The organism is Mesorhizobium sp. M6A.T.Cr.TU.017.01.1.1 (assembly GCF_004023115.1).
GTDB classification, from domain to species: domain Bacteria; phylum Pseudomonadota; class Alphaproteobacteria; order Rhizobiales; family Rhizobiaceae; genus Mesorhizobium; species Mesorhizobium mediterraneum.
Map to the genome: position 1 here is coordinate 1 of NZ_RZTA01000003.1, position 111,491 is coordinate 111,491.

General features: G+C 62.7%; 114 protein-coding genes, 1 tRNA gene and 1 pseudogene (1 of these 116 running past the window's edge). 54 read left to right on the plus strand and 62 right to left on the minus strand.

The annotated features are described in order from the left end of the window. The 5 genes from EOB36_RS01360 to EOB36_RS01380 form a co-directional block, all read right to left on the minus strand. Positions 1–373, minus strand: a 373-nt coding sequence (locus EOB36_RS01360; protein ID WP_127307964.1) for an HTH domain-containing protein, incomplete at its 3' end; no start/stop codon positions are given. A gap of 73 nt (positions 374–446) precedes the next feature. After that, positions 447–857, minus strand: a complete 411-nt coding sequence (locus EOB36_RS01365; protein WP_095487265.1) for a hypothetical protein — start codon at positions 855–857, stop codon at positions 447–449. 7 nt (positions 858–864) lie between these two features. Then, entirely contained in the window at positions 865–1,230 is a 366-nt protein-coding gene (locus tag EOB36_RS01370; RefSeq protein WP_126104589.1) for a VOC family protein, read from the minus strand. 53 nt (positions 1,231–1,283) lie between these two features. Further along, on the minus strand, positions 1,284–1,886 hold the full coding sequence (locus EOB36_RS01375) for a DJ-1/PfpI family protein (RefSeq protein ID WP_126104590.1): 603 nt from the start codon (positions 1,884–1,886) through the stop codon (positions 1,284–1,286). Between the two features lie 77 nt (positions 1,887–1,963). Next, entirely contained in the window at positions 1,964–2,128 is a 165-nt protein-coding gene (locus EOB36_RS01380; RefSeq protein ID WP_126104591.1) for a hypothetical protein, read from the minus strand. Between the two features lie 262 nt (positions 2,129–2,390). Here EOB36_RS01380 and EOB36_RS01385 point away from each other — a divergent pair, with 262 nt between their 5' ends. Together EOB36_RS01385 and EOB36_RS01390 are read left to right on the plus strand one after the other, a co-directional pair. Beyond that, on the plus strand, positions 2,391–3,344 hold the full coding sequence (locus tag EOB36_RS01385) for a ring-cleaving dioxygenase (RefSeq protein WP_128284111.1): 954 nt from the start codon (positions 2,391–2,393) through the stop codon (positions 3,342–3,344). Positions 3,345–3,410: 66 nt separating this feature from the next. Then, positions 3,411–3,572, plus strand: coding sequence for a hypothetical protein (locus EOB36_RS01390; protein WP_023797063.1), 162 nt, complete (start codon positions 3,411–3,413; stop codon positions 3,570–3,572). A 116-nt stretch (positions 3,573–3,688) separates the two neighbouring features. Here the strand turns inward: EOB36_RS01390 and EOB36_RS01395 are convergent, their stop codons facing one another. From EOB36_RS01395 to tkt, 7 genes are all read right to left on the minus strand, one after another. Further along, positions 3,689–4,420 carry an SGNH/GDSL hydrolase family protein gene (locus EOB36_RS01395; RefSeq protein WP_128284112.1) on the minus strand — a complete coding sequence of 244 codons (732 nt, stop codon included), beginning with the start codon at positions 4,418–4,420 and terminating at the stop codon, positions 3,689–3,691. A 98-nt stretch (positions 4,421–4,518) separates the two neighbouring features. Further along, a complete protein-coding gene (locus EOB36_RS01400) occupies positions 4,519–5,259 on the minus strand; it encodes a thioredoxin family protein (RefSeq protein ID WP_127288423.1) in 741 nt (246 codons plus the stop codon). Positions 5,260–5,396: 137 nt separating this feature from the next. Beyond that, complete coding sequence (locus EOB36_RS01405; RefSeq protein ID WP_128243013.1) at positions 5,397–6,422, minus strand: class I fructose-bisphosphate aldolase; 1,026 nt, start codon at positions 6,420–6,422, stop codon at positions 5,397–5,399. A 128-nt stretch (positions 6,423–6,550) separates the two neighbouring features. After that, entirely contained in the window at positions 6,551–7,747 is a 1,197-nt protein-coding gene (locus EOB36_RS01410) for a phosphoglycerate kinase (protein WP_128284113.1), read from the minus strand. 108 nt (positions 7,748–7,855) lie between these two features. Further along, the gene (locus EOB36_RS01415) at positions 7,856–9,745 is read right to left on the minus strand and encodes a potassium/proton antiporter (protein ID WP_126104596.1); all 1,890 of its coding nucleotides are present in this window, start codon (positions 9,743–9,745) and stop codon (positions 7,856–7,858) included. 421 nt (positions 9,746–10,166) lie between these two features. Further along, entirely contained in the window at positions 10,167–11,177 is a 1,011-nt protein-coding gene (gap, locus tag EOB36_RS01420; protein ID WP_128284114.1) for a type I glyceraldehyde-3-phosphate dehydrogenase, read from the minus strand. Positions 11,178–11,331: 154 nt separating this feature from the next. After that, the gene (gene tkt, locus EOB36_RS01425; RefSeq protein ID WP_128284115.1) at positions 11,332–13,323 is read right to left on the minus strand and encodes a transketolase; all 1,992 of its coding nucleotides are present in this window, start codon (positions 13,321–13,323) and stop codon (positions 11,332–11,334) included. 272 nt (positions 13,324–13,595) lie between these two features. Between tkt and EOB36_RS01430 the strand changes: the two genes are divergently transcribed. From EOB36_RS01430 to EOB36_RS01445, 4 genes are all read left to right on the plus strand, one after another. After that, the gene (locus EOB36_RS01430; RefSeq protein WP_023797069.1) at positions 13,596–13,868 is read left to right on the plus strand and encodes a DUF4164 domain-containing protein; all 273 of its coding nucleotides are present in this window, start codon (positions 13,596–13,598) and stop codon (positions 13,866–13,868) included. A gap of 11 nt (positions 13,869–13,879) precedes the next feature. Next, positions 13,880–14,245, plus strand: coding sequence for a cell division protein ZapA (locus EOB36_RS01435; protein WP_095487243.1), 366 nt, complete (start codon positions 13,880–13,882; stop codon positions 14,243–14,245). A 182-nt stretch (positions 14,246–14,427) separates the two neighbouring features. Beyond that, complete coding sequence (locus EOB36_RS01440) at positions 14,428–15,087, plus strand: peroxiredoxin (RefSeq protein WP_095487241.1); 660 nt, start codon at positions 14,428–14,430, stop codon at positions 15,085–15,087. 151 nt (positions 15,088–15,238) lie between these two features. Then, positions 15,239–16,111, plus strand: coding sequence for an MBL fold metallo-hydrolase (locus EOB36_RS01445; protein ID WP_128284116.1), 873 nt, complete (start codon positions 15,239–15,241; stop codon positions 16,109–16,111). 33 nt (positions 16,112–16,144) lie between these two features. Here EOB36_RS01445 and EOB36_RS01450 read toward each other — a convergent pair whose 3' ends face one another. The 3 genes from EOB36_RS01450 to EOB36_RS01460 all read right to left on the minus strand — a co-directional run bounded on the left by EOB36_RS01450 (position 16,145) and on the right by EOB36_RS01460 (position 19,230). Further along, positions 16,145–16,654: a hypothetical protein gene (locus tag EOB36_RS01450; protein WP_127204284.1), complete on the minus strand. Its 510-nt coding sequence runs from the start codon at positions 16,652–16,654 to the stop codon at positions 16,145–16,147. Between the two features lie 371 nt (positions 16,655–17,025). Beyond that, positions 17,026–17,937, minus strand: coding sequence for an RNA polymerase sigma factor RpoH (rpoH, locus tag EOB36_RS01455; protein WP_029348727.1), 912 nt, complete (start codon positions 17,935–17,937; stop codon positions 17,026–17,028). Between the two features lie 207 nt (positions 17,938–18,144). Then, on the minus strand, positions 18,145–19,230 hold the full coding sequence (locus EOB36_RS01460; protein WP_128284117.1) for an RluA family pseudouridine synthase: 1,086 nt from the start codon (positions 19,228–19,230) through the stop codon (positions 18,145–18,147). 27 nt (positions 19,231–19,257) lie between these two features. On the opposite strand from EOB36_RS01460, the gene EOB36_RS01465 reads away from it, so the two are divergent. From EOB36_RS01465 to EOB36_RS01485, 5 genes are all read left to right on the plus strand, one after another. Further along, positions 19,258–19,635 (plus strand): fimbrial protein, encoded by a 378-nt coding sequence (locus tag EOB36_RS01465; RefSeq protein ID WP_127204282.1) that lies wholly within the window; start codon positions 19,258–19,260, stop codon positions 19,633–19,635. Next, the gene (locus EOB36_RS01470) at positions 19,632–20,039 is read left to right on the plus strand and encodes a VOC family protein (RefSeq protein WP_127204281.1); all 408 of its coding nucleotides are present in this window, start codon (positions 19,632–19,634) and stop codon (positions 20,037–20,039) included. The genes EOB36_RS01465 and EOB36_RS01470 overlap by 4 nt, the downstream gene beginning before the upstream one ends. Before the next feature lie 90 nt (positions 20,040–20,129). After that, a tRNA-Glu gene (locus tag EOB36_RS01475) sits at positions 20,130–20,204 on the plus strand. A 210-nt stretch (positions 20,205–20,414) separates the two neighbouring features. Then, on the plus strand, positions 20,415–20,996 hold the full coding sequence (locus EOB36_RS01480) for a VOC family protein (protein ID WP_128284118.1): 582 nt from the start codon (positions 20,415–20,417) through the stop codon (positions 20,994–20,996). Between the two features lie 27 nt (positions 20,997–21,023). Further along, positions 21,024–21,914: a glutathione S-transferase family protein gene (locus EOB36_RS01485; protein ID WP_128284119.1), complete on the plus strand. Its 891-nt coding sequence runs from the start codon at positions 21,024–21,026 to the stop codon at positions 21,912–21,914. A 445-nt stretch (positions 21,915–22,359) separates the two neighbouring features. Here EOB36_RS01485 and EOB36_RS01490 read toward each other — a convergent pair whose 3' ends face one another. Then, positions 22,360–23,244 (minus strand): hypothetical protein, encoded by an 885-nt coding sequence (locus tag EOB36_RS01490; RefSeq protein ID WP_245467553.1) that lies wholly within the window; start codon positions 23,242–23,244, stop codon positions 22,360–22,362. Between the two features lie 428 nt (positions 23,245–23,672). Here EOB36_RS01490 and EOB36_RS01495 point away from each other — a divergent pair, with 428 nt between their 5' ends. Continuing rightward, complete coding sequence (locus EOB36_RS01495) at positions 23,673–24,044, plus strand: hypothetical protein (protein WP_095487194.1); 372 nt, start codon at positions 23,673–23,675, stop codon at positions 24,042–24,044. A gap of 205 nt (positions 24,045–24,249) precedes the next feature. On the opposite strand, the gene EOB36_RS01500 is transcribed toward EOB36_RS01495, so the two are convergent. Continuing rightward, positions 24,250–24,465 carry a hypothetical protein gene (locus tag EOB36_RS01500; RefSeq protein ID WP_095487192.1) on the minus strand — a complete coding sequence of 72 codons (216 nt, stop codon included), beginning with the start codon at positions 24,463–24,465 and terminating at the stop codon, positions 24,250–24,252. Positions 24,466–24,728: 263 nt separating this feature from the next. Next, the gene (locus EOB36_RS34840; RefSeq protein WP_245329978.1) at positions 24,729–25,154 is read right to left on the minus strand and encodes a hypothetical protein; all 426 of its coding nucleotides are present in this window, start codon (positions 25,152–25,154) and stop codon (positions 24,729–24,731) included. A 34-nt stretch (positions 25,155–25,188) separates the two neighbouring features. Between EOB36_RS34840 and EOB36_RS01505 the strand changes: the two genes are divergently transcribed. Continuing rightward, positions 25,189–25,890, plus strand: coding sequence for a DUF2865 domain-containing protein (locus EOB36_RS01505; protein ID WP_245467555.1), 702 nt, complete (start codon positions 25,189–25,191; stop codon positions 25,888–25,890). Positions 25,891–25,933: 43 nt separating this feature from the next. Here the strand turns inward: EOB36_RS01505 and EOB36_RS01510 are convergent, their stop codons facing one another. Further along, positions 25,934–26,293 (minus strand): hypothetical protein, encoded by a 360-nt coding sequence (locus EOB36_RS01510; protein ID WP_095487188.1) that lies wholly within the window; start codon positions 26,291–26,293, stop codon positions 25,934–25,936. A 219-nt stretch (positions 26,294–26,512) separates the two neighbouring features. Here EOB36_RS01510 and EOB36_RS01515 point away from each other — a divergent pair. The 7 genes and pseudogenes from EOB36_RS01515 to phoB all read left to right on the plus strand — a co-directional run. After that, positions 26,513–26,975, plus strand: a pseudogene (locus EOB36_RS01515) (response regulator); the annotation flags it as partial. A 506-nt stretch (positions 26,976–27,481) separates the two neighbouring features. After that, on the plus strand, positions 27,482–28,486 hold the full coding sequence (locus EOB36_RS01520) for a PstS family phosphate ABC transporter substrate-binding protein (protein WP_128284121.1): 1,005 nt from the start codon (positions 27,482–27,484) through the stop codon (positions 28,484–28,486). A 121-nt stretch (positions 28,487–28,607) separates the two neighbouring features. Continuing rightward, positions 28,608–29,996, plus strand: a complete 1,389-nt coding sequence (gene pstC / locus EOB36_RS01525; protein ID WP_126104620.1) for a phosphate ABC transporter permease subunit PstC — start codon at positions 28,608–28,610, stop codon at positions 29,994–29,996. After that, positions 29,989–31,602 carry a phosphate ABC transporter permease PstA gene (gene pstA, locus EOB36_RS01530; RefSeq protein ID WP_126104621.1) on the plus strand — a complete coding sequence of 538 codons (1,614 nt, stop codon included), beginning with the start codon at positions 29,989–29,991 and terminating at the stop codon, positions 31,600–31,602. Before pstC ends, pstA begins: the two co-directional genes overlap by 8 nt. Positions 31,603–31,614: 12 nt before the next feature. Next, positions 31,615–32,430 (plus strand): phosphate ABC transporter ATP-binding protein PstB, encoded by an 816-nt coding sequence (gene pstB, locus EOB36_RS01535; RefSeq protein ID WP_095487180.1) that lies wholly within the window; start codon positions 31,615–31,617, stop codon positions 32,428–32,430. 36 nt (positions 32,431–32,466) lie between these two features. Then, positions 32,467–33,174, plus strand: a complete 708-nt coding sequence (phoU, locus tag EOB36_RS01540; protein WP_126104622.1) for a phosphate signaling complex protein PhoU — start codon at positions 32,467–32,469, stop codon at positions 33,172–33,174. 16 nt (positions 33,175–33,190) lie between these two features. After that, positions 33,191–33,880, plus strand: coding sequence for a phosphate regulon transcriptional regulator PhoB (gene phoB, locus EOB36_RS01545; protein WP_031254097.1), 690 nt, complete (start codon positions 33,191–33,193; stop codon positions 33,878–33,880). A gap of 34 nt (positions 33,881–33,914) precedes the next feature. Here the strand turns inward: phoB and EOB36_RS01550 are convergent, their stop codons facing one another. Then, on the minus strand, positions 33,915–35,162 hold the full coding sequence (locus tag EOB36_RS01550) for an ROK family protein (RefSeq protein ID WP_128284122.1): 1,248 nt from the start codon (positions 35,160–35,162) through the stop codon (positions 33,915–33,917). Between the two features lie 267 nt (positions 35,163–35,429). Between EOB36_RS01550 and xylF the strand changes: the two genes are divergently transcribed. The 4 genes from xylF to EOB36_RS01570 all read left to right on the plus strand — a co-directional run bounded on the left by xylF (position 35,430) and on the right by EOB36_RS01570 (position 40,516). Then, positions 35,430–36,470 carry a D-xylose ABC transporter substrate-binding protein gene (xylF, locus tag EOB36_RS01555; protein WP_095487174.1) on the plus strand — a complete coding sequence of 347 codons (1,041 nt, stop codon included), beginning with the start codon at positions 35,430–35,432 and terminating at the stop codon, positions 36,468–36,470. Between the two features lie 145 nt (positions 36,471–36,615). Then, positions 36,616–37,947 (plus strand): sugar ABC transporter permease, encoded by a 1,332-nt coding sequence (locus EOB36_RS01560; protein WP_126104624.1) that lies wholly within the window; start codon positions 36,616–36,618, stop codon positions 37,945–37,947. Between the two features lie 12 nt (positions 37,948–37,959). Continuing rightward, positions 37,960–38,760 carry an ATP-binding cassette domain-containing protein gene (locus EOB36_RS01565; protein WP_095487170.1) on the plus strand — a complete coding sequence of 267 codons (801 nt, stop codon included), beginning with the start codon at positions 37,960–37,962 and terminating at the stop codon, positions 38,758–38,760. A 130-nt stretch (positions 38,761–38,890) separates the two neighbouring features. Beyond that, the gene (locus EOB36_RS01570) at positions 38,891–40,516 is read left to right on the plus strand and encodes a CHASE domain-containing protein (RefSeq protein WP_128284123.1); all 1,626 of its coding nucleotides are present in this window, start codon (positions 38,891–38,893) and stop codon (positions 40,514–40,516) included. Positions 40,517–40,610: 94 nt separating this feature from the next. Here EOB36_RS01570 and EOB36_RS01575 read toward each other — a convergent pair whose 3' ends face one another. From EOB36_RS01575 to EOB36_RS01595, 6 genes are all read right to left on the minus strand, one after another. Further along, the gene (locus tag EOB36_RS01575) at positions 40,611–40,853 is read right to left on the minus strand and encodes a YMGG-like glycine zipper-containing protein (RefSeq protein ID WP_095487166.1); all 243 of its coding nucleotides are present in this window, start codon (positions 40,851–40,853) and stop codon (positions 40,611–40,613) included. Positions 40,854–40,932: 79 nt separating this feature from the next. Continuing rightward, positions 40,933–41,259, minus strand: coding sequence for a hypothetical protein (locus tag EOB36_RS01580; protein WP_128284124.1), 327 nt, complete (start codon positions 41,257–41,259; stop codon positions 40,933–40,935). A 134-nt stretch (positions 41,260–41,393) separates the two neighbouring features. Continuing rightward, positions 41,394–41,576 carry a hypothetical protein gene (locus tag EOB36_RS34265; RefSeq protein ID WP_245467561.1) on the minus strand — a complete coding sequence of 61 codons (183 nt, stop codon included), beginning with the start codon at positions 41,574–41,576 and terminating at the stop codon, positions 41,394–41,396. 143 nt (positions 41,577–41,719) lie between these two features. Continuing rightward, the gene (locus EOB36_RS01585; protein WP_095487162.1) at positions 41,720–42,754 is read right to left on the minus strand and encodes a sensor histidine kinase; all 1,035 of its coding nucleotides are present in this window, start codon (positions 42,752–42,754) and stop codon (positions 41,720–41,722) included. A gap of 155 nt (positions 42,755–42,909) precedes the next feature. Next, a complete protein-coding gene (locus EOB36_RS01590; RefSeq protein WP_023797107.1) occupies positions 42,910–43,077 on the minus strand; it encodes a DUF1328 domain-containing protein in 168 nt (55 codons plus the stop codon). Between the two features lie 215 nt (positions 43,078–43,292). Beyond that, on the minus strand, positions 43,293–44,087 hold the full coding sequence (locus EOB36_RS01595; RefSeq protein WP_128284125.1) for a response regulator: 795 nt from the start codon (positions 44,085–44,087) through the stop codon (positions 43,293–43,295). Between the two features lie 237 nt (positions 44,088–44,324). Between EOB36_RS01595 and EOB36_RS01600 the strand changes: the two genes are divergently transcribed. Continuing rightward, entirely contained in the window at positions 44,325–44,519 is a 195-nt protein-coding gene (locus EOB36_RS01600) for a NepR family anti-sigma factor (RefSeq protein ID WP_095487158.1), read from the plus strand. A 3-nt stretch (positions 44,520–44,522) separates the two neighbouring features. Further along, positions 44,523–45,074: an RNA polymerase sigma factor gene (locus tag EOB36_RS01605; RefSeq protein ID WP_128284126.1), complete on the plus strand. Its 552-nt coding sequence runs from the start codon at positions 44,523–44,525 to the stop codon at positions 45,072–45,074. Positions 45,075–45,113: 39 nt separating this feature from the next. Here the strand turns inward: EOB36_RS01605 and EOB36_RS01610 are convergent, their stop codons facing one another. Next, positions 45,114–45,494 carry a response regulator gene (locus tag EOB36_RS01610; protein WP_126104627.1) on the minus strand — a complete coding sequence of 127 codons (381 nt, stop codon included), beginning with the start codon at positions 45,492–45,494 and terminating at the stop codon, positions 45,114–45,116. 349 nt (positions 45,495–45,843) lie between these two features. Here EOB36_RS01610 and EOB36_RS01615 point away from each other — a divergent pair, with 349 nt between their 5' ends. Beyond that, the gene (locus EOB36_RS01615) at positions 45,844–46,170 is read left to right on the plus strand and encodes a DUF883 family protein (protein WP_095487154.1); all 327 of its coding nucleotides are present in this window, start codon (positions 45,844–45,846) and stop codon (positions 46,168–46,170) included. An 11-nt stretch (positions 46,171–46,181) separates the two neighbouring features. Then, positions 46,182–46,646, plus strand: coding sequence for a hypothetical protein (locus EOB36_RS01620; protein WP_127204271.1), 465 nt, complete (start codon positions 46,182–46,184; stop codon positions 46,644–46,646). Positions 46,647–46,744: 98 nt separating this feature from the next. On the opposite strand, the gene EOB36_RS01625 is transcribed toward EOB36_RS01620, so the two are convergent. After that, complete coding sequence (locus EOB36_RS01625; protein WP_245458149.1) at positions 46,745–48,262, minus strand: HWE histidine kinase domain-containing protein; 1,518 nt, start codon at positions 48,260–48,262, stop codon at positions 46,745–46,747. Positions 48,263–48,440: 178 nt separating this feature from the next. Here EOB36_RS01625 and EOB36_RS01630 point away from each other — a divergent pair, with 178 nt between their 5' ends. Beyond that, positions 48,441–48,641 carry a hypothetical protein gene (locus EOB36_RS01630; RefSeq protein WP_095487148.1) on the plus strand — a complete coding sequence of 67 codons (201 nt, stop codon included), beginning with the start codon at positions 48,441–48,443 and terminating at the stop codon, positions 48,639–48,641. 29 nt (positions 48,642–48,670) lie between these two features. On the opposite strand, the gene EOB36_RS01635 is transcribed toward EOB36_RS01630, so the two are convergent. Beyond that, entirely contained in the window at positions 48,671–49,591 is a 921-nt protein-coding gene (locus EOB36_RS01635; RefSeq protein ID WP_126104630.1) for a diacylglycerol kinase family protein, read from the minus strand. A 290-nt stretch (positions 49,592–49,881) separates the two neighbouring features. On the opposite strand from EOB36_RS01635, the gene EOB36_RS01640 reads away from it, so the two are divergent. Next, positions 49,882–51,282, plus strand: a complete 1,401-nt coding sequence (locus tag EOB36_RS01640) for a PRC-barrel domain-containing protein (protein WP_128284127.1) — start codon at positions 49,882–49,884, stop codon at positions 51,280–51,282. A 49-nt stretch (positions 51,283–51,331) separates the two neighbouring features. Here EOB36_RS01640 and EOB36_RS01645 read toward each other — a convergent pair whose 3' ends face one another. Next, positions 51,332–52,909, minus strand: coding sequence for an alkaline phosphatase family protein (locus tag EOB36_RS01645; protein ID WP_127204269.1), 1,578 nt, complete (start codon positions 52,907–52,909; stop codon positions 51,332–51,334). Between the two features lie 224 nt (positions 52,910–53,133). Between EOB36_RS01645 and EOB36_RS01650 the strand changes: the two genes are divergently transcribed. The 4 genes from EOB36_RS01650 (at position 53,134) to EOB36_RS01665 (ending at position 56,233) form a co-directional block, all read left to right on the plus strand. Beyond that, positions 53,134–54,066, plus strand: a complete 933-nt coding sequence (locus EOB36_RS01650; RefSeq protein WP_095487140.1) for a VOC family protein — start codon at positions 53,134–53,136, stop codon at positions 54,064–54,066. A gap of 10 nt (positions 54,067–54,076) precedes the next feature. Next, positions 54,077–54,700 (plus strand): alpha/beta hydrolase, encoded by a 624-nt coding sequence (locus tag EOB36_RS01655; RefSeq protein ID WP_128284128.1) that lies wholly within the window; start codon positions 54,077–54,079, stop codon positions 54,698–54,700. A gap of 3 nt (positions 54,701–54,703) precedes the next feature. After that, positions 54,704–55,003, plus strand: a complete 300-nt coding sequence (locus EOB36_RS01660) for a GNAT family N-acetyltransferase (protein ID WP_029348700.1) — start codon at positions 54,704–54,706, stop codon at positions 55,001–55,003. 171 nt (positions 55,004–55,174) lie between these two features. Further along, positions 55,175–56,233, plus strand: coding sequence for a dipeptidase (locus EOB36_RS01665; protein WP_127288440.1), 1,059 nt, complete (start codon positions 55,175–55,177; stop codon positions 56,231–56,233). A gap of 250 nt (positions 56,234–56,483) precedes the next feature. Here EOB36_RS01665 and EOB36_RS01670 read toward each other — a convergent pair whose 3' ends face one another. From EOB36_RS01670 to EOB36_RS01690, 4 genes are all read right to left on the minus strand, one after another. Beyond that, complete coding sequence (locus tag EOB36_RS01670; protein ID WP_128284129.1) at positions 56,484–56,744, minus strand: hypothetical protein; 261 nt, start codon at positions 56,742–56,744, stop codon at positions 56,484–56,486. Between the two features lie 2 nt (positions 56,745–56,746). Further along, entirely contained in the window at positions 56,747–57,982 is a 1,236-nt protein-coding gene (locus EOB36_RS01675) for an aminomethyltransferase family protein (RefSeq protein WP_128284130.1), read from the minus strand. Between the two features lie 209 nt (positions 57,983–58,191). Further along, on the minus strand, positions 58,192–59,757 hold the full coding sequence (locus EOB36_RS01685) for an NAD(P)/FAD-dependent oxidoreductase (RefSeq protein WP_128284131.1): 1,566 nt from the start codon (positions 59,755–59,757) through the stop codon (positions 58,192–58,194). Then, entirely contained in the window at positions 59,744–61,363 is a 1,620-nt protein-coding gene (locus EOB36_RS01690; protein ID WP_128284132.1) for an NAD(P)/FAD-dependent oxidoreductase, read from the minus strand. The genes EOB36_RS01685 and EOB36_RS01690 overlap by 14 nt, the downstream gene beginning before the upstream one ends. Positions 61,364–61,547: 184 nt before the next feature. Between EOB36_RS01690 and EOB36_RS01695 the strand changes: the two genes are divergently transcribed. From EOB36_RS01695 to EOB36_RS01715, 5 genes are all read left to right on the plus strand, one after another. Beyond that, positions 61,548–62,339 carry a class I SAM-dependent methyltransferase gene (locus EOB36_RS01695; RefSeq protein ID WP_128284133.1) on the plus strand — a complete coding sequence of 264 codons (792 nt, stop codon included), beginning with the start codon at positions 61,548–61,550 and terminating at the stop codon, positions 62,337–62,339. A gap of 6 nt (positions 62,340–62,345) precedes the next feature. Further along, positions 62,346–63,062 carry a transcriptional regulator BetI gene (betI, locus tag EOB36_RS01700; RefSeq protein ID WP_128284134.1) on the plus strand — a complete coding sequence of 239 codons (717 nt, stop codon included), beginning with the start codon at positions 62,346–62,348 and terminating at the stop codon, positions 63,060–63,062. A gap of 28 nt (positions 63,063–63,090) precedes the next feature. Next, positions 63,091–64,173, plus strand: a complete 1,083-nt coding sequence (locus tag EOB36_RS01705) for an ABC transporter substrate-binding protein (RefSeq protein ID WP_128284135.1) — start codon at positions 63,091–63,093, stop codon at positions 64,171–64,173. A 115-nt stretch (positions 64,174–64,288) separates the two neighbouring features. Beyond that, the gene (locus EOB36_RS01710; RefSeq protein WP_128284136.1) at positions 64,289–65,362 is read left to right on the plus strand and encodes an extracellular solute-binding protein; all 1,074 of its coding nucleotides are present in this window, start codon (positions 64,289–64,291) and stop codon (positions 65,360–65,362) included. After that, the gene (locus EOB36_RS01715; protein WP_128284137.1) at positions 65,359–66,669 is read left to right on the plus strand and encodes a flavin monoamine oxidase family protein; all 1,311 of its coding nucleotides are present in this window, start codon (positions 65,359–65,361) and stop codon (positions 66,667–66,669) included. The genes EOB36_RS01710 and EOB36_RS01715 overlap by 4 nt, the downstream gene beginning before the upstream one ends. Here EOB36_RS01715 and EOB36_RS01720 read toward each other — a convergent pair. The 3 genes from EOB36_RS01720 to EOB36_RS01730 are packed head-to-tail and all read right to left on the minus strand — an operon-like array spanning position 66,633 to position 69,514. After that, positions 66,633–67,706: an ABC transporter ATP-binding protein gene (locus tag EOB36_RS01720; RefSeq protein ID WP_095487114.1), complete on the minus strand. Its 1,074-nt coding sequence runs from the start codon at positions 67,704–67,706 to the stop codon at positions 66,633–66,635. The genes EOB36_RS01715 and EOB36_RS01720 overlap by 37 nt on opposite strands. 40 nt (positions 67,707–67,746) lie before the next feature. Beyond that, entirely contained in the window at positions 67,747–68,571 is an 825-nt protein-coding gene (locus tag EOB36_RS01725) for an ABC transporter permease (protein WP_095487113.1), read from the minus strand. A 25-nt stretch (positions 68,572–68,596) separates the two neighbouring features. Beyond that, the gene (locus EOB36_RS01730) at positions 68,597–69,514 is read right to left on the minus strand and encodes an ABC transporter permease (protein WP_128284138.1); all 918 of its coding nucleotides are present in this window, start codon (positions 69,512–69,514) and stop codon (positions 68,597–68,599) included. A 310-nt stretch (positions 69,515–69,824) separates the two neighbouring features. Here EOB36_RS01730 and EOB36_RS01735 point away from each other — a divergent pair, with 310 nt between their 5' ends. Next, positions 69,825–71,237, plus strand: a complete 1,413-nt coding sequence (locus EOB36_RS01735; RefSeq protein WP_128284139.1) for an aminotransferase — start codon at positions 69,825–69,827, stop codon at positions 71,235–71,237. 178 nt (positions 71,238–71,415) lie between these two features. On the opposite strand, the gene EOB36_RS01740 is transcribed toward EOB36_RS01735, so the two are convergent. Continuing rightward, a complete protein-coding gene (locus EOB36_RS01740) occupies positions 71,416–72,618 on the minus strand; it encodes an aromatic ring-hydroxylating dioxygenase subunit alpha (RefSeq protein ID WP_128284140.1) in 1,203 nt (400 codons plus the stop codon). 23 nt (positions 72,619–72,641) lie between these two features. Next, a complete protein-coding gene (locus tag EOB36_RS01745) occupies positions 72,642–72,980 on the minus strand; it encodes a hypothetical protein (protein WP_128284141.1) in 339 nt (112 codons plus the stop codon). Between the two features lie 69 nt (positions 72,981–73,049). Here EOB36_RS01745 and EOB36_RS01750 point away from each other — a divergent pair, with 69 nt between their 5' ends. Then, entirely contained in the window at positions 73,050–73,460 is a 411-nt protein-coding gene (locus EOB36_RS01750; protein ID WP_095487107.1) for a hypothetical protein, read from the plus strand. 135 nt (positions 73,461–73,595) lie between these two features. On the opposite strand, the gene EOB36_RS01755 is transcribed toward EOB36_RS01750, so the two are convergent. Beyond that, a complete protein-coding gene (locus EOB36_RS01755) occupies positions 73,596–75,683 on the minus strand; it encodes a PAS domain S-box protein (protein WP_164897422.1) in 2,088 nt (695 codons plus the stop codon). Between the two features lie 91 nt (positions 75,684–75,774). Continuing rightward, positions 75,775–76,554 (minus strand): response regulator transcription factor, encoded by a 780-nt coding sequence (locus EOB36_RS01760; RefSeq protein WP_206637131.1) that lies wholly within the window; start codon positions 76,552–76,554, stop codon positions 75,775–75,777. Between the two features lie 47 nt (positions 76,555–76,601). Here EOB36_RS01760 and EOB36_RS01765 point away from each other — a divergent pair, with 47 nt between their 5' ends. Next, entirely contained in the window at positions 76,602–77,288 is a 687-nt protein-coding gene (locus tag EOB36_RS01765) for a response regulator transcription factor (protein WP_095487104.1), read from the plus strand. 97 nt (positions 77,289–77,385) lie between these two features. Here EOB36_RS01765 and EOB36_RS01770 read toward each other — a convergent pair whose 3' ends face one another. Continuing rightward, the gene (locus EOB36_RS01770; protein WP_126104649.1) at positions 77,386–77,553 is read right to left on the minus strand and encodes a hypothetical protein; all 168 of its coding nucleotides are present in this window, start codon (positions 77,551–77,553) and stop codon (positions 77,386–77,388) included. Positions 77,554–77,577: 24 nt separating this feature from the next. Further along, positions 77,578–77,922 (minus strand): hypothetical protein, encoded by a 345-nt coding sequence (locus EOB36_RS01775; protein WP_126104650.1) that lies wholly within the window; start codon positions 77,920–77,922, stop codon positions 77,578–77,580. A gap of 368 nt (positions 77,923–78,290) precedes the next feature. Here EOB36_RS01775 and EOB36_RS01780 point away from each other — a divergent pair, with 368 nt between their 5' ends. Continuing rightward, positions 78,291–78,764 carry a L,D-transpeptidase gene (locus EOB36_RS01780; RefSeq protein ID WP_095487655.1) on the plus strand — a complete coding sequence of 158 codons (474 nt, stop codon included), beginning with the start codon at positions 78,291–78,293 and terminating at the stop codon, positions 78,762–78,764. A gap of 74 nt (positions 78,765–78,838) precedes the next feature. On the opposite strand, the gene EOB36_RS01785 is transcribed toward EOB36_RS01780, so the two are convergent. Both EOB36_RS01785 and EOB36_RS01790 read right to left on the minus strand, forming a co-directional pair. Beyond that, the gene (locus EOB36_RS01785; protein ID WP_128284143.1) at positions 78,839–81,925 is read right to left on the minus strand and encodes an efflux RND transporter permease subunit; all 3,087 of its coding nucleotides are present in this window, start codon (positions 81,923–81,925) and stop codon (positions 78,839–78,841) included. Beyond that, positions 81,925–83,187, minus strand: a complete 1,263-nt coding sequence (locus tag EOB36_RS01790; protein ID WP_128284163.1) for an efflux RND transporter periplasmic adaptor subunit — start codon at positions 83,185–83,187, stop codon at positions 81,925–81,927. Before EOB36_RS01790 ends, EOB36_RS01785 begins: the two co-directional genes overlap by 1 nt. Positions 83,188–83,332: 145 nt before the next feature. Here EOB36_RS01790 and EOB36_RS01795 point away from each other — a divergent pair, with 145 nt between their 5' ends. The 3 genes from EOB36_RS01795 (at position 83,333) to EOB36_RS01805 (ending at position 85,890) form a co-directional block, all read left to right on the plus strand. Continuing rightward, positions 83,333–83,869, plus strand: coding sequence for a TetR/AcrR family transcriptional regulator (locus EOB36_RS01795; protein ID WP_095487096.1), 537 nt, complete (start codon positions 83,333–83,335; stop codon positions 83,867–83,869). 7 nt (positions 83,870–83,876) lie between these two features. Continuing rightward, positions 83,877–84,695 carry a 3-hydroxybutyrate dehydrogenase gene (locus EOB36_RS01800; protein WP_245467557.1) on the plus strand — a complete coding sequence of 273 codons (819 nt, stop codon included), beginning with the start codon at positions 83,877–83,879 and terminating at the stop codon, positions 84,693–84,695. A 121-nt stretch (positions 84,696–84,816) separates the two neighbouring features. After that, the gene (locus EOB36_RS01805) at positions 84,817–85,890 is read left to right on the plus strand and encodes an ABC transporter ATP-binding protein (RefSeq protein WP_128284144.1); all 1,074 of its coding nucleotides are present in this window, start codon (positions 84,817–84,819) and stop codon (positions 85,888–85,890) included. Positions 85,891–85,896: 6 nt separating this feature from the next. On the opposite strand, the gene EOB36_RS01810 is transcribed toward EOB36_RS01805, so the two are convergent. Beyond that, positions 85,897–87,498, minus strand: a complete 1,602-nt coding sequence (locus EOB36_RS01810; protein ID WP_245467562.1) for an iron ABC transporter permease — start codon at positions 87,496–87,498, stop codon at positions 85,897–85,899. Positions 87,499–87,651: 153 nt separating this feature from the next. Further along, positions 87,652–88,626: an ABC transporter substrate-binding protein gene (locus EOB36_RS01815; protein ID WP_095487092.1), complete on the minus strand. Its 975-nt coding sequence runs from the start codon at positions 88,624–88,626 to the stop codon at positions 87,652–87,654. 211 nt (positions 88,627–88,837) lie between these two features. Between EOB36_RS01815 and EOB36_RS01820 the strand changes: the two genes are divergently transcribed. Continuing rightward, a complete protein-coding gene (locus EOB36_RS01820) occupies positions 88,838–89,113 on the plus strand; it encodes a hypothetical protein (RefSeq protein ID WP_095487090.1) in 276 nt (91 codons plus the stop codon). Between the two features lie 10 nt (positions 89,114–89,123). On the opposite strand, the gene EOB36_RS01825 is transcribed toward EOB36_RS01820, so the two are convergent. The 14 genes from EOB36_RS01825 to EOB36_RS01890 all read right to left on the minus strand — a co-directional run bounded on the left by EOB36_RS01825 (position 89,124) and on the right by EOB36_RS01890 (position 102,907). Next, positions 89,124–90,209 carry a Gfo/Idh/MocA family oxidoreductase gene (locus tag EOB36_RS01825; RefSeq protein ID WP_095487088.1) on the minus strand — a complete coding sequence of 362 codons (1,086 nt, stop codon included), beginning with the start codon at positions 90,207–90,209 and terminating at the stop codon, positions 89,124–89,126. 56 nt (positions 90,210–90,265) lie between these two features. Next, the gene (locus EOB36_RS01830; protein ID WP_095487086.1) at positions 90,266–91,030 is read right to left on the minus strand and encodes an ATP-binding cassette domain-containing protein; all 765 of its coding nucleotides are present in this window, start codon (positions 91,028–91,030) and stop codon (positions 90,266–90,268) included. Further along, positions 91,027–92,028 carry an ABC transporter permease gene (locus tag EOB36_RS01835; protein WP_095487084.1) on the minus strand — a complete coding sequence of 334 codons (1,002 nt, stop codon included), beginning with the start codon at positions 92,026–92,028 and terminating at the stop codon, positions 91,027–91,029. Before EOB36_RS01835 ends, EOB36_RS01830 begins: the two co-directional genes overlap by 4 nt. Next, positions 92,025–93,014 carry a substrate-binding domain-containing protein gene (locus tag EOB36_RS01840; RefSeq protein WP_126104658.1) on the minus strand — a complete coding sequence of 330 codons (990 nt, stop codon included), beginning with the start codon at positions 93,012–93,014 and terminating at the stop codon, positions 92,025–92,027. The genes EOB36_RS01835 and EOB36_RS01840 overlap by 4 nt, the downstream gene beginning before the upstream one ends. Positions 93,015–93,378: 364 nt before the next feature. Further along, positions 93,379–94,464: a sn-glycerol-3-phosphate ABC transporter ATP-binding protein UgpC gene (ugpC, locus tag EOB36_RS01845; protein ID WP_128284146.1), complete on the minus strand. Its 1,086-nt coding sequence runs from the start codon at positions 94,462–94,464 to the stop codon at positions 93,379–93,381. After that, positions 94,457–95,494, minus strand: coding sequence for an ROK family protein (locus tag EOB36_RS01850; protein WP_095487078.1), 1,038 nt, complete (start codon positions 95,492–95,494; stop codon positions 94,457–94,459). The genes ugpC and EOB36_RS01850 overlap by 8 nt, the downstream gene beginning before the upstream one ends. Then, positions 95,494–96,216: a ribulose-phosphate 3-epimerase gene (locus EOB36_RS01855; RefSeq protein ID WP_127288461.1), complete on the minus strand. Its 723-nt coding sequence runs from the start codon at positions 96,214–96,216 to the stop codon at positions 95,494–95,496. The genes EOB36_RS01850 and EOB36_RS01855 overlap by 1 nt, the downstream gene beginning before the upstream one ends. Then, the gene (locus tag EOB36_RS01860) at positions 96,213–97,046 is read right to left on the minus strand and encodes an alpha/beta hydrolase (RefSeq protein WP_128284147.1); all 834 of its coding nucleotides are present in this window, start codon (positions 97,044–97,046) and stop codon (positions 96,213–96,215) included. The genes EOB36_RS01855 and EOB36_RS01860 overlap by 4 nt, the downstream gene beginning before the upstream one ends. Then, a complete protein-coding gene (locus EOB36_RS01865) occupies positions 97,046–97,864 on the minus strand; it encodes a sugar phosphate isomerase/epimerase (protein WP_128284148.1) in 819 nt (272 codons plus the stop codon). The genes EOB36_RS01860 and EOB36_RS01865 overlap by 1 nt, the downstream gene beginning before the upstream one ends. Continuing rightward, entirely contained in the window at positions 97,864–98,940 is a 1,077-nt protein-coding gene (locus EOB36_RS01870; protein ID WP_128284149.1) for a Gfo/Idh/MocA family oxidoreductase, read from the minus strand. The genes EOB36_RS01865 and EOB36_RS01870 overlap by 1 nt, the downstream gene beginning before the upstream one ends. Before the next feature lie 10 nt (positions 98,941–98,950). Further along, the gene (locus EOB36_RS01875; RefSeq protein WP_128284164.1) at positions 98,951–99,724 is read right to left on the minus strand and encodes a sugar phosphate isomerase/epimerase; all 774 of its coding nucleotides are present in this window, start codon (positions 99,722–99,724) and stop codon (positions 98,951–98,953) included. 69 nt (positions 99,725–99,793) lie between these two features. Next, positions 99,794–100,630 (minus strand): carbohydrate ABC transporter permease, encoded by an 837-nt coding sequence (locus EOB36_RS01880; RefSeq protein ID WP_128284150.1) that lies wholly within the window; start codon positions 100,628–100,630, stop codon positions 99,794–99,796. Beyond that, positions 100,627–101,556, minus strand: coding sequence for a sugar ABC transporter permease (locus tag EOB36_RS01885; protein ID WP_128284151.1), 930 nt, complete (start codon positions 101,554–101,556; stop codon positions 100,627–100,629). The genes EOB36_RS01880 and EOB36_RS01885 overlap by 4 nt, the downstream gene beginning before the upstream one ends. A 4-nt stretch (positions 101,557–101,560) precedes the next feature. Next, a complete protein-coding gene (locus EOB36_RS01890; RefSeq protein WP_128284152.1) occupies positions 101,561–102,907 on the minus strand; it encodes an ABC transporter substrate-binding protein in 1,347 nt (448 codons plus the stop codon). Positions 102,908–103,063: 156 nt separating this feature from the next. On the opposite strand from EOB36_RS01890, the gene EOB36_RS01895 reads away from it, so the two are divergent. Then, positions 103,064–104,212 carry a Gfo/Idh/MocA family oxidoreductase gene (locus tag EOB36_RS01895; protein ID WP_128284153.1) on the plus strand — a complete coding sequence of 383 codons (1,149 nt, stop codon included), beginning with the start codon at positions 103,064–103,066 and terminating at the stop codon, positions 104,210–104,212. An 18-nt stretch (positions 104,213–104,230) separates the two neighbouring features. Beyond that, positions 104,231–105,214, plus strand: a complete 984-nt coding sequence (locus EOB36_RS01900) for an alpha/beta hydrolase (protein ID WP_128284154.1) — start codon at positions 104,231–104,233, stop codon at positions 105,212–105,214. Here the strand turns inward: EOB36_RS01900 and EOB36_RS01905 are convergent. Beyond that, on the minus strand, positions 105,195–106,220 hold the full coding sequence (locus tag EOB36_RS01905; RefSeq protein ID WP_128284155.1) for a LacI family DNA-binding transcriptional regulator: 1,026 nt from the start codon (positions 106,218–106,220) through the stop codon (positions 105,195–105,197). The genes EOB36_RS01900 and EOB36_RS01905 overlap by 20 nt on opposite strands. Before the next feature lie 205 nt (positions 106,221–106,425). On the opposite strand from EOB36_RS01905, the gene EOB36_RS01910 reads away from it, so the two are divergent. The 5 genes from EOB36_RS01910 to EOB36_RS01930 form a co-directional block, all read left to right on the plus strand. After that, positions 106,426–107,373, plus strand: a complete 948-nt coding sequence (locus tag EOB36_RS01910; protein WP_126104670.1) for a sugar kinase — start codon at positions 106,426–106,428, stop codon at positions 107,371–107,373. Then, on the plus strand, positions 107,370–108,656 hold the full coding sequence (locus tag EOB36_RS01915) for a D-tagatose-bisphosphate aldolase, class II, non-catalytic subunit (protein ID WP_126104671.1): 1,287 nt from the start codon (positions 107,370–107,372) through the stop codon (positions 108,654–108,656). Before EOB36_RS01910 ends, EOB36_RS01915 begins: the two co-directional genes overlap by 4 nt. 180 nt (positions 108,657–108,836) lie before the next feature. Next, the gene (locus EOB36_RS01920; protein ID WP_126104672.1) at positions 108,837–109,721 is read left to right on the plus strand and encodes a dihydrodipicolinate synthase family protein; all 885 of its coding nucleotides are present in this window, start codon (positions 108,837–108,839) and stop codon (positions 109,719–109,721) included. 23 nt (positions 109,722–109,744) lie between these two features. Further along, a complete protein-coding gene (locus EOB36_RS01925) occupies positions 109,745–110,404 on the plus strand; it encodes a GntR family transcriptional regulator (protein ID WP_128284156.1) in 660 nt (219 codons plus the stop codon). A 62-nt stretch (positions 110,405–110,466) separates the two neighbouring features. Further along, positions 110,467–111,491, plus strand: partial view of a sugar ABC transporter substrate-binding protein gene (locus tag EOB36_RS01930; RefSeq protein ID WP_095487645.1) — the 5' portion only. Its footprint extends 310 nt past the window's final position; only the first 1,025 of its 1,335 coding nucleotides appear in the window; its start codon is at positions 110,467–110,469; its stop codon lies off the right edge, out of view.

Below are 111,491 nucleotides of genomic sequence, written 5' to 3' on the forward strand. Positions count from 1 at the left end.
GCGTGTGGATCTCGGTGCGGGCGATGCGGTCCTTCTCGGCGTCGGGCAGCACGGCGCCGATCTTGACCAGCGCCTCGTCGGCGGCCCGCGCCATGGCAGCGCCGCCAAACGCGCGCACCATGCGGGCGCCGGCGACCAGCGCGACGATCTCATCACGCGTGAACATCAGCGGCGGAAGGTCGAAACCCTCCCTCATCATGTAGCCGACGCCGGCCTCGCCGTCGATCGGCACACCAGTCGATTGCAGGTCGGCGATGTCGCGGTAGATGGTCCGCTCGGAAACCTCGAGCCACGTGCCCAGCTTCTGGGCGGTGACCAGACGGCCACCGCGCAGATGCTGCACGATCTGGAAGAGCCTGTCGGCGCGGCGCATCGTATGGTCCCTCGGTGTTGTTTCTATGCATGTCGTGGTCCCAAAACCGGTTCCCACTTTTGGGCGACATGCATTATGGTTCGAGCCCTTCGCGCTTGCGCTGCGCGGCGACGAATGCCGCGCCGAAGGACAATTTCCCTGTTGTCGGCGTCTTTGCATCCAGCACCCGCCAGAACGGCGCGATGTCACTCAGCGGCATGCCGCGCTCCAAATCCTCGTTGGCGGCCTCGGCGACAGTGCGCAGATGATAGCCGATAGTGACCGGACATGTCACTTCGGCACCGTGCTCGATGGCGAGCGCGGTGCGCAATGCACGGACGTCCATGTCCACGCCCTTGGGGATGGAGCGGATGAAATCATCGACCTGCCGTGCCGTCGGCACCAGCATCGGCTGGCCCTCGACGACGTCGCCAACAGTGCGCGGCGTCGGCTTGATACCGTTGATGCCCGGTGCGTTCAGCCTGTCGTTCCAGCTTTTTGCCATGCGGCACCTAGACGAAGAGCCCAAAGCTGTTGCCGTCCGGGTCGAGGCAATAGGCGAATGTGCCGGCCGGAATGGAGATCGCCGGCGAGACGACCTGGCCGCCGTTCTGCCTCACCCGTTCCATGGCATCTTCGATCGGTGCGGCAACCGACAGATGGATGGTCGGGCCGGTTCCCGGTGCCGCGGGTTTTCCGGGGTAGACGTGACCGGATGCCATTCGGTCCTGCGTGGCGAACATGGCCAGTGGGTTCGGGCCGCTCTCCTCCAGAGCGAGATCGTTCTGAAGCACCGATCCATAAAAGGCGCGCGCCCGATCCATGTCGGTGACGGGGATCTCGAACCATGCCGAGGCTTTTGCAGGGATGAAGGCCATGTCAGTCTCCTGATACTGTCGCACTATTGCACGCCGCTCCTGACACCATACTGTCAGGAGACTTCAGCATGTTCCCCTTCGGCATACTCCCTGGCGAACAGCGTGCGCATCTGCGCGAGGTCGCTTGTTCTCTGGGGATAGAGCGTCTTCAAATAGGCAAGAGCGAAGGTGCCGGGAGCCGAACCCGGCGCGGACACGATGCGGCCGTCGGCGACGGCATAGGGCACGTCCTGATAGTTCTGGGCGCCGGGGTAAGCCGGTTCCTTTTCATTGATCCAGTCACGACCATTGCTGGTGTGTTTGGCCTTGTCGAACAGGCCGGCACGCGCCAACGCCAATGTGCCGGCGCAGATGCCGCCGATCACGCCGCCGCGTGCCGCAATTGCCGTCAGCAGTCCGGAGATATCAGGCGGTGCATCGACCCATAGGTCGGAGCCGATGACCGCGACGGCGTCGAGATCGGTGTTTTCATCAACCTCGGTGGAGCGATCGGGCGTCAGCATAAATCCGCTGGCCGAGGTCACCGGCTTGCCGTTCGGCGTCAGCGACACCGCGCGTGCGCCGAACCATTCGACCGCCGAAGCCGCCAGCAGGCCGTATTCCCAGTCGGCGAAGCGATCGATGAAAACGACGCCGATGGTTTTCTGTTCGGACATTTCCTGCTCCGTCCTTCGGCCCGCCGGATCTATATCTGGGCGCCTTGGCGTCCGCATCCAGCCGCTGCCGCGAAAAATCACCCGCGGCCGTGGCGGCCTTCGTAATTATCCGGCCAACCGATGTCCTTGCGGATGCTCTGCGGCAAGCCATTCATGAAACGCCGGGTGCGGATCTCGTTGCGCATCGTCCGGATCTTGCCGACATAGCGCTGCACGCTGTGCAGAATGGTAAAACCGTTCATGGCTGGTCTCCTCTCTTTCGATGGAGACACTATCGCACACCCCTCCTGACAGCAGTCTGTCAGGAGGCTGAGCGGTCTTTGGCGAGCGTGCCAGGTTTTGCCGGTTCCGATCCCGCCTGCACGAGAGAAGCAGGCTTTTTTGTCGCTCTGCCGGGGTTGAGTCGTTTAGCTTTCAACGACGGACGGTTGGAATTCGCAGCAGCGATAGGGCCGGCGTTCTGATATTGAGGGAGAAAATTCCTCGGAGATCAGGGAGATGACCATGAGCCTGCAACTGACAGGAATTCACCATCTGACCGCAATCACGGCCAATGCGCCGGGAAACCTTCGTTTCTACACCGGCACTTTGGGGCTGCGGCTGGTCAAGAAGACGGTCAATCAGGACGACACGTCAGCCTATCACCTCTTCTATGCCGATGCAGAGGCGACGCCTGGCACTGACATCACCTTCTTCGACTGGCCGGTCGGACGCGAACGGCGCGGCACCAGCAGCATCGTGCGGACGAGCCTGAGGGTCGCCAGCCCCGAAAGCCTTGCCTGGTGGAAGGATCGCCTGGCCGGCGAGGCCGTCGCGACGGGAGAGATCGGCGACATCGGCGGCTATCCGTCGCTGGATTTCGAAGACCCAGAAGGCCAGCGCCTGCGCCTCGTCACAGATGGCGGCAAGGCCGATAGCCATCCCTGGTCTCAAAGCCCAGTCCCGGTCGAGCACCAGATACGCGGGCTCGGGCCTATCGTCATCAGCGTTCCCGACATCACCAACACCGAGGCGGTGCTGACCAGGGTGATGAACATGCGCAAGGCGCGTGATTATGCGTCGCCGGATGGCGAGGGTCTGGTTCATGTCTTCGAAATGGGAGCAGGCGGGCCGGCGGCGGAACTTCATGTCGCGGTGCAGCCGGGTCTTGCGCCGGCACGTCAAGGCGCCGGGGCGGTCCACCACGTCGCGTTCAGGGCGCCCGACCAGGAGACCTTGCATCAATGGACGGCGCGGCTGGCCGAGTTCCGTCTGCCGTCAAGCGGTGAGGTCGAACGATACTACTTCCGCTCGCTCTATTTCCGCGAGCCGAACGGCATATTGTTCGAGATTGCCACCGACGGCCCCGGGTTCACCGCCGACGAGCCGCTGGAAACGCTGGGCGAAAGGCTGGCCTTGCCGCCGTTCCTCGAACCGAACCGGGCTGCGATCGAGGCCGGCCTCAAGCCGCTGGCATAGCAACTCTATCGCGAGCGAGCGAAAGGAGCGCTTTGACAGCCGCTTGTGATGCTGGTCAAAGGCGGCATGTCGAAACTCCTCGCGCTCGTCATCGTCGCCATGATGGTCATCCAGCTGATCAAGCCGCTCGGCTGGCCGGGGCTGAAGCGGCGCAGCGATTTCTGGAAACTAGCGGTGCTGGCGATGGCGGCGATTTCGATCACAGCGGCGCTGGGGCATTGGACCTAAAGCGCGTCGCGTTCGACCGACCTCACGCGACGCGCTTTAGGTTGTTGTTTTATGCATGTCGTTATCGCAAAACCGCTGCACACTTTTGCGCGACATGCATTAGGGCCGGCGGCCCGCTACGCGACGCGTGGTTCGTTGGCGAGCACCAAGCCGACGAGATGTTCCGCCCAGGCCCGGTAGCCGGCTTCCGAGGCATGAAATCCGTCGGACGCAAAGCCGGCTTCGGCATCGGTGATCGGCAGGCGCGGCGCCGGCACCGCGCCGCGTTCGAGGCAAAGGCGCTCGCCCATCCGGTTCATCTCGGCGGCGCGGATTTCCAGGATCTTTCCGAGCAGCGGCGGCATTGCCGGTGCCCGGGTGAATTCGAGCACCGGCGACCACACCACGCGCGCCTCCGGCCATTTGGCGCGCAGCGCGTAGAGCAGGCCGCCAAAATCGCTCTTGAAACGCGGCACCGAGTGGAAGTTCTTGGTGTCATTGGTGCCGATGGCGAGCACGATATGCGTCCAAGGATCGGCCGACAGATTGGGCAGCACATGGTCGCGGATCTGGCCTGAGGTCGCCGAGTTGAAGCCGGCTGCCCGCCAGCGCACCGCACGGCCAGTGCGTTTCGAGATCAGATCAGCCAGTTGCGCGGCCAGCCCATACTCGGAATTGCCGATGCCGACCGAAGCGGCGGAAGAATCGCCAAGCATCAGAAGCGAGACCGCCGGCGCCTGGCCTGATATCTCGTGCATGACCGGACCCTGCGCCGGCGGCATGCGGGTGGTGCGGCGGCGCACGCCGAGCCCCTGCCAGACATAGACCGGAAAGGCGAGCCAGGTGAGGAGGGCAAGAAAGCGCTGCATCGCAAACCGTTAATGGGCAAGTCCGTTAAAGGGCATAGCGAGCAGCACTTAGCGCATATCGGGCTAAAGGCGAAAGACCTTGCGTCGACGGCCCGTCGTCAATGGCAACAGGCGTCCGGCATCTCGGGCCGGTCTGCATATTCATCGTGCAGCCGCACCCAGTCCATCAGGCTGTGGTAGGGGCCGGTCTCGTTGCGGCCCTTCGGCGTCAGGTCGAGATAATGATAAGCGCCGATCAGCGGATCGCCGCCCCTGGAGCGCGACATGAAGGTCAGGAAGATGTCACCGTTGTCATCCCTGTAGAACACGCTGACGCCGGGAAGGTCTTTTGATTTGCGCGCGCGCTGCTCGAAATTGTAGGTCGTGTCGCCTGATGCGATCTGCTTGTCGGTGAAGGAAACCTGCATGTCGAAGTTGAAATCCGAGGCGTAGGACGACACCCAGTCGAATTTCCAGCCCATGCGCTGTTTGTAGGGCAGAAATTCAGCCAACGGCGCCCGCGAGATCACGACAAGCGACACATCGTGGTGCTTGAGGTGCTGGTTGGCGCCGTCGATGTGGTCGGCAAGGAAGGAACAACCTTCGCAACGGTAATCGGCGCCCGGCCCGAACATGAAGTGGTAGACGATCAGCTGGCTTGCGCCGGCGAATAATTCGGCCAGTTTCTTCGGGCCCTGTTCGGTCTCGAAGACATAGTCCTTCCGGACCTTCAACCAAGGCAATTCCCGCCGTTCGGCAGCGATGCGGTCGCGAAATCGCGTCAATTCCTTCTCGCGGGCCAGATGCGCCTTGTGCGCCTGGAACCAGTCTTCCCGTGAAACGATCTTGTTGTTTGGCATGGGTCTGCTCCTCTTTGAGACCCAAGGACGTTTGGGCTCAACGCAAGCCGACACGGTCCTCGCATTCTTGGAGCGATTTCAGAGCACATGGAACCCGGGCACATGACCCGGGTCCGGATGAAGGCAGAAAAAACCGGTCAGGCGGCCTGTTCCAGTTCCGGCTGCCATTTTCCAAGCGCGGCCAGATGGTTCATGTGGGCGCGGTGGGCGAAGGCGGCCTGGGCAGCGGCGACGTTGGCCGCCTTGCCGCTCCACGCCTTCTGTGGCGCCGCCTGCAAGGCGCGGCCATAGGAGAAGGTCAATTTCCACGGATGCGGGCCGATGGCATTGATGGCATTGAGGTTGGCGGTCGCCTCCTCGTCCGATTGTCCGCCGGAGAGAAAGGCGATGCCCCCAATTGCGGCCGGCACCGTTTCGCGGAACAGTTTTATGGTCTTTTCGGCGACTTCCTCAGGGCTGCTCACCTTGCCCGACTTCTTGCCGGCGAGAACCATGTTCGGCTTCAGGATGGTGCCTTCGAGGACGACGCGGGCCGCGTAGAGCTCGGTGTAGAGCTTCGTCAGCGTTGCCTTGCTGATCTCGTAGCAGGTGCCGATGTCATGGGCGCCGTCCATGAGCACCTCCGGCTCGACGATCGGCACGATGCCGGCCTCCTGGCAAAGCGCCGCATAGCGGGCGAGCGCATGCGCGTTCGAGCCGATCGACGTGGCGGAAGGCACGCCTTTCGCGGCGTCGATGTCGATCACTGCACGCCATTTGGCGAAACGGGCGCCAAGTTTGTAATAGTCGGCGAGCCGCTCGCGCAGGCCGTCGAGGCCTTCGGTGATCGTGTCGCCGGGGTAGCCGGCCAGAGGCTTGGCGCCGGCATCGACCTTGATGCCTGGGATGGCGCCTGTTGCCTTGATGATGTCGACCAGCGGCGTGCCGTCGGCGGCCTTCTGGTGGATGGTCTCGTCATAGAGGATGACGCCGGAAATGTATCTGGTCATCGCGTCGGAGGCGCGGAACATCATCTCGCGATAGTCGCGGCGGCTGTCGGCGGTCGATTCGACGCCTATCACGTCGAAGCGCTTCTTGATGGTGCCGGAGCTTTCGTCGGCGGCCAAAAGACCCTTGCCGCCGGCCACCATCGCGGCGGCAATGTCCTCGAGACGTTCGCTCATTGTGCTTCTCCCTGAAACGTTGTTCCCGCCTAGCAGACCACTAGAGCAAGGCAGGTTCAAGTCGAACCATTCCAAGCGGAAAGCTCGAATCGATTGAAACGCGCAAACGCCCCGTTCGCTTTCTCGCCTCAGCGCTTCAGCACATCGACGCCGGGCAGCGGCTTGCCTTCCATCCACTCCAGGAAGGCGCCGCCGGCGGTCGAGACGTAGGTGAAGTCGTCGGCGACGCCGGCGTGGTTGAGTGCGGCCACCGTGTCGCCGCCGCCGGCCACCGAGATCAATTTGCCGGCCTTGGTGCGGGCCGCGGCGTGCTTGGCTGCCGCCACCGTCGCGTGGTCGAACGGCTCGATCTCGAAGGCGCCAAGCGGACCGTTCCAGACCAGCGTCGCGGCGCGATCGATCCAGTCGGCAATGGTCTTCACGGTTTTTTCGCCGACATCGAGGATCATGCCGTCGGCCGGCACCTCTGATATTGCGACGGTTTCGCTGACGGCTCCCGCCTTGAATTCCTTGGCGACGACACCGTCGACCGGCAGGATGATGGCGCAGCCGGCTTCGGCCGCCTCGATCATGATCTGCTTGGCGGTGTTGGCGAGGTCGTGCTCGCACAGCGATTTTCCGACGTCAGTGCCGCGCGCGGCGAGAAAGGTGTTGGCCATGCCGCCGCCGATGACCAGCGCGTCGACCTTCTTCACCAGATTCATCAGCAGGTCGATCTTGCTCGAGACCTTGGCGCCGCCGACGATGGCAACGACAGGGCGGACGGGATTGCCGAGGCCCTTTTCCAGCGCGTCGAGCTCAGCCTGCATGGTGCGGCCGGCGAAAGCCGGCAGCAGGTGCGCAAGCCCTTCCGTCGACGAATGGGCGCGGTGGGCGGCCGAAAAGGCGTCGTTGACGAAGATGTCGCCATTGGCGGCGAGTTTTTCGGTGAAGGCCGGGTCGTTCTTCTCCTCGGCCTTGTAGAAGCGGGTGTTTTCGAGCAGCAGCACGTCGCCGTTGCCCATGGCGGCGACGGCGCTCGCGGCCTTGTCGCCGATGCAGTCGGATGCGAAGCCGACAGGGCGGCCGAACACCTCCGCGGTCGCCGTGGCGATAGGCTCAAGCGAGAATTCAGGCGACGGTCCGTCCTTTGGCCGGCCGAAATGGGCAAGCAGGATGACCTTAGCGCCCTTGCCGGAAAGCTCGGCGATGGTTGGCGCGATGCGCTCGATACGGGTGGCGTCGGTGACCTTACCGTCGGCGACGGGAACGTTGAGGTCGACGCGCACCAGCACGCGCTTACCATCGATATTGCCGATGTCGTCCAGTGTCTTGAAGCTGGCCATGCTGTTCCCTTTCGCGAAAAATCGCCGGGACCTTAACCCGCAACAACGACGATGCAAGACCTGCAATGGTGCTACGCGGAAAATGACCACAGCCCGTGTCGGGAGCCGTCAGCCCTCGTCGGTTGCCTTTTCCACCACCGGCTGTGGAGCCGGTTCCGCGTCCGTCAGCGCCTCGCCACTCTGCTTTTTGACCCGCTTGCGCCAATTGCGCGCAAAGGCAACGATACGGTCGCCGATTTCGCCGGCACTCAGGAACACCGGCACCCGTGCCACCGGCGCGGTCGGCTCGAGGGAAAGACCAAGGCCGGTGATCTTGCCTTTGTCGTCGACGTCGCGGACGATCAGCTCGATCGGACCAATCAGCACGCGGTCGGCATATTCGGCATGGCCGCCGAGCCGCTCCGTCACCAGGTCGCCGACGGTCAGCTTGCGTTCCTCCTCGGTCAGGCCCGGCGTGTAGGCCGCTTCCAGTTCCGCGGCGGAGCGCGCCGGATCGACGGCGAAGGCGCCGAAGAAGTCCGCATCCTCGGGATCGACCACGGCGCGGCTGGCGAACAGCTTGTCGAGCAGGGCTGGATAGCGATCCGGCACGAAGATGTAGACATGGTCGCCGGCGGCGAGCCTGCCCATGTCCTGGAAGCGCATCGAGCGCCCGTCGCGCAGCACCAGCGACGGCCGCGCCCAGCGCGGAATGCGCTCACCGCGCGCCACTGGGCTGCCAGGTGCTACGCGATAGGCGAGAAGCTCGTGATGGGCGGAGCCGGGCAATTCGAGCTCGACCTTGTCCAGTGGCCCCAGGCGGGCCGGCACGATCAGGCCGAGGCGGCGCGCCAGCGGTCCGACAGTCCATCCCTGGATGACCAGCGACACCAGCACGACGATGAAGGCGGTGTTGAAGATGAGGCGGCCGTTCTCAAGGCCGCCAAGCAGCGGCGTGATGGCGAGCAGGATCGACACCGCGCCACGCAGGCCCACCCATGAGATGAAGGCGACTTCCGGGCGCGGCAGACGGAACGGCATCAGGCAAAGCCAGACGGCGATTGGCCGCGCCACGAAGATCAGGAACAGGCCTAGCAGCACCGCCGGCAGCAGGATCGCCGGAAATTGCGACGGCGTCGCGAACAGGCCGAGGATCAGGAACATGATGATCTGTGCCAGCCACGACATGCCGTCCTGGAAGCGCTTGAGGATGGTGACGGCGCGGATGTCGGAATTGCCGGCAATGAGGCCGGCGAGATAGACCGCCAGAAAGCCGGAGCCGCCAATGGCGCCCGCGGCGGCGAACACCATCAGCGACAGTGTCAGCACGAAGATCGGCAGCAGCCCGTGGTCGAGATTGAGCCGGTCGACGAGGCGCACGATGGCAAGGCCGCCGAAAATGCCGACGATAGCGCCAAGCCCCATGTTGAGAAGGAAACCGAGGACGAGGTCGGTAGCCAGCACCCCGGCCTCGAGATTGGCGTTGACGGCGATGATTTCGACCAGGGTGATGGTCAGGAAGATGGCGATCGGGTCATTGGTGCCGGATTCCACCTCGAGCGTGGAACGCACGCGCTCGCGCAAATTGATCTCGCCGGCGCGCAACAGGAAGAACACCGCTGCTGCGTCGGTCGAGGCAACTGCGGCACCGAGCAGGAAGGATTCCAGCCAGCTGAGATCGAGCAGGTAGTAGGCGACGACGCCGAACAGGCCAGTGGTCACAAGGACGCCGATCGTTGCCAGCGACAGCGCCGGTCCGGCCGCCTGCCGCAAGACATTGAGCGGCGTGCCGAAACCAGAATCGAACAGGATCACCGCCAGCGCCAGTGAGCCGGCAAAATAAGCCAGCCGCGCATTGTCGAACTGGATGCCGAGGCCGTCGGTGCCCGTGGCCAAGCCGATGCAGAGGAACAACAGCAAGAGAGGAGCGCCGAAGCGGAAGGCGATCAGGCTCGAAAACGCGGCTGCAACGACAAGTGCGGTGCCAACCAGCGTTACGAGATAGATCGCATGCTCCATCCGAAAACCGCCCCCTCAATTTCGTGTACCTCTCGCTTTACGGGAGAGTGAGGCGAAGACATGACCGGTGCAAGGCGGGAGGGTGGTTTTTTGCCCTATGCCGCTCCAACTTCGCCATCCCAGGGCGGAGCAGCCGCGAAGCGGCGTCGCGCAGACCCTGGGACCCATGCCGTGACATCAGCCGGAATGCGGCGGAACAGAATTCTGCACGGCCGCAACGCTCCAACGGCACGGCATGGATCCTGGGGTCTGCGCCGCGTCGATTCGCTCCTTGCTCCACCCCAGGATGACGAAGCGCGATGGCCGTCAGGCCAATCTCCAAGACGTGCGATCTGCCGACACAAGAACGCACACGGCGCTCCAATGAAAAACGCCCGGACAGAGCCGGGCGTTTCCAAGTCGCGAGAAGAGGGTCCTGTGATCAGGCGATGGTCTTGCCGAATGCAACGGCGGTGTCGGCCATGCGGTTGGAAAAACCCCATTCATTGTCATACCAAGACAGCACCGAAACGAAGTTGCCGTCCATGACCTTGGTCTGGTCGAGCGCCATGATCGAGGAATGCGGATCGTGGTTGAAGTCGATCGACACGTTCGGATGATGGGTGACGGCGAGAATGCCCTTCAGCTTGCCCTTGGAGGCGGCGATCACCGCCTCGTTGATCTCCTGCACGGTCGTTGGCCGCTTGGCGATGAACTTGAAATCGACGACCGAGACGTTCGGGGTTGGCACGCGGATGGAGATGCCGTCGAGCTTGCCCTTGAGGTCGGGCAGCACGAGGCCGATCGCCTTGGCCGCACCGGTCGAGGTCGGGATCTGCGACAGGGCCGCGGCGCGGGCGCGGTAGAGATCCTTATGCATGGTGTCCAGCGTCGGCTGGTCGCCGGTGTAGGAGTGGATCGTCGTCATCATGCCCTTCTCGATGCCGACGGCCTCATGCAGCACCGCTGCCAGCGGCGCCAGGCAGTTGGTGGTGCAGGAGGCGTTCGAGATGACGATGTGGTCCTTGGTCAGCTTGTCATGGTTGATGCCATAGACGACGGTGAGGTCGGCGCCCTCCGCAGGTGCCGAGACGAGGACCCGCTTGGCGCCGGCGGTCAAATGCGCCGCTGCCTTGTCGCGGGCGGTGAAGATGCCGGTGCATTCGAGCGCGATGTCGATGCCGAGCTCCTTCCACGGCAGCTGCGTCGGATCCTTGATCGCGGTGACCTTGAACTTCTCCGTGCCGACGGTGATCTGGTCTCCGTCAACCGTCACTTCATGCGGGAAGCGGCCGTGCACGCTGTCGAAGCGCAGCAGATGCGCATTGGTCTCGACCGGGCCGAGGTCGTTGACGGCGACCACATCGATGTCCTTGCGGCCGGATTCGTGGATGGCGCGCAGGATGTTGCGGCCGATGCGGCCGAATCCGTTGATGGCAACTCTGACGGTCATTTTTTTCTCCCTGGGAGTTGGAGGCCGAAGATCAAGTCCGCAGCTTCATAACGGCGGGCTGCCAAAGAATCCAGCCGTCGATGGGTTGGATTTAAGTCCACCAAACTGAGGCTGCCCGCAAAACCGCTACGCGCGTTTTCGCGGGCGCCAAGCTTTATTCGCCGTGCAGGCGGGCTTCCGCCGCCTTCACCGTCGCTTCGGCGGTGATGCCGAAATGCGGATAGAGCTGTTCGATCGTGCCAGAGGCGCCGAAGCCGGTCATGCCGATGAAGATGCCGTCGGTGCCGATGAAATGATCCCAGCCCTGGCGGATGCCGGCTTCGATGGCGATCTTGATCGGCGCGTTGCCGATCGTCTTCTTGCGATAGTCGGCGCTCTGCTTGTCGAACAATTCGAAGCAGGGGACCGAGACGACGCGGGTCGGATGGCCGTGCTTTTCCAGCGCCTCGCGCGCCGCCAGCGCGATTTCGACCTCGGAGCCCGAAGAGAAGATCGTCACCGCCGCATCGCCATTGGCGGCGGCCAGCTCATAGGCGCCCTGGCGGCTGAGGTTTTCCGCAACGAAGTCGTTGCGCACCGTCGGCAGGTTCTGCCGGGTCAGCGCCAACGTTGAAGGCGTCTTTTCCTGCTCAATGGCCAATTGCCAGCATTCGGCGGTCTCAACCGCGTCGGCCGGGCGGAAGACATTGTGGTTCGGAATGGCGCGCAGTGCGGCCAAATGCTCGACCGGTTGATGGGTCGGACCGTCTTCGCCGAGACCGATGGAATCATGGGTCATGACGAAGATCGAGCGGATGCCCATCAGCGACGCAAGCCGCATCGCCGGACGGGCGTAGTCGGAAAAGCACATGAAGGTGCCGCCATAGGCGATGAGGCCGCCATGCAGCGTCAGTCCGTTGAGCGCGGCCGCCATGCCGTGCTCGCGAATGCCGTAGTGGACGTAGCGCTGGCCGTAATCGTCTGATGTGATGTTCTTGGTCTGGCTGGTCTTGGTGTTGTTGGAGCCAGTCAGGTCGGCCGAGCCGCCGATCGTTTCCGGCACCGCGCCGTTGATGATCTCGAGCGCCATTTCCGACGATTTGCGGGTGGCGACCTTTGGCTTGTCCGTGGCGAGCTTCCTCTTGTAGTCGGTGATGACGGCGTCGAAATTCGCCGGCAGCTTGCCACTGATGCGGCGCTCGAATTCGCTGCGCAAATTGGCATCGGCCTTGGCGAGGCGGCCTTCCCAGTCGGTGCGTGCCTTGACACCCGTCTTGCCGGCGTCGCGCCAGGCATCGAGGATATCGGCAGGGACATCGAAAGGTGCCGAATGCCAGCCGAAGAACTTTCTCGCCCCGGCGATTTCATCAGCGCCGAGCGGCGAACCGTGCGCCTTGTTGGTGCCGGCCTTGGTCGGCGCGCCGAAGCCGATCGTGGTCTTGCAGGCGATCATCGTCGGCTTGTCGGAATGGCGGGCCGCCTCGATGGCATAGGCGATCGCTTCCGGATCCTGGCCGTCGATGTGGCTGGCGTTCCAGCCGGACGCCTGGAAGCGGGCGACCTGATCGGTGTTGTCGGCCAGCGACACCGGGCCATCGATCGAGATGTTGTTGTTGTCCCAAAAGACGATCAGCTTGTTCAGCTTGAGATGTCCGGCAAGCGCGATGGCCTCCTGCGAAACGCCTTCCATCAGGCAGCCGTCGCCGGCCAGCACATAGGTGTAATGGTCGACAAGGTCATTGCCGAAGGCGGCATTCATGATGCGCTCGCCGAGTGCGAAGCCGACCGAATTGGCAAGCCCCTGGCCGAGCGGGCCGGTCGTCGTCTCGATGCCGGCGGCATGGCCGTATTCGGGATGGCCTGCCGTCCTCGATCCCAACTGGCGGAAATGCTTGATCTGGTCGAGGGTGATGTCCTCGTAGCCGGTCAGGTAGAGCAGTGAATAGAGCAGCATCGATCCATGACCGGCCGACAGGATGAAACGGTCGCGGTCGGCCCAGTGTGGAGCCTTGGCGTCGAATTTCAGGAAACGCGTGAACAGCACCGTGGCAATGTCGGCGCAGCCCATGGGCAGGCCAGGATGGCCGGATTGGGCCTTCTCGACAGCGTCCATGGAAAGAAAACGGATTGCATTGGCCATCCGGTCATGTTGTTCACGCGAGGTCATGCTTCCTCCAGTGTGGGGGTTTGGGGCCTTGGGAGAGCCCTGGAAAGGGGTGCGCGACACATAGCAGGCGCGGCTTTTTAGTCAATAAACCGGCGCGCTTTTGCCGGTCTTGTGATGGCGCCAGAAGGGTCTTGGAGGCCCTACATTAGCGTTAGCAGGGGACAGTCGCGAGACCTTTATTGACGTCGGCTTCACACGGCGCGTAATGTTTCAGATATAACGCGTTCTGAACGTGGATGATTCGGTGATGGGCAGGGCGCAGGACGAAAGCCATGACCGGGGAAACGACACTCAAGGAAGTCATCGCGAGGCTGGGTAAGGCCATCGAGGGGTTGGAAAATGCCGTCGCGGCCAAGCTCGAGCACGAGCGCGACTATACGGAAGCCGAGGCGGAGGTGCAGCGGATGAACGCCGACCGCTCGCGGCTGGCGCAGGAACTCGACAATTCCGAAGCGCGCGCCGAACGACTGGAAGACGCCAACAAGGAAGTGTCGCGTCGGCTGGTGACCGCCATGGAAACCATCCGCGCCGTGTTGGATAGATAGGGGCTGGCCCAATGGCACAAGTCACGGTTTCCATAGACGGCAAGCAGTATCGCATGGCTTGCGACGAGGGCCAGGAAGAGCATCTGATCGACCTCGCCGAGCGCTTCGACCGCTATGTCTCGCATCTGAAGGATTCTTTCGGCGAGATCGGCGACCAGCGGCTGACCGTGATGGCCGGCATCATGGTCATGGACGAGCTTTCGGAACTGCAAAAACGCGTCAAGGGCATGGAAAGCGAAGTGCTGACGCTGCGCAAGACGCGTGACGACGCGCTGACCAAGGCCGATAAGAACGATTCCGTGCTGACGAATGCGCTTGGCGCGCTCGCCCAGCGCATGGAAGATCTGGCGACGACGCTGGCGGTGAACAAGGCCTGAGCCAGCGCAGCGGAAATTCCTGCTGCATTTGCCGAGAAGCAATGAAAATTTTTCGCCGCCGGCCTCAATGCCGGTGGCAACAGGCGTTTGAAGGATGACACCGGAGTGGTAGAAGGGCAGAGCAGCGCCGGTGGGTGCCGGCTGCGATCTGCAAATCTGCAATCACAGGGTAGGGACACGTCATGAGCCTTCGTATCAACGATATCGCGCCGGATTTCACGGCCGAAACCACGCAAGGGACGATCAGCTTCCACGAATGGATCGGTGACGGCTGGGCGGTGCTCTTCAGCCATCCGAAGAATTTCACGCCGGTCTGCACGACCGAGCTCGGCACGATGGCCGGGCTGGAAGGCGAGTTCAAGAAGCGCAACGTCAAGATCATCGGCATTTCCGTCGATCCGGTCGAAAACCACGCCAAATGGCAGGACGACATCAAGACGGCGACCGGCCATTCGGTGAACTACCCGCTGATCGGCGACAGGGATCTCAAGGTCGCCAAGCTTTACGAGATGCTGCCGGCCGGTGCCGGCGAAACCTCGGAAGGGCGCACGCCCGCCGACAATGCCACGGTGCGCTCGGTCTATGTCATCGGCCCCGACAAGAAGATCAAGCTGGTGCTCACCTACCCGATGACCACCGGCCGCAACTTCGATGAGATCCTGCGCGCCATCGATTCCATGCAGCTGACCGCCAAGCACCAGGTGGCGACGCCGGCGAACTGGAAGCAGGGCGAGGACGTCATCATCACCGCCGCCGTTTCCAACGAGGATGCGATCAAGCGTTTCGGCGCCTATGAGACGATACTGCCGTATCTCCGGAAGACCAAGCAGCCCGCTGCCTGAGCAGGGCAGAGGCGGCACAGGAGATTTTTCGGTTTTCTCGTCTGCACGAGCATGCGGTGCTTGACGGCGTGGCGCTGGCGAATGACCATGCTCTTCTTTTGCCCCGGCAGGGAAAACCATTCCTGCCGGGTAGGAGTTGAGGGAGCCGGGATTGGACGCGACATCGGCCAAGCTGCAGGTGGCAGGCTTTTACGACAAGCCGAGCGGGTCCATCCAGTATGTCGTCGCCGACCCGCAGACGCGACGATGCGCAATCATCGATCCGGTCCTGGATTTCGACGAGAAGTCCGGCGCCACGGCGACGAAGAATGCCGACGCCCTGCTCGACTTCATTAGAGATCAACGGCTGGTCGTCGAATGGATCCTCGACACCCACCCGCATGCCGACCATTTCTCGGCGGCGCACTATCTCAGCGCGAAGACCGGAGCGCCGACGGCGATTGGCGAGAAGATCATCGACGTCCAGAAATTGTGGAAGGTGATCTACAACTGGCCGGATTTTCCTGCCGACGGATCCCAGTGGAACAGGCTGTTTGCGGATGGCGAGACCTTTTCGGTCGGCGGCATTCCGGCAAAGGTGCTTTTTTCGCCGGGCCACACGCTGGCATCGATCACCTATGTGATCGGCGACGCCGCTTTCATCCACGATACGCTGTTCATGCCGGACAGCGGCACGGCGAGAGCGGACTTTCCCGGCGGCAGTGCCGCCCGGCTCTGGCGCTCGATCCAGGATATCCTCGCGCTACCGGACGAGACACGCCTGTTCGTCGGCCATGACTACCAGGCGGAGGGGCGCGAACCCTTGTGGGAGAGCACTGTCGCGGAACAGAAATCCAAGAACACCCATATTGCCGCCTGCAGGACCGAGGCCGATTTCGTGGCGTTGCGCGAGGCGCGCGACAGGACGCTGCCCATGCCCAGGCTGATCCTGCACGCGCTGCAGGTCAACATGAATGGTGGACGCTTGCCGGAACCGGAATCCAACGGCCGCCGGTATTTGAAATTTCCGCTCGATTGCTTGTGATGAGATGGGTCGCAGACGCCAGCTAGTCTAGCTTCAGGGTTTTGTTCTGCGGGCTAAATGTTCATACGTGATTTGCCAAGGGTCGCTCTCGGAAGATCTTTCCTCGCCGATCCAATGGAAGCTGTTGGTAGTGATCTCAGTGAAACGCCATCGAGTTTTCAGACCGCGCGAGTCATTGCCGAGCTGGACAATGTCCTTACCCTCGGCCCGCCCGATCTGGCGCGAGTGATCTCGGTTGAGCGGGTCGTTCCATATGATGTGCCAGCCATCGATCCCAGGATCGAAGATGCGCAAAGTCGTGCCAAACATCGTGGACGGCGCAGGGCGCTTGGGCCTGATCCAAACGTCCTGAATCGCGCGGCCTTCGAGCACCCAGCCAAAATGGCATTCTCCATTCCATTTCTGGATTGTGCCGTCGTCGAGGTAGTGGACCGTGTCCATTTCCCAGCTTCCAATTAGCCATCCATACAGGTCCATCTCTTTCGCTCGGTCGGCTGGGGGACCTTCGGATTCGAGAGCGGTGAGAAACTGAGAAATCGTCATCGTCATCTCCAAATAGACGAGGTCGGCGCCCCATTGTCGCGCCCGCCTGCCGCAAGTGCCGCTTCGTGGAATTTCGCGACGGAAGCTCGTAAGGCGCCGGAACATTGCCGCCACAATTTGCAGCGTTGCGGTTTCCGGGGCTTGGGGAAAATTGCTATAATGCCGCTATGAATAAGATCGTTTGCGAACGCGATGGCGAGGCCGAAACCGCCGGCATCTTTGGTGGAGCGGTAGCGCGTCGCATGGGCGGGCAATAACCAACCCTAGCTAGAATATGGCACCAAGGTACAGCTCTCCCGGCAGTCGGAGGACCCATAAAAAACGGCGGCGCCAGTTGCCTGACGCCGCCGTTATTTGTTTCGTCGGAAGCCTTACGCCGCCGGCTGCGCCTCGATGGTGCGCAGGGCCTGCATCTGGCGCTTGGCCGCGGCCTTGACCGCGTCCTGCACCTTCTCGAAGGCGCGCACCTCGATCTGGCGCACGCGCTCGCGGCTGATGTCGAACTCGGCCGACAGCTCTTCCAGCGTCAGCGGCTCCTCGGCCAGGCGGCGCGCCTCGAAGATGCGCCGCTCGCGCTCGTTGAGCACGGCAAGAGCGCCGGACAGCATGCCGCGCCGGTTTTCCAGCTCGTCCTGCTCGATCAGCGCCTCTTCCTGGCTTTCGTGGTCGTCGACCAGCCAGTCCTGCCATTCACCCGATTCACCTTCGCTCGCCCGGATCGGTGCGTTGAGCGAGGCATCGCCCGAAAGGCGGCGGTTCATCGACACCACCTCCGCTTCGGACACGTTGAGGCGGGTGGCGATCTCGGTGATCTGATCGGGCTTCAAATCGCCGTCGTCGAGCGCCTGGATCTTGCCCTTCACCTTGCGCAGGTTGAAGAACAGGCGCTTCTGGTTGGCGGTCGTGCCCATCTTGACCAAGCTCCACGAGCGCAGGATGTATTCCTGGATCGAGGCCTTGATCCACCACATGGCGTAGGTGGCAAGCCGGAAGCCACGCTCCGGTTCGAATTTCTTGACAGCCTGCATCAGGCCGACATTGCCTTCCGAGATCACCTCGCCGATCGGCAGGCCGTAGCCGCGATAGCCCATGGCGATCTTGGCGACGAGCCGAAGGTGGCTGGTGACGAGCTTGTGCGCAGCCGTGGTGTCCTCATGCTCAGCGTAACGCTTGGCGAGCATGTACTCTTCCTGCGGCTGAAGCATCGGAAAGCGACGGATTTCTTCCAGGTAGCGGCTGAGGCCGCCTTCGCCGGAAACGATACTGGGTAATGACTGGGCCATGATAGCGCCCCCTCTCTCTTGGAGTGGTGCCCCCGAAACGCGGCGGGCATATGTCGCGAACGCCAAAAGGCTCGTCGCGACAGCGGATGTATATAGGAACAAAACCAGAAAGGACAGCATTGGTTCAACACGAAACAGTGTGTCACGCCAAAGTGAACAACGACTGTCAGGTTTTGCCAATCAGGTTTTGAGTGGATGGAAGGCGGTTCAGAGTTTGCGAAAACCGTCGACGAGTTCCTCCATATCCCTCGGTACCGGCGCCTCGAACCTCATCGTTAGATGGGTAGTCGGATGCCGAAATTCAAGGAGGCGGGCATGCAATGCCTGTCGCGGAAATGCCTTCACCCGGCCTTTCAGCGGCTCGGGCAGCCGGTTCGCCTTGGTGCGAAACGCCTGGCCATAATCGGGATCGCCGACGACCGGATGGCCGATATGAGCCATGTGGACGCGGATCTGATGGGTGCGGCCGGTCTCGAGCCGGCATTCGACCAGGCTTGCCGTGGCAAATTCCTTTTGCTGCTCGCCAAAGCGCTCGATCACGGTGAAATGGGTGACGGCGTGGCGGGCATCGTCGCGGCCCTCGGGCACCACGGCACGGCGCACGCGGTCGGCGGCGCGGCCAAGCGGCTCGTCGACCGTGCCTGTCGGTCTCATCGGTATGCCCCAGACCAAAGCCAAATAGGCGCGTTTGAGATCGCCGGTCAGGCCATGGTCGGCAAAGGCCTCCGACAATGACTTGTGGGCGCGGTCGGTCTTGGCGACGACCATGACGCCGCTGGTCTCCTTGTCCAGGCGGTGGACGATGCCCGGCCGCCGCACACCGCCGATGCCGGAAAGACTGTCGCCGCAATGGTGGATCAGCGCGTTGACCAGCGTGCCGGTCCAGTTGCCGGCGCCGGGATGGACGACCAGCCCCGACGGCTTGTTGATGACGATCAATTCATTGTCTTCATAGAGGACGTCGAGCGGGATGTTCTCGCCTTGCGGCTCCGCCGGCTCCGGCTCCGGCATGTCGACCGACACGCGGTCACCGGCCGCCATCTTGCGCTTGGTCTCGGTGACCGGCTGGCCGCCGACCTTGACGGCGCCCTGCCTGATCAGCATCTGCACCCGGCTGCGCGACATGTCCGGACCGAGCTTGCCCGCCAGCCATTGGTCGAGGCGCTGGCCGGCCGCATCGGGACCCGCTTCCAGCATGATCGATCCCCCGTCTGGCGATCCCCCGTTTGGCGATCCGCCCTCCATCAATCCATCCTCTATCAATATGGGGGCCTCTTCGTTATGAGCGCTCATCGAAAAAAAAGTTCCGGAATGTTTGCCATGGCCGCTGCCGATGAAGACGAGGAAAAGCCGCTCGACCCCGAAGTCGAAAAGGTGCGCAAGAAGCTCGTCCGCTTCGTCGCCATTAATCTCGGCCTGCTGTTCCTTGCCCTTATGGTGGTGATCGCAGCCCTTGTCTACAAAACGCGCACCGCGCCGCCGGCTAGCCCGCCACTGGCCGGCGACATCCAGGTGCCATCAGGCGAGCCGCTGACCGGCGACATCGTGCTGCCGGTCGGCGCCAAGGTCATCAGCCAGTCGCTCTCCGGCAATCGCATCTCCATCGATGCGGAGCTTGCCGACGGCAGCCGCGCCATTTTTGTCTACGACATTACTGAGCGCCGCATCATCGGTCGCTTTTCGATCCGCAACAAATGACTGGTTTCGCCGAAAATCGCCGCGTCGCCACGGTCGCACTCGTGGTCAGAAACTATGACGAGGCGATCGCCTGGTATGTCGGCAAGCTGGGCTTTGTACTCACCGAAGACGTTGATCTTGGCGGCGGCAAGCGCTGGGTCACGGTGGCGCCGGCAGACCGACACGGCGCGCGGCTGCTTCTGGCAGAAGCGTCGGGCGACTTGCAAGCAAGCTGCATCGGCAACCAGACCGGCGGCCGGGTCTTTCTGTTCCTCGAAACCGACGACTTTGCCCGCGACCACGCGCTGATGCTCGAAAAGGGCGTCGAATTCCGTGAGGCGCCCCGACACGAGGCCTATGGCACTGTAGCGGTTTTCGCCGATCTCCACGGAAATCTCTGGGACTTGATCCAGCCAAAACGGTAAGCCTGCAACGGATATTTTCCCGGCACTAGAGACTGTCCGAAGGCCAGTTGCTTTTTCCCAGCCGTCAGCCTATATCGCCGGTTCTTGAACGCGCCCATCGTCTAGCGGTCAGGACACCGCCCTCTCACGGCGGGAACAGGGGTTCGATTCCCCTTGGGCGTACCAAGGATTTCAAATTTGCGTACACGGGTATCGCCGTCGGTCAAAGCCGGAGCCGTCGCTTCTGGTGCGGCGCCCTCAATTGAATTAGCATCGCTTCATGTAACCGAAGGGCCAAGGGTCCAGGACGGTGCGCAGAACGCCGCCGGGACGAATCTGTCGCGCAGCGAATAGATCGACGCTCGTCGGGAACGAGAAGATCTAGGGAGAGGGCCAATGCAGAAACTGCAATCGCAGGGTGTCCATCACATCACCCTGGTCGGCGCCGGGCGCCAGACCTCCATCGACTTCTGGGAAGGCGTGCTTGGCATGCCTTTCATCTTCGAGCAGCCCAACCTCGACAAGGCCAGCGAAAGCCACCTCTATTTCGATCCGGGCGACGGCCGGCTGATCACCATCTTCACCGATGAGAGCCGCACGCCGGAGAAACGGCGCACGCCGACCGATCCGGGCTGCGTCCATCACATCGCCTTTGCGGTGTCGCGCGTCACCTTCCTGCAGGCGGTCGCCCGGCTCGATGAGCGTGGCATCAAGCACAGCGGCGTCAAGGATCGCGGCTTTATGGATTCGATCTACTTCGAGGATCCGCTCGGCCTGCTGATCGAGCTCGCCTCCTACCGTTTCGAGCCGCCGGCGGGCTTCACCCGTGCCGACGTGCTGATGCAGGCGCACAAGCTCCGCGTCGCGCGCGGCGACTACGCAATCGCCGAGGTGCATCTTGCCGACGCGATCCAGGCGCTTGTCGAGCGCTCCCGCGCGACTTTGTCGGACGACCGGACACCGAAAAATCCATACTGACGACAGCAACCCCGAGGGAGGACCATAATGGCAAAGACGACAACGAAGAGTGCGAAGAAGCCGGCTGCCAAGGCCGCTCCGAAACCAGCTGCCAAGGCAGCGACAAAACCTGCAGCCAAGGCGTCGAAAGCTTCCGCCAAGCCGGCAGCGAAAGCCGCCGTGAAGCCCGCAGCAAAAGCATCCGCGAAGCCCACGCGGAAGGCCGTAGCGAAATCAGCGAAGAGGCCCGGACTGACGCTTAGCATGCTGAAGCCGAGCGTCAACAACATGAGCGTTCGGGTGTTTGCACGCGCGGCGGGGCTAGATCATTCCGAGACCGACGTATGGGGCCACACGCGCTCGCCTGAATACATGGCGCGAAACCCAGCCCATCTGACGCCGATGATCGAGGACAAGGGCTTGCCGAGAGGCGTGTTGTGGGAGAGCTGCGCCATCATGCAGTATCTCGCCAACAAGCATGGGCTGGAGAAACTATATCCCAAGGCGCCGGCCAAGCGGGCAATGATCGACAGCGCCATGTTCTACCTGATCGGCACGCTCTACCCCTATGTGGCGCGCGCCACCTATCCTGCGCTGAACTTCCCGCAATATGCCGGCGAGGTCGGCCACAGCGACGCCCACCCCGACAGGAAATCGGAGGCCCAGAAGGCCGCGGCGGCCGCGATCGCCGAGCCGCTGGAGGTCTTTCACTCCTTCTTCAGGAACGGCAAGCCGTTCATCGGCGGCAAGAACCCGTCGATCGCCGACATCCGCCTAGCGGCGACGCTCGAATTCCTCGCCGTCATCGACTACGCGCTGCCCCAATGGGCGAAGGAATATATGGCGGCGATCGAGAAGAAGCTCGGCAAGGCCTATGCGGAGCCGGCCGGCGACGTGCGTGGCTATATCGCCTATGTGAAGTCACAGGCCGAGGCGTGAGGCTTTCGCTCTAACGGTTGCTTCCTAAGCCGACCTAAACAGAGGTCGAAAGCCCTGCCTTTTACTGGGCGTAAGAATGTTTGAAGCGTCGACGAAGAGGCGACGGTTGACCTGGGGGCATGGGTCCCGATGATGGGGCCGCGCGGGTGGCGTCCATGGAAGGGACTTGTACATGACCCGCAAACTACCTTTATTCGCCGCGTTCGGTTTGGCGCTTGCTGCCCTGGCGGCGTGTGACCAAACTCAATCAGGAGGAACGCAGGCGACGACCGCTGGCCAATTGCCGCCACCTCCAGCCGACACGATGACGCCGGCACCCGCAACCCCGCCAGCTCAGACCGCCCCTGTTCAGTAGCAGATCGTAGCTTCAAAAATGGAACCCCCGCCCAAGGCGGGGGTTCACTTTCGGCATCGCCAGAGCCCAACAGGTTGTTGCGCTTGTCGTTCAGGGACCGAATATCACAAGCTCGGTGAACGTCAGATCTCCAAGCGAGGGTGGTTTGGGGCCCTTGAAATATTTCAGCCCCCTGTTGTGGCGGTACCGCCCGTGCAGACCTGCAATCGGCTCCTTGGCGTCGACGACGCAAAGCAGGATGCCGCTTCGCAAGAGAAAGCGCCCCACAGCGCCGGCGCACCGGCTCAAATCCGCGAGGGAGCGGCAATAGATGACCTGATAGCACGGGACAAGACCGCGCAATATTCGGCGCGGCATCAATACGAAAGGAAACGCCACGCCGTCGCAAATGCAAATCAATGACATGCAGCCCAGCGCGGAGTGTTCCGAGAGTATGTATCTCTCACTGTCGGGCAGCATCGCCATTTCCGCAAGATCGGGACGAGCCTCGAGCACGCGATATGACCGCGGCACTGAATTCAAAGCCGGCAAGAAGGCGAATTGTCCGGTGGAAAAGGGGCGAAAGCCGAGCGCCCAGTTAGCCTTTAATGTCGCGGGCGCCGGCGAAATATTCGTGTAGGTCACGTCCCTTTGCTTGAGAATCGTCGTAACCAATTTGGCGCCATAGGGACGGGATTCCGCGTCGACGGACCAGCTTGAAAGGTTGCAGCGGACTTCGTCGCCTTCCTGCCCGCGATAACGGGTATATAGGGTCAGCACAACGCCAACGATCCGACCAGCCTTCTCCAAAGCCAAGCCGTATTGTGGGAACTCGGCGACGGCAGGCCGCTGCGACAAACGGGTCAGCGCCTGTATCCAGTAATTCCGGTCGCGCTTCGGAAAGCCCCGGCACAGGCAGTCGACCACCCCTTCCCAATCAGCTTCGCGAATTGGTCGACAGAGAACGTCGGGAGGGAGGGCGCCAAGCACGGCCATAAATCGACTTCCAGAATACGATAGTTACTTCGATATGTCTCACGCGCCAACATGTTGGTGCACAACGATTAATAGTCTGTGCTGGTTTTAAAAACGACTTTCCGCATTCATCACGAGAACGCCGATCAAGGTTGGCCAGGACACGTCGGTGAGCAGCCCCGCCAGCTAAGGATTTGTTAACCAAAGCCCTATCTACTGATCGGCAATTCACCCCCAATTCGTGACCACGGATGTACTGGCGCGGGCGAGGTGAAAAGGAAAGGTCGGCCATGTGCCGGCCTTTTTGCTCTCAAGGGCCATTTCGCCGGGGAAACTGCGGCCTGACTTCGCGATTGCCGGGCATCAAGCCCTTGCAAAACATATTGTCATCGTCGCCATTGTCCGTACCATATCGCTGTGCGGGCAAGGCGGAAGGACGAGGACTTGCAATGAAACGCGCTGCAGGGCTTTGCGTGATTGCGGGCGCGATATTGGCAGGCGCCACCTGTCAATCGAATGCCGCATCGCTCAACACCATGGACGATGTCGGGGCTGCGATCCAGGCGTGCTGGACCCCGCCGGCAGATGCCGGGAATTCAACCGTCACGTTGAGCTTCAGCTTCAAGCGCAATGGCACGCTGATCGGCCCGCCCAGGCCGGCTGCCATCAACGTGACCGGCGACGCGAAGGCACGGCAATCCTTTGTCGATGCCGCGATCGCCGCCGTGGAAGACTGCTTGCCGCTGAGTTTTTCGCCGGCGCTCGCCCAAGGGATTGCAGGCAACGTCTTCACCCTGCAATTCAGCTCGCCCAAACAGTAATCGGGCGTCACCCCGAGCAAAGGCCCGGGCGGGCGCATTCAGCCACGCGTAGTCCGGTGGCGCCATCCCAAAGCGATCGGGCCGAATTCCGGTACGAGATGTTAAAGCGCGTCGCGTTGAAACGGATTCAATCGCCGCGCTTTAAGCCTTTGTTTTTATGCATGTCGTTATCCCAAAACCGCTGCGCACTTTTGGGCGACATGCTCTAGTGCTGCCCACGCCTCGCATTGACATGGCGCGCCAATTCCGGCGTTTCGAAGACGTAGTCGCTCCAGGCCGATTCCGGAATCTGGCCGGACAGATAGCATTCCAGCAAAAGACTTTGCTCAGGACTGAGAGGTCTCGGCGCGCGCTCATGATCCAGTCCAAGCGAATGAAACAGATTTCTGGTCAGGCCCGAGACAGTGAAGTGAATCGACATGTACGTCTCCTTTGACCGTCCAGCGCATGGTCCCAAGACCGGAAACGACATGCGCCAAATCAGCGTCCTTTGTGCATCCAAAGGGACGCGCGGCGCTGCAATGGCCATTTAACGCCGAAGACAGGACAAAGGTTTCAGTGCGAAACTGCCGGTAACGCCGGATTGATCGGAAATTCACCGGTCGATCGAGGAGTCCGAAACCTGCCAGTCTGGTCAAATTTTCGGCAGTGGCGCGGGTAGCCGGCGTTGTTTTTGGTTTCGTCTCAATCTTGAAACAAAAGTGCAATATTGAATTTACGCGAATACATGTAATACACTAGTATTAAGGTCTCTTGAAACTGCAATTTCGCTGGAATTAGGTGGTGCTCATTTAGAGAACCCTTATTCACCATCAACAAAGAATGCGGTTCCAGGTTATCGGCAGAAACAATGGCAATGGTCGCTCCAATGACACGCTTCTGGTCTGACATGTTTCTTTTGCCGGTATTGGTGACGGCATTTATGCTCGGCACTTCCTCTTCATACGCGGATAGTTGCAGCGCGATCAAAAGCCAAATGCGTTCGGCCGAACGCGGCGGCGGGTCGAGCCCGCAGCTTGCGCAGTTTCGCCGGCAGCTTGTTGCGATCCAACGGTTGGAGAAACAGCGCCAATGTTCGGCCAAAAGTTCGCTGGTCGGGTTCTTCTTCAACCCTTGTGCCGATCTCGTCAGGAGCAAGGCAGAGGTGCAACGCCAGATCGCGGCCGCATCGAATGCGCGCAGGAATACAGCCGGCCTGCGGGCCAGGTTCGCCGCCCTGGGCTGCGCGCCCACCGCCAAGCAACAGAATCGGCAGAAAGAGCAGCAGCAGGACCAGCGTTCGGCAGCCAAAACCCAGTCCGCTGGCCTGAAATATGCTGGCAGCCCGATGCTGTTTTGCGTGCGCCTGTCGGACGGATATTTCTTCCCCGCGCCAAAATCGCAGTTCGCCAAAAGAGACGATCTGAAGGAGACCGTCGATCAGTGCCGCTACATTTGCGACGATCCAGGTGTCGACCTCTATACGCTGGAGGATGCCAGCCTCGAGACCGAAGCGATGGTCGCTCTCGAGACGCGAAAACTCTACACAGAGCTTGCGACCGCTTTCAGGTACCGCGACGACGCGAATTTCAAGGCGTGTAGCGTCAAGCGTTATTCTCGGCGGGTCGCCGAACTCAGGGCGCGGACGGTAACGCCCGCCAACATGGCCAACGCCATCATTCCATTGCCGACGACAAAGCCGGATCTTGGCGCCGTTGCAGAAATTCTCGGACCCGATGCCAAAGCTCCGGATCTCGGGGCTCCCAATGCCGAAGCCAAGGGCGCCGCTCAGCATCAGTCGATCGAAAAATTAACCGAAACGCGGCCGGTAAGGGTGGTCGGGCCGGCTTTCTTCCCCGAAAACTGACCCCGTGGAGCTTAATTTAGATCACCGTTTGAATGCCGGTCGGCTATTCGCAGACCATGCGGACCCGTTTTCCGGGTTGGCTGATATTCCTGCAAGTGAGCGGTTTTGCCGGCTCGGATGACGGCGTCGGCGGATCTTTGGAAATCCTGGTGATTTGCCTTCTCGGCGCCACGGGGGTGTTGGTTCTGCGGACCTCGGCTTTTTTCGGCGTTTCGGGCGCCACAGGAAACACATCGGTCTGCAACTGGGGCTGTTCGGCTTGCGCCTGCTGCGGCGGCCTGTCCCAGAACCGCCGGACATCGAGCGGCCTTGGAATGACGACGGTGCCGTCATAACTGCGCGAGCAGCCGCTCCCGAACAGCAGCATCGGGCATAGCAAAAAAGGCAGAATCCGTCCCAACATCGACAACACCCTTACGGGATTGTAACGCGGCTTCGGTTCTAGCGGCAACGAGCGAATTCCAAATCCGCCGCACTGGTCACGATCTGTTAAGGTTAGCGGAACGTTAATGCTTGTGGGACACATTCCACCGACGAGCCGCCGGCCGGCGGTTCCGAGAACGACATGGCGCAGTCATCGCCGGTGCAACCGCCGCTGCCCGTATACGGAGCCGCGTCCGGGCGGGCGCTGCTGCAGCCGCCACCGGTTCGTCCCCGCACCAGCACGCCGGCAGGCCACCGGGCATCGGCTGGATGTCCTCGTTGCCGAGGACAACGAGGTGAACCAAATGGTTTTCACTCAGATTCTCGGCGAAACCGGCTACGGCTTCGAGATCGTCGGCAATGGCCGCAAGGCGCTCGATGCCTTCGGCAGGCTCAATCCGCGCATGATCCTGATGGATGTTTCGATGCCTGAGATGAACGGCCACGACGCGACCGCCGCTATTCGGCGGCGGGAAGAAGAGACCGGCACGCATGTCCCGATCGTCGGCGTCACCGCGCACGCGCTGAAGAGTGATCGCGAACGGTGCCTGGAGGCGGGCATGGACGATTACCTGCCCAAGCCCATCAGCCCCAGGGCCTTGCTCGAAAAGGTCGAGCGCTGGCTCGGCGCGGACGGCGAAATCCAGCGCAACGCGGGGTAGGCATCCGCGTCAGGCTGCAGAAGTTCACTTGAGATTCGGCGACGCGTTGCGGACGAGACTATGGTGCGATCGCACCATACCAAAGCGTGCGCCAGGTTGGGACAATAAGCACATTCGAGTTCCGCTCCTCCAGTTACGGGCGGGAGCAGCGACCGCCGGCAAGAAACAGGGTCAGATTTACCCCAACGGACCTGTTTCGGCGATGGCGCGGCCATGACCTCCTTTGGCCGCATGCAACGCGCTCCCGCCCGGATTTTCTTTTTCGACGCAAATTTGCACCGCCTGTCCGAGGAAATGCCGGCTGGAAACCGTGCAAGCTGCTGATTCCAGCGGCAAACCACGGCTGTGCCGGCGAGACCCGCGGCGCTTCCCTTTCGACATGGCTGTGCGGCGTTACCGGGCTGACATCAAACTGTCATGCGACTGTTATAATCGGGGGCTATTGGCCTCAGCGGGCGCCGAAGGAATGGCGCCGAGAGACCATATTCCGAACAGGAGCAGGCCACATGAAGAAATTTCTCCTTACGGCGTCGGCCGCGGCGCTTGCGCTCGCCACGTCGGCTGGTTATGCCGCCGCGCGCGACCAGATTCAAATCGTCGGTTCGTCCACAGTGTTCCCATTCACGACGGCTGTCGCCGAAAAGCTCGGCCAGAGCGGACAGATCAAGACCCCGGTCGTCGAATCGACCGGCACCGGCGGCGGCATGAAGCTGTTTTGCCAGGGCGTCGGCGAAAATACCGCCGACTTCACCAATGCCTCGCGCGCCATCAAGGACAGCGAGCTTAAAACCTGCAAGGCAAACGGCGTGACGCCGGTCGAGATCAAGGTCGGCTTCGACGGCATCGTGCTCGCCAACTCGAAGGCAGGGACTGTCGTCGATCTGACCAAGGAACAGGTTTTCAAGGCGCTCGCCAAGAATGTCGCAGTTGACGGAAAGGTCGTCGCCAACCCCTACAAGAACTGGTCGGATGTCGATGCGTCGCTTCCCGCGACAAAGATCGAAGTGCTTGGCCCGCCGCCCACGTCTGGCACGCGCGACGCGTTCGTTGAACTCGTCATGGATGCGGCCTGCCAGGAAGAGGTGAAGGCGGCTAATGAAAAGGGCTGCGGCGAAATCCGCGAAGACGGCGCTTTTGTCGAGGCCGGCGAAAACGACAATCTGATTGTCCAGAAGCTGGAAGCCAACCCCAATGCCTTCGGCATCTTTGGTTTCTCGTTCCTTGACCAGAATGCCGACAAGCTGCAGGGCCACAAGGTCGACGGCGTCGAGCCGACCTTCGAAAACATCGCATCCGGCAAGTACGGCGTTTCCCGCTCGCTCTTTATCTATGCCAAGAAAGAGCATGTCGGCGTCATCCCCGGCATGCAAGAGTTCATCGCAGAGTACACCTCGGAGGGTGCATGGGGTCCTGAGGGTTATCTGGCCGACAAGGGCCTGATCCCGCTGCCGGACGCCGAGCGCGCCACGTGGGCCGAAAACGCCAAGGCCCTGAAGGGCATGGGCTCCTGATTTTTTCGGGGTCCGGGCAAATATCAGCTCTGACCCTCATGCTCTAAAGCACAAAGCGCGGGACCAACGTCCCGTGCTTTGAGCCGGTGAATGGCCGGCGGTCGAGGGGACGTCCTGAATCATGGTCGGTTATCTCGTTGTTCTTCTGTTAGTTCTGGCTGCTGCGGCCTATTGGATAGGCCGCACACGCGCCATTGCCAGTGTCAATGGCGACGTCGCCCGGCTGCATTCGCTGCCTGGCCAGCATGGCATGTTCCTGGCGCTTTTTGCCGCCGGTCCCGCGCTGCTTGCGATCGTGCTGTGGTCGATGGTGACGCCGGGAATTGAATCGTCGATCATTGCCGACCGCTTCTCCGCCGAGCTGTCGGGAATGGGCATTCCGCAGGTCGAAGCTTTCATCCGCGACGCTCGCGCGATGGCCTTTGGCGGGCTTGTCGGCTTCGCCGATCCCACGAAAGAGGCGGCCGCGGCCGTCTACAAATCGATCCATGCGACCAGCGCTTGGATCATCTGGGGGATCGCGCTCATACTGTCCGCGTCCGGATTTTACTGGGCCTATTCGCGCATCGCACAGGCCTACCGGGCGCGCCACGTGGTCGAGCGCGTTCTTCGCGCATTCTTGATCACCTGTTCGGCGGTCGCGATCCTGACGACGATCGGCATCGTCTTGTCGCTCATCTTTGAATCCTTGCGGTTCTTCCAACAGGTGCCGCTCTATAAGTTCCTGTTCGGCACGCATTGGTCGCCACAGAGCGCCTTCACCGGCGCCGGAGCGGAAGCCGGGGCGGTCAACCAGGACATTTTTGGCATGGTGCCGCTGTTTGCCGGCACGTTGCTCATCACCTTCATTGCCATGCTGGTAGCTGCGCCTATCGGGCTGATGGCTGCGATCTATCTTTCGGATTACGCCTCCAAAAGCGTCCGCGCGGTCGCAAAGCCGGTATTGGAAATCCTTGCTGGCATTCCGACCGTCGTCTACGGTTTCTTCGCTGCGCTGACGGTTGCGCCCTACTTCCGTGGTCTGGGCGAAAGCCTGGGTCTCAACGTTGCGTCAGAATCCGCGCTCGCCGCAGGCGTGGTCATGGGCATCATGATCATTCCCTTTGTTTCCTCGCTTTCCGACGATGTGATCAACGCCGTTCCGCAATCCCTGAGGGACGGTTCCGCCGGCCTCGGCGCGACCAAGTCTGAAACCATCCGCAAGGTGATCCTTCCGGCGGCCCTTCCGGGCATCGTTTCGGCGATGCTGCTCGCAGTCAGCCGCGCGATCGGTGAAACAATGATCGTGGTCATGGCCGCAGGGCTGGCGGCAAACCTCACGGCCAACCCGCTCGAAGCGGTCACAACAGTGACGGTGCAGATCGTGACGCTGCTTGTGGGCGATCAGGAATTCGACAGCGCCAAGACGCTTGCAGCCTTCGCGCTCGGCCTGGTGTTGTTCTGCATCACGCTTACCCTCAACATCGTCGCTTTGCGCGTCGTCCAGAAATACCGAGAGCAATATGACTGATGCGATCGCGTCATTCGGCGCCGGCAGACGGCCGGTCAGCATTCATACCGACGATGCCGCGAAGGCACGGCTGAAGGGCCGTTACCGCGCGGAAACGTGGTTCAAATGGCTTGGCGCCGCAGCCGTCGCGTTGGCCGGCTTGTTCCTTGTGCTGCTCTTGTCGACGATCGTCACGCAGGCGATCCCGGCGCTGCGGCAGAACTATCTGACGCTGCCGATCGATCTTTCGGCGGCCAAGGTAGACCCGGCGAAACTCGACGCCGTCAACTACGACGCCATCGCCCAGGAAGCGCTTACGGCAAAATTTCCGGATGTGACGAGCCGTCAGGACAAGCGCCTGCTGCGCGGACTGATTTCCACGGGCACAGGCGTGTTCCTGCGCAAAGATATCGCTGCTGATCCGGGGATGCTCGGAGGAACTGTGGACTACGCGGTTCCACTTGACGATTTTGCCGACCTTTATCTCAAGGGTTTGCTTGCCGACGTCGGTTCGGACGAGGCGATTTCGACAAGCGTCACGCCTTCGCAAAGCAGCGGCGACATCGATCTGACCTTCGGCGACGATGCCATGCTGGCGTTGGCGCGCGGCCATGGTGCGACCGAGGGCGAAAACGGCATGCTCACGCTGACGAGCGGCGCGTCGTCGCTGCTGGTCGCGTTCAATGGCGGCACGGTCAAGCTGACCGCGCTGTCGCCTGGGGCCAACGGAACGGCGGTCGCAAAGGGCACGGTGATCGAGGCGCTGGACAGCACGGCGCCAGCCGCGAGCGGCCAGGCATTCCTGCGGGTCATCGACACGCCGGAAGCATCGCGAAAGATTTCGGACAAGGTGATCGTCTGGCTCGATACGCTGAAGAGCGCCGGCCTGATCGAAAGCCGGTTCAACTCGATCTTCTTCTTCACCGGCGCAAGCCGCGAGCCGGAACTGGCCGGTATCTGGGGCGCGGTCGTCGGATCGTTCCTGACCATGATCGTAACGCTCGCCATCGCCTTCCCGATCGGCGTTTCGGCGGCGATCTATCTTGAGGAATTTGCGCCCAAGAACCGGCTGACGACGATCATCGAAGTGAATATCAACAATCTGGCGGCGGTGCCTTCGATCGTCTTCGGCCTGCTTGGACTTGCCGTATTCCTGAATTTCTTCGGCCTGCCGCGCTCGGCCCCGGTGGTCGGCGGCATGGTGCTGGCGCTGATGACCCTGCCGATCATCATTATCGCCTCACGCGCTTCGCTGCGCGCCGTGCCACCGTCGATCCGCGAGGCGGCGCTTGGCATCGGAGCGTCCAAGGTCCAGACCGTATTCCATCACGTCCTGCCGCTGGCGATGCCGGGTATCATGACCGGCACCATCCTCGGAATGGCGCATGCGCTGGGTGAAACCGCGCCGTTGCTGATGATCGGCATGGTCGCCTTCATCGTCGACATTCCCGGTGGCTTCACCGATCCCGCGACGATCCTGCCGGTGCAGATATTCATGTGGGCCGATTTTCCTGAAGCGGGGTTCCAGCAGAAGACTTCGGCGGCGATTTTGATTTTGCTGGTATTTTTGGTCATCATGAATGCCATCGCGGTGATACTGCGCAGGCGCTTCGAGCGGCGCTGGTAAGGAGTAGAGGATATGAACATCATGACGGAAGCCAGCGTCGAGCAGAAACTGAGTAGCGGAACCAACGAGCCTTCGATCAAGATGAAGGGCGAAAAGGTCTCCGTTCATTACGGCGAGAAGCGAGCTCTGTTCGACGTGGATCTCGATGTCCGCGAGAACCAGGTGACGGCGTTGATCGGCCCATCGGGCTGCGGCAAGTCGACCTTTCTGCGTTGCTTGAATCGAATGAACGACACGATCGACATCGCGCGGGTAAGCGGCAAGATCACGCTCGACAACGAGGATGTCTACGACCCGAAAATCGATGTCGTCGAGCTGCGAGCTCGCGTCGGCATGGTGTTCCAGAAGCCGAACCCGTTTCCGAAGTCGATCTACGAAAACGTCGCCTACGGTCCGCGCATTCACGGTCTGGCCAGGAGCAAGGCGGAGTTGGACGGCATCGTCGAATCGAGCCTGAAGAAGGCCGGCCTGTTCAACGAGGTCAAGGATCGCCTGCTCGAGTCGGGCACTGGCCTTTCCGGTGGCCAGCAGCAGCGTCTGTGCATTGCGCGCGCCATCGCTGTGTCGCCGGAAGTGATCCTGATGGACGAGCCTTGTTCGGCGCTCGATCCGATCGCCACCGCCCGTGTCGAGGAACTGATTGACGAACTGCGCCAGAACTACACGATCGTCATCGTCACCCATTCGATGCAGCAGGCAGCGCGTGTGTCGCAACGCACGGCGATGTTCCATCTCGGCTATCTGGTCGAGGAGGGCGCGACCGACAAGATGTTCACCAACCCCGACGACAAGCGCACCCAGGACTACATCACCGGCCGGTTCGGCTAAGCGGTCCGGCGAATTTTCGAGCACGAGGACAGTATCATGGGTGAACATACCGTCGCATCTTTCGACGAGGAATTGGAGCACATCGACAGGCTGATCCGCGACATGGACGAGCTCGCCGCCGCGATGGTCGCAGCGTCGATCCGCGCGTTGCTTGCGTCAGACAATGCGATGGCGCAGCGCGTCGTCTCGGATGACGCCATCATGGATGCGCGGCAGCGCGAACTCGACGACAGCGCGATCACGCTGATCGCCAAGCGGCAGCCGATGGCGCAAGACCTGCGCGCCGTGGTTGGCGCAATCCGGATGGCCGGCGATCTCGAGCGCATCGGCGACCTGGCCAAGAACATAGCCAAGCGGGTCAGCGCCGTCGGGCAGAGCGCCACGCCGCGTAATCTCTCGCACGGTATCGACGCGATGGCGGATCTCGTTCTCGAGCAGCTCCGCGGCGTGGTCGAGCACTATGTGTCGCGCAACGCCGGCGCGTTGAAAGAGCTGCGCGCCGCCGACGAGAAGATCGACGTGAAATACACGGCGGTTTTTCGCGAACTCCTGACCTACATGATGGAGGACCCGCGCAACATCACCGCCTGCACGCATCTTCTGTTCTGCGCCAAGAATCTCGAGCGTATCGGCGATCATGTCACCAACATCGCCGAAAACGCCTACTATGTCGTGACCGGGCAGCAATTGCCGGCGGATCGGCCGAAGCTCGACGAAACGACGATGTCGGCGTCGGCGACATGACAGGGGTAACCGGCCGATGATCGCGCCGCGCATCATGGTGGTGGAGGACGAAGAGCCGCTGGGCGTCCTCCTTCGCTACAATCTGGAATCCGAAGGCTATCAGGTCGAGGTGGTGACGCGCGGCGACGAGGCCGAAATCCGGCTTCAGGAAAACGTGCCCGATCTTCTGGTGCTCGACTGGATGGTGCCGGCGGTTTCGGGCATCGAGCTTTGCCGTCGCCTTCGGGTGCGTCCCGAAACCGAGCGGCTGCCGATCATCATGCTGACCGCGCGCGGCGAGGAAAGCGACCGGGTGCGCGGCCTCTCGACCGGGGCCGACGACTATCTGGTCAAGCCGTTCTCGACACCGGAATTCATGGCCAGGGTCAAGGCGCTGCTGCGCCGTGCCAAGCCCGAAGTGCTGTCCAGCGTGCTGAAGGTCGGTGACATCATGCTCGATCGCGAATCGCACAGGGTCTATCGCAAGAAGAGCGAGATCCGGCTCGGGCCGACCGAATTCCGGCTGCTCGAATTCATGATGCGGCACCCGGGTCGGGTGTTCTCGCGCAGCCAGTTGCTCGACAATGTCTGGGGCGAGACGATCTACATCGACGAGCGCACGGTGGACGTCCATGTCGGCCGGCTGCGCAAGGCGGTCAACAATGGCCGCATGCCCGATGTCATCCGCACCATCCGCGGCGCGGGCTATGCGATCAGGGAAGACTGAACAGACTGCCTGAATTCAAGCTGCGTTCTTCCATTCAGGCCACGTGCTTCCTGGCCGTGCCGGACTTCCCTTGCGCGCCCGGCGCGAAAATCTCCTGGTCGACGAAGCTCAGCGCCCGCATGGCGCAGCCTTCGCGGATCAGCGGCAGCTCGTTCGGCTCGGTGTCGAAGGAAATCGAACCCGAATACTGACCGCCGGCGGTCTGAGCGATGGCCTCGCGCAGGGCCGGCTCGATCAGGTCGAAGGCGGCAGCGCTGGCGCCGACCATGGCGACCGGCGCCGGATCGATCAACGCGAACAGGCTGCCGAGCCCGAAGCCGAGCGCTTCGCCGGCCTTGCGGTAGGCTTCGCGCTCCGGTCCGTCCGTCTGGCGCGCCCGGGCCGCCAGTGCCCGCATCTCGGCGTCGCTGACATCGGCGACCGGCTCGGCGTTCTCGCTCAACTGCCTTGCATTGCGCCAGATGGCGTAGTTGCCGGCATAGGCCTCGACGCAGCCGCGCCGCCCGCAGCGGCAAAGCGCGCCGCCCGGCCGGTGGATCATGTGGCCGAATTCGCCGCCTGAGGAATGGGTGCCGGTGAACAGTTCGCCCTTCAGCACCAGCCCCATGCCGATGCCGTGGGAGAGCAGGATGGCGATGAAATCGTCGCGGTAGCGATCCGGGTCGCGCCAGCGCAGCGCCACGGCCATCATGTTGCAATCGTTCTCCATGATGGCCGGGATGCCGAACTCACGTTCCAGAATGTCGGCGAAGGCAATGTTCGTCTGCGGCGTGATCGGCGACCACAACATGGCGCGCGCATGGGAATCGGTGATGCCCTGGATCGCCAGCGCGATGCGGGCGACGCTTTGGATATTGAGATCGGGATCTTCGAGCCGGCGCCGGACGATGGCGACACATTCGTCGATCAGCTCGTCGCGCGACATGGTCAGCGTGTCCAGCCGGCGCTGTTCCTCGGCGACCACTTCTCCAGCATAATCGATGACGGCGACCGAAAGGAAATTCAGCGACAACACGACGGCCAACACCGCCGCCGCTTCCGGATTGAGGCTGAGGCCGACCTGCGGCCGGCCGCGTTTCAGCGAAACGGTCTCGCTCGCCTTGCTCTCGGTCAGGATGCCTTCCTGGATGAGGTCGGAAGAGATCGCCGATATGGTCGAATGGCTGAGGCCGGTGGTCGCGGCGATCTCGGTTCGCGACGGCTGGCCTGCCCGGCGTACGGCCGAAATCACCATCGCCCGGTTGCGCCGACGCAAATCGTCATGACGGATTCCAACCGACATCCTTTGCTTCCTCCCTCTTGCCGTGGCCGCTCATGAACCGGAAGCCGTCGGTAGCGTCCGACAAATACTGGCAGAAGCAGAAGGCCCTGTCATTGTTTATTCCGGGGCTCGAAAAAAGTCGGCAGGGACATCAAAATCCATCAGAATTGATGTTGACAGCGCTTCGGCGTTGGACCAGTATTTTTTCGAGGCTCGAAAAAATAGAGCCTTTGTGCCGGCCTTCGGGCCAGTTTGGTCGCGCCGTATCGCGGCGCAGGGAGGACTATCATGAAGAGATTCGCAGCCGCCATCCTGGCGGGGGTCGCCATGTCGCTGACGCTCGCGTCGGTCGCACAGGCGAAGGACAAGGTCATTGGCGTTTCGTGGTCGAACTTCCAGGAAGAGCGCTGGAAGACCGACGAAGCCGCCATGAAGACAGCGATCGAGGCCGCCGGCGACAAGTATATTTCCGCCGATGCGCAGTCCAATCCCGGCAAGCAGCTGACCGATGTCGAGAGCCTGATCTCGCAGGGCGCCAACGCGCTCATCATCCTTGCGCAAGATGCGTCGGCCATCGGGCCGGCGGTGCAAAAGGCGCTGGACGAAGGCATTCCGGTCGTCGGCTATGACCGGTTGATCGAGAACAAGGACGTGTTCTATCTGACCTTCGACAACCAGGAAGTCGGCCGCATGCAGGCCCGCGAAGTGTTCAAGGTGGCGCCGGAAGGCAACTACGTCTTCATCAAGGGCTCGGGCGCCGATCCGAATGCCGATTTCCTGTTCGCCGGCTCCATGGAAGTGCTCAAGGATGCCATCGACAGCGGCAAGATCAAAAATGTCGGCGAGGCGTATACCGACGGCTGGCTTCCCGCCAACGCCCAGAAGAACATGGAACAGTTCCTGACCGCTAACGACAACAAGGTCGATGCGGTGGTTGCCGCCAATGACGGCACCGCCGGTGGCGTCGTCGCGGCGCTGACGGCGCAAGGCTTGGCCGGATCCGTCCCGGTGTCCGGCCAGGACGGCGACCATGCAGCGCTGAACCGCATTGCGCTCGGCACACAGACCGTATCGGTGTGGAAGGACGCGCGAGAGCTCGGCAAGAACGCCGCCGAGATCGCCTCGCAGCTTGCCGATGGCAAGCAGATGACCGACATTGCGGGCGTCAAGGACTTCACCACGCCGGGCGGCAATGCCGTCAAGTCGCTGTTCCTGACGCCGATTGCCATCACCAAGGACAATCTCAACGTCGTCATCGACGCCGGCTGGATCAAGAAGGACGAAGTCTGCGCGGGTGTCGCCGCGGGCAGCGTTGCGGCCTGCAACTGATCTGGATCATTTCGCAAGGAAACGAACGCCGCGGCTGTCAGGCCGCGGCGTTTTTCGAGAGGCTTTCCGCTTCAAATGACCGTGGAAAGCAAATAGCATTCTGTTCCGGCATCCGCGCCAGACGGCAACCCGGTCGGAGGACATCATGACCGACACGGCATCCAACCCACCGGTCGCCCACACGGCCGAAGACCGGGCGCGCGAATCCGAGCTCAGCGCCATCGGACGGTTCCTCAAGGCAACCGAGCTCGATATACGCATGCTCGGCATGGTCGGCGCTCTGCTGGTCATCTGGGTTGGAATTCACATCCTGTCGGGTGGGCTTTTCCTCACGCCGCGCAATCTCTGGAACCTGTCGGTGCAGACCTCCTCGGTGGCGATCATGGCGACCGGCATGGTGCTGGTCATCGTGATGCGCAACATCGATCTTTCGGTGGGCTCCGTCGAAGGCGTGATCGGCATGGTGATGGGCGTGGCGCAGGCCGAATTCCTCATCCGCGTCATGGGGCTCCAGGTGGGAAATCCCTGGATATGGATTATCGCATTGGCTGCCGGTGTGGTGCTCGGCCTCATGATAGGCGCGCTCCAGGGCTTCATCATCGCCTATCTCGAGGTTCCGGCCTTCATCGTGACGCTGGGCGGCTTGCTGATCTGGCGTGGCATGGCGTGGCTGATGACGAGCGGGCGCACCGTCGCGCCGCTCGACGCCACGTTCCAGCTCATGGGTGGCGGGCCGCGTGGCTCGATCGGGGCAACCGCAAGCTGGATCGTCGGCGTTCTCGCCTGTGCGGCCGTCGCTTTCATGCTGCTCAACGGCCGGTCGCAGCGCAAGCGGTTCAAGTTTCCGCTGCGTCCCGTCTGGGCGGAGAGCTTGCTTGGTGTTGTCGCCTGCGCCGCCATCCTCGGCGCCGTGTGGATCGCCAATTCCTATCCCTGGCCAATCGGCATCGTGCGCCAATACGCGCAGCGGAACGGCATCACCGTCCCCGAAGGCGGGCTGTTCATCGCCCATGGCATCGCCATACCGGTGCTGATTGCGGTCGCAGTGGGCATCGTCATGACCTTCATCACCAGGCGCACCCGTTTCGGCCGCTATGTCTTTGCCATTGGCGGCAACCCGGAAGCGGCGGAACTCGCCGGCATCAACACGCGCTGGGTGACCATGAAGGTGTTCATGATCATGGGCGTATTGGCCGCAATCAGCGCGGCGATTGCGTCGGCTCGCCTCAATGCCTCGACCAATGCGCTGGGTACGCTGGACGAGTTGCTGGTCATCGCCGCAGCCGTCATCGGCGGCACGTCGCTGGCCGGCGGCTCCGGCACGGTGCTCGGCGCCATGCTGGGCGCGCTTCTGATGCAGTCATTGCAGTCCGGCATGGTGTTGCTCGGCATCGATTCACCGCTTCAGAGCGTCGTCGTCGGCGCCGTCCTGGTGATCGCCGTCTGGCTCGACACCGTCTACCGCAAGCGCGTTTAGGGAAGGGCGATCATGGTTGACACAACTGCTCGCACAGGCACGCCGTTGATCGATATGCGGAACATCTCGATTGCCTTTGGTGGTATTCGCGCGGTCGACGACGCGTCGATCGACCTTTTCCCGGGCGAGGTGGTGGCGCTGCTCGGCCACAACGGTGCCGGGAAGTCGACGCTGATCAAGATCCTGTCCGGCGCCTACAAGCGCGACTCGGGCCAGATATTCGTCAATGGCGAGGAGGCCTCGATCTCCAATCCGCGCGATGCCAAGAAATACGGCATCGAAACGATCTACCAGACGCTGGCGCTCGCCGACAATGTCGACGCCGCCGCCAACCTCTTCCTCGGCCGCGAGCTGATGACCGGCTGGGGCACGCTCGACGATGGCGCCATGGAGGCCGAGGCGCGCAAGGTGATGGGCAGGCTCAATCCCCGCTTCCAGCGCTTCAAGGAACCGGTGGTCAAGCTTTCGGGCGGCCAGCGGCAGTCGGTGGCGATCGCGCGCGCCATCCTGTTCAACGCCCGTATCCTGATCATGGATGAGCCGACGGCGGCACTGGGGCCGCAGGAAACGGCGCAGGTCGGCGAACTGGTCATGCAGCTCAAGGCCGACGGTATCGGCATCTTCCTGATCAGCCACGACATCCACGACGTGTTCGAGCTTGCCGACCGCGTCTGCGTGATGAAGAACGGTCAGGTCGTTGGCACGGCGCGCACCAGCGACGTCACCCAGGACGAGGTGCTCGGCATGATCATCCTGGGCAAGTGCCCGCCCGGTGCCATTCCGGGGCCAGGTGCGCTGAAGATCGCCGCCTAATGCGTCAAATAAGCCGGCTAAATACCTGTCATGTGATATGCCAGCCGTCATGATGGTTTGGCCGCGCCATTGTGTTGGCGCGGGGACTTGCCCATAAAGGTCGGGAACCGTTCATGGGCCGCAGCAGCAATTGAAGAAGTTCTTTCCGACCGTCGCTTTCATCGCCGTCGCGCTGGCCAGCCTGACGATGGCGGGATTCGCCTATTTCGCGACGCAGGAAGCGGCGCGGATCAAGTTCGAGGCGACGGCGGACGACGCGCTCAACCGGATCGATAGCCGCATCGACCTGCATCTGTCGCTGCTGCGATCGACCCATGCGCTGTTCGAGGCTCGCAATGGCGGCATTTCGCGGGGCGAGTTCAAGGCGTTCTTCGATGCGCTTGGTATCAACGACAATTTCGCCGGCCTGCGCGGCATCGGCTTTCTCCGACTGGCGAGAGCCGGCGACGAGGCAGCGGTCGAGCGTGCAATCCTGCACGACTATGGCGCCAGCCATCCAATCTATCCGGCTACGACGACGCTGCCATGGCGTACGCCCATCACGCTGTTCGAACCGCTCGACGCTTCCAATCAATCCAGCATCGGCTACGACATGTTCACCGAACCGGTGCGGCGCGAGGCGATCGAAAAGGCGATGGCCGACGACCAGCAGCACGCGACCGGGCGCGTGCAGCTAGGCCAGGAAACGGGTGCTGCGCAGACCTTCACCGGCTTCCTGGTTTTCGTGCGGCTCAACGTCGAAACCGCGCCGCACGGCATCGATGCGTCCAGATCCTCGACATCAGGCTTTCTTTATGCGGCCTTCCGCGCCCGCGACCTGTTCCAGACCGCGCTCAGCCGGACGCCGCTGCTGCCGGTCAATATCGAAATCTATGACGGCAAGGTGGATGCCGACCATCTTTTGTTCCAGTCGGAAACGCCGCCGGTGTCGACCTTCGGCGACAGGCTGGTGGTTTCCCGCAAGATCACTATCGCGGAACGCCCGTGGACCATCCTGTTCCGGCCGACAAGCGCCTTCTCGCAACCCTCCTCGCGTGCCATTCCGGTGATGCTCGGCCTGTTCGGGCTGTTGCTCGCGGGAACCATCGCGCTGGTGGCACGCTATCAGGAGCGGGCCTACGACGCGGTCTCGCTGCTTCATGAGACGACGGAAAAAAGCCTGCTCGAAAAAGATCTGATGCTGCAGGAGATGAAGCACCGCATCAAGAACTCGATCACGCGGGTGCTGGCGATCGCGCGCCAGACGGCGTCGCACGCCACCGACGTCCACGAGTTCTCCTCCTCCTTTTCGGCCCGGCTGCAAGCGATGGCGGCTTCCCAGGACATGCTGACGCGCTCGCGCTGGCAGAAGGCCGATCTCGGCGATCTCTTGCGCATCGAGCTTGGCCAGGTGTTCGGCAAGGAGCTTCCCGAGGGGATATTGTCGGGGCCAGAGGTGCTGCTCGACGAGACGACGACGCAAGCGCTCGGCCTGACCTTCCACGAACTGGCAACGAACGCGCTGAAATATGGCGAAACCGGCAACTCAGTCGGCTCGCTCAAGGTCGACTGGTCGGTCGAAGGCCGCAGGCGCGACAGGACGCTGGTTCTCAACTGGCGCGAAGTTGGCCAGAAGAAGCTCGAAGCACCTGTCAAAACCGGTTTTGGCACCAAGCTGATCGATTTGAACGTGACGCGAGAATTGCGCGGTACGATCAATCGCGATTTTCACGATGGCGGATTGAGCGTGGAAATCAGGATTCCACTGTCGGGCTGAAACGCTGCCGCAAACTGACCGTTTTCGAAGGCGCAAACAAGCAGAGACCGGACGAGCCGGTCTCTGCTTCTATTGCCTCGTGCGTTTGAACGGATCAGCAGCGAGCCGTATAGAGACGGCCACGGTTGTCGCGGTACTGGCAATAGCCATTGCGCAGGTTGCGCACCAGCAAGCCGGAACCGGCACCGATGGCTGCGCCGACGAGCGCACCCTTGCCTCCGTCAATCAGGCCGCCGGCCAAAGCACCGACACCGGCGCCGACGCCGACATCCCGCTCGGTGGTGCTGCAACCGCTGACTGCGACCACGGCAACCATGGCAATAATCATCTTCCGCATAGAGTCACTCCTCGCTTTGGCCTCACTTGTAGCTCCACCCGTCACTTATCATGCGAAAAAGGGTTTTGCCTGCTCGATTTTATTGTTGGCTAAGAGAATCTTTTACGGGGCGCGCGCCGTTCGAAACAACCTCGACGTTGGAAATCTCAACGGAAGCGTCGAGCGTGCCGTCTGGACGCACATTCCAGACGATCTGGTCGTAATCATCCTCCAGTGCCGGATCGACGGGCAGGCATTTGGCAATTACGCGCGGGGCCTGACCTTGCACATCGCCTAGGGCGAACGGACGCTCGGCGGTGCATTCCTGAGCGGTTTCGAACACGCTCACCGATGCGGGCAGTTCGCGGCATTCGGTCATTGTGTTCGAACAACCAATGACCAGCAGCACGGCAGCGATGTGTTCCATGGCGACGGTCCTCTCGCCATAAGAAACGGGCCACATTCGCCAAAGTTCCTCCGATGCAGGCTGGCCGCGATTGATTCGAGAAACAGGTCAACATGAGGCAAGCACAACCCGCCGGCCACTTTGGTTTCGATGCTCTAGATCAACTGGAACGCGGCGGCCAGGACGACCGCCGCGGCCAGCGCAATTGCGGCGACGCCGGGGGTCGGGAGGGAAGCACGGGGCGATGGCATCGCGGATGCTTCGAGATCCTGAAACCCGCCCATCGAAACGCGTGCGGCCTGTTCCAGCCTGTTGATGTCGGCAACCGTCAAGGCCACTCCTCCCGTGCTGCGCAGCAAACTGCGATCGAAAACGTCATGCGTAGCGGTGTCTGGGAAAAACAGCATCGGACTTTATGGTGAACAGGTGGTTAAAGCCGGGGCGGCCGGTATCAGTCCACTTTGGCTCGGCTGTTGTCCGTTCAATCGGTCTCGAAATTGCCGCGAGGAACAATAAGGCGATACTCGAGGCGGTCCCTGGTGATTTCAAGTGTCGCCGTGCCGTTCAGCGACGCAGGGACGACGCGCTCGAGCGCGACACTGCCAAAACGCTTCTCGCTGGGCTGATTGTCATTGGCTCCGATGGCTTCGGCCCATGTCAGCGACAGGGCGGTCTCACCAGCGGAAGCAGCCGTCAGATCGGCCGTCACCTCGACGAATCCGTCGGCTCGCGACAGCGCGCCGTAGCTGACCGAATTGACGGCTAGCTCGTGCATGGCCAAGCCGATATGCAGGGCGGCATTGGGGTTGAGGTATGGATTTGCACCCTGGAAACGCAGGCTGCGCGAGGGGTCGGCTCCATAGCGGCCTACCTGACCGGACACCAGTTCGCGCAGTGCCGCTCCCCGCCAGTTGGACGAGGTCACCAGATCCTGGGATGAGGCAAGCGATTGCAGCCGGCCGCGAAAGCGTGTCAGGAAATCACCGAGCGTGTCTGAATAACGGCTGGTCTGGGTGGCGATGCTCTGGATGATGGCCAAAAGGTTCTTCGAGCGGTGGCTGACCTCGCGCAGCAGCGTCTTCAGGGTCTGCTCGCGACGTTTCTGCTCGGTCGTTTCGACCATGGTGGTGACGACGCCCTGCACGGCGCCGCCGTCGTCGTGATCGGCATCCACCCATATTTGGAACCAGCGAACGCCATCGTCGGCGGGAATGCTGAGCTCAAGATGTTCGGGATTGCCGGATGCGATGACGTTGCGTTTGGCCGCACCGATACGCTCCGCCTGCGCCAGTGGCAGGTTGCCGTTGCTGTCGGCCGTATCGGAGGCCCATGGCGGGCGCATGTTGCGGGCCCAGACGGTTTTCATCTCGCGATCCTGATAGAGAACCGAGATGCCGGCATTGTGCAGCGCATGGAGAAGGGCCCGGCCAAGCTGCATTCCACTCTCAGCGGAATGCAAAGCGATGATCTCATCACTTCGTCCGCTGTCTTTCATGTCTCCGGCTCTGGATTGCATCGCACTTCACCCGCCCAGTCCAGGCTGAACGGATGACGGAAAAATGGGTTCCCAAAACAGGTCCGCCGAGCGACGTCCCGTTGAAGGACACCGCCCGGCGGTAGCTGGAAACCGCTTGAGGGGTGCGGCTCCCAGTGTCTGATCGCACCTAGCGTTCACGACGCCCGTTTGAACAAGCCCGCGATAAGCGAAATGATCAGGAAAGCGAGAAAGATGAAAAACAATATCTGCGCTATACCGGCCGAGGTGCCGGCGATGCCGCCGAAACCAAGAGCGCCTGCAATGATCGCGACGACGAGAAATACGAGCGCCCAGTAAAGCATGATCCATCTCCTTCGAATGGTGTGGCAAAAACGCCTTTCGCTGCCGTTTGTTCCACCATTTCCCGAAAAAGACGATCCCTGGAAATCTTTCCGGCCCGAATTGAATCGTCACGAGCAGGAAAGTTCGAGGCGCAAAGGACGTTTGCCAGCCGCAAAGGGCCAGCGTCGTCTGATCTGTGGAAAACAGAGCGGCGCTAGGCTGGGCCTATGCGGTCCTATGCAGCGGCTTTCGCATGCCGGTCGAAGAACAGCGCCTGGCTGATCAGGGCCTTGACCATCTCCGGATTGAACGGCTTGGTGACGAGGAAGGCCGGCTCCGGCCGCTCGCCGGTCAGGAGACGTTCGGGAAAGGCGGTGATGAAGATCACCGGCACCGGCGTGGACGACAGGATTTCGTTCACCGCTTCGATGCCCGAGCTGCCGTCGGCAAGCTGGATGTCGGCCAGCACCATTTTTGGCCGCGTCTTTGCGAACATAGCCACCGCCTCGACGTGGGTACGCGCAGTCCCGACGACGCGGTGACCCAGGCTTTCGACCATTTGCTCGATGTCCATGGCGATCAGCGGCTCGTCCTCGATGATCAGCACATCGGTTGCCACCTGGCGGGAAATCTCGTTGCTGGCCTCGGTGAGAAGTTCGGAGAACTCCTCATCGTCGACGTCGAGAATCTCCGCCGCCTCGTCTTCGCTGAAACCTTCGACGGCGACCAGCAGGAAGGCCTGGCGGGGGCGCGGTGAGATCGCGTTCAGATTGGCGGCGGCGCGCTGTTCCCATGCCGACTGCGGGTGCTCTTGCGGAACGCGGATGGCGACCGAGGTGAACAGCCTGGCGAAGACCTTGTAGAGCGCGATGCGGTCGTTCGACGCGTTCGGAAAGATGTCGACGTCGGCGATGATGGCTTCGAGCATCGCGGCGACCAGCGCGTCGCCACTCTCCTGAGATCCGGAAACGGCCCGCGAGAAGCGGCGCAGGAACGGCAGGTGTGGAGCGATGGTTGCGGATAGGCTCATGACGGACGTCTCCCTCTGACGTAAATGCATAGATTGCAGGCCAAGCTGATTACAAGTCCCGAAAATAGCCCTGAAAACACAAACGCCGGATTTCCGAAAAAGTTCCGATGGTTGTGGAACTAATATAATGGGACGGCGTTTGAGGTCGGGATGGGGCAACCCGACGAGGGGGCCGCTTGCTTTGCGTCTTGTGTTGAGGGGCGGCCGGGTGCTGGGAACAAAGGGCGAAATGAAGACATGACGAAAAATACCACGGCTGGCGCTGCAAACAGGCGCCGGGCTGCTTCCGGCGACCCGCTCGGGCCAAATTCGGAAATCGGCCGCAAACTCAAACAATATTACGACGAGCTGGTCTCCGACAATGTGCCGGATCGCTTCGCCCAATTGCTCAGCCAGTTGGAACGGGCCCAACCTGCACAGAAAAAGGACTGAGGCATGGCGGTTGTCTCCCAGAGCTTCAAGACCGATCTGCTCGGCTCGATTCCGAGCCTGCGGGCCTTCGCCGTATCGTTGACGCAAAACGCCGACAAGGCCGACGATCTGGTGCAGGAAACGCTGGTGAAGGCCTGGGACAAGCATGAAAGCTTCGAGCCGGGCACCAATCTCAAGGCATGGCTGTTCACCATCCTGCGCAATGAATTCTATTCGCAGATGCGCAAGCGCGGCCGCGAGGTGCAGGACAGCGATGGCATCATGACGGCCAGGCTAGCCGTCCATCCGGCCCAGCACGGCCAACTCGACCTCAAGGACTTTCGTAGCGCGCTCGAGCAATTGCCCGAGGACCAGCGCGAAGCCATCATCCTCATCGGCGCTTCGGGCTTTTCCTACGAGGAAGCCGCCGAGATCTGCGGCTGTGCGGTCGGAACGATCAAGAGCCGCGTCAGCCGCGCCCGCACGCGGTTGCAGGAAATCCTGAAGATTTCCGGCGATGACGAGTTTGGCCCGGACGCGATCTCGGCTCAGGTGACGGGGTCGAACGCCGCCTGAACACTGACCCCGGCAATACGCGCCTCCGTTTCCGGACCCTCAAACAGGAGGTCCGCGCCCGCACGCAGCCGCCACTGCCTGCACGAGGTCGTCTCCCGAATAGGGCTTGGTGACCAATCTGATATCGGGAAAGGACACCTTGATTTCGTCCATGTCGGAATAGCCCGAGGCGAAGACGAAAGGCACGCCCGATTCGCGCAGCCGCGAAGCGAAATCGAGCGTCGAAGCGCCGCCCAGCATGAGATCGACGATGGCTGCGTCGAATCGCAAGGCAACGTTCTTGCGATCGATCTCACCCAGATCGCGGGCGATGGTCACGTCGCCGGCGCCATAGTCGCGGCAAAGCTGCTCGACATCCATGGCGATCAGGAATTCATCCTCCAAAACAAGAATCCGCAATCCGTCAAGCAGGGGTGGCACGTGGCAATGTCTCCGTGGCGCGCAGGGAAAAGGGGAAGCGCAGGGAACAGAGGAGTCATGATCGCTATTTGGTGTCCTGTCATCTAAAGTTATTTGGCATTCTGTTATGTAAAAAAACACGTCCGTCGCAGACGACGGAATCTCGATCCTTCAACAGACGATCCGCAGGTTTAACTCGCGCTGGGAGGGTTGAGCGAGGAACGCCGGCTGCTGATCTGACGCCGGTCCTGAGATGTTCGGATCGGGCTGGACTCATACGCGGAAACACCCTTTCATGGACCTTGTTCCGATTTCGGAACCTTGGCGTGTATCGAGCGTTTGAAACCAAGCAAGCGCAAGGAGTTAAGCAATGGCGACTGCCGCAGGAAAGACCGCGAACGCAAGCCGGGCGAATTCGGATCTCGAGGCCGACATCAGGCAATTGAAAGCCGATATCGAAAAACTCACCAAGCAATTGGCCAAGACCGGCGAACATGGTTACGGGACGGCCCGCCGCGCCGCGACCGAAGGCGTCGAGCAACTGCGCGCCCAGGGCGAAGCGGCCTTCGACACCCTGCGCAGCAACGCCAAGGACCTCGAAGCGCAAGTGGCGGCGAGCGTGCGCGAAAAGCCGGTGACGTCGCTGGCGATCGCCGCCGGCGTCGGCTTTCTGTTCGCGCTTCTCGCGCGCCGCTAGCCTCAGCCCAGATGGGAATGCTGGCATCGCTGATCTCGGGCCTCGCCTCGGGTGAAACCGTTGCAGCCGTGCGTCGCGCACGCACGGCTGCAATCGTCTATGCGCTCGCGGCACTTGCAGCACTATGCGGCCTCGGTTTCCTCGTCGGAGCGGCCTATATTTGGGTGGCGGGCCGCTACGGGCCGATGGCAGCCTGCTTTGGTTTCGGAATCGGCTTCCTGGTGATCGCAGGGTTCCTCCTGCTTATTTATCAGCTGTCGGCCGGCGCGCGCGCCCGACGCAGGGCGCGGAGGCGCAATGCCGACATGAAGGCGGTCGGCATCACGGCTGCGCTCGCCATACTGCCGACGCTGCTCAAGGGGAAAGGTGGCCTGGCCACCATTCTCGGTCCGGCGATCGCACTCGCCGCCTACGCCATCTACCGCGAGAATATAAAGTCCGATGCCGACGATCCGGATGCCGGCGAAGTGAAATAGCTCGAAGCGATTCTTCTTGTTCGACCATGATCTTATCCGAAAACCGAACCCCACTTTTCGCTGACCAGGACCTTCGGTTCGGGATCAGGGTCGAGCCGTCACTTCGACAGATCCTCCAGCGGCATCGATATTTCGGCAAACACGCCTTCCGGCCGGAATTCGTGGGTCACTTCGCTGGAGATGACCTTAGCCAGGCTGCGGCGGATCAGGATCGAGCCGAAGCCGTGGCGTTCGGGCGAGGCAACTTCAGGCCCGCCGCTTTCGCGCCAGGTCAGCACAAGGCGCCGTGCGCCTTTCCGGCCCTGTGCCTTCCAGTCGAGATCGACCTTGCCCGCAGCCGCCGACAGCGATCCGTATTGCAGCGCGTTGTTGGCCAGTTCATGCAGGATCAGGCCGAGCCCGACCGCCTGGTCGGGCGAAAGCAGGAGATCGGCGCCTGAGATCGTCATGCGCGGCTGTTGGGCGGTGTCGAACGGCTTGACCTCGATCTGCACGAGTTCGCGAATGCCGATGCCGCGCCACTCGCGGTCGGACAGCAGGCTGTGGGCGGCGCCTAGCGCCTGAAGCCTGGCGCTAAAGGCTTCGAGGAACTCGCTCGGCTGGCGGGCATGGCGAACGGTTTGCGTCGCCAGTGCCTGCACGGTCGCCAGCGTGTTCTTGACGCGATGGTTCAGCTCGCGCAGCAAGAGCCGTTGCCGCTCGTCGCCGAGCTTGCGTTCGGTGACGTCGTAATTGACGCCGAAGATCAACGTCGGCTTGCCGTCGCCGTCGCGCTCGATGACACGGCCGCGCGTAGCGAGCCAGCGCGGCGGACTGAAGCCCTTGACGCGGTATTCGCCAAAATAGTCGTCACCGCTGGCCAGCGCGTCGCGAAAGTGCGTCTCGGTCTGGTAGACATCGCGCGGGTCGATGGCAGCAAGGATATCGCGCGCCCTTAGCCGATTCGAGCGCGGCAGGTCGAACAGCTCGGACAGCCGGACATCGCATTCGATCATATCGGTGGGGATATCCCATGCCCAGCTAGCGAGCGAGGCGGCGTCGAGCGCTATGGCGCGCCGCTTTTCCTCACGCGCCAGCGCCGCAGCGGCGCTGGCGCCGTTGCGGGTGGCGTCCTTCAATGCGAACAGGCTGGCGGCGAGACTGGCGAGCGCCGTCAATTGTTCGAGCTTGGCGGTAGACGGCGACGCGCGCGGCTTGCGGTCGAGCACGCAGAGCGTGCCGATCCGGGCGCCGGCTACCACAATCACCGCACCCGCATAGAAACGGACATGGTGCTCGCCGGTGACCAGCGGGCTGGCGTTGAAACGTGAATCCGTGCTCGCATCGGTCACCACCATCGGCTCGTCGCCGGCGGCAATGGCGTGGGCGCAGAAAGATGTATCGGTCGCGGCCTCGGTCTCATCCAGGCCGACACAGGACTTGAACCATTGCCGCTCGACACCGAGCAGCGTGACGAGCGCGATAGGTGCTTGCATCACCGCGGCGGCAAGAGCGCTGATACGGTCGAAGTCAGGATCGGCCGTCGTGTCGATTGCATCGAGACCGTGGAGCACGGCAAGCCGGTCCGCGGCGCCAACCGCGCCAAGCACATCGACCGGCAGAGTCGGCTTTTTCACTACCCTGCTATCCACAAGGCCCCCAAATGCATCGGCTTGCAGCCATTCGCGCTAGGCCAGTTGCCTGGCTCTGAAACCGGAACCTTCGCCTTGAGGAACCGTTACCCAACCACGTTTTGCCAGCGGCGCGCGCCGGCGCCAAACGACATGCTTGCGCCAAACAACATGGAGGCCGATCATGCCCAAGATCGTTCCTGAAGACAAAGCCCGCCAGGGACGCTGGGGGTGGCACACTTTCCGTATCTTGATCGCCGCACTGCTTTTGGCGTTTATCGCCTGGGGCATCGCGGAGATTTACGGCAACATGATAGACAAGACGTCGACAACCGAACAGGGCGAGCTTCCCAGGAACGAACAGGGCGAGATTCCCAAAGGCTGAAGCCTTCCGATCGACTGTGCCGGCCTGCATCACGCGGCCTTCGCTTGGACAGCGCGCGCCGGGACGAGAACGTTCAGCGCACCAGGACGGATTTCGATCGTCGTTTCGCGGTCAAGCCTGACCAGTTCGCCATCCATGACGGCTCGGAATTTCTTGGTTGCCGAGTGGACTTTCAAAACGGCCCGGTCGGCCTGGTGGATTTCGACGTGCTCGCTGTCGCGCCATTTGCCGCGCGCCATGTCGAAGAGGAACCTGATCAGTTCGCCACGCCGCCGCGCCACCGTGACATAGATGCCGAGCACGCCGCCGGCGGGATTGTCGGCATAGGGTAGATGACCCTCACCGAACAGATTGTTGGTGATGCCGATGCCGGTGGTGCGCGTCACGATCTCGGCTTCGCCGATAGTCAGCGTCACCTTCATTGCCGACGGATTGTTGATCGCCGCCCAGGCAGCCTTCGCCGAGGCCCGCATCTTTCCCAACCGCGAGCCAAACTCCATGGTCTGGCGAAGTTGAACCATCCTGGCATGCATGCCGATCGAGAACTGGTGCACGAATGGCTGGCCATTGGCGGTTGCCATATCGACTGCGATCACCTCGCCGTCGGCAAAGGATTTCACTGCCGCGTCAAGGGTCTGTGGGATGCCGAGCCCGCGCGCGAACAGGTTCATCGTGCCAGCCGGCAAAATGGCAAGTGCCTTCTTCTTGCCCATCAACCGAGCCGCCGCGGCCGAAATGGTGCCGTCGCCGCCACCGGCCAGAACAATGTCGATGCTGTGCTTCGAAGCGATGCGGTCCAGCGCTCTAACTATGTCATTGCCGGCAACGATGTCGATATCGATGGAGTGACCTGCTGCCTCCAATGTCTGGCGCATCCGGTCGGTGAACGCGGAAAGATCAATCGTGCGCAAGGTGCCGCCCTCCTGGTTCAGCACCGCCGCAAATCGCATCCCCCCGCTCCGTTTTTTCTTGTCAGCCATTGGGTGATCATCGACCAGGACAGACCCAGCCACAGGCTGAAACGGGGCGGCTGAAAAAAAGTTCCGCAGCTCTAACGAAAATACAGGCGCGAATCTCACCGGCCGACTGCCTGATTGGCGCGGTTCGGAGGGTTTTTTCACGACGCTCGCCATGGTTTCGGAACAACGGCGCGGTCACGACGTTGTGAATATGTAACGCCGCGACCAATCTCCCACCGGCGGCCCGTGGCGTGAACGAAATAACGCACGAGGAGATTACAATGATCCGCACCCTTTTAACCACCACCGCACTCGCAGCGTTGATTGCGACCGGCGCATACGCGCAGACGGCCACAACCCCGGCGCAGACGCAGGATCCAGCAGTCCAGGATACCGCTCCGGCTGCTCCCATTCCGCGCGCCGAAGGCAGCTTGGTAACCAATATCATCGGTGAATCTGTCTATAATGGCACAGCCGTCGATGCCGAGAACATCGGCAATGTCAGTGATGTCATCTTCGATGAAAACGGTCAGGCGAAATCCGTCGTCATCGGCGTCGGCGGCTTTCTTGGCGTCGGCGCCAAGAATGTCACTTTCGACTACAGCAAGCTGCAGTGGGCCGAACGCAATGGCGACCGCTGGCTGATTGCCCAAACCACAAAGGATGAATTGACGGCTCAGCCGGACTTCGATCGCAAGCCCTATGATCCGGCTCCTGCGGCCAGCGACACCACGGCCACGGCTCCTCCAGCCCCTTCTGGCGCGACCGATACCACCGCACAGAACGCTCCGGCGGCTCCGGCTGAACCGGCTCCTGCCGAACCCGTGAAGCGCGCCGATGGGAACCTTGCCACCAACATCATCGGTGAAACCGTCTACAACGGCACTGGCGACGATGCTCAAAACATCGGCGACGTGAACGACATCGTCCTGGCCAAGGATGGCATGGCCGAGTCGCTGATCATTGGCGTCGGCGGCTTCCTTGAGGTTGGCGAAAAGAACGTGGCCTATCAGTTCGACAAGGCCAAGTGGGCGGAGAGGGACGGTGATCGCTGGCTGGTGGCCGAGACCACGAAGGAGGGGCTGGAGGCGTTGCCGGAGTTCGACCGCAGGCCTTATGATCCCGCCCCGGTGACTACCGCATCCACTGACGCGGCGGCGCCGGTAGCTACCACCCCTACCGTCACTCCGGCTCCAGCACCGGCGGACAAGACGGCGCAAGCCCCCGCGGCAACGCCTGACACCGCTGCTCCGGCCCCAATGGACAAGACAGCCGAGGCTCCGGCTGCAGCAACGCCTGACGCCTCCGCCCCCGACCAGACGCAGACCGCTGCGATCGACAAGTCGGCGCTGACCGAAATGCCGGTCGACAAAATCCGGTCCGAGGATCTGGTTGGAACCACCGTCTATGGCGCCAATGATGTCAATGTCGGTGAAATTGGTGACGTCGTGCTGACGGGCGACAAGAAGGTCGACGCCGTCATCATCGACGTCGGCGGTTTCCTTGGCGTTGGCGAGAAGGAGGTGGCGATCGGCATGGACAACCTCAAATTCATGACCGACAAGGATGGCAAGCGCTATCTCTACACGAACTTCACCAAGGAGCAGCTCGAGGCGCAGGCCCCCTATGACAAGGCTACATATGCGCAAAACCGCGACACACAGCGCATGATCATGCGGTAGTTCGCTCCAACGATGAAAAAGGCCCGTGCCGGCAACGGCGCGGGCCTTTTCATGACTGGAAAGGTGGCAGGCCTGCGACGTGGCCGGCAACGCCATCCTCGGTCAGTTCGGCAAGCGCCAGCGACTGGTCGAGATGTTCGGCCCGCCAGGCAAGCAGCCTTTCGGCAAGCTCCAGCCGGACTGGCAAATAGGCCGGGTCGCCAGCGACATTGGTTAGCTCGTCTCGATCCTTCTCCAGGTCGAACAGCAGTGGCGGCAGGCCGCCGCCGAAATGTACATATTTGAATTTTTCCGTGCGGATGACGGCCAGATTGCACTGGCGCGGACCGATGCCGAAGTGGCGCTCGGCATCACCGTCGGCTACCGAGCGGAAATCGAACTCCCAATGCGCGGCCTCGCGCCAGTTGTCCGGCTCCCCGGCATCCAGGAACGGCTTCAGCGATTGTCCGTCGAGATGCGGCGGCGTTTCCTCGCCAAGCAGATCGAGCAATGTCGGCGCTATGTCCACCGCCTCACTGAAGCGGTCGACGCTGGCGCCGGCCGCATTGCGGCGACGCGGGTCGCGGATGATCAGCGGAATATGAAAACTGCCGTCGAAGAAGCCGCCCTTGCCCAGCATGTAATGGTCGCCCATCATCTCGGCGTGGTCCGAGGTCAGCACGATGATGGTGTCATCCCATGCACCCGCCGCCTTGACCGCCTGCCAGATGCGGCCAAGCTGCGCGTCGACCTCCGAGATCATGCCGTAATAGAGTGCGCGGATGCGGCGAAAATCGTCGTCGCCCCAATCGCGCACCTTGCCTTCGGCGCCGGGGCGGAATTTTGCCCGCTGCTGCTGGTCAAGATCATAGGCAAGGTAGGGGTGGCTCTCCGCCTCGGCCTGCCAGCTCGCGGCGCGGCTGAAGGCTGTGCCGTCGGCCGGATCATACATCGTATTGTAAGGCTCCGGCACGATGAAGGGCGGATGCGGGCTGAGGAAGGAGAGATGCGCAAACCACGGTGTGTCGCGCTCCTGTTCGCCAAGCCAGCGGACGAATTCGCCGGTCAGGAAAGCGGCTGGGGTCTCGTCCTTCGAATAGACGGGCGGTGCGCTGGTCACCGCGCTTTCGATCCTGCCTCCAGCCTCGTCTGCTGGGCGATGGATATCGGGAAAGCCGGCGCCGCTATCGATGCCGCGCGCCTTGAGCCAGGACAGCCACGGTTTCTGATGCTCCGGCAGGAGCTGGCGCACGGTGAAGCCGGGCAGCACGCCTTCGTAGCTTTTCAGCCGCGGGTCGCCTGGCGCCAGAGCGCGCGGGTCGGGCGACACGTCGGTATAGCCGAACAGCGTCGGATCATAGCCGAGGCTGCGCGCCGAGAGCGCGATGTTGCCGTGGCGGGCGTCGAGCGGCGTGCCGTTGCGGCAGACGCGGTTGTTCATCTGGTAGAGGCCGGTGTAGAGGCAAGCGCGCGCCGGCGAGCAGGGCGCCGCCCCGCCATAATGTTTTCTGAACAGTATGCCCTCGGCAGCGAGCGCGTCGACGTTCGGGGTCCGCACCACCGGATGACCGACAGCCGACAGACAATCGCCGCGCCACTGGTCGCAGGTGATCAGGAGAATGTTCTGGCGTCTGCCTTTTTCGGCCAATCGCTGTATCCTTCCCGATCATGTGTCCGTGCCGCTCATGGAGCCGAATTTTGGCGATGACGCAAGCCTGACGGGTTTTCTGAATAGTGAACAGAAATCGCCTTATTGTTCACTTTTCCAGCACAGTCTATTCTGCGTTTGCGGCCTTTGCCGCCGGCTGGCGGGTCCTCATATTGGCGTGGACCGCGGCATGGGCCGCACAGGACAAGGGAAGGAGCAGGAAAATGCTCGACCAGATCAAGGGCCTGCATCATGTCACCTCGATGGCCAGGGATGCACGCCAGAACAATGAATTCTTCACAAAAAAGCTTGGCCTGCGCCGGGTCAAGAAAACCGTCAATTTCGACGCGCCGGATGTCTACCACCTCTACTATGCCGACGAGGTCGGCACGCCCGGCTCGGTGATGACCTATTTCCCCTTCCCCAACATCGGCAAGGGCCGCCACGGCGTCGGCGAGGTCGGCACCACGGTCTATTCGGTGCCCGAAGGCACGCTCGCCTATTGGGAAAAGCGTTTTGCCGATGAGGGCGTCATGGGGCTGTCGCGCGAAGAAACATTCGGCGAGAAGCGGCTTGCCTTCGCCGGTCCCGATGGCGACGGGTTTGCGCTGGTCGAGAACAAGGCCGACCATCGTGCGCCATGGGCGAAAGCTGGCATTCCCTCCGACGAGGCGATCCGCGGGTTTCACTCAGTGTCGCTCAGACTCAAGGATGGCGGCGCCACAGAAGAGCTGCTGAAATTCATGGGCTATGAGGAAGTCGACACATCCGGCAACGTAAAACGGCTGGCAGTGAAGAACGGCAATGGCGCCAATTTCGTCGATATCGAAGCGCTGCCGGGCGCTGCTTTTGCTGATCTCGGCGCGGGATCCGTCCACCACGTCGCCTTCGCCGTCGAAAACCGCGCCAAGCAACTCGAAGTGCGCAAGGCGCTGATGGACACCGGCTATCAGGTGACGCCGGTGATCGATCGCGATTATTTCTGGGCGATCTATTTCCGCACGCCTGGCGGCGTGCTGTTTGAGGTCTCGACCAACGAGCCGGGCTTCGACCGCGACGAGGATACGGCCCATCTCGGTGAGGCGCTGAAGCTGCCGACGCAGCACCAGCATCTGAGGCCCTATCTCGAACAGCATTTGCAGAAGCTCGAAGACTGAGGACAGGGCCATGAGCAAGGACGCTTACATCCACAAGGTGCTGCCCGGTTCGCCGGGCAGCGCGCTGCTTTTCGTCTTCCACGGCACCGGGGCCGACGAGAGCCAGCTTCTGTCGCTCGGGCGCGATCTCGCGCCGCAGGCGACCATCATCTCGCCGCGCGGCGATGTCTCGGAACACGGTGCGGGACGCTTCTTTCGCCGCACCGGCGAGGGCGTCTACGACATGGGCGACCTGGCGCGGGCGACGGACAAGATGGTGGGTTTTATCAGGGCACATGTCGAGGCGGCAAAACCCTCGTCGGTGCTTGGCCTCGGCTATTCCAACGGCGCCAACATCCTGGCCTCGGTGGTGTTCGCTGCGCCGCCGCTTCTCGATGCGGCGGTGCTGATGCATCCGCTGATCCCGTTCGAGCCGCAGGTGCACGGCAGCCTTGCCGGCCGCCGCATCCTGGTCACCGCCGGCAGGCGCGATCCGATCTGCCCGCCCAACCTGACGTCGCGGCTGGAGGCGTATTTGCGCGCCGATGGCGCCGATGTCACAGTGGAGTGGCATGACGGCGGCCATGAGGTGCAGTCGAACGAGATCGAGGCGGCGCGGCGATTTCTGTCCGCTACGCCGGTAGAAGGAGCGTAAGCAATGCTTGACCAATTGCCGGAGATCGAACTGGAGGACCGCGGCTCCAAGGGCCGTTATCTCTTGCGCGGGCCGGACGGCGCCGAGGCGGAGATGACCTTCACCAAGATCGGCGAGCACCAGATCATCATCGACCACACCGAGGTGCCGGATGCATTTCGCGGCCAGGGTGCCGGGCTTCGCCTCGTCACCCGCGCCGTCGAGGACGCGCGCGCGGCGGGCAAGAAGATCATCCCGCTATGCCCGTTCGCCAACGCCCAGTTCCATCGTCACAAGGAATGGGCCGACGTGCTGAAACAGTAGGTTCGGCTCAATTCGGCCACCTGAGCGCGCGGGATGACGGTGGAAGAGCGGGTGGCCACAACGGGATAACGTCTCTGGCATTTGCGCAGTTCGCACATCTTGCCTAATTAGGCACATCGCCTGCAGACTGGCTGCGTCTGAGGCACACCCCCTTAACCGAATGGCTCCCTGATGACCGAATCCGATCTCGTCCCCGTCTTCGACGGCCACAACGATACGCTGCTCCGGCTCTATCAGTCGAAAGACACCGATGTCGAAAAGCTGTTCATCGAAGGGACGCAGGGCGGCCACATCGACCTGCCCCGCGCGAAGAAGGGCGGCTTTGCCGGCGGCATGTTCGCGATCTTCCCGCCGCCGGCTGAGAAATCCAGGCGCAGCGCGGTGCCGCCGGCACCCAGCGACAACGAGCCGTTGCCGCCTGAACTCTCCCGTGCCGACGCGCTCGATTCCACCATCGCCATGGCCTCGATCCTGTACAGGCTGGAGCGGGCGTCGGCGCTCACCGTTTGCCGCAGCGCCGGCGACGTGCGAAACGCGATGGCGCAAGGATCGATCGCTGCGGTGTTCCATATCGAAGGCGTCGAGGCGATCGACCCCGAACTGACGATGCTCGACGTGCTGTATGCCGCCGGCTTGCGCTCGCTCGGCATCGTCTGGAGCCGCCCGAACGCCTTCGGCCACGGCGTGCCGTTCCGCTTTCCGTCGACACCCGACACCGGACCTGGCCTGACAGATGCTGGCAAGGCGCTGGTCAAGGCCTGCAACCAGCTCGGCATCATGGTTGACCTTTCGCATCTCAACGAAAAGGGGTTTCGCGACGTCGCCGAGATCAGCGACGCACCGCTGGTCGCGACCCATTCCAATGTCCATGCGATCTGCGGCCATTCCCGCAACCTCACCGACTGGCAGCTCGGCGCGATCCGCGACTCGGGCGGCATGGTCGGGCTGAATTTCGCCACCGGATTCTTGCGCGAAGACGGCAGGATGAATGCCGACACCAGTCTCGACATCATGGCGCGCCATGTCGATTCGCTGCTGCAAGCACTGGGCGAAGACGGCGTCGGCCTCGGGTCCGATTTCGACGGCGCCATGATCCCGGCTGTGATCGGCGATGTCACCGGCCTGCCGAAGCTCATCGATGCGCTCGCCGCGCGCGGCTTCGGTCGCGCGCTGATCGAGAAGATCGCCTATCGCAACTGGATCAGCATGCTGGAAAAGACGATCGGGTAGGGTCTGCTGATATTCAGGTGATGCCGGCCTGCGAACGGCGGTTTTCTGCGCTTACCTACAGCGCCGCGCGCCCTATTGGGCGCGCAAAGGACGCTGTAGAACTTTGATTTTGCGCATGATCTTTCCGAAATCGATCTCGATTTCGGGGTCATGCGCGGGCTCACGTACTTTAAGTACGCTCCGCTCCGGTTCTCGGAAACCACCATTCTCGGCGCGGCCTGACCTGAATCTCAACACACCCTGGGGCGAGCTATTCAAAGCCTATGCGCTTCAGCCAGTCCCGGCCGATGCCGCGATCGCGGATGATCGGCAGCGGATCCGTCGAATCCAACCGCGCGCAGATGCGGTAGACTTCGAGCGTCTCGGCGTTCATCTCGCCGCGTTTGTAAAAGAACATGGCCGCGGCATAGCGCGTGCGGCCCGACCATTTTTCGCCGAGCGGCGTGTTGACCAGCTCCCACTGCTCGCTGGCTTCTGCATCGACGTCGTGCTTGTTTGCCTCATCCGTCATGGTCAGAAATCCGCCGGTGGACTGGCGGTGCGGCGGTCGAGCTTGATGAAGGGCCGCTGCACCACCTTGGCCCGCTTCATCAGCTTCTGGTATTGCAACTCGCGCATGGCGTAGATCTCGACCCAGAGGTCGTCGACGACCGTGTCGCCAAACGGCCGCGCCAGCGAGGCGAGGGCGATGTTGCGCTTGGCCATCGGTGACCACATGGCGGCGCTGACCAGCCCGACCTCCTGGCTTTTCCTGTAGTAGACGATGGCGTGTTCTGCGGGAATGTTGCCCTCGATCTCAAGCCCGACCAGCACATGGCGGAGACGCTTCTTTATCCGCGCGTCGACGATGGCGCGGCGGCCGTTGAAATGACCCTTTTGCAGGTCGATCATGAAGCCGAGACCGATCTCGTCCGGCATGCGCAAGCGGTCGGCACGGATGGCATGCTCGGACGTCGTGAAATCCGCATTGGCAACGATCAGCCCAGCCTCCAGCCGGGCGCGATTGAGTGCGGTGTAGCCGATGGCGCGGATGCCGCGTAATTCGCCGGCCAGTATCAGCCGGTCCCAGAGGCTGAGCGCCTTGGCGGCCGACGCGAACAGTTCGTAGCCGAGATCGCCGGTGAAACCGGTTCGCGAGATGGTGATGGTGCCGTGGTCATGCGGGAACTCGGCTAGATCAAAAACCCTCAGTCTTTCGATGCCGGCGAAACCGGCATCGCGCAATACGGCGAACGAGGTCGGCCCCTGCAGCGCTAGGCCGGCGACGGCCTCTGTTTCTTCCTCGACCGTCACGTCGAAGCCTGTGGCGCTATCCAGCAGCCACGGCAGATGCCGTTCCTGCGAGCACAGCCGGAACCGCGTCGGCGACAGGCGGAACAGCGTGCCGTCGTCGAGGACGAAACCGTCGTCGTCACACCAGGCGGTGTAGTGGACGCAGCCCGACTTCAGCTTGGTCACATCGCGCAGCGTGACGCGATTGAGAAAGGCCTGGGCGTCCGGCCCCTCGATGCGGTATTTCGTCATCGGCGAGATGTCGAACAGGGCCGCTTGGCTGCGGATGGCGAAGTATTCGAGCTCCTCGTCCCACAGCGAATGTGGAGCGCGGTAGCCGGCCCAATTGTACCAGTCATTGGTCCTGGCCAGCGCGTCGATGCGCGGCTGGAACGGCGTGCCGAGCCGCAAGGTACGGAAATGGGATTGTGCTGCGGCGCGGGCTGCTGAGGCGTCGAGGGTAGGTAGCTGATTCATGACTGCATTCCTTCGCGCCCCCCTCTGTCCTGCCGGACATCCCCCCACGAGGGGGGAGATCGGCAGCTTGGGCGCCTCCTCTTGTTCCTCGGGCGTTGGTGATTGGCGAAAGCGGGATGACGGCCAATCTCCCCCCAAGTGGGGGAGATGTCCGGCAGGACAGAGGGGGGCGCCGTAGAGCACGGCCTTGGCCGATTGAGTATTCATGCCTACCCCTTCATCCCAATAATGCGCCGCGCGGCATTCAGCCCTGGCGCGCCGGAAACGCCGCCGCCCGGATGCGAGCCGGCGCCAGCGAGGAACAGCCCGTCGATCGGCGTGTCGTAGCCCGACCAGCCGGAGACGGGGCGCGACATCAGCATCTGGTCGGCCTGCAGTTCACCGTGATGCCAGTGACCGCCCGGCATCCGGTAGCGCGCCTCGATGTCGGCCGGTGTCAGCAGCTCTGCATGAAGCACAGTCTTGCCGATTCCCGGCGCATAGATCTCCAATTGAGCCATGATCGCCTTGAGGAATTTCGACTTGCCAACGCTCCAGCCTTCTTTCAGCGCATAGGGCGCATACTGCACGACCGCAGACAGCACACAGGCGCCGTCCGGCGCCAGCGACGAGTCGGCAAGGCTGGGCAGCGTGATCTCCATCACCGGCTCGGGCGAGAACTCGCCGTACTTCGATGGATTGAAGGCGCGCTCGATATGATCGGGCGAGGGCGCCATCACCAGACGGCCCTTGTGGCCGGCGGCATCGACGCCGGTGAATTGCGGCGGCCGGTCAAGCGCCAGATGCAGCTTCGCCGCATCGCCCTTCATGCGGATGTTCTTCACTTTGCGGACAAAGCCGGTGTCGATCTCGCGCGGTCCGATAAGGTCGAAAAAAGTGGTCGCCGGATTGATGGCGGAGACGATCGTCTTGGCGCGGAGCATCTCGCCGCTGGCCAGCACAACGCCGACGGCGCAGCCTTTCTCGACGATTATCCTTGCCACCGGAGTCGCCGTGCGGATGGTCACCTCTGCCTTTTCCGCTGCAGCGCGGATGGCTGAAATGACAGCACCCATGCCGCCCTTTGGCAGAACCTGCGCGCCGGCAGTGCCGCCTGCCTCGCCCGCCAGCCGAAAGTAGAGACCGAGCAGCGAGGTCGGCGAGCGCGGGCCGAGATGGCTGCCGAGCGTGGCATCGAAGGCGAGCAGGCCCTTCAGCCTGATATCGGCAAGCTGCTCGTCGAGCAGGTCGGCAACGTTCATCAACAGCACGCGCAGGAAGTCTCGCATGTCCTCCTTGCCGAGCTTCTTCAACGCCATCGCAGCCTGGCCGAGCGATGCCGTCTCAAGCAGCGACATGCTGCCGAGATCGGGCGGCCGACGCGCAAGGAACGGCTTCAGGATGCCGGCGTAGCGCAGCAGTTGCGCACGCAGCTCCTTCCAGGCGGTCTGCTCGGAGGAACTGGCGCCGGTCAGCACCTCGCCATAGGCGCCGTGCAGGACAAGCGGCGGGCCGTCTTTCGACAGCGCCACGGACGGCACGAAGTCGCCGCGCGCGAATTGCAGCCCGTGCTTGTCCAGCTCCAGCGTCTTCACCACATCGGGGTGCAGGCGGTTCAGCAGATGGGCAATCGATGAGACGCGAAAGCCAGGTGCGAATTCCTCGGTGCGCGCAGCACCGCCAACGTCGCCGGCGGCTTCCAGCACCAGCACCTTTCGGCCGGCTTTCGCCAGCGTGGCGGCGGCGACGAGGCCGTTGTGGCCGCTACCGATGACAACAACATCAAATAACGTCATGGGCCGGGCTCATATGCTTAGTCGGCTTGGCAAGGTCGCGCAGGATTTCGGCCGCTGCATTGCGACCGGGCGCGCCCATGACGCCGCCGCCGGGATGGGTCGAGGACCCGCACATATAGAGCCCCGTGACCGGCGAGCGGTATTGCGCGTAGCCCGGCACCGGACGGTTGAACAGAAGCTGGTCGAAGGTCAGCTCGCCCTGGAAGATATTGCCTTCGGTCAGGCCGACCTCGGCCTCGATCTCACGCGGCGTGCGCACCTCCATATGGACGATGCGGTCGCGGAAGCCCGGCGAATACTCGGCGATCTGCGAAATCACGCTTTCGGCAAAACCATCGCGGTCGGCGTCGGTCCAGTCGCGGCCGTTCACCTTCGGTGGCGCGTACTGCACGAAGCAGCTCATGAAGTGCTTGCCAGGCGGCGCCATGGTCGGGTCGAGCGTCGTCGGGATCACCATGTCGAGGAAAGGGTCGGCCGACCAGCGTCCGGCCTTCCAGTCGTCATAGGCGCGCTCCATGCGCTCCATCGAATCGGTGAAATGCATATCGCCGCGATAGACCGGCGAATCCTTCGGCAGCGCCGGGAATTCGGGCAGCGAATCCAGCGCGATATTGACCTTGCCCGACGAGCCGCGGATCTTGAAATTCCTGACTCGGCGCAGGAAGACGTCGGGCAGTTCCTTTTCCTCGACCAGCTTGAGGAAGGTGCGTTTCACATCGGCGTTGGAGACGATGAGCTTGCCATAAATCTCCTCGCCGCCGGCCAGCATGACGCCTTTGGCCCTGCCGCGCTGGATCAGCACATGGTCGACCTCGGCGCCGGTGCGGATGGCGCCGCCGGAGGCCTGGAAGGAGGCGGCGAGCGCCTTGGTGACAGCGCCCATGCCGCCGCGCGCATAGCCCCAGGCGCCGACGGAGCCGTCGACCTCTCCCATATAGTGGTGCAGCAGCACATAGGCCGTGCCGGGCGACATCGGGCCGAGCGCAGTGCCGATGATGCCGGACAGCGCGAAATTCGCTTTGATGACATCGGTCTCGAAATATTCGTCGAGGAAATCCGAGATCGACATGGTCCAGAAGCGCAGCGTCAGCGCCATTTCCTCAGGCGTGAGCCCGGCGAACTTTCTGCCCAGATACAGAAGTTCGCCGAGGTCGCGTGGCCGGAAACTGGTCGGGTCGGGTGCAGTGCGCATCAGCAATGGCTGGATGAAGCGGCACTGCCGCGTCACGTCACGGGAATAGCGGTCATAGGCTTCGGCGTCGCGCTTGGAAAAGCGGGCGAACTCGCGCCGGTGAGCATCGTGATCGCGGTAATTGGCGAGATAGTCGCCATCCCTGGTGAACACCGCGCCGCCCTCGTAGGAAATCACCTGCAGGCCGAAGCGCGGCAGTTCGAGGTCGCGCATGATCTCGGGGCGAAACAGCGAGCAGACATAGGAGCAGTTGGAATAGAGGAAGCCAGGCGTCAATTCCCTGCTGGTGGCGGCGCCGCCGACCCAGCCGTTCTTCTCGACGACCAGCACGTCGAGCCCGGCGCGCTGCAGATAGCAGGCATTGACCAGACCGTTGTGGCCGCCACCGATGACGATCGCATCCCAGGATTTCATCTTGGCTCAGCCTTCATTTCTGCCCGACCGCTTCGTGTGATCGATCCCGAATACGCGAAATCTGGCATGGCTGTCGCCATATTGTCCAGCCATTTTGAATGAATGTTCAACAAATGATGTTGCGTTTTCGCGTTAATCCGCTAGGCTTTGCCAACATTCGGTATGGGCTTTGGACTGAGGTCTGATGATCGAAACGGTAGATGCCGAGCCGGAATATGACGACACCGCCATCCGCTTCCTCGAGGCGCTGTGGGGCGACGGCTATCTGTCGCCTGGCGGGCCGGATGAGGTCGACCGGGTTGTCGAGGGCCTTGCGCTCAAGGGCAAGTCGATCCTCGACATAGGCTGCGGGTGCGGTATCACGCTGCATTTGCTCGAGCGCCATGGCGCTGCCCACGTTACAGGCTTCGATGTCGAGCCGCCGGTGATCGAGATGGCCAGGCAAAGAGCGGCCGCACGCGGGCTTTCCGGTCGCGCCAATTTCGTCCAGACGCCGCCCGGGCCGTTGCCCTTCGCCGACAGTTCCTTCGACGTCATCTTCTCGAAGGATGCGCTGCTGCACGTGTCTGACAAGGAAACCTTGTTTGCCGAAATCTTTCGCGTGCTGAAGCCGGGCGGTGTCTTCGCGGCATCGAACTGGATGATCTCGCACGACGGTGAACCATCGCCTGAGATGAAGGCCTATGTCGCCGCGGAGGGCCTGTCCTTCGCTATGGCATCGCCGGCCCGCTATGCCGCGGCGATGCGCCGGGCAGGCTTTGCAGACGTCACGGTGCGTGACCGCAATCCCTGGTATCGCGACGTCGCGCGGGAGGAATTGAAACGCCTCAAGGGCCCACTCTACCCGGCGGTTGCGGCTGCGGTCGGTGCGGCCTATGTCGACAAGAACATACGAACCTGGGAAGCCATGCAGAAGGTTCTTGACAGCGGCGAGCACCGTCCCACTCATCTTCGCGGTCGAAAGCCGGTTGGATAGCCGGCGATGCTGGAGACCATCACGCCCATGAAGACAGCCGAGGCCAGGGAGGCCCTCCTCGAATCAGCGCGCAAACACGAGCCCGAAAAGCGCGGTCGCAAGGCGTCGAAGGAGGTCAGGCAGCTGCAGCTGATCGAGGCGACAATCGATTCGCTGGCCAAACGCGGCTATTCGGAGACGACGATGGCCGATGTCGCCGATGGCGCCGGCCTGTCGCGCGGGATCGTCAACTTTCACTTCGAGAGCAAGGAGAAGCTGCTCGTCGCCACGTTAGCATACATGGCCGACGAATATGCCGCGCACTGGCGCGCTGCCCTCACCAAGGCTGGCGACGATCCTGCCCGCCAGTTGCAGGCTCTGGTTGCCGCCGATTTCGACCGCTCGATCTGCAACAAGCGCAAGCTGGCCGCCTGGTGCGCCTTCTGGGGTGAGGCCAAGTCGCGCCCGACTTATCAGGCGCTGTGCGGCGCGCGCGACGCGGCCTATCAGAAAGTCTTCATCGATCTTTGCGCGACGCTCAAGCAAAGCGGCGGCTATGCCTTCGAGCCGCAAGTCATGGCGCTGGCGCTCAGTGCCATGCTGGAGGGCCTGTGGCTGCGCCTGATGATGGGAACAGAGGACGTCACCCGCGAAACCGCGTTGCAGGCGGCGAACGAGTTCCTGTCGGCTGCATTTCCAAAGCATTATCCGTGGCCAACAGCCGGCAGCGACAAGACTGCATGAACAATCAAAAAAAGAGGATGGAACAGCAATGAAGACCATGGCCCGACGCCTGACACTGACATTGGCACTGACTGGTGTGCTGGCGGCTTCGGTCGCAACGCTTGCGGTTGCCGCGGACAAGGACCTGATCGTGTTCGACTGGTCCGGCTACGAGGATCCCGGTTTCCACCAGAAATATGTCGACAAGAACGGCGACTCGCCGACCTTCACCTTCTTCGGCGACGAGGACGAGGCGTTCGAAAAAGCCCGCTCCGGCTTCAAGGCCGATCTCGGCCATCCCTGCTCGCAAAGCGTGGTGAAATGGCGTGAGGCGGGGCTGCTGCAGCCGCTCGATACCTCGAAGATATCGGCCTGGAAAGACCTCAATCCCGGTATCATGGCGATGAAGGATCTCGCTACCACCGCCGACGGCAAGGCCTGGTTCATGCCTTGGGACTGGGGCAACTCGCAGCTGACCTATAATTCCGACAAGGTCGATGAGAAGGACGTCCAGTCGCTGAAGGCCTTGGCCGATCCCAAGTTCAAGGGCAGGGTTTCCATCGGCGACAATGTCGACGACGCCTATGCGCTGGCCTCGCTGGCGATCGGGCTCAAGGACTGGACAAAGATGACCGACGACCAGTTCAAGCAGGCGTCGGACTTCCTGCGCCAGGTGCACAAGAATGTTCGCTCCTATTGGACCGATTCCACCGATATCGTCCAGCTGTTGAGCGGCGGCGAGGTCGACCTTGCCTGGGCGTGGAACGACGCGACGGTGCAGTCGGTAGCCGCCGGCGTGCCGATCAAGGCCAAGAAGGATACCGACGAGGGGATCTCGACCTGGGTCTGCGGCTATGTGCTGTTCAAGGATGCGCCGGGGAATACCGACAAGGCCTATGATTATCTCAATGCCGTCAACGATCCGGAAGTCGCCAACATCCTGGTCAAGGACTGGGGCTATGGCCAGGCCAACGCCAAGGGCATGGCCGCTGTCGATCAGGCCGTGCTGAAGGAAAAGGGCTACGACGACGTGCAGAAATTCATCGACAAGACGCTGTTCCAGGCGCCGGTTCCATCCGATCTCAAGCTCAAGATGATCGCTGAGTTCGAGAAGATCAAAGCCGGCTATTGAGCTTGTTTCACCTATCTCGCCTGCCCACCAAACTGGCGGGCAGGGCGGGCTCGCCAAGGTCACTGAAATTCCGTAACGTCGCTGCGCCGCTTCCCGCGATGAGGAGTTTCGCGCCATGGGTTCCATGCTTCGCCGCCTTGCCGTTGCTGCCGCATGCACGATCGGCCCAGCTGCCCTCGCCGTTGCGGCGGACGGGGGCGACCTCGTCGTGTTCGACTGGTCGGGCTACGAGGATCCGCTGCTCCATCCGGCCTACGCCGTCAAATACGGCACTGAACCGACCTTCGCTTTCTTTGGTGACGAGGACGAGGCCTTCCAGAAGATGCGGGCCGGCTTCAAGGCCGACATTGCGCACCCCTGCTCGCAAAGCGTGGTGAAGTGGCGCGAGGCCGGCATGCTGCAGCCGCTCGACACCAGCCGCATCGCCGGCTGGAAAGACCTCAATCCCGGCATCATGGCGATGAAGGATCTCACTACTGCCGCCGACGGCAAGGCCTGGTTCATGCCTTTCGACTGGGGCAACACATCGCTGCTCTATCGCACCGACAACGTGACGGCGGAACAAGCGCAGTCGCTGCGGATCTTCTCTGATCCGAAATTCAAAGGGCGCGTCACCATAGGCGACAATGTCGACGACGCCTATGCACTGGCAAGCCTCGTCATCGGGTTGAAGGACTGGACCAAGATGACCGATGCGCAGTTCAAGGAGGCGTCCGATTTCCTGCGCCAAGTGCACAAGAACATCCGCTTCTACTGGACCGACGATACCGACATCAATCAGGCCTTCTCCGGCAACGAGGTCGATCTGGCCTGGGGCTGGAACGAGACGTTTGTGACGCTCAAAGGCCAGGGTGTGCCAATCGCCATGAACCGCGGCACCAGGGAAGGCCTGTCGACCTGGGTGTGCGGCTATGTGCTGATGAAGGACGCGCCGGGCAATCTCGACCACGCCTATGATTTCCTGAACGCCGTCAATGCGCCTGATGTGTCAGGCTACATGGTCACGACATTCGGCTATGGTCATGGCAACGGCGCCGGCATGGCAGCGATCGAGCCCAAGCTGCTGGCCGAGCGGGGCTTCGACGATCTCGACAAATTCCTCGACAAGACCTTGTTCCAGCAGCCGGTGGCGCCGGAGCTCAAGCAGCGGATGATCGAGGAGTTCGAGAAGATCAAGGCCGGCTATTGAAGAGCGGGATCGAACGAACCGATGTCGTCATCGTCGGCGCCGGCTTCACCGGCCTGTCGGCGGCGCTGGAACTAAAGAAGGCCGGCGTCGATTTCCTGCTGCTCGAAGCGCGCGACCGTGTCGGCGGGCGGGTCGAGTCAATGGAGATCGGCCTCGGCGAGCGCGTTGACAGCGGTGGCCAATTCCTGTGCGAGGACATGCCGGAACTGATGGCGCTGGTCGAGGCCCGCGGCAAGACGCTGGTTGAGACCTATGTAAAGGGGGAATTCATCACGCAACCGCGGATGAGCGCTCAGCAAGCCGACCGAGCTTACCTGGGTTCGATGGCGATTCGCGACCGGATGAATGCGATCGCGCCGGACGAGCCTGATATTGCCGGATTGACCGTCGCGGTATGGCTCGACCGTCAGCCTGATCCCGACCAGGCCAAGGCGGCCTTCCGTTCGATGATCGAGGGCTTGTGGTGCCAGGCGCTCGAAAAGCTGCCGCTGTGGCACCTGATCGACAATGACCGTCGCATCACCAACGAGGTTTCGGAGCTGCAATATTTCGTGCGTGAAACCATGCAGTCGCTGGCGGACGATCTGGCCGGCGACCTCGGCGATCGCGTGCGGCTGAACACGCCGGTCGGAACCATCGAGCACGGGCCGGAAGGGGTTCGTCTCGCCTCGGCGATGGGTGTGGTCGAAGCGCGGTCGGCCCTGGTCGCGGTGCCGCCGATGACGGCCTCGAAGCTGGACTTTGCACCGCCGCTGCCGGCTGGCCTGAGAAGGGCGCTCGGTGTCTGGCAAAGCGGCGCGGTGATCAAAGTGCTGGTGCGCTATCCCAGCGCCTTCTGGCGTGCAAGAGGTCTGAGCGGCGTGGTGATGTGGCGCGACCTGCCAGGGCTGTTTGCCTGCGACGTGAGCAAGGACAACGACCACGCCGCGCTGGTCGTCTTCGTCGGCGGGCCGCTGGCCCTGCGCTGGCGTGAGCTCGGCGACACGGCATTGCGCGCCGAGGTGACGACGAGGCTGAAGGATGCGCTCGGCACGGAGGCCGCCGACATGCTCGATTTCAGCTATCGCGACTGGACGCATGATCGCTGGAGCGGCGGCGGCTACAGCGATCTTATCGTCGATGCGACGGCGACCGATGCCGAACGCATCATCCTTGCCGGCGCGCAGCCACTGCATTTCGCCGCGTCCGAACTGTCGCCGTCATTCCCGGGCTACATTGAGGGCGCTGTTATGGCTGGGCGCATCGCTGCACGAAAGATCATCTCGGGCCTTCAGTCTGCCATCGCCACCAGCGCCTCGGGATCGTAGGCGAGGCGGATCGAGGTGCCGACCGGTATGTCGTCGGCGCCGAAATCGTTGGTTTCGGTCACCGAAAGCGGCTTTTCCAATCCCGGGATCTCGACGATCAGATGGGTGATCTCGCCGAAGTAATGGCGCTCCACCACCTTGCCGGCCACCTCGAACTTCGCCGTGGCGTTGTCCCACAACACGCGCAGACGCTCCGGCCGGATGCCGAGCGTCGCAGCGCCGCCATTGCGGACGAAAGCCCTAGGCTTGTCGGTTTTGACGCGGCCGAAGCCCAGCGTGTCGAGGACCAGCGAAGCGCCGTTCTCCTCGACGATCTCGGCCTTGACGAAATTCATGCCGCCGAGGAAGTCGGCGACCTGACGGTTGACCGGCCGCTGGTAGATCTCCTTGGGCGAAGCGACCTGCGCGATCCTGCCGCCGAACATCACGGCGATGCGGTCCGACATCGCCAGCGCCTCATACTGGTCGTGCGTGACCAGGACGAAGGTGATGCCGACCGCCTGCTGCAGGCGGCGCAGCTCGACCTGCATCTGCTCACGCAGCTTCTTGTCCAGTGCCGACAGCGGCTCGTCGAGCAGCAGCACCTTGGGCCGCATGACCAGCGCCCGGGCTAATGCGACGCGCTGGCGCTGGCCGCCGGAAAGCTCGGTGGCGAGGCGTTTGCCGAGGCCGGTCAGCGACACCTGGGCCAGCGCCTCTTCGACGCGGCGCTTTTCTTCCGACCGTTCGAGCCTCAACCGTTTCAGCCCATAGGCCACGTTCTGCTCGACATTGAGATGCGGGAAGATCGCATAGCTCTGGAAAACCATGTTGGTTGGCCGGCGATTGGCCGGGATGCCCTCCATCGACTGGCCGTCGACCGAGATCAAGCCGCTGGTCGGATTGTCGAAGCCGGCGATCATGCGCAACAACGTGGTCTTGCCGCAGCCTGATGGGCCGAGCAGCGAGAAGAATTCGCCCTCCTTGATGGTCAGCGAGGCGTCGTCCAGCGCCTTGAACGACCCATAGTTGCGGGTGACGTTGCGAATCTCGATCATTGGTCGTTCGGTTTGGTGGGATCGTTCGGCTTGAGGCGGCTTAGGCATGGAGGCCTCCCTCGTTCTGAGTGCGCCTTGCCGCGCGGCGACGCAGGATTTCAGCGATGGTCATCAGCAGGAACGAGGCAGCCAGCAAGAGCGTGCCCAGGGCCAGCACGCCGGGCAGCTTCGAGGCGAAGCGCAACTGGCCCCAGATATAGATCGGCAGCGTCGCCTCGGTGCCGGTCAGGAAGAAGGCGATGATGAACTCATCGAGCGAGATGGTGAAGCAGACGAGCAGGCTGGAAATGATGGCCGGCGCCACCATCGGCAGCGTCACCCGTCTAAAGGTGCCGAAGGCGCTCTCGCCGAGATCGGCGGAGGCTTCCTCCAGGCTGCGGTCGAAACCCTCGAAGCCGGCGGTCAGCACGGTCATCGAATAGGGAATGCAGATCAGGACGTGGCCGAGCACGATGGTGAACAGCGACAGGCTCAAACCCAGTTGCAGTATCACCAGGAGCATGGATATGGCGACGATGATTTCGGGCAGCACCAGCGGCGCCATGATCAGGCCGTTGATGGCGCGGCGGCCGGGGTAGCGATAACGGGTGATCGAGCGGGCGGCGAGAATGCCAAGCACGGTGGAGAGGATGGAAGCCGATACGCCGACGACCAGGCTGTTCCAGGCAGCGTCAAGCAGCGCCGGCGTGCGTGGCAGGTCCTCATACCATTTGAGCGTGAAGCCGGAGAGCGGGAATTTCGGCGTCGCGGCGCTGTTGACCGAAAAGATCGGCAGGAAGATGACCGGCAGGTAGAGGAAAACGACATAGAGGAACGCATAGGTCGACAGCCAGCCGCTGGCCAGGAAGCGCCGCATCGCCGTCATCGCGCCAGCCTCATCGTGCCAGCCGTCATCGTGCTAGCCTCTGGGCGGCGCGGATGATCAGCACGGTGGCGCCGGCCATCAGCGTCACTATCAGCATGGTGGTGACCGAAAGCGCGGCGCCAAGCGGCCAGTTGGAGGCCTTGCCGAACTGCGCCTGGATGGCGTTGGCGATCATGACGCCGTCCTTGCCGCCGACAAGCTTCGGCGTGACATAGTCGCCGACGGTCGGGATCATGACGATCAGCGCCGCCGAGATGATGCCGGGCGTCGACAGCGGCAGCGTCACGCGCAGAAAGGAGCGAATGGGACCGTCGCCGAGATCCTTGGCCGCCTCGACCAGCGTGCGGTCGATTTTTTCCAGCGAGACGAAGATCGGCAGTATTGCGAAGGCCGCCCAGGCGTGGGTCAGCGTGATGATGACGGCGCTCGAATTGTAAAGCAGCGCGGTCGACGGCTCGTCGATGACGCCAAGACCCATCAGGCCGGAATTGAGCACGCCATTGTAGCCGAGGATGACCTTCCACGACATCACGCGCAGCAGATAGCTGGTCCAGAACGGTATCGTGATCAGGAACAGCCACAGGCTCTTGTGGCGGCCGCCATGGAACGAGATGAAGTAGGCGATCGGATAGGCGAGGACCACCGTGAAGAAGCTCACCATCAGCGAGATGTAGAGCGAGCGCCAGAGCAGGTCGCGATAGATCGGCTCGGTCAGCGCAACTCGGTAGTTTTCCAGCGTGAGGGTGCGATCGATGGTCAGGTAGTTCTGCGTCCAGAAGGAGTGCGCGACGACGACCAATATCGGCAGCACCAGAAGCACGAGCGCGTAGAGGAAGGTCGGGCTGATCAGGGCAAGGCCCTGGACGGGTTCGGACTGCAGAAGAGCGTTTCGCCTGGCCCGCGTCATCCCAAACGTGGGCGACCCTTCCGCCGCCGCCGTCATTGCAGGCCCTCGGGCAGGGCCACGGGCGTGATCTCGGTTGCTGGCGCGGATTGTCCTGCCATGCGGCGTCCCATTGCTAGCGCACCGGCTGTTTGTTCCCAATTTTGTACCCAGGGCGCAATCGCGGATCGCGCTCCGAGCTTGCCGGCTTTCTTTTATCATGCGCGCATCCGTGGATTGAAATCAAGTGCTATTTCTGCAATATTGATTGAACGGACATTCAAAACCGAGCGAAGAAAGCCGGTTTTTCCGGTGCTTGGTGCCGAGTTTCGCGTCCGATGAAATTGCGATGAAACGATGCGAGGCGACGATGGCGGCTGCAAGAGATTTGAAGGCGACTGAAACGGCTGGGTCTGGCAATGCCGTCGAGCTGGCCAAGCGCCACCTCGTCCAGCCCTGGCCGTTCGCCGGCTCGGTCGGCGCAGAGGCGCGCGCCCTGATCGGTGAGGGCGACGGCATCTACATCACCGATGGCACCGGCAAAAAGCTGATCGACGGGCCGGCCGGCATGTGGTGTGTCAATATCGGCCACCGCCGCGAGGAATTGGCGCGGGTGATGTACGATCAGGCGATGGCGCTGTCCTACAACACGCCGTGGTACACGATGAACGCGCCGTCGGCGGAACTCGCCATGCGAATCGCCGGCTATGCGCCCGGCGACCTCAGCCATGTCTTCTTCACCACCGGCGGCTCTTCGGCCGTTGAGACGGCGCTGCGCTTCATGCAGTTCTACAACAATGTCCGCGGCCGCCCGGAAAAGAAGCTGATCCTGAGCAGGGGCGGCGCCTATCATGGCTCGACCTATCTGTCGGCCTCGCTCAACGGGCGCCCGCGCGATCGCGACTGGATGGACGGCGCCGACGATCTGGTCGTCAAGCTGTCGTCGCCCGATCCGTTCCGCCGTCCGCGCGGCTTGAGTATTTCAGCCTTCACCGATGTCCTGGTCGACGAATTCCGCGATACTGTCGGCCGTGTTGGCGCCGACAGGATAGGCGCGTTCGTCGGCGAACCGGTGCAGGCGTCGGGCGGCGTCATCGTGCCGCCTGACGGGTATCTCAAGCGCATCCGCCAAATCTGCCGCGACAACGACATCCTCTATGTTTCCGACGAGGTGGTCACCGCCTTCGGCCGGCTTGGCCATGTCTTTGCTTCCGGCGATATGTTCGGCATCGATCCTGATATGATCACCTTTGCCAAGGGCGTCACGTCAGGCTATTTCCCGCTTGGCGGCGTCATCATCTCGGAACGGCTTCTCGAGCAGCTGCGCCGCTCAAACCATCCGGACGCCATGTTCGGCCATGGATTGACCTACACCAGCCATCCGGTCGGTTGTGCAGTGGCGCTGAAGAACCTCGATATCCTGGAAGAAAGCGTGCTGGCCCATACGCGCGAGGTCGCGCCCTACTTCCAGGCGCAACTGAAGACGCTGGAGGAGTTGCCGCTGGTCGGCGAGGTGCGCGGCCTGGGGCTGATGGCTTGCGTCGAATGCGTCGCCGATCGCGACAGCAACGATCCGCTGCAGCTCGACAAGGATGTCGGCAAGCGGATCGATGCGCATTGCCATGAACTTGGCCTGCTGGTCCGGCCGCTGATCAACATGTGCGTGATGTCGCCGCCGCTGATCATTACGCGAGAGCAGATCGATGACATGGTGTCGATCCTGCGCGAAGGCATTTCGCGCACGATGGACGATTTGCGGAAGGAAGGGGTGTGGCAAGGGTGACAGCCGATCTCCCCCCTTGAGGGGGAGATGTCGCCGAAGGCGACAGAGGGGGTCGGTTCGACCGGACGCGACCTACTGCGGTAGATGGAGGTTGGCGCTCTATGTGGGGCGACCCCCTCTGGCCTGCCGGCCATCTCCCCCGCAAAGGGGGGAGATCGGCAGCTTCTCCGTCTCGCCTTTACGACTTCGACCGCAGCGCGTCATTCAGCGCCCACATGTCCTTTTCCTCCGGCGCCGTTTCTAGCCCGAGCACGGGGATCTGCTTGCGCAGATGGTCGTGGTGGGTGCGCACGCCATATTCGAGGTCGGAGAGATAGAAGCCGCCGAAGGCTTCCGACAGCATGGATTCATTGGACCACACGGAAAGCTGCACGTCCTCGTTCATGGTGTCCCGATCGATGCGGTAGGCGAGATAGCGTGCCGCTGCCTGCTCCCTGGTCTCGTCGGGGTAGCGGTAGATGGCGCCGCGCAGCAGCGTCTCGCCGGTCGATAGCGGAAACTCCTGATAGAACTGCACGGATTCCGGCATGATCGACAGCGCGTTGTTAGGGAAGATGCCGTAATAGATCCAGGCCTTGCGCAGGTGTTCCGGCAGACGCGTCGCCACGGGCGCGATCTTGATGTATTGCCCGACGCTCCAGCGCCGTCCGGCATGCGGATTGTAAGTGGCGAAGGAACGCGACACGCCATTGATGAACGGCTCGTCGAAATAGGTCGCGCCGTAAAGGTCCTGCAAGGCCGGATGCGCCATGGCAACGTGGTAGCCTTCATTGTCGACGTCGCGCACCGACTTCCAGTTGACCGGGCTCTTCTGGGTCCAGATGCCCCAGGACGGCACCATCTCGGCGACGCCATAGTGGGCGATCTCGGCCTCGATCGGCTTCAGGAGCTCGGCCACCGACGGCTGCGGGCCACCCTTGCGGAAGCGGATGAAGATGAGACCCATCCAGATCTCGAGGTCGAGCGGCATCAGGCCGAATTCAGTCTTGTCGAGATCGGGGAAAGAACGCGGACGGGCGGCGCCCCGCAGTGTGCCGTCGAGATTATAGACCCAGCCGTGGAAAGGGCAGACCAGAGCATTCTTGCAGGTGCCTTGGCTGTCGGCGACGACGCGGCTGCCGCGATGGCGGCACATGTTGTTGAAGGCGCGGACGACGCCGTCCTTGCCGCGCACGATCAGCGCCCGCTCGCCGACCACGTCCATGGTCAGATAGTCGCCGGCGTTCGGCAGGTCGGAGATGTGGCCGGCGATCTGCCAATGGTTGCGGAAGACGTATTCCTTCTCGAGTTCGAGCAGGGCGTCGGAATGATAACTCCAACCCGGCAGGCCCCGCCGGTCCCAATTGTTGGGGATCGCCACGTCGCGGAGGTGCGGGTTCATAAAAGCTCTCATTTGTTGAATGCTCATTCAATAAAAGCATATTTTTCATTGAATTGCAATGGCTTGCCGAAATTGGTCAAGTTCTTGCTGCGAAATCTTCCGACGTTGTTTGTCGGAAGCCAAACGCTCAAGGCTTGAGAAATCTCGAAAATTCCGGGTGTTAGCCAAGGTTCGCATAGACGTCTTATCTCGGCTTGAGCCATGAGAGCCGCGTGGGAAACATGGCTCCCGAAGATGGAAAAAACAGCCCAGGGCTCGCCTGTTTTCAGGGCAATTCCGATGTCCGCCGATGCTCGAACCGGTTTTGTCCAAGATGCCGAAAAACCGGTTTCTTGCCCGTTACATTGCCGGATGCGCGTCATCGTTGGCTTGTTACAAAGCGCGAGTACGTTCGTTTCAACAGAAAAAGAAAATCAACGAAGGGAACGGCGATGTATACGAAAATCCAGACTGCCTACAATGACCGCCGTGTGCAAGCGCCGGAGCGCAACGACCGCCGGCCAAAGCTGGCGCTGCGCCAACGCGCCAACGACCATCCGATGGCGCTGTTCGCGGTGCTGGCCGCCGCCGCATTCGTCGGCATGGCGTTCGCGCCGACCGTTGGCCCAGCCTTCGCTTCACTAAACCCGCCGGCAAACATCGTCGACGGCGCGCCGACCACGACCAAGACCGCGCGCCTGCCGATGCCGGAGATCGATTTTGTCTGCAAAGGGCAGGCCTGGGGCGCCGAGAGTGCGGACTGCCTGCGCGTCATCGCCGAGCAGTCCGGCATCCACAAGGCTCGCACGGTCCGCGTGATCGCCAATGCCGCGCCAGCCACCGATACGCCGAACGTTTTTTGATGCCCCCCGAGCGACCCTCCAGCGCTCCAGGCAGGCTCCCACCGCATCGTCGGTCGGGAGTCTTTTTTCTTCGGGCGCTAGCTCTTTGTTGAGAATCGGATTTTTCCAAAAACCGGTTTCCACCGGTCCGAAGTTCTAGCTGCCCAAGGCGGCCTGCTCGGCAATGGCCGAGAGCACGCCGCGCACGTCCAGTGTGCTGAACGGCTTTTCCAGGATCTGCGGCCGCTGCGGCGCAGGCAACGCCTCGATTTCGGCTTTCGCACCGATCAGATCGCCGGTGACCAGCACGAAACGCCGCGCCAGATCAGGTTTTTCGGCGAGCAGCTCGCGATAGATGGCGATGCCGCTGATGCCGGGCATGCGCAGATCGGAAAAAACGATGTCCGGCGGCATATGGCCGTTCAAGGTCGCAGCGGCCGATGCCCAGGCCGGCACGACCCGCGACTTGATGCCCATCAACTCCAGAATGTCGGACAGCGACGCCGCGACATCCGGCTCGTCGTCGATGATCAGGGCATGACGCAATCCGCTCGAGCGCGCCGGGCTTTCGCCGGCGGCGGCCGCGCCGGCGGCGATCGCCGGCAACTGGACGACGAAACGGGCGCCCCTCGGCAGAACTTCCTCAAACCAGACATTGCCATTGTGCCGTTCGATGATCGATTTCGAGATCGACAGGCCGATGCCGGTGCCGACGCCGACCGGCTTGGTGGTGAAGTAGGATTCGAAGATGCGGGAGCGTATCGCTTCCGGCACGCCCAGCCCGTTGTCCTCGACCGAAAATCCGGGATTGCCGTGGTCGCTGCGAAACGTACGGACCTTGATCAGCCGGTCGCCGGCGATGCCGGCCAAGGCGTGCTGGCTGTTGATGAGGAAATTGGCCGCCACTTGCGTCACATGGTCGGCATCGGCCATGGCCAGCAGCGGACCGCTGGCGAAATCGGTGTCGATGAGGATGCCGCTCGACCTGGCGCCGTAGGCGGTCACTTCGAGTGCCGCGCGGACCACCTGGTTGAGGTCGGTCTCGGCTTGCGAAGCGGGATGCAGGCGGACCATCGAGAGGAAGCTCTTGACGATGCGGCCGCAGCGCTCGGCGGCAGCGCGCACCTTTTCGGCGCGCACCTTGGTCTGCGGGTCAGACGCGAATTCATGCAACAGCGTCGATTGGGCGACGACCACGGCAAGCGGGTTGTTGAGCTCGTGTGACACGCCGGCTAGCAGCGAGCCCATCGCCGCCATCTTTTCGTTCTGGTGCAGCTTTTCACGTTGGCGGCCGATCTCCTCCTCGGCGCGCAATTTGTCGCGCAGGTCGCGGATCGAGCCGAAGATCAGGCGGCGGTCGGCGACCCGCATCTCGGTCGCCGTCAGTTCGATCGGAAAGACCTCGCCGGCCGCATTCTGGGTGACGGTCTCGATCCGCTGGCCGACCATCGGTGCGCCCCGGCCCGACATGTATTCGGCGCCCGACACATAGCCCTTGCGATAATATTCCGGAACGACGGTGTCGAGCAGGTCCTTGCCAAGGATGTCGCTGCGCTGGTAGCCGAACATCTTTTCGGCGGCCGGATTGAATTCGATGATCGAACCGGTCTCGTCGATGACGATGATGGCGTCGAGAGAAGCCTGCAGCATGGTGCGGCGGATGACTTCGCTGGCATGGGCATCGGAAAGCGATCGTTCTATGGCGTCGCCGATGGCCAGTGCCACGATGTGCAGCGTTGCCTCTTCCTCGTCGCTCCATTCGCGTTCGTTCACGCAGTCGTTGACCGCCAGCGTGCCCCACAGATGGCCATGCGCAAAAACCGACACCGACAGGAACGACTTGATGTGCTGCTTTTCGAAGTCGGTCCTCAGAAAGCCTTCGAGGTCGCGCGTGTGTCCGGCGAAGATCTTGCCTTGCCGCTCGTCCTCCGCCACCCGTTCCAGCAGAGGGTCCGAATTGACGACCGACTGCAGAATGATCGTCGGCGCCGCCAGTTCGCCGCCAAATCGGGGGTCGATCCAGTAGGCCGCAACCGACTGGGCAAACCCTTGGCCGGGCAGCTCGCGCAGCCGGAACAGGATGCCGCGCTGGCAATCCATGGCCCCGCAGAGCGTTTCAAGGATGCTGTCCATCTCGCGCTGCCAGTCGCCAGCTTCGCGAAGCCGGCGAACGACATGGACAGCGGCCATCGCCGCGCCCTGCCTGACGCCGTGCATATCGCTGGGTGTTGCTTCAACCGTCATGGTCAGCCATCATTTCAGAGTCGTACCAAGCCAGAGCGACGCCAAGCCAGGGGCGATATCAGGCCAGGGTGATAGCAGGCGGTCGCTCCGCTCAGTTGCTTTCGCCGGTCGGCAGCGAGAAGATGTAGCCTTCGCCGCGCACCGTGCGCAGGAATTTCGGATTGGCCGGGTCCGCCTCGATCTTCTTTCTCAGCCGCATGATGCGGATGTCGACCGCGCGCGACGATTCAGGATCTTCCACGAAGCCGATCGCCTCGGAGATCGCCGCACGCGTCAACAATCGGTTTGCGCGTGTCAGGAAGACCTCCAGCACGTCGAATTCGCTCTTGGCCATGTCGATGACCGTCCCATTGGTGCCGGTGACAAACCTGCCGTCGAGATCGGCATGGAAGGGGCCAAAGCTCATGTAACGGCGATTGGCAGTTGCTTCGGCCTTATTGCCCTGCGGCTCCGTCGGCTGCGGAACGCGGCGCAGCACGCTGCGGACCCTCGCCAGCACCTCGCGCAATTCGTAAGGCTTCACGATGTAGTCGTCGGCGCCGAGTTCCAGCCCGACGATGCGGTCGAGCGCGGTGCCGGCGGCGGTGGCATAGATGATGCCGATCGGCATTTTCGAGCGCAGCCAGCGGCCGAGCGACAGGCCGTCTTCGCCTGGCATGGCAATGTCGAGGATGGCCAGGTGAAACGACTGCGTTTCCAGCAAGGTTCGCGCGGCGCTGGCACTCTCGGCCGTGGCGACATCATAGCCACTGGCGCCGAGATACTCGGCGACCGCGTCCCTCAGATCGGGCTCGTCCTCGACGATGACAATTCGTGCCCGCACTATGCTCTCGCTCCCGCTTTCAGTGGAAAGTAGATTGGGTATAAACATCATGTCCAGCGCTCATCTTGGGTTGCCGGTTGCAGGGTGGGAAAAAAATGGCTGCACGATCCATTATCGCGCTTGTTTCCGTCGCCGAAGTGGTCGCGACCAATCTCGCTGACCATCTTGAACGGCGCGGTCATGACGTGCGGGCGGTGCGGCAGCCGTGGGAGGCCGAATCCCTGCTTTCCGGAAAGGGCATCGATGTCGTCGTCGTCGGCGACAGCCTCAGCCAGGCGGAAGGGCGTGATCTGCTCAGGCGCCATGGCGGCGAGGGCGGGCCGGATTTCATCCTGATCTGCCGGCCGGCCGATCTCGTCGACAAGGTGCTGGCGCTCGAACTCGGTGCCGCCGATGTCGTCGAAAGCCCGCTCAACGTCAGGGAACTCGCCGCCCGTATCGGCGGCTTGCTGGCACGGCGCGGCAGGAACGCCGGGGAATTGGTCGTGCTGGAGAACGCGACGGTCGACCTCCGGTCGGCCATGGTCATGCATCGCTCCGGCACTGAAGAACAATTGTCGCCGGGTCAGGTGGCGCTGCTCAGACTGTTTCTGGCCAGCCCGCGCAAGGTTTTGACGCGCGACGACATCATTGCCGCCGCGCCCGCCGAAAATGCCGATGCCTTCGATCGCTCGATCGATTCGCGCATCGTGCGGCTGCGCCGCAAGCTCGACACCGAAACCATCACCACCATAAGGGGGGCGGGTTACCGGTTCGATCCGCCGACGCAGTTCGCCGACTGACGGCTGGCCCACTTCGCAAAGGATACTGTAGCACTTCAATTTTGCGCATGATCCCCAGCGAAAATCGTCTCCGATTTCGGGGGCATGCGCTTGCAACTCAGCGCACCACGAGGAGCGACGGCCCTGACGGCCTTTCGTAGGCCGTGCCGAGTTCGCTGGCATGGGCCCGATCTTTCAGGAGCACGGTGGCGAGGCCGGCAAAGCCGAGCAGGCCCTGCGCGTAGAGCAGTGCGGAAAGCACCGAAGCAGCAAATTTCGTGTTCATCGTCTTTGTTCCCCAAATTCGGTTTCAGGTTCGCTTCAGGGAAACCCCCGAAGCGCCCGCGCCGCCAGCGGAGCCCCCCGTCGCGGCGCGGGCCTTCGGTCCTCTCGGCTGCAAGTTGCCGGAGGGGCCGCGCATCTTCTTCAGCCCAAAACCGACCCGCCAGAGGGCCTTGAGCCGGTTAATGCGCAGGCTGGACACAATCCAGACCGTGGCGAAAAACAGTGCGGCATGTAACGTCGAAACTTCGCTTGAAGTCATCCCCGCAAGCTTCGTCGTTGGGCCGCCAGCGAAGGTGCCGACGCCGCCAAGGACCGCTGCGGCTATGCTTATCCTGAAAACCCAGGACATCGCGTTCGATTGCAGGTTCATCTTCGTTTGTGCCGGCTGTTTTCGTTGGGTCAACTCTGCGGGTCGCCTGTATCCACATCATGCCGCTAGCGCGCGCGCTTTGTTGCAAATTGGTTTCGATGCAAGTCAAATTTCTTTCATATGAGGCAATATTACTTTCGTTTAGCAATGACTGCGCCTTCTGCCGGCCCGGATCCGGTCAGACGAGGGGCCGTCATGTCCTCCGGTTCCGCCTTCCGGATGTCCCACGGATAGGCTTCCGGTCGTTAACCAGAGGAAACAGATACGAAACAGAAATGCCTGCCATACGAAATCAATTCGAAACATCGCACGACGATAAGCCGGTCATCGAATTGGAGCCGGCCATGTCCGGCAGACAGGGGGATCTCATGTACACTGCCATTTCTGCCAAGCTCATCAACGTCGCTGCCGCCGCCCTGACGGGTGCAGCTCTTCTGTTCGGCGCCGGTAATGGCGTCGCCCATGCCGCCAATCGGGCCGCCAATCAGATCGTGGCGCGGATTTCGATTTCGCAGCAGACGATGGAAGTCCTGGTCGACGGGCGGCCGACCTTCGCTTGGAAGGTCTCGACCGGCGCCAAGGGGCATGTCACCCCGACCGGCTCGTTCAAGCCGACCCGCATGCACCAAATGTGGTATTCGAGGAAATACGACAACGCGCCGATGCCGCATTCGGTCTTCTTCAAGGGTGGCTACGCCGTCCATGCGACTAATTTCGTCAAGCGCCTCGGCCAGCCGGCCTCGCACGGCTGCGTGCGGCTGCATCCTGCCAACGCCGCCGATTTCTACCAGCTTGTCGAGATTTTTGGCCCGGCCAATACCCGGATCGTCATCGTCAAATAGCTAGCCGAGACGATCGGCCTGACGGGTATGACTGCCCAAGAAAAAGGCCGGAAGTTCCGGCCTTTTTTCGTCAATCAATCAATCGGCACCGGCATCAGCTTCGGATCCGGCTTCTCGGCATGATGCGGCAGGTCCTTGCTGGCGATGAAGGTGTAGAACATCGGCACCACGAACAGGGTGAACATGGTTCCCACCAGAATGCCGGTGAAGATCACCAGGCCCATCGAGTAGCGTGCCGCAGCGCCCGCGCCGCTGGAGATGATCAGCGGCACCACGCCGAGCGCCATCGCCGCCGTCGTCATCAGGATCGGCCGCAGCCGCACCTTGGCCGAGGCGATGATGGCATCGCGGCGCCGCATCCCGTGGTGCTCGCGCTGCTGGTTGGCGAACTCGACCAGAAGAATGCCGTGCTTGGTGATCAGGCCGATCAACGTGATCAGGCCGACCTGCGTGTAAATGTTGAGCGTTCCCAGCCCCAGATTGAGCGGCACGATCGCGCCGAAGATCGACAGCGGCACCGACATCATGATGATCAACGGATCGCGGAAGCTTTCGAACTGCGCCGCCAGCACCAGATAGATGACGAGAACGGCTGCCGCGAAGGCGATGATGATCGTGTAGCCCTGTTCCTTCTCCTGCCGCGACTGGCCGGTATAGTCGATGAAGAACGTGTCGGGCAGGCTTTCCCTGGCGATATCCTCGATGGTCTTCAACCCGTCGCCGGTGGTGACGGTGGGCAATGGCAGAGCGGAAATCGTGGCGGAGTTCAACTGGTTGAACTGCTCGATCACGGCCGGCGAGGCATTGGTCGAGATCTTCACCACCGCCGAGAGCGGCACCATCTCGCCCGACGCGCTGCGCACGAAATACTCGGCCAGCTTTTCAGGGTTGTCGCGGAATTTCTGCGGCACTTGCGGGATGATGTCGTAGCTGTTGGATTCGCGGTCGAATTGCGCCACTTCGGCGCCACCGACCAAGAGGGTCAGTGTCCGGCCGATGTCGGCGATCGGCAGGTTGAGCGCCGCAGCGCGGTCGCGGTCGATCGTCACCGTCACTTGCGGCGCGTCGAAGGTCATCGAGTTCTGCACGACCATGAAGCGGCCGGAGGCCTGCGCCTTGTTCTTGATGTCCTCTGCCGCCTCGTAGACCTGGGAGGCCTCGCCGGTCGAGCGCACCACCATCGTGATCGGCAGGCCGCCGCCCGAGCCTGGCAGCGTCGGCGGGGCGAAGACGAAAGCTTCGACGCCCGCCACCTTGCTGAGGCGACCCGTGATGTCTTCTTGGAGTTCCTTCGAGCTGCGCGTGCGGTCGGCCCAGTCCTTGAACGCAAAGCCGACGAAAGCGGTGTTCGTCTGGCCGCCGCCGAAGGCGACCGCCGAGAACCGTGCCCGCGTCTCAGGCAGGTCATCGACCAGGCCAAGTATCTGATTGACGTAGCTCTCGGTATAGTCCGACGTCGCGTAGCGCGGCGCGGTCACCAGCGAAAGCAGGAAGCCCTGGTCTTCTTCCGGCGCCAGTTCGCTCGCGGTCCTGGTGAACATGAAGCCGGTCGTGGCGACCAGTGCGATGACGATCATCAGCGTCACCGGGCGATATTTCAATGAGCCGCTGACCAGCCGCTCATAGATGTTTTCGACGCGCCCGAACGTGTTGTCGACAACGCGCTGGAAGCGGCTGTGCGAGCCTGTCCTCAGGATGCGTGCCGACATCATCGGCGTGATGGTGAGCGCGACGACACCCGAAAGCACCACCGAGCCGGCAAGCGTCACCGCAAATTCGCGAAACAGTGCGCCGGTCAGGCCGCCGGTGAAGGCCAGCGGCGCGAACACGGCGGCTAGCGTTATCGTCATGGCGACGACGGCGGACGAGATCTCCCGCATGCCGTTGAAGGCGGCCTGCATCGGCGACAAACCGTCTTCCTCCATATGGCGGTGAATGTTTTCCACCACCACGATGGCATCGTCGACGACGAGGCCGATCGCCAGCACCATAGCCAGCAACGACAAAAGGTTGATCGAATAGCCCAACGAAAACAGCAGGAAGCAGACGCCGATCAGCGACAGCGGAATGGTCACGATAGGCATCAACACCGAGCGGAACGAGCCGAGGAAGAGCAGGATGACGACGATGACGATGATGACCGCCTCGCCGATGGTCTTGAACACCTCCTCGATCGACGCGCTGATCTGCTCGGTCGAATCGTAGACGATCTCGATCGTCATGCCGAGCGGCAGCGTCTCCTGGATGGTCGGCACAATTTCGTGGATCGCCTCCGCTGTCGTCAGCGGATTGGCGGCCGGCGTCGGAAAGATGGCGAGGAAGATGCCGGGCTTGCCGTTGAAGCTGACCCTGGTGTCGGTGTTCGCCGCGGCGAGCTCGACGCGCGCGACGTCGCGCAGTCTCACAACATTGCCGTTGTTGGAGCGGAGCGGAAGGGCGGCGAAAGCCTCCGGCGTCTGCAGCGTCGAGCGGACGGTGATCGAGGAAGCCACATACTCGTTTTCGGTATTGCCGGGCGCGGAGAGGAAATTCGATTCGTTGATGGCGGTCAGCACTTCCGCCGCCGTCACGCCGCGCGCCGCCAGTTTGATCGGGTCGATCCAGACGCGCATCGAATATTCGGCGGCCCCGAAGATCTGCACGTCGGCAACGCCCTCGACCGTCGACATGCGCGGCCGCACGACTCGCTCGATATATTCGGTGAGCTGTTCCGGCGTCATGTTCGGATTCTGCATCGAGATATACATCATCGCGAACTGCTCGCCGGTGCCCTTGACGATCACCGGGTCTTCGGCCTCGTCCGGCAGCTCGCCGCGCACGCCTTGTACCTTCGACAAGACTTCGTTCAGCGCGATGTCGGGGTTGGAGCCGAGTTTCATCTGCACCGTCACGGTGCTGGAGGACGGCCGGCTCGCCGACGTGACATAATCGATGTTTTCAGTCGAAGCGACGGCACGGGCGATCGGCGCGGAAATGAACCCTTGGATCAAGTCGGCGCTGGCGCCGGGATAGGCCGTGGTGATGGTGATGGCCGTTTCTTCAACTTCCGGATACTGCCGGATCGAAAGGTTGAAGATGCCCTGGAAACCCAGAAGCAGGATCATCAAGGCGAGCACGGTCGAAAGGACCGGACGGCGGATGAAGAGGTCGGAAAAGCTCATTACTGGGTTGCCTGCTGGTTTGCCGGCTTGGTCGGGTCGATCGTGTTGTCGACGGCAACGGACATGCCGTTGGAGAGCCGGTTCTGGCCGGCGGTAACGACTTCGTCGCCGGGCTGGATGCCTTCCAGGATCTCAACCAGGCCGGCGTTGCGGCGGCCGGGCTTAACGAACACCTGGGCAAGCACGAGCTGCGGCTTCTGTTCTTCCGCTTTCGGTTCGGCCGCGGTAGCAGCCGGTTTTTCCTCCGGTTTTGCCGCGGATGCTTCGGCGGGCTTCGCGGTGTCCGTGGCGGGCTTTTCTTCCGGCTTCGCAGCAGCAGGGGCCGCGCCACTGGCTGCGGCCGGCTTCGCCGGACGCACCACAAAGACAAAGTCACCGTACAGGCTGGACGTCAGCGCGGTCTGCGGCACCGTCAGCACGTTGTTTTCCTCGGGCAATTCGACGCGCACCTGCACGAACTGGCCAGGGGTCAGCTTGCCTTCGGGGTTAGCGACCTCGGCCCTGACCGTCACCAGCCGGCTGGTCGGGTCGATCTTCGGGTCGATACCGCGGATGGTGCCGGCGAACGGCAGCTCGCCGTCGCCAATGCCCAGCCGCAGCTTCTGGTCGATCTTCAGTAGCGGGAGCTGCTGTTCGGGAATCGAGAAATCGGCCCGCATCGTCTCCAGGTCCTGCAGTGTCACTACGGAAGTGCCGGGTGAGAGATACTGGCCGAGATCGATCCTGGGAATACCGACCGTGCCGCCGAAGGGCGCTGTCAGCAGCTTCTGATCGAGCACCGCCTGCAGCCTGTTGACCTGCGAAGCGGAAGCCGATGCAGTTGCCCGCGCCGTGTCGAGCGTCGATTCCGAGCCGACACCGCGTTTCTGCAATTCAAGGGCGCGTGTCAACGCCGTCTGGTCGAGCGCTGCTTGCGCCTTCGTCGCATCGAGATCGGCGCGCTCGGCGGCATCGTCGAGCTGAAGGAGAACCGCGTTGGCTTCAACCTTCTGATTGGCGTGAAATAGGATGTCCTTGACGATGCCGGCGGTTTCGACGGTCAGGTCGACGCCGCGTACCGCGCTTACCGTGCCGATCGCTTCGACGCCCGGCGTCCAGCTGGTCGGCTTGACGATTGTCGTCGACACCGTCGCGGCCGGCGGCTTCATCGTGGCGAAGAATTGCTGGATCGCATTGTCGCGGAACAAATTGAAGCCGACGATGCCGCCGCACACCAGCACGAGCAGAATGAAGGCGATGATGAAGCGCTTGATCACGAACAGTCCCCTTGGCCATGGCCCGGCATAACGGTCGGATGACCGAAACACATACCTGTGACTGGTCCCGATTTCAAATGACGGCGATCTTACTGTACCGTCTGGACGGTCTTGTCAATTCCGCATAGGCTAATGTATGGGGAGGCGATTGATGAAAGCCCGCAGAGCAAATTCGCGTGAGAAGATTCTCGCCGCCGCCGCCGATGTGGCACGCGAGACAGGGCCCGGCAGCCTGTCGCTGGACGCCGTCGCCAGCCGTGCCGGCGTGTCGAAAGGCGGCTTGCTGTACAATTTCCCGACCAAGGCGAAACTGATGCAGGCGCTGGTGGAGGATTACCTGCGCGCCTTCGAGCAGGCGCTGGAGTCCGCCCGCACGGCCGGCGTCATCGGCGAAAGCCCGCTTGCGACTTACATCAAGCTTTCAGCCGAACATGCCGAGGAGTCGAAACCGTCGGCTTCCTGGATATTTTCGGCGATCGCCGAGGATCCCGATTTCCTGACACCGATAAAATCGTTCAGGCGGCAGGTTTTCGAGCGGCTCAAGGGAGAGACGCCGGACCTCAAGGCGCTGCTGGTCTGCTATCTCGCCATCGAAGGGCTTCGCAGCATGAACCTCTTCGATTCGGACGTCCTTTCACGGGACGAACGTCGATTGCTGGTATCGTCCTTGCTGGAGATTGCGGGATAGATCGAGGATGCCATCAGAGCCGTCCGGCCAGCGGTTTCTCGTCCGATGCGGTCCAGCGCAGCCTTTTCGGCCTATCCAAAACCGGTGCGCACCCTCGGGTCAAATCGATAGCAGCGCTTTTGAGCGCGCCAACGCCACCATCAACGGCCTGGGCGAAGCAGCTGCCATCGAGCGGGAGCGCGCCGGCATCGAAGCGGATTTCGGCGTCAAATGCCGTTACTCCGGCGCCAACATGATGGATGGGGCAGCGGTGAGCGCCATGGTGCGCGAGGCCGAAGAGACCTTCGGCAGTCTCGACATCCTGGTCAACAATGCCGGCATCCAGCATGTCGCGCCGATCGAGGAATTCCCGGACGACAAATGGGAAGCCATCATCCGCATCAATTTGCTCGCCGCCTTCTATGCAATCAAGGCGGTGCTGCCCGGTATGAAGGCGCACAAATGGGGCCGCATCATCAACACTGCGTCGGCGCACGCGCTGGTCGCCTCGCCGTTCAAGTCCGCCTATGTGTCGGCCAAGCACGGCATAGCGGGCCTGACCAAGACAGTGGCGCTGGAGGCGGCACTTGACGGCGTCACCGTCAATGCGATCGCGCCCGGCTACGTCTGGACGCCGCTGGTCGAAAAGCAGATTCCCGACACAATGAAGGCGCGCGGCATGACCGAGGAAGAGGTTAAGCGCGACGTGCTCCTCGCCGCCCAGCCGACCAAGGAGTTCGTCACCGTGGACGAGCTTTCCGCACTGGCGTTGTTCCTATGCTCGGATGCGGCAAAGCAGATCACCGGCACAACCTTGCCGATTGATGGCGGCCGGACGGCGCAGTAAGCACCGGCGCCATTGCCGCAGCCATCATTGTCACGGCCGGATTTCCAACGTATGCCGACGCCATGCCGCACCGGTTGCGTGAACAATCGGCGGGACACAATGATATGCCGATTGGTGAAGCATGAGCGAAATCAAGGTGGAGCGTCTCACCAAGCGGTTCAACGAAACCGCAGCGCTTGACGCCGTTTCGCTGGACTTCGCGGCGGGCTCGTTCACCGCGCTGCTCGGCCCCTCCGGGTGCGGCAAGACCACGATGCTGAGACTGATCGCCGGCTTCGAGGCGCCCAGCCAAGGCCGCGTGCTGTTTGGCGACGAATTGATGGCCGATCCGCAGCGGCAGGTGCCGCCGGAAGCGCGCGGCGTTGGTGTCGTCTTCCAGTCCTATGCGCTTTGGCCGCATATGGATGTCGCCGAAAACGTCGCCTATCCGCTGAAAGCCCGGCACGTCAAACGGGGCGAGATCGCTGGCCGTGTCGGCGCGGTTCTCGATATCGTGGGACTCAATGGGTTTGAAAGCCGCCGCATCGAGGAACTGTCCGGCGGCCAGCGCCAGCGCGTGGCGCTGGCGCGCTGCCTCGTTGCCGACGCCAAAATTATCTTGTTCGACGAACCGCTCGCCAATCTCGATATGCATTTGCGCTCGTCGATGGTCGACGCCTTTCGCGACATCCATCGCCGCACCGGCGCCACCATCGTCTATGTCACCCACGACCAGGCCGAGGCCCTGGCGCTGGCCGACCGCGTTGCCATTATGAGCCGAGGCAAGGTGCTGCAGGCGGCGGCGCCGCAGGAGGTCTATCGCGCCCCGGCCAATGCCACGGTTGCCGGCATCGTTGGGCGCGGTTCCATCGTTGGGGGGACAGTCATCGATCATGCCGAAGAAACCGCGACGGTCGACATAGCCGGGCATCGCCTCGTGGCGCGAAGTGCCGGGACATCGGCAGGGCCGGTGAAAATCCTGCTGCGACCGGAAGCGCTGCGGATTTCACCTGAGGGCATGCCGGCGACGGTGCTCGACAGCGTCTATCGCGGTCCGGTGCATGAGGTGCGGCTGGCCTTGCCGATGCCAGGGCGAGGGCCAGGACCAGGACCAGGACCAGGACAGGAATTGCTGATCGACAGCACCGAGGCAGTGGCAGTCGGCCAGAGCGTGAATGTCGCCGTCTCGGACGCCTGGATTATTCCAGGCGCCTAACGCTGCTTACCGCCAGGGCAAGACGCCTGCCGGAAGCCGCCGGCCGAACCGGTCGAGCACAAGCAGCAGGACGACGACAACGGCAATCGTGGAAACGGCGATCGCGGCGGCCTGCGTTCCCAAGCCTGCTTCCTCGAGGCTGAACAGCACCACGCCGAGCGTCTCATTGCCGCTCGACCAGAGCAAGGCCGAGACCGTCAGCTCGTTGAAGGCGCTCATGAAGACGAGCAGCCCGCCTGCCACTGCCGCGGGTGCGGCGAGCGGCGCGGTTATCGTTGCAAGCCGCCGCAGGGACCCGGCTCCCGACACCGCCGCCGCCTCGTCGAGATCGCGTGAAATCTGCCCGACCGCGGTAGCCACCGGTTTCAAGGCGAGCGTGAAAAACCGCATCGCGTAGGCGACCACGATGATCGAGGCCGTTGCATAGAGGCTGCCGACCAGCGGCAGCGGGCGCAGGAACAGGAGGATGCAGGCAATAGCAAGCACGACGCCGGGGACCGCATAGGGAAGGTCGACGATGCCGCTGAGGAGACGCTGCCAGCGCCGGCCGAGCCGTTCGAGCACGGCGGTCACCGGAATGACGCCGATGGCGAGGATCAGTGCCGCAGCACCGGCAAAAAGAAGGGAATTGCGGAAGGCGCGAACGGTCGAAGCCTGGCGGACAAGAACCTCGGCATAGTTGGACGCGGTCAACGTTTGCCAGCTAAGCGGGACACCGAAGGACGGCACGAGCGACGTCGCCAGCAGCGCGCAAGCCGGAAGCACGAGGATGAAGCCGATCGCCAGCCAACCGAGACCGGCCAGCAGCAGGCGGCAGCGCCCGAGCTCGAAACGCGCCGGCGTGCCTGAAGTAAAGCGGTGAGCGGCGCCGCGCAGAGCCAGCGACTGGCAAGTGACACCGGCCAGCGCCAGCACGCCGACCAGCACCGACAGCGCGGTGATCTGCGGCAAGACGCCAGGTCCAAAACTCGACAGGTCCTGATAGATCAGCGTCGGCAACGTCAGATAGTTGACCGGCATTCCAAGCAGGGCCGGGATACCGAAATTGCCGACGCCGGAAACGAAGGCGAGTGCCGCCGCAGCCACGATATAAGGACGCACGATTGGCAGGACGATGGTTCGCAGCACGAAGAGCGGCCTGGCGCCGGAGGCCCTGGCTGCTTCGACGAGATCGCGAGGAATCTGCGAAAGCCCCGCCCGCAACGTGATGAAGACGATCGGCGCGTGCTGGACGGCGTAAAGCAGGATGATGCCATTGCGGCCGAGCATCGGATTGGGTGTGCCCGGTGGCGGCGCCATGCCGACCATGCCGAGAAGCGTGCTGGACGGGCCAAACAGATGCAGCCACGACAAAGCGGTCACCTGCGGCGCGATCATCAGCGGCAGCAAAAGCAGGAAACCAAGGGGCTTTCGCCCGGGCAGGTCGGTCATGGTGATGGCGATGGCGACGGGGCCACCGAGGCAGACCGCCAGCACGGCGCCGAAAAAGGCAGTATCCAGCGTATGCCACGTCGCCCGTAAGGCGGCGGGCTTGGCCAGGCGTTCGGCGAATGCGCCGAAATCGAGCTCACCGCCCGGCGCAACGGCCGCGACGAGGAGCCTGACCATCGGCAGCAGACTGAGCAGGGCGATGACCAGCAGAACGGCGAGCGCCGACGCGCGAAACCCCGATGTGGTCCGCACCCCGGGCCCGCGCCGTGCCGGCACGGACTGCCCGGGGAGGATATACTGCGCGGACGATACCACTGGCGGCTGGACTCGCTACTGGCTCATCACGGCGCCGAACTTTTCCTTGTTGGCGGCGTCGTTGGCGAGCGCGGCGGCCGCATCGTAGCGCAGCACCTTGATCGACGAGCGATCGGGATAGCCGGCCGGCAAGGCAATATCGGCGCGCGCCGGAATGTAGCCCATCTTCGCGGCGGCTTGCTGTCCGTCCTTGGACAGCAGGAAATCGACGAAGGCCTTGGCCGCCTCGGTGTTCTTGGCCGTGGACAGTATGGCGACAGGCTCGGTGACGGCCGAGACGCCTTCCCTCGGGAATACGAACTCGACGGGCGCGCCCTTGGCCCTTTCGCGGATGGGCATGTAGTCGACAATCATGCCGAACAGCTTGTCGCCGCCGCTGACGGCCTTCAGCACGTCGCCATTGCCGCCGCTTGCCTGGGCGCCGTTCTTGGCGAGCGCGTTGTAATAATCCCAGCCTTCCGGCAGGTTTCCGGTCAGCGTCACGGTGTGGATCATCGCCGCACCCGAGGTCAGCGGGCTGGGCATCGCGACAAGGCCCTTCGCCTCCGGCCTGGTGAGGTCTTCCCAGCTCGCCGGCACGAAGGGCGCCTTGGTGTTGTAGACAATGCCGGTGGTGATCAGCTTGGTCGAGAAATAGGTCTTGTCCTTGTCGTAGAGGGTGGCGTCGATGCCGGAGACATCGGCCTCGGGATAGGCGAGCAGCCTTCCTTCCTTCTTCAGCCCTTCCATGGTCACAACGTCGGCGATCAGAAGCACGTCCGCCTGCGGCTGGCCGGCTTCGATCTCAGCACGCAGCTTGGCCAGGATCTTCGGTGTTCCATCGCGCACCCATTCGACCTTGACTGCGGGGTATTTCGCCATGAAGGCATCGACAGTCTGCTGAGCGTCGGTGTTGGGCTGGCTGGTATAGAGGACCAGCGTGCCGTCGGCAGCTGAAGCGCCTGCGATGGCGGATGCCAAAAACATGGCGGCGAGAATGATCTTGCGCATGGAAAACCCCACTTCGTGTGAAGAGACGGATCCGGCTGAGCGCCGGATGCGAGAACGCTCTCCCTAGCGCCGCAGGATAAACCTATTGTGACAGGCGGGGATCGGCAAGGATGGCAGGTTTTTCGTCGCCTCGGACGATCCGGGGAACTTTTGCTCGGCTGGCGATTTTGGATGTATGGTGAGACGCTGAACGGCCAGAAGGTGATTGCCGATGACGACAAGACGCTTTGCGATCCGCGTGCTCGCTCTCGCGATAGGCTGTAGCCTATCCGCTTCCGCCTTCGCGGGCGACAAGCACCGCGACCACCGGGTTCAATCCGAACGCTACGTTCCCGCCGAAGACGATATCATCGACATCCTGTTTGGCGGCCCGCGCTACTATGACCAGCAGTTGGTCACCACGGCCGCAGGAGCCTGCTCCTACCACCGGATCGGACCCGACGCGAATGCGCTAAACAAGATCAACGATCACCATTGCGGGAAGTAGGCGCGGGCACTCAGCGCCCGCCAGCCTCCTTCATCCGCGCGATGATCTCGGCCATCAGCGCCAGGTCGCGGCGCGAATCCGCCAGGTCCGTCAATGGCCTGGTGCCATCTGAGATGTGGCGGTGGAAAGTCTCCAGCTCGTTGGAGAAGGCGTCGCCATAGAGCGGCCCGAAGGTCCGCGTGACCGGGCCGAGCGGTCCGGCTTCCGTCACTTCGAGCCGTGTCGGCAGGCTGCGGATATAGGGCGTGTCGTAGACGATGCGGATGCGTTTGGTGTTCGAGCGCACCTCGATCATGGCATCGAACAGGCCGAGATCGTCGACCACCGCGTCATACTGGCAGGCGAAATGGCCGTAGTCGAAGGTCACTGAGGTGTTGGCGCCGCCATTGGTCCGGTGCGCGGCGAGCACGCGAACCGGTTCGCCGATGAGCCCGCGCATCGCTGAGATGTGGTGCGACGACAGCGCGGTCAGGCCGCGATAGGCGCGCACGAGATCGGCCGGCGCATCGGCACCTACGACTTCGCGGATCAGCGTGTCGCGCTCCCTGGCGCCGCGTGCCAGTAGCGCCGAGTCGATATCGCTGGGATAGAGGATGTTCTGGCTCTTCTTCAGGAAATGCCGGCCTTCGGAGATCAGGTCGAAGATGCGCACATGAGTGATGTCGGCGAAGGCGGGTAGTTCGTCCCTGGCAGCCAGATAGGCAGGTGCATAGCGGCGCATGTAGCCGACGAAGATCGTCTTGGCGTAATTCGTCGTCAGCACCAGCAGTTCGTCGATCTCGCGCACCGTCAGACAAGCGGGTTTTTCCAGAAGGACGTGCTTGTCGGCTGCTACGGCAGCTCGGACGAAACGGCTGTGGGTGTCATCTGATGACAGAACAAAAACTGCGTCGATGTCGGGCGAATTGATCAGCGCTTCTGCCGTTTCGAAGGCCTTGGCGGTTGGGTATTCGGATGTGCACAGCGCCACCAGGCTCGGCGAGACGTCATGGACGCCCGCTATCACCCAGCGATCGCGCTGGTCGGCCAGCACCGGCAGATGGATCGACTGCGCGACCTCGCCAAGACCCACAAGTCCGACACGGATTATCGCCACTCGCAAACTCCCTTTGTATCGTTCAATTCGTAACGAGATGGCCGGATGGGTTGCCTCTACGCCGCGCCGGTGACAAGTGCGACGAGTTCGTTGCCGGTGGTCTCGGACGATCGGACCGTTGCCACCATCCGTCCCGCCCGCATCACCCAGATCTGGTCGGACAGGCGCCGCACCTGATCAAAATTATGGCTGACCAGAATGACGCTGACGGCCTGTTCGCGCAGCCGCCGGATCAGGGCTTCGACATTGGCCGTCTCCTGCACGCCGAGCGCTGCCGTCGGTTCGTCCATCACCACCACCTTGGCGCCTGAACCCGCGGCGCGGCAGATTGAGATCGCCTGTCGCTGTCCGCCCGACAGGCGCCGCACGCGCTGGCTGACCGAAGGCATGTTGATCGACAGGCGTGACAGCATGGCGCGCGCCTGTTGTTTCATGGCTTTGCGGTCGAGCAGGGCAAAGGGGCCGATCCGGCGCACGATCTCGCGGTTGAGGAACAGGTTCTGCGCCACGGTCAATTCGTCGATCAGCGCCAGGTTCTGGTGCACCGTCTCGATGCCGGCCTTGCGCGCCTCGTCGGGGTTGGCGAAGGGACGCGGCTGGCCGTCGAAGAAGATTTCGCCGCCATCCGGCACATGCACGCCGACCAGACAGCGTATTAGCGTCGACTTGCCGGCGCCATTGTCGCCGATGACAGCGGTGACCTCGCCGCGGCGGGCCTGGAACGCGACGTCGGTGAAGGCGCGAATGCTGCCGAAATGCTTGCTCAGCCCTTGGCAGGCGAGGATCGCCTCGGATGGCGGGATATGATGGACCGCGCTCATTTCTGGTACCGCATGATCAGAGCGGCCAGCACCACGATGGCGCCCACGGCGAGCGGCTGGTAGAACGCCGAAACGCTGAGCAGGGTCAGTCCGTTGACCAACGCGGTGAGCATCAGCGCGCCGATCGCCGGCCCAAGAATGCTGGCGCGGCCGCCGAACAGGCTGACTCCGCCGAGCACCACCGCCGCCACCGAATTCAGGAGAAGGCTGGTGTTGATCTGCGGTTCGGCCGAGCCGATGCGCGCCACCAGGAGCAGTGCGGCGATGCCGGCGCAGAAGCCTGAAATCGTATAGGCGGCGATCTTGACCCGGTTGGTGCGGATGCCGAGCGCGCCGGCGCTTTCGACCTGGCCGCCGGTCGCCAGCAGATGCACGCCGAAGCGGGTGTGGTAGAGCGCTATATGCGCCACGATGACGGCTGCGATCGCCACCCAGACGGGATAGCCGAACGGCCCTAAGGAACCCGAAGCCAGCCGCAGCAGGAAGGTCGAGCCGACCATTATCGGCTCGCCGCCTGACAGGATTAGGCCGAGGCCGGTGACGCCCGAAAGCGTGCCGAGCGTCACCACGAAGTCGGGTATTTTCCCGGCTGTGATGAGCACGCCGTTCAGGAAACCGACCGCGCTGGTGGCGGCGACAGCCAGCGCGCAGGCGAGGAAGATGCCATAACCCGCGGCGTCGACGAGGCCGAGGATGATGGCGCCCAGCATAACCGCGGCAGCCAGCGAGAGATCGATGCCGGCGGTCGCCACGACGAAGGTCTGGCCGATCGACAGCACGACCAGGATCGCCGCCGCTAGCAGCAGGGCCTGCAGATTGGCGATGCTGAGAAAGACCGGCTGGGCGATGCCGAAGACGATGACGAGGCCGACAAGGCCGACGACCGATGCCCAGTCGGCCCAGAAGGAAGGATCCAGGAGGAGAGCCGACAGGGAGGGGCGGCTCTCCTCCGCCGCGCCCGCGGTATGCACGGGCGCGTTTTGTTCAGGAGTGCTCACTTCAACATCTCGCGGAAGGGATCGGGATAGTCGCCGCCCGGGCGCGGGAAGTTCTTCAGCGAGGCTTCGGCATTGTCTTTGTTGATCAGCAAGACCGGCGCCGGCACGTTGGCGGGCAGTTCCTTGCCCAAGGCCGCCGCCTTACAGGCCTCCACGCCCATGGCGCCGACGACATAGGGATACTGGGCGACGGTGGCGGAGAGTTCGCCGGCCGCGACCGATTTCAGCGCATCGACGATGCCGTCAAGGCCGATCACCTTGACGTCCTTGCCCGAGGTCTGGACGGCGCGCTGGACGCCGAGCGCCATGATGTCGTTGGCGGCGAAGAAACCGGCGAGATCGGGATGCGCGGCCAGGATATCGGTGGCCGCGGTCAGCGCCTTCTCGCGGTCCCAGTCGGCGCTGACCATCACCACGACTTCGAGCTTGCCTTCGACGGCCTGCTTGAAGCCCTTGATGCGGGCGTTGCTGCCGACATCGCCGACGATGCCGGCCACCAGCGCGACCTTGGAGCCCGCAGGAACCAGCTTCAGCATCTCCTCGCCTGCCAATACGCCGGCGGCAACGTTGTCGGTGCCGATATAGGTTGAGATGGTGAAGCCGGCGGCCTTGGCCTGCTCGGCGTCGATGGTGCTGTCGATGTTGATGATCGGCTTGTTCTTCTGGGCGACAGGGACCAGTGCCTGGACGAGGTTGCTGACACTGATCGGATTGACCAGATAGCAATCGAAATCCTGCATGGCCATGGCGGTCAGCCGATCGGCCTGCCCGGTGGCGTCGCCCATATTGGCGGCTGCCTGGATAGTGACGGCCACGTTGTCGGCCTTGGCCTGCTCTTCGATGCCCCGGTGCATGTACTGGAAGAAGGGATTGTCGAGACCTTTGACGATAGCGGCGACCTTCGCCGCGTCTTCGGCTTGGGCGGGCATGGAAATAACGGTTGCAAACAGACCTGCGCCAAGCGTCAGGCAATTGAACATGCGCATGCTCTTCCTCCTCCTAATTGTTGGTTGTGTCGCAATCGAACCGTTGTACGGCTAACGGAGTGCCTGTGCCGGCGAGGGCCAGCCCGGCGCTTGCGATGACAAGCTGCCGACCGATCAGCGATTGCGGGTTCCGCGCCCGGTTCGGGCCACTTTTCGTCAGGCATTTCTCCTCCCAGAGCGCTGACCGATGCCTGTCAGCATTTCCGCATGTTTTAGAAAAATTTGACACGCGTCAAGATTTAAAATGGTATGCAGCGGCTTTTGATGTGCTGCAGCGCAGCAGGGAAAGGGAGGAAGAACGCGGCGATGAAGGACAGGCGCTGGCGCTGTCCCGCCAACGTCTCCCGAATGTCGGGGATTCAACTCAAGACAGCGAGGCCAGCGCCGGGCCATCCATACGAAACAGATGGCAGACCGCGGGAGAAATATCGAGCGCGATGGGGCTGTGCAGCCGCGTGGTGTCGCCACCTTCGGCCTGCACCACCAGGGTGACATCGGGCGCGACCTCGACATGCAGTATTGTCAGGCTGCCCAGCCGCTCCGCCAGCACGGCTTGCCCCTTGAACTGTCCGTTGGCAGAGATGCGGAGATGCTCCGGCCGTATGCCGAGCAGCAACTCGTCGCCGGGTCGGGTTGCGCCCGCCGCAACTGGCACGGACAAGGCCGAGCCGTCCGGCAATGTGACGGAGACGCCTTTGGGACCAGTCGCGGCCACTTTCAGCCTCAGCAGGTTCATCTTCGGCGAGCCGATAAAGCCGGCGACGAAGATGTTTGCCGGCTTGTTATAAAGATCGAGCGGCGAACCGACTTGCTCGATGTTGCCGCCGTTCAGCACGACGATCTTGTCGGCCATGGTCATGGCCTCGGTCTGGTCGTGGGTGACATAGATCATCGTCGCGGCCAGATGTTCATGCAGGCGCATCAGCTCAAGCCGCATGCTGACCCGCAAGGCGGCGTCGAGATTGGACAGCGGCTCGTCGAACAGGAAAACTTTGGGATTGCGCACGATGGCGCGGCCGATGGCGACACGTTGGCGCTGGCCGCCCGACAGCGCCTTCGGCCGCCGGTCGAGAAGATGCGAAAGCTGCAGCACCTCGGCTGCCTCTCGCACCTTGCGTTCCTTTTCCGCGGCGGAAACACCGGCGATCTTCAGTGCAAAGCCCATATTCTCGGCCACCGTCATGTGCGGATAGAGCGCGTAGGACTGGAACACCATGGCGAGCCCCCGCTCGGACGGATCGATGTCGTTGGCCCGCACGCCATCGATCAGCAAATCGCCGGCGGTGATCTTTTCCAGGCCGGCGATCATGCGCAGCAGCGTGGACTTGCCGCAGCCGGACGGGCCAACGAAGACGACAAATTCGCGGTCCTCGACGTCCAGGTCAAGGCCCTTGATGATCTCGACGGATCCGTAGGACTTGCGCGCACCACGCAGCTTGAGCTCAGCCATGGCTTGTCTCCCTGGCATCGGCACGTTCGGTCGCGCCGTGTTCGTTGTCGTCGTCCTGCGCCATCGCCAGTGGGGCGCCCGGTTCGCCCTCCCACAGGATCAGGCTGGCCGCGCCGATCAGTCCTGCGCGGTCGCCGAGCTGTGCCGGCACGATCGGCACATCCCGGTAGGCCGGCATGGCCCGCTGCTCGACGGTTGCCCTGATGGTTGGAGCCAACAGGTCGAAACCGTTGGCGAGGCCGCCGCCCATGACGATCAGGTCCGGCGAATAGAGGTGAAGCAGGTTGGTGAAGCCGATGCCGAGCCACTTCGCTTCCGCCTCGATCAATTCGAGCGCACTGATATCGCCGGCACGCGCGGCGTCGACGACGTGCCTGGCCGAAACGTCGCCGTCAGCCGAAAGGCGCCTGAGCAGGGAGCCATCGCCCGGCGCTGTCAGCGCCGTGGCGCGCCGCCCGAGCGCGGTTCCGGAGGCGACCGCCTCGAAACAGCCGACAGCGCCGCAGAAGCAGCGATCGCCCTCGCCGGTGATGGTCATGTGGCCGATCTCGGCCGCCAGACCGCGCCGGCCGTGATAGATATGGCCGTCGGCAACCACGCCGCCGCCAATGCCGGTCGACACGGTGACGAACACCAGCGAGCCGCTGCCACGGCCGGCGCCGAGGCGCCATTCGCCGAGAGCCGCCGCATTGGCGTCGTTCTCCAGCCGCACCGGCAGGCCGAATTGCCGGCCGAGAATGTCGATCAACGGCACGTCGTGCCAGCCGGCCAGGGTCGGCGGGGCGATCACGATGCCGGCCTTGGGATCAAGCGGCCCCGGCGCGCCGATGCCGATGCCGACGACATCCGCCTGTGGGCGCTGTGTCAGAAGAGCCCCGGCCAGTGCAATGATCTGGCCGATCACCGCATCGGATCCCGCGATCGCCATCGTCGGCGCCGAAACTTGCGCGACAACGCGGCCGCCGCTCTCGACTAGCGCGCCGCGCAGCTCCGTTCCGCCGAGATCGAAGGCGAGGGCTAGTCTTGTCATCAGGCGGCGACCTTCAGCCCATGCAGCCAGGCCATGCGTTGCGCGAGGTCGGGGTCGCCGAATGCCAGCGATCCGAGCACCACCGTCTCGGCCCCGGCGGCGCGCAAGCGCGGCACCGTCTCGTGGCGGATGCCGCCGTCGGCAGCCAGGATGATGTCGGTTTCACGGCCGGCTTGCCGCATCAGCGTGCGCGCCTCTAACAGGCGTGGGCAGGCCTGGTCGGAAAGGCTCTGGCCCTTGACCCCGATGGATGTGCCGAGAAGCGTCACGAACGCGACTTGCGACAGGAAAGGCGTGACCGCAGCGACCGGCGTTTCCAGCCTGAGCACCACACCGGCCTCGGCGCCGAGATCATGCGCCAGCCGCACGGCGCGCAGGCCGGCTTCGCCGTTTTCGGCATGGACACTGACCAGGTCGGCGCCGGCCTCGATGAACTGGCGCGTCTGCTCCTCGACGATCTCTGCTTCGACCATCAGGTGCACATGGATCGGCTTTGCCGTCAGCCCGGCGATCCGCGACACCAGATCAGGAAAGAACAGGAAGCCGGGGGTGAAGCGGGCGTCTGCGACGTCGATATGATGCAGGTCGACATGAGGTTCTATGCGCTTCAGGTCGCGCTCCATATTAGCAAGATCGGCCGACCACAGCGAAAACTCGCCGAGCAGCCGGTTGCGTGGCAAGGCGGCGATAGCAGCGGGGCCGGACAGGGATTTGATGGTCATGACGGAACGAGGCTCCGGAAGTTGAAGTGAGCGTGAAGGAAGGTCGTGATCTCAGCCTGCAGCTCGGCGAAATGCCGGCCGCTGTCGAGCGCCTTGGGTGAGATTTCCGCAAAGGTTGCACCGGGAATCGCCGCGGCAAGCGTGCGCGCAGCCGGCAGCGGATGCACCGCATCCATGGCGTTGCCGATGACCAGCGTGGGGATGCCAAGGGCAGCGGCGTTGTTCGCCGAAACACCTGGGCCGTCGGCGGCAATGTCGGTGAGGACCTGCGCGAATGGCGCAGCATCCGGCCGGTCGAAATAGCCGAACAGCGAGGCAAGGTTGTCGGGTGCTTCGCGCTTCAGGCGCGCGGCGGTTTTCGATTGCGTGAAGATCGTCCTGGCCTTCTCGGGGCCGAGGTCGAGGATGAGGCCGGCAACCTCGGCGATCGGCCGCAGGTTCGCCGGCGCGCTGTCGAAAATCCAGGCCGGGCGCACGAGCAGCAGGCCGGCGACGCGGTCCGGATGGCGGCAGGCAAGGCGCAAGGCGATCGCGGCGCCCATGGAAATGCCGCCCGCAACGAAACGATCGAGGCCGGCCTGATCGGCGGCGGCAACAACATCGTCCGCGAACATCTCCAGGGAAAACGGACGGCTGGTGCCCAGTCCAGAGGCGCCGTGTCCGCGGCATTCCAGCGTGATGCGCCGCAATCCCGGCCCGGGGGGGAAAGCCTGGGCGACCTGCGCCTCGCCACCGCCCAGCCCGTGCTGAAAGACGACGGCAAGCCCGTCGCCATGGTCGGAGACTTGAAGCGCGGCGTCGTCGCGAAGCAGAGCGGCCGGGCGAGCCATCAGGTCAGCCCCTTCAGGAAGCGGGCAACCCCGGGCGCTTCGTCAGCCGAAAGGCCGTGCGTGACCAGCGCCCCGTCAAAGCCTGATACTTTTAGCCGGGCGACAAAATCCGGGAAATTGACGACACCTTGCCCGGCGGTGGCGAAGCGGCCGTCGGCAAAGCGGTCCTTCGCGTGGGCCATGGCGACATGGCCGGCCGTGGTCTCGACCGCAGCGGCTACGATGGCGCGTGCTTCGTCGGGGCTCGCCTGCTCAAACAGGTTCGCCGGATCGAGCACGATGCGCAGCCGTTTAGAGTCCATCTCTGCAATGAGGCGCATCGCATCCGACGCCGAGGTGACGATGTTGGCCTGTTCGGGCTCGATGCCGAGATCGACACCGTGGCGCTCCGCAAGATCAAGCGCCTTTTCCACCTCGCTCGCCATGTCGTCCCATGCCTCAGGGTCGGCATTGTCGGGGTGATACGCCCACTGATCGTCCGCGTTGCGCGTTCCCGTGCATAGCGTGACCAAGGGAACGGAAAGGTCTGCCGCAGCCTTGATGATCACGCCAAGCCGGCGCAGGCCGTCGTCGCGCACAGTCCTGTCTGGATGGGCCATGTTGTAGGTGCCCGAGAGCGCCACCAAGGCGATGCCGAAAGCATTCGACGCGGCCGCGATGGCGCTGATGGCGTCGTCAGGGACCGCATCCGGCATGGACGGCAGGCCGGCGCAGGCTAGGTTGAACTGGGTGACGGCAAATCCGGCGTCGCGCACCGCCGCCAGCACGCCGGCCGGCTCACGCCCCGGGAAGGTCTTGGCGAACACCCCGATCTGCATCAGACCGCTCCCGTCACGCTGGCGATCTCGACGCGATCACCGGTTTCGACCGAACGTGCGATCGCCACCATGGCGCGGATCGAGGCAAGCCCGTCCTCGACGTTGGCGCCGCGCATCGGCTTGTCGTCAAGGACTGTCTCCGCGAGGCCTTCGAGCTGGCGCCTGAAGAAATGCCCGTCGGCGCCCAGCGGCTTTCGTGATGTCGCATCCTTCTCGTGAAAAATATCAACCTCGCTCGCCCGGAAATACCAGGGATTGAAGGTCTTCGCGATCACCGAGCCGTTCTCGCCATAGAGCTGAAAACCCTCGTGCCAGTCCATGCGGACGGCCACGGTGAGATCGAGATGGCCAAGCGCGCCGTTGGCGAACTCCGTTTCGACGAACCAGCAATAGGCGCCGAAACGCTCGTTGAGGCGGGCACGCACGGCGACGATCTCGCCGCACAGGAAGCGCGCCGTGTCGACGAGGTGCGAGCCGTGCGCGAGCATGAAATACTGCCTGAGATCGGCTTTCGGATTGCCGCCAGGTTTCCTTGCCAGCTTGCTGGTGACGGGAAGCGGCTGGACCGCATCAGTGTTGGTGTAGCGATGGGTGGAATCGCAATACCAGGCCTTCAGCGCCAGGATTTCGCCCATCTCGTCGCGGACGAAATCGCGCGCCGCTTCCAGCGCCGGATCGAAGCGCTTCATATGGCCGACCTGCAGCACCTTGCCGGAGCGCCTGACCGCATCGGCGAGCATCTCGCCTTCCTCGACCGAGACGCCGATCGGCTTCTCGCACAGCACGTGCTTGCCGGCCTCGAGCGCCTTGATCGACATCGGAACGTGATAGGCGTCCGAGGTCGCGACGATCACCGCCTCCAGTTGCGGGTCGGCGAGCATCTCATCGTAATCGCCATACATCTTTTCGGGTTCATAGGTCGCGCCCATGCGCGCCAAGAGATCGGGGGCGGCATCGCAGATCGCATAGAGGTCGGCATTACTGGCCTTCACGCAGGATTCGAGATGGGCGAATTGCGCGATCGGCCCGCAGCCGAGCACGCCGACACGAAGGCGACGGTCTTGCTTCAGGATCATGGTCTCTTCCTCACGCGCCGTAGCCGCGCATGGTCTGGCGGTTGGTCTTGACGGCGGCCGCTGGATCGGCGGCAGCGGTCTCGGATTCCTCCTCCAGCACCAGCCAGCCGTTGAAGTTGGGCGCGGCACCGGCGATGTCGATCACCTTTGCCGTGTCGCAGACACCCTTGCCGAGCATAGCCCATGTACCGCTGGCGTCGACGTCCTTCAGATGCACATAGCGGATGCGGTCGCGATAGGTGGTGAGCGTATCCGCCATATCAGCGTGGCCGCGCAATATGTGGCCGGTGTCGGGCACCCAGCCGACGAGCAACGGATCGACCAGCCCGAAAATCCGGTCATAATCGGCACGGTCAAAGAGCAGCGTGTTGTGATGGGAACTCGGATGGACGGTGACATTGACGCCGGCCCTGCGCCCGAGTTCGCCGGCCTTGTTGTAGACGTCGGCCGCGATGGCGAATTTGTCGTCGCGCGGGCCGTCGGACACGACGGTAGCCGAGCCCATCGAAACCAGCGCGCCTGGAAAGGCGGCGGCGAAGTCGATCCAGCGCTTGGCGGTCTCGAGGTCGGTGCCGATCTTCTCCTTCAGCGTGAAGCCGCTTTCCGAGCCGAAGGCGAAGGAAACCAGGGTGAGGCCGGCCGACTTCAGTGCCGTGGCGAATTCCGCCGGCCTGTCGACATAGCGGCCGATCATCGTGTCGGTGATCTCGATGCCGGCATAACCGCCATCGGCGATCGCCTTCAAGAGATCGTCGGGGCCACCGGAAAACCGGTCTCCGAGCATTTCCCAGGTAAAGGTCTGGCAGCCGACTTTCAGGTCTTTCACGATCGTCCTTTCATTCCTTGATGCCGCTCATTCTTTGATGCCACCTTGGGTCAGCCCTTCGATGATGTGTCGCTGGAAGAATAGCACCAGCACGATCAAAGGAACGGTGACGACCGCCGAAGCTGCGGCGATGTCGCCCCAGGGCACATAATAGAGGTTGGTGAAGTTGGCGATGCCGACAGGGATCGTCTGGCGATCGATGTTGGAGGTGAAGGCGAGAGCGAACAGGAACTCGTTCCAGGCGGTGATGAAGGCGAGCAGGCCGGTCGTCACCAGGCTCGGCAGCGACATCGGCAGGATGATGTGCCAGAGCAGGCCGGGAACGCTGACGCCGTCCATGCGCGCCGCTTCGTCGATCTCGCGCGGCAGCGTCTCGAAATAGCCGAACAGCACCCAGGTGACGAGCGGCAGCCCGAGCGCGAGGTAGGTTATGATCAGCGCCGTATAGGTATCGAGCAGGCCGAGATTGGTCGCCACCAGATAGAGCGGCCCGACCAGCGCGATCTGTGGGAACATCGACACCGAAAGGATGACCATCAATATGCCGAAGCGGCCCTTGACGTTCAGTCTGGACAGCGCGAAGGCGGCCAGCGACCCGACGAAGAGGCACAGGAATGTCGTGGCCAGCGAGACCACCAGCGAATTCCAGACATAGCGGTGTAAATCCTTCTCGATGAAGGCGTTGTAGTAGTGCTCAAGCGTGAAGGGCGCGGGGATCAGCGATGGAGAGCCCGAGGTCAGCGCTTTGTCGAGCTGGAACGATGTCGAGAACTGCCAGATGAACGGGCCGCCGGACCAGACCAGGATCAGCAGCGCGCCGAGATAGATGGCTATGGTCTGCAGCGGTGAGCGCGTGTCCTTCATTGCGCCCTCCTGATCTGCCTGATGAGATAGAGGCAAAACGCCAGTGCGATGATGCCCTCGGTGACGAACATGGCCGTCGAAACGGCTGAGCCATAGCCGAATTGCAGCGTCGAGAAGAGCACCTTGTAGGACAGTGTCGACAGCGTCTCGGTCGAATCGGCCGGACCGCCGCCGGTCAGCACATAGACGAGGTCGAAGACGCGAAACGCGTCGAGCGCGCGAAACAGGCCGGCAATCAGCAAGGTCGGCATGAGCAGCGGCAGGCGGATGTACCAGAAGGTGATCCAGCCTTTCGCACCATCCATGCGCGCCGCCTCGATCAGCGAATTGGGCACCGTCTGCAGCCCGGTCAAAAGCAGGAGCGCCATGAACGGCGTCGTCTTCCAGACATCGGCGATGATGATGGTGGTCATCGCGGTGTCGGGAGAGCCGTACCAGTTGATGTTCTGGTCGATCAGCCCGGCATGAAGCAGGATATAATTGATGATGCCGTTCTGACCGTCGAACAGCCAGCCGAACATTTTCGAGGTGACCACCGTGGGCATCGCCCAGGGAACCAGCATGGCGGCGCGAACCAGGCCGCGTCCTTTGAAGGCCTCGCACAGGATGAGCGCCATGCCGAGCCCGATGACCGTCTCCAGTATCGTAGATGCCGTGGTGAACCACATCGTGTGCCACCAGGCATTCCAGAATTGAGCGTCGCCCCATAGCTGCACATAGTTGGAGAAACCCGAGAACTCGTTCTCTTGGGTGATCAGCGAGGTGTTGGTGAGCGAGAGATAAAGCCCGTTGATGATCGGGTAGAAGGAAACCGACGCCAGCGACACGAAGGCCGGCGTCAGCAGGAGCAAGGCCCAGACAGCGCCCGGAAGCGCCTTGCCAAGCCGCGGCCGGCCAATGCCAGAAACAGTGGCCGCCGCGGTCATCGGTTCAGCCGGCGATCTGGTCGATTTGCGCCGCCAGCGCGTCCATCTCGGCCTGGACATTGCCCGAGACCAGCGCCTTGGAGATGCCGGACTGCAAGGCCAGCGTCACCTTGGCGTATTCGGGTGTGATCGGTCGGGCGGTGGCGCCGGTGAACACGTTCTCGAGGCTCGCCATGAACGGCTGTTCGGTCTTGATCTTCTCGTCCTGGAACAGCGCCGGGCGCGTCGGCGCGAGGCCGAAGTTTAGGGCGATGCGGTGCTGGGTTTCGGTCGACGACAGCCATGTCAGCAACTCGATCGCGGCTTCGCGCTGCTTGGAGTTGGCGTTGACGCCGAGCTGATAGCCGCCGAGACAGGCCGAGCTCTTGCCGCCGGGGAAAGACGGCAATGGTGCTACGCCAACCTTGTCCACCACCTGGGAGGCCTTGGCGTCCTGGGCGATCGGATAGACGTAGGACCAGTTGCGCATGAACATCGCCTTGCCCGAGGTGAATGGCTGACGCGAGGGCTCCTCGTCCCAGGATAGGACGTCCTGCGGGCTGATCTTGGTCCCGTTGATGCTGTCGTGCAGGAACTGGATCGCGTCGACCGCCGCCTTCTGGTTGATCAGCGACGACTTGCCGTCGGGCGCAAGGATCGCGCCGTTGTTGGAGGTGATGATCTCGACCGCGTCACAGACCAGAACCTCGGCCTGCTTACCTTGCCAGAGATAGCCGAAGTCGACATCGCCGGCCTTCTGCGCGGCGGCGGCGATGGTCGCCATGTCGGCCCAGTTTTCCGGCACCTTGCCGCCATGCTTTTCCAGCATGTCCTTGCGGTAATAGAACATGCCCGAATCCATGAACCAGGGCAGGGCGGTCAGCTTTCCGTCATAGGTACAGGCGTTGAGGGTTCCGGAGAAGTAGGCGCTGCGCTTGTCCGCCGGAAAGTACTCGTCGAGCGGCAGCGCCCAGCCGGCGGCGGCGAAGCCGGCGATCCAGATCACGTCCTGACTGAAGACGTCGGGCGTGCCGGTGCGCCGGGCAAGCTGCTGGACAAGGCCCTGATAGACCTCCGTCGAGGAACTCGGCGGCGGCAGCTCGATGTTCTTGACCAGAATGCGGTCCTGCGATTCGTTGAAGGCCTTGATCAGGTCGCCGAAAGTCTCCTTGCCGAAGAAGGCGGCACTGGCGAAACTGATTTCGGCGCGCGACTGTGCGCGAGCCCGGCGAACGCCCAGCCCGGTGCTCAGCCCAAGTGTTGCCGCGCCCAGCAGTCCGGCGCTGCCAATGAGAAACTGCCGGCGGTCGGCGATCGTCACATGCGCAACCGGCTTCGAGCCGGAGACCGGCCCTTTTTTGATGTCAGTCATTTTCTCTCCTCCTTGCGCTGGCAGCCTCCCCAGCCAGCATTTGCGCATGTTCCAGAAAAATTTTACGCGCGTCAAGATTTAAAATGCTGTAAAGCGGCTTTCGAATGTGATCCGTTGCCGGTGCAATGATTCACGGCGTTGGGAGGTAGAAAAAAAATGCGAGGACAATCAGGAGCTAAGCTCGGCATCGGCGTAGTCGGGTGCGGCAACATCTCGATGACTTATTTGCGCAATGCGGCTCTGTTCGGTGAGGTGGAACTGCGCGCCTGCGCCGATATATCGCCCGATATGGCGGCCCTGCGTGCCAGCGAATATGGCATCCGGGCAGTCAGCGTCGATGCGCTTCTGGCCGATCCCGAAATCGATCTCGTCCTCAATCTGACCATCCCGGCGGCGCATTTCGACATCTCGTTTTCGGCGCTTTCGGCGGGAAAGCACGTCTTCACCCAAAAACCGCTGGCGACCTCGGCTAGAGACGGCCGCCGCCTTGTCACCGAGGCGACGGAGCGCGGGCTGCTGCTGGGCTCGGCTCCGGACACCTTCCTCGGCGCCGCCGGACGGCGGGCACGCCGCCTCATGGACGACGGCGCGATCGGCCGCGCGGTGACCGGCACTGCCTTCATGATGGGGCGTGGCATGGAGCACTGGCATCCCAATCCGCAATTCTACTACCAGCCCGGCGGCGGACCGGTCTTCGACATGGGCCCCTATTACCTGACGATGCTGGTCAATTTGCTCGGGCCGGTGGCTCGCGTGATGGCGATGGCAACGCGGGGCCAGGAAGAGCGGTTGATCACCGCCGAAGGCCCTTACAGGAACACCAGCTTCAAGGTCGGCACGCCGACCAACGTCCTGTCGCTGCTGGAGTTTCGCTCGGGCGCCACCGTCACCTTCGGTGCCTCGTGGGACGTCTTCAGGCACTCCAATCATCCGATCGAGTTGCATGGGACCGAAGGCTCGCTCAGGCTGCCCGATCCGGATACGTTCGGCGGCACCGTCTCGCTGTCGGAACGTGGGGCCGACTGGGCCGATTTTCCCAGTGACAGCGAACTCTACGGCGCGCGCAATTGGCCCTTCGCCGCGCCCGACCGCGCGAATTACCGCATGCTCGGCGTTGCCGATCTTTCGCGCGCGCTGATATCAGGAAGAAGGCCGCGGGCGTCCGGCGACCTTGCGCTGCATGTGCTGGAGATCATGGAGGCGATCCTCGCTTCGGGAGAGAGCCGCGAGTCCGTCGCCGTCAACGCAACGGTCGGTCAGCCACCGCTCCTCCAGGAGGACGAAGCGGCCAGCCTGCTTGCCTGATATCGGAGGACACTTACGATGACGACCTCGCTTTCGCCCCTGCTCGATCCAGAGGCCCGGCATGTGCTCGACCTTGGGCGAGAAGCGGCAGCCCCGCCGTTCGAAAGCGGCACGCCTGAAGAGGCGCGCCGCGCCTATGAGCAGGACTTTCCGGCACTCCAGGGCGAGCGCAAGCCGGTCGGCTCACTGACCGAGCGCACCATCGCCGGCCCTTGCGGCTCGTTGACGCTCAGGATCTATCGCGGACAGGGCGCGGTCGGGGCCGCTGCCCCGGCGCTGCTCTATCTGCATGGCGGCGGCTGGGTGATCGGCAATCTCGAGTCGCATGACGAGATCTGCCGGTGGTTTGCCAATATGGCGGCGTGCGCCGTCGTCTCGCCCGACTACCGGCTGGCGCCGGAGCACAAATTTCCGGCGGCGATCGAGGACTGCCGCGCTGCACTTTCTTTCATGCAGAACGGCGCGGGCGATCTCGGCATCGATGCAGGAAGGATCGCTGTCGCCGGCGACAGCGCCGGCGGCAATCTCGCCACCGTGCTTTGCCTGCTTGCGCGCGGCGACAAGAACCCGCCGACCGCGCAACTGCTGTTCTATCCGAACACGGACGCCTCGCAGGCGGCAGACAGCTATCGCCGCTTTGCCGAGGGCTACGGTCTGACATCGGCGACCATGGCCTGGTTCCGCGAACACTATATCAGGGATGCCGGCGATATCGACGACTGGCGCGTGTCGCCGCTCAAGGCCGCAAGCCTTGCCGGCATAGCGCCGGCTTTTGTCGCAATCGCCGGTCATGACATCCTCGCCGACGAAGGCGAGGCTTATGCCAAGCGTCTGGTGGATGACGGCGTGCGGGTCGTGCTGCGGCGCTCGCCCGGCCAGATACACAGCTTCGTCTCGATGGGCCGCCACGGCCCGGCGGCGAGGCAAGCGGTTGGCGCAGCGGTTGCCGCATGGCGCGGCTTCGATCCTGCCTTTGGAACGCTCAGGCCGACTGACGCATGACCAGAGTCGCGTCGAGACTGACCTTGGGGGCAACTGCCGCGTCGTCCTCGTCCAGCAAGGTCAGCAGCGTCTCGACGCTGCGTCCCGCCATGGACGCGAAATCCTGCGCCATGGTGGTGAGGGCAGGACAGGTATAGCGGCTTAGCGGATGATCATCATGGGCCGCGACCCGCAGGTCGCAATCGCCTCTGCGACCGACTTTGCGGCCTTGCGAATAGGCGGCAGCCATCACGCCGAAGGCGAGACGGTCGTTGGCGCACAGGATGGTCTTTCCCGGCAGGCCACCATTGCCGAGCATCTTTTCCATCTGCTCGTAGCCGATCCGCTCGAAATCCCAAGTATAGTCTTCGGTATTGCCGATGATGACTGGCTCATGGCCGAGCCGCTGCATGGTGGCGACATAGCTGTTCACTCGTTCTGGCGAGTTGTGGTTGACATGCGGGATGTCGAAATAGACCGGCGCGTCGCCGGAGCGGGTGAGATACTCGACGATCGTCGAGACGCTCTGGGCATTGTTGTTGCCGACGAACGGCGTGCTGCCTTCGAGATAGGTATCGAAATAGACGATTGGGATCGCCTGTGTAAGCTTCTCCAGCGTGCGGTGGTCCGAACGCAGCCCAAGCGGCGCAATCAACGCGCCGGAAACTTTCAGCGAAAGAATGGTTCGTGTCGCTTCCACTTCGAGCTCGCGCGAGCCATGCGAGGAGATCACGATCGGCCAGTAGCCCTCATCGCGCAGCCTGAGTTCGATGCGGCTGACCATTTCGGAATAGAAGGGATCGGCGACCGTCGGCACCACGATGCCGATGCTGCGGGTCCGCTTTCGGTTCAGGTTGCGCGCAAAGAGATTGGGCTGGTAGTCGGACGCGCGCAGCGCAACCTCGATCCGCTGCCGTGTCGCCGGCTTGACACTGGTCGGATCATCGAAATATTTCGACAGCGTTGGCCTGGAGACGCCGCAAGAGCGGGCGAAATCCTCCATCGTCTTGTGTGTCATCGACATCAAATCCCTCGCGCCGCTCCAGCGCTAGCCCGGTCCCTACATACGGCGCGCCAGCGTGCAACCGCAAGTCGAAAGTTTACGAACAAATTCATCTGTTTTCATGCGTAAATTTATTAATTGACGCGAAAAAGCACAAGTCCTATCACCTCCGGTAAGGCGAATTCGAAAGTCGTATCACCCGAAAAAACGCCGGGAGGAGTTCAGCGGGATGAAGACACTCGTCAGCGCCGGCGAGATCCTCGTCGAGATCATGGCCGAGCGGATCGGCCAGAGCTTTCTCGAGCCTGGTCCGCTGCTTGGACCCTACCCGTCCGGAGCGCCCGCCATCTTCATCGGCCAGGCGGCGGCGCTCGGCCAGCCGGCCGGCCTCATCGGCGCCGTCGGCGACGATGATTTCGGCAGGCTGAATATCGAGCGGCTGCGGGCACTAGGCGCCAACGTGTCGGCGATCGCGGTTCACACGGGCCATGCGACGGGCACGGCCTTCGTCACCTACCGGGCCGATTCCAGCCGGCATTTCGTCTTCAACATCCGCAACAGCGCCTCCGGCCTGATCGAGAGCGGCCCGGCGGCAACAAAGCTGCTGGCCGGTGCCGATCATGTTCATGTCATGGGCTCGTCGCTGTTTTCCGACCGCGCCATCGCGGTGGCGCTATCGGCGATCGAGACTGTCAAGGCCGGGGGTGGAACCGTGTCCTTCGATCCGAACATCCGCCGCGAGATCATGCAGGCTTCCGGCATGCGCACGGCGCTCGACCATGTGCTGGCGCGAGCCGATATCTTCCTGCCGAGCGGTGAGGAGCTCTTCCTGTTTTCATCCGCCAAGGACGAGAAGGGCGCGGTCGACGAATTGCTGAACCGTGGCCTGTCCTGCATCGTCCTGAAGAAAGGCGCCGCGGGCGCCACCTATCATGATCGCCACGGCACGGTCGCCTCACCCGGCTTTGCCGTCGACGAGGTCGATCCGACCGGCGCGGGCGATTGCTTCGGTGCTGCTTTCGTCTCGTTCTGGTTGCGCGGGGCGGCTCCCGCAGACGCAATGCGGATTGCCAATGCCTGCGGTGCGCTCGCTGTCACCCGCAAGGGACCGATGGAGGGCATTTTCCCGCTTGAAGCGGTCGAAGCCTTCATCGCCACAGGGAAGAACATGCAGTGAGTGCCGCGACGCAGAGGTTTGCAAACATTGCGGCGAGGCGCGCTGCAGGCGAGAAAAGCGGCATCGCCTCGGTCTGCTCGGCGCATCCGCTGGTGATCGAGGCCGCCTTGCGTCATGGCGCGGCGCGGCATGCGGATGTTCTGATCGAGGCCACCTGCAACCAGGTCAACCACGAGGGTGGCTACACCGGGATGACGCCGCCCGACTTCCGCAGCTTCGTCGAGGCGCATGCGAAGAAAGCGGGTTTCCCGGTCGATCGCCTGATCCTTGGCGGCGATCATCTTGGACCCAATCCGTGGAAACACATGGCTGCTGCCGCCGCCATGAAGAACGCCGCGGCGATGATCGATGCCTATGCGAGCGCCGGCTTCACCAAGATGCATCTGGATACGAGCATGGCCTGCGCCGACGATCCTGCCGTGCTTGCCGACGAGACCATCGCCGCGCGGGCGGCCGAACTTGCCGCAATCGCCGAGGCGGCGGTCGAGCGGGCAGGCGGCGAAAGACCGGTCTACGTCATCGGCACCGAAGTGCCGGTGCCGGGCGGTGCGCTGGAGGCGCTCGACCACCTGCATGTGACGGCGCCCGACGATGCTTTGCGCACCGTAGAGGTACACGCCCGAGCGTTTTCCCGCGCCGGCCTCGACGACGCTTTTGGCCGTGCGATCGGCGTCGTCGTCCAGCCTGGTGTCGAGTTCGGCAACGCCGAGATCGTGCCCTATGCGCCGGCCAAGGCGACTGAATTGGTGGCGGTGCTCGACCGCATGCCGCAATTCGTTTTTGAGGCGCATTCGACCGACTATCAGCCGGCCGAAGCGCTCAACGCTCTCGTGCGCGATGGTTTTGCCATCCTCAAGGTCGGCCCCTGGCTGACCTTCGCGCTTCGCGAGGCGCTGTACGGGCTCAGCCACATCGCCGATGTGCTCGCGCCTGACCCTTCGCGTGAAAGCCTGCCTGTCGCGATGGAGCGCATCATGCTGGCGTCGCCGGCCAATTGGCAGAAATACTATCCGGCCACGCCGGAAGAGCAGCGCGTGCAGCGGCATTTCTCGTTCAGCGACCGCATCCGCTACTACTGGCCGACGCCGGACGCGCAGCGCGCCACGCAAAAGCTATTGGATGTGCTGGGCGAAAAGGACATTCCCCGGCCTCTTGTCAGCCAGTATCTGGGGCAGCTCGACGCCGAGGTTGCGGCAGGCCGGATCAAACCTTTCGCGCACGACCTTCTGATCGGCAGCATCACCCGTGTCCTCGACATCTACGCAGGCGCGACGGGACAGTAGGGCGGATCGGCCCTGGGCGGTGTGCTGGTCGCACCGCCGAAAAGCGTCACGCGCGAAACCTCTCTGTTCATGTCCGACTCTCGATATCGCCAGCGTTTCGAAAAAGACACTGCTGCAATTTACAACTAACATGTTAGCGTGTTAGCAGTGCTTACAGATCGACATCTGGAGAAAATAGCAGTGGCTTCGCGCTTTGGTCTTTCGGTTGCCCTCACCACGCCTTTTGATGCGTCCGGGCAAATCGCCATCTCTCCAATGGTCGCGCAAGCCCAGGCTTGCCTTAGCGCCGGCTGCAGCAGCGCAACGCTCTTCGGCACCACGGGGGAAGGCGCCTCGGTGGGGACTGGAGAGCGGCGGATTGTCACCGAAGCCATGCTTGCCGCCGGCATTGCGGCGCATCAGCTCGTCGCCGGCGTGCTGGTCGATGCGGCCGAAGACGCCGCCGAACAGGCGCGGCACGCCTTGCAGCTCGGCGTCCGCAACATACTGCTGGCCCCGCCGAGCTACTTCAAGAATGTCGGCGAGGACGGGCTGTTCGGATGGTTTTCCGCCGTCTTCGCCGCGCTCGGCCCGCTGGCTCGCGGTGTCCTGCTTTACAACATCCCTTCTGTCACCATGGTGCCGCTCCCGCTTAGCCTGATCGGTCGGCTGCGTGCGGCCTTCCCCGGCGTGATCGCCGGTGTAAAGGATTCGGGTGGCGACTGGAGCTATAGCGAGGCGTTGCTAAAGGCCCATGGCGACCTGGTGATTCTAATCGGCGACGAGCGGCATTTGGCGAGAAGTGCGCGCCAGGGCGGGCAAGGCGCCATTTCCGGCATGGCCAATTTCGTCACCGGTGAAATCCGCGCCATGGCCGAGGACGGGCGCGACGACGCCCGCGTCGAGAGCTTCGTGCTCGAATTGCTCAAATATCCGGTCACCCCGGCGGTGAAGGTCATGGTGGCGCGCAAGACCGGCGACGAGCGCTGGCTGGCGGTCCGTCCGCCACTCGAGCCGATCGCTGCGCAGGGGCGGCAACAGCTTACTGCTGCCTATGACAGGCTGTTTGCGACAGAGCCGGCCTGACCGGCAAGGAAGAAACCGCTGAAATGGACGACAGCAGCGAACCGGCCACCCTCAGGGAAAAAGCCTATGCCAGCTTCACGCGGCATTTGCTGGCTCGTGATCTGCGGCCGGGACAGTTCGTGTCGCAGCGCGAACTGGTTGCCTTTACCGGGTTGACGCTTGGCGCCATCCGCGAGATCGTGCCGCGGCTCGAAGCCGAGGGGCTTCTGATGACCATCCCGCAGCGCGGCATGCAGATCGCCCATATTGATATCAGCCTGATCCGCGAGGCTTTTCAGTTCCGCCTGTTCATGGAGCGCGAAGCGGTGGCGCTATTCACCGTCAACGCGTCCGACGCCGAGCTCGCCCGCCTGCGGCGCGAACATGAGGACATGCTGGCTCAAGCGCTGTCGCAGGCGCCGACGCCGGAAATGGAAGCCAAGGCCCAGAACATCGATTGGGCGATGCACGACACCTTCATCGATGCGCTGGGCAACGAGATCATCGCCAAGGCGTACCTGGTCAATTCGGTAAAGATCAGGCTAATCCATCAGGAGCGTTTCCGTATCGACGGGCGCGTCGTGCCGGTGATGCATGAGCACCTGGCAGTGATCGAGGCGATCGAGAGCCGCGACCCGCAAAAGGCGGTCGAGGCGATCAGCCGGCATATCGACAATGCGCGCCGGTTGGCGCTCCAGATTTGAGGACGTATGGTTCGCGGCTGCCGCGAGCTACCCACAACGACAGCAACCCAAGGGAGGAAGAAATGTCGTCCAATCCGTTCAAGCCAACAAGAAGGCAAGTCCTTGCAGGAACCACGGCGCTCGCCGCGGGCCTGGCGGGCCTTCGCCCGAGCTTTTCCGCCAGCGTCGACTGGAAGCGTTTTGCCGGCACGACGCTCGACGTCAATCTGGTCAAAAGCCCGCGCAGCGACACCATCCTGAAATATATCGCCGAATTCGAGGAGCTGACCGGCATCAAGGTCAATGCCGAGGCGACGCCGGAACAGCAGCAGCGGCAGAAGACCGTGATCGAGCTCAGCTCCGGCAAACCGAGCTTCGATGTCGTGCATCTGAGCTATCACGTGCAGAAGCGCCAGTTCGAAAAGGGTGGCTGGCTGGCCGATATCGCCGGCTATCTCGCCGACCCGACCTTGACCGATCCTGGGCTGGTCGAAGGCGATTTCGCCGAAGCCGGCATGCTTTTCGCCAAGGACAGTCAGGGCGTGCTGCGTTCGCTGCCCTTCTCGGTGGACTACTGGATCGTCTACTGGAACAAGGAGCTGTTCGAGGCCAAGGGCCTCAAATACCCTGAAACGTTTGAGCAGATGGTCGCCGCCGCCGAAGCGCTGACCGATCCGTCGACCAACACGTTCGGGTTCGTCGCCCGCGGCCTCAAGAATGCCAACACGCCGGTGTGGACATCGCTGATGCTCGGCTACGACATGACGCCGCTCGACGACAAGGGAAAGCTGCGCACCGAAACGCCCGAGGCGATCGAGGCCGCCGCCCTCTACCAGAGGCTGATGACCAAATCCGCCCCTCCTGGCGTCACCGGCTTCAATTGGGCTGAAGCGCAGTCCGCCTTTCTGCAAGGCAAGATCGGCATGTGGTTCGATGGCGTGGGTTTTGCTCCGCCGATGGAGAATCCCGAAAAGTCGCGGGTGGTCGGCAAGGTCGGCTATGGCGTGATGCCCAAGGGCCCGAAGGCGCATGCCTCCGGGACGTTTGGTGACGGCCTCGGCGTGACCGCTTCCAGCGAAAAGAAGGAAGCTGCCTATCTCTTCTGTCA

Excerpts from the sequence above, each read along its gene's own strand:
- EOB36_RS01870 (WP_128284149.1), bottom strand. The coding sequence starts at position 98,940 with ATGATCCTGAAGCAAGACCGTCGCCTTCGTGTCGGCGTGCTCGGCTGC.
- pstA (WP_126104621.1), top strand. The coding sequence starts at position 29,989 with ATGACTGATGCGATCGCGTCATTCGGCGCCGGCAGACGGCCGGTCAGC.
- EOB36_RS01640 (WP_128284127.1), top strand. The coding sequence starts at position 49,882 with ATGATCCGCACCCTTTTAACCACCACCGCACTCGCAGCGTTGATTGCG.
- EOB36_RS01900 (WP_128284154.1), top strand. The coding sequence starts at position 104,231 with ATGACGACCTCGCTTTCGCCCCTGCTCGATCCAGAGGCCCGGCATGTG.
- ugpC (WP_128284146.1), bottom strand. The coding sequence starts at position 94,464 with ATGGCTGAGCTCAAGCTGCGTGGTGCGCGCAAGTCCTACGGATCCGTC.
- rpoH (WP_029348727.1), bottom strand. The coding sequence starts at position 17,937 with ATGGCCCAGTCATTACCCAGTATCGTTTCCGGCGAAGGCGGCCTCAGC.
- EOB36_RS01800 (WP_245467557.1), top strand. The coding sequence starts at position 83,877 with ATGCCATCAGAGCCGTCCGGCCAGCGGTTTCTCGTCCGATGCGGTCCA.
- EOB36_RS01815 (WP_095487092.1), bottom strand. The coding sequence starts at position 88,626 with ATGCGCAAGATCATTCTCGCCGCCATGTTTTTGGCATCCGCCATCGCA.
- EOB36_RS01705 (WP_128284135.1), top strand. The coding sequence starts at position 63,091 with ATGAAGACCATGGCCCGACGCCTGACACTGACATTGGCACTGACTGGT.
- EOB36_RS01410 (WP_128284113.1), bottom strand. The coding sequence starts at position 7,747 with ATGGCCAGCTTCAAGACACTGGACGACATCGGCAATATCGATGGTAAG.
- EOB36_RS01580 (WP_128284124.1), bottom strand. The coding sequence starts at position 41,259 with ATGGAACACATCGCTGCCGTGCTGCTGGTCATTGGTTGTTCGAACACA.
- EOB36_RS01430 (WP_023797069.1), top strand. The coding sequence starts at position 13,596 with ATGACCGGGGAAACGACACTCAAGGAAGTCATCGCGAGGCTGGGTAAG.
- EOB36_RS01480 (WP_128284118.1), top strand. The coding sequence starts at position 20,415 with ATGCAGAAACTGCAATCGCAGGGTGTCCATCACATCACCCTGGTCGGC.
- EOB36_RS01490 (WP_245467553.1), bottom strand. The coding sequence starts at position 23,244 with ATGGCCGTGCTTGGCGCCCTCCCTCCCGACGTTCTCTGTCGACCAATT.
- EOB36_RS01745 (WP_128284141.1), bottom strand. The coding sequence starts at position 72,980 with ATGACGCGCATCCGGCAATGTAACGGGCAAGAAACCGGTTTTTCGGCA.
- EOB36_RS01390 (WP_023797063.1), top strand. The coding sequence starts at position 3,411 with ATGTCGAAACTCCTCGCGCTCGTCATCGTCGCCATGATGGTCATCCAG.
- betI (WP_128284134.1), top strand. The coding sequence starts at position 62,346 with ATGCTGGAGACCATCACGCCCATGAAGACAGCCGAGGCCAGGGAGGCC.
- EOB36_RS01840 (WP_126104658.1), bottom strand. The coding sequence starts at position 93,014 with ATGCGCATGTTCAATTGCCTGACGCTTGGCGCAGGTCTGTTTGCAACC.
- EOB36_RS01785 (WP_128284143.1), bottom strand. The coding sequence starts at position 81,925 with ATGAGCTTTTCCGACCTCTTCATCCGCCGTCCGGTCCTTTCGACCGTG.
- EOB36_RS01690 (WP_128284132.1), bottom strand. The coding sequence starts at position 61,363 with ATGAAATCCTGGGATGCGATCGTCATCGGTGGCGGCCACAACGGTCTG.
- EOB36_RS01560 (WP_126104624.1), top strand. The coding sequence starts at position 36,616 with ATGACCGACACGGCATCCAACCCACCGGTCGCCCACACGGCCGAAGAC.
- EOB36_RS01675 (WP_128284130.1), bottom strand. The coding sequence starts at position 57,982 with ATGAATCAGCTACCTACCCTCGACGCCTCAGCAGCCCGCGCCGCAGCA.
- EOB36_RS01695 (WP_128284133.1), top strand. The coding sequence starts at position 61,548 with ATGATCGAAACGGTAGATGCCGAGCCGGAATATGACGACACCGCCATC.
- EOB36_RS01440 (WP_095487241.1), top strand. The coding sequence starts at position 14,428 with ATGAGCCTTCGTATCAACGATATCGCGCCGGATTTCACGGCCGAAACC.
- EOB36_RS01450 (WP_127204284.1), bottom strand. The coding sequence starts at position 16,654 with ATGACGATTTCTCAGTTTCTCACCGCTCTCGAATCCGAAGGTCCCCCA.
- EOB36_RS01755 (WP_164897422.1), bottom strand. The coding sequence starts at position 75,683 with ATGACGGTTGAAGCAACACCCAGCGATATGCACGGCGTCAGGCAGGGC.
- EOB36_RS01435 (WP_095487243.1), top strand. The coding sequence starts at position 13,880 with ATGGCACAAGTCACGGTTTCCATAGACGGCAAGCAGTATCGCATGGCT.
- EOB36_RS01875 (WP_128284164.1), bottom strand. The coding sequence starts at position 99,724 with ATGCTCGGAGACCGGTTTTCCGGTGGCCCCGACGATCTCTTGAAGGCG.
- EOB36_RS01605 (WP_128284126.1), top strand. The coding sequence starts at position 44,523 with ATGGCGGTTGTCTCCCAGAGCTTCAAGACCGATCTGCTCGGCTCGATT.
- EOB36_RS01890 (WP_128284152.1), bottom strand. The coding sequence starts at position 102,907 with ATGACTGACATCAAAAAAGGGCCGGTCTCCGGCTCGAAGCCGGTTGCG.
- EOB36_RS01665 (WP_127288440.1), top strand. The coding sequence starts at position 55,175 with ATGACCGAATCCGATCTCGTCCCCGTCTTCGACGGCCACAACGATACG.
- gap (WP_128284114.1), bottom strand. The coding sequence starts at position 11,177 with ATGACCGTCAGAGTTGCCATCAACGGATTCGGCCGCATCGGCCGCAAC.
- EOB36_RS01855 (WP_127288461.1), bottom strand. The coding sequence starts at position 96,216 with ATGACCATCAAATCCCTGTCCGGCCCCGCTGCTATCGCCGCCTTGCCA.
- tkt (WP_128284115.1), bottom strand. The coding sequence starts at position 13,323 with ATGACCTCGCGTGAACAACATGACCGGATGGCCAATGCAATCCGTTTT.
- EOB36_RS01685 (WP_128284131.1), bottom strand. The coding sequence starts at position 59,757 with ATGACGTTATTTGATGTTGTTGTCATCGGTAGCGGCCACAACGGCCTC.
- EOB36_RS01600 (WP_095487158.1), top strand. The coding sequence starts at position 44,325 with ATGACGAAAAATACCACGGCTGGCGCTGCAAACAGGCGCCGGGCTGCT.
- EOB36_RS01575 (WP_095487166.1), bottom strand. The coding sequence starts at position 40,853 with ATGCGGAAGATGATTATTGCCATGGTTGCCGTGGTCGCAGTCAGCGGT.
- EOB36_RS01655 (WP_128284128.1), top strand. The coding sequence starts at position 54,077 with ATGAGCAAGGACGCTTACATCCACAAGGTGCTGCCCGGTTCGCCGGGC.
- EOB36_RS01730 (WP_128284138.1), bottom strand. The coding sequence starts at position 69,514 with ATGACGGCGGCGGCGGAAGGGTCGCCCACGTTTGGGATGACGCGGGCC.
- EOB36_RS01910 (WP_126104670.1), top strand. The coding sequence starts at position 106,426 with ATGAAGACACTCGTCAGCGCCGGCGAGATCCTCGTCGAGATCATGGCC.
- phoU (WP_126104622.1), top strand. The coding sequence starts at position 32,467 with ATGGGTGAACATACCGTCGCATCTTTCGACGAGGAATTGGAGCACATC.
- EOB36_RS01670 (WP_128284129.1), bottom strand. The coding sequence starts at position 56,744 with ATGACGGATGAGGCAAACAAGCACGACGTCGATGCAGAAGCCAGCGAG.
- EOB36_RS01710 (WP_128284136.1), top strand. The coding sequence starts at position 64,289 with ATGGGTTCCATGCTTCGCCGCCTTGCCGTTGCTGCCGCATGCACGATC.
- EOB36_RS01385 (WP_128284111.1), top strand. The coding sequence starts at position 2,391 with ATGAGCCTGCAACTGACAGGAATTCACCATCTGACCGCAATCACGGCC.
- EOB36_RS01500 (WP_095487192.1), bottom strand. The coding sequence starts at position 24,465 with ATGTCGATTCACTTCACTGTCTCGGGCCTGACCAGAAATCTGTTTCAT.
- EOB36_RS01585 (WP_095487162.1), bottom strand. The coding sequence starts at position 42,754 with ATGCAATCCAGAGCCGGAGACATGAAAGACAGCGGACGAAGTGATGAG.
- EOB36_RS01805 (WP_128284144.1), top strand. The coding sequence starts at position 84,817 with ATGAGCGAAATCAAGGTGGAGCGTCTCACCAAGCGGTTCAACGAAACC.
- EOB36_RS01830 (WP_095487086.1), bottom strand. The coding sequence starts at position 91,030 with ATGAGCGCGGTCCATCATATCCCGCCATCCGAGGCGATCCTCGCCTGC.
- EOB36_RS01895 (WP_128284153.1), top strand. The coding sequence starts at position 103,064 with ATGCGAGGACAATCAGGAGCTAAGCTCGGCATCGGCGTAGTCGGGTGC.
- EOB36_RS01380 (WP_126104591.1), bottom strand. The coding sequence starts at position 2,128 with ATGAACGGTTTTACCATTCTGCACAGCGTGCAGCGCTATGTCGGCAAG.
- EOB36_RS01365 (WP_095487265.1), bottom strand. The coding sequence starts at position 857 with ATGGCAAAAAGCTGGAACGACAGGCTGAACGCACCGGGCATCAACGGT.
- EOB36_RS01885 (WP_128284151.1), bottom strand. The coding sequence starts at position 101,556 with ATGACCGCGGCGGCCACTGTTTCTGGCATTGGCCGGCCGCGGCTTGGC.
- EOB36_RS01395 (WP_128284112.1), bottom strand. The coding sequence starts at position 4,420 with ATGCAGCGCTTTCTTGCCCTCCTCACCTGGCTCGCCTTTCCGGTCTAT.
- xylF (WP_095487174.1), top strand. The coding sequence starts at position 35,430 with ATGAAGAGATTCGCAGCCGCCATCCTGGCGGGGGTCGCCATGTCGCTG.
- EOB36_RS01735 (WP_128284139.1), top strand. The coding sequence starts at position 69,825 with ATGGCGGCTGCAAGAGATTTGAAGGCGACTGAAACGGCTGGGTCTGGC.
- EOB36_RS01405 (WP_128243013.1), bottom strand. The coding sequence starts at position 6,422 with ATGAGCGAACGTCTCGAGGACATTGCCGCCGCGATGGTGGCCGGCGGC.
- EOB36_RS01470 (WP_127204281.1), top strand. The coding sequence starts at position 19,632 with ATGACTGGTTTCGCCGAAAATCGCCGCGTCGCCACGGTCGCACTCGTG.
- EOB36_RS01400 (WP_127288423.1), bottom strand. The coding sequence starts at position 5,259 with ATGCCAAACAACAAGATCGTTTCACGGGAAGACTGGTTCCAGGCGCAC.
- EOB36_RS01485 (WP_128284119.1), top strand. The coding sequence starts at position 21,024 with ATGGCAAAGACGACAACGAAGAGTGCGAAGAAGCCGGCTGCCAAGGCC.
- EOB36_RS01565 (WP_095487170.1), top strand. The coding sequence starts at position 37,960 with ATGGTTGACACAACTGCTCGCACAGGCACGCCGTTGATCGATATGCGG.
- EOB36_RS01925 (WP_128284156.1), top strand. The coding sequence starts at position 109,745 with ATGGACGACAGCAGCGAACCGGCCACCCTCAGGGAAAAAGCCTATGCC.
- EOB36_RS01375 (WP_126104590.1), bottom strand. The coding sequence starts at position 1,886 with ATGTCCGAACAGAAAACCATCGGCGTCGTTTTCATCGATCGCTTCGCC.
- EOB36_RS01850 (WP_095487078.1), bottom strand. The coding sequence starts at position 95,494 with ATGACAAGACTAGCCCTCGCCTTCGATCTCGGCGGAACGGAGCTGCGC.
- EOB36_RS01510 (WP_095487188.1), bottom strand. The coding sequence starts at position 26,293 with ATGTTGGGACGGATTCTGCCTTTTTTGCTATGCCCGATGCTGCTGTTC.
- EOB36_RS01370 (WP_126104589.1), bottom strand. The coding sequence starts at position 1,230 with ATGGCCTTCATCCCTGCAAAAGCCTCGGCATGGTTCGAGATCCCCGTC.
- EOB36_RS01620 (WP_127204271.1), top strand. The coding sequence starts at position 46,182 with ATGGGAATGCTGGCATCGCTGATCTCGGGCCTCGCCTCGGGTGAAACC.
- EOB36_RS01775 (WP_126104650.1), bottom strand. The coding sequence starts at position 77,922 with ATGAACCTGCAATCGAACGCGATGTCCTGGGTTTTCAGGATAAGCATA.
- EOB36_RS01720 (WP_095487114.1), bottom strand. The coding sequence starts at position 67,706 with ATGATCGAGATTCGCAACGTCACCCGCAACTATGGGTCGTTCAAGGCG.
- EOB36_RS01770 (WP_126104649.1), bottom strand. The coding sequence starts at position 77,553 with ATGAACACGAAATTTGCTGCTTCGGTGCTTTCCGCACTGCTCTACGCG.
- EOB36_RS01865 (WP_128284148.1), bottom strand. The coding sequence starts at position 97,864 with ATGCAGATCGGGGTGTTCGCCAAGACCTTCCCGGGGCGTGAGCCGGCC.
- EOB36_RS01780 (WP_095487655.1), top strand. The coding sequence starts at position 78,291 with ATGTACACTGCCATTTCTGCCAAGCTCATCAACGTCGCTGCCGCCGCC.
- EOB36_RS01725 (WP_095487113.1), bottom strand. The coding sequence starts at position 68,571 with ATGACGGCGATGCGGCGCTTCCTGGCCAGCGGCTGGCTGTCGACCTAT.
- EOB36_RS01465 (WP_127204282.1), top strand. The coding sequence starts at position 19,258 with ATGGCCGCTGCCGATGAAGACGAGGAAAAGCCGCTCGACCCCGAAGTC.
- EOB36_RS01740 (WP_128284140.1), bottom strand. The coding sequence starts at position 72,618 with ATGAACCCGCACCTCCGCGACGTGGCGATCCCCAACAATTGGGACCGG.
- pstB (WP_095487180.1), top strand. The coding sequence starts at position 31,615 with ATGAACATCATGACGGAAGCCAGCGTCGAGCAGAAACTGAGTAGCGGA.
- EOB36_RS01415 (WP_126104596.1), bottom strand. The coding sequence starts at position 9,745 with ATGGAGCATGCGATCTATCTCGTAACGCTGGTTGGCACCGCACTTGTC.
- EOB36_RS01760 (WP_206637131.1), bottom strand. The coding sequence starts at position 76,554 with ATGTTTATACCCAATCTACTTTCCACTGAAAGCGGGAGCGAGAGCATA.
- EOB36_RS01630 (WP_095487148.1), top strand. The coding sequence starts at position 48,441 with ATGCCCAAGATCGTTCCTGAAGACAAAGCCCGCCAGGGACGCTGGGGG.
- EOB36_RS01650 (WP_095487140.1), top strand. The coding sequence starts at position 53,134 with ATGCTCGACCAGATCAAGGGCCTGCATCATGTCACCTCGATGGCCAGG.
- EOB36_RS01495 (WP_095487194.1), top strand. The coding sequence starts at position 23,673 with ATGAAACGCGCTGCAGGGCTTTGCGTGATTGCGGGCGCGATATTGGCA.
- EOB36_RS01860 (WP_128284147.1), bottom strand. The coding sequence starts at position 97,046 with ATGGCTCGCCCGGCCGCTCTGCTTCGCGACGACGCCGCGCTTCAAGTC.
- EOB36_RS01880 (WP_128284150.1), bottom strand. The coding sequence starts at position 100,630 with ATGAAGGACACGCGCTCACCGCTGCAGACCATAGCCATCTATCTCGGC.
- EOB36_RS01590 (WP_023797107.1), bottom strand. The coding sequence starts at position 43,077 with ATGCTTTACTGGGCGCTCGTATTTCTCGTCGTCGCGATCATTGCAGGC.
- EOB36_RS01460 (WP_128284117.1), bottom strand. The coding sequence starts at position 19,230 with ATGAGCGCTCATAACGAAGAGGCCCCCATATTGATAGAGGATGGATTG.
- EOB36_RS01615 (WP_095487154.1), top strand. The coding sequence starts at position 45,844 with ATGGCGACTGCCGCAGGAAAGACCGCGAACGCAAGCCGGGCGAATTCG.
- EOB36_RS01635 (WP_126104630.1), bottom strand. The coding sequence starts at position 49,591 with ATGCGATTTGCGGCGGTGCTGAACCAGGAGGGCGGCACCTTGCGCACG.
- EOB36_RS01750 (WP_095487107.1), top strand. The coding sequence starts at position 73,050 with ATGTATACGAAAATCCAGACTGCCTACAATGACCGCCGTGTGCAAGCG.
- EOB36_RS01810 (WP_245467562.1), bottom strand. The coding sequence starts at position 87,498 with ATGGTCAGGCTCCTCGTCGCGGCCGTTGCGCCGGGCGGTGAGCTCGAT.
- EOB36_RS01795 (WP_095487096.1), top strand. The coding sequence starts at position 83,333 with ATGAAAGCCCGCAGAGCAAATTCGCGTGAGAAGATTCTCGCCGCCGCC.
- EOB36_RS01660 (WP_029348700.1), top strand. The coding sequence starts at position 54,704 with ATGCTTGACCAATTGCCGGAGATCGAACTGGAGGACCGCGGCTCCAAG.
- EOB36_RS01765 (WP_095487104.1), top strand. The coding sequence starts at position 76,602 with ATGGCTGCACGATCCATTATCGCGCTTGTTTCCGTCGCCGAAGTGGTC.
- phoB (WP_031254097.1), top strand. The coding sequence starts at position 33,191 with ATGATCGCGCCGCGCATCATGGTGGTGGAGGACGAAGAGCCGCTGGGC.
- EOB36_RS01820 (WP_095487090.1), top strand. The coding sequence starts at position 88,838 with ATGACGACAAGACGCTTTGCGATCCGCGTGCTCGCTCTCGCGATAGGC.
- EOB36_RS01520 (WP_128284121.1), top strand. The coding sequence starts at position 27,482 with ATGAAGAAATTTCTCCTTACGGCGTCGGCCGCGGCGCTTGCGCTCGCC.
- EOB36_RS01595 (WP_128284125.1), bottom strand. The coding sequence starts at position 44,087 with ATGAGCCTATCCGCAACCATCGCTCCACACCTGCCGTTCCTGCGCCGC.
- EOB36_RS01550 (WP_128284122.1), bottom strand. The coding sequence starts at position 35,162 with ATGTCGGTTGGAATCCGTCATGACGATTTGCGTCGGCGCAACCGGGCG.
- pstC (WP_126104620.1), top strand. The coding sequence starts at position 28,608 with ATGGTCGGTTATCTCGTTGTTCTTCTGTTAGTTCTGGCTGCTGCGGCC.